At 71.0% G+C, this 111,892-nt stretch carries 110 protein-coding genes, 2 tRNA genes, 1 other RNA gene and 1 pseudogene (2 of these 114 running past the window's edge); 63 read left to right on the forward strand and 51 right to left on the reverse strand.

Going from position 1 to position 111,892, the window contains the following annotated elements:
* Positions 1–1,176: the 3' portion of an IPT/TIG domain-containing protein gene (locus ABZS58_RS09565; RefSeq protein ID WP_354779436.1), read on the forward strand. 750 nt of this gene lie to the left of the window's left edge; the window shows 1,176 of its 1,926 coding nt (coding positions 751–1,926); its start codon lies beyond the left edge, outside the window; the stop codon is at positions 1,174–1,176.
* A gap of 59 nt (positions 1,177–1,235) precedes the next feature.
* Here the strand turns inward: ABZS58_RS09565 and ABZS58_RS09570 are convergent, their stop codons facing one another.
* The gene (locus ABZS58_RS09570; RefSeq protein WP_354779438.1) at positions 1,236–2,303 is read right to left on the reverse strand and encodes a hypothetical protein; all 1,068 of its coding nucleotides are present in this window, start codon (positions 2,301–2,303) and stop codon (positions 1,236–1,238) included.
* Between the two features lie 177 nt (positions 2,304–2,480).
* Between ABZS58_RS09570 and ABZS58_RS09575 the strand changes: the two genes are divergently transcribed.
* From ABZS58_RS09575 to ABZS58_RS09585, 3 genes are read left to right on the forward strand one after another with little or no spacing between them, the layout of a single operon-like run.
* Positions 2,481–3,461: an efflux RND transporter periplasmic adaptor subunit gene (locus ABZS58_RS09575; RefSeq protein ID WP_354779440.1), complete on the forward strand. Its 981-nt coding sequence runs from the start codon at positions 2,481–2,483 to the stop codon at positions 3,459–3,461.
* Complete coding sequence (locus ABZS58_RS09580) at positions 3,458–4,132, forward strand: ABC transporter ATP-binding protein (RefSeq protein ID WP_354779443.1); 675 nt, start codon at positions 3,458–3,460, stop codon at positions 4,130–4,132. The genes ABZS58_RS09575 and ABZS58_RS09580 overlap by 4 nt, the downstream gene beginning before the upstream one ends.
* Positions 4,129–5,451 carry an ABC transporter permease gene (locus ABZS58_RS09585; RefSeq protein ID WP_354779445.1) on the forward strand — a complete coding sequence of 441 codons (1,323 nt, stop codon included), beginning with the start codon at positions 4,129–4,131 and terminating at the stop codon, positions 5,449–5,451. The genes ABZS58_RS09580 and ABZS58_RS09585 overlap by 4 nt, the downstream gene beginning before the upstream one ends.
* A 42-nt stretch (positions 5,452–5,493) precedes the next feature.
* Here the strand turns inward: ABZS58_RS09585 and ABZS58_RS09590 are convergent, their stop codons facing one another.
* Together ABZS58_RS09590 and ABZS58_RS09595 are read right to left on the reverse strand one after the other, a co-directional pair.
* Positions 5,494–7,809, reverse strand: coding sequence for an AbfB domain-containing protein (locus ABZS58_RS09590; protein WP_354779447.1), 2,316 nt, complete (start codon positions 7,807–7,809; stop codon positions 5,494–5,496).
* A 171-nt stretch (positions 7,810–7,980) separates the two neighbouring features.
* Entirely contained in the window at positions 7,981–10,824 is a 2,844-nt protein-coding gene (locus tag ABZS58_RS09595) for a PQQ-dependent sugar dehydrogenase (RefSeq protein WP_354779449.1), read from the reverse strand.
* Positions 10,825–11,454: 630 nt separating this feature from the next.
* Here ABZS58_RS09595 and ABZS58_RS09600 point away from each other — a divergent pair.
* Both ABZS58_RS09600 and ABZS58_RS09605 read left to right on the forward strand, forming a co-directional pair.
* A complete protein-coding gene (locus ABZS58_RS09600) occupies positions 11,455–12,102 on the forward strand; it encodes a DUF6230 family protein (RefSeq protein WP_354779451.1) in 648 nt (215 codons plus the stop codon).
* Positions 12,103–12,266: 164 nt separating this feature from the next.
* Positions 12,267–13,796, forward strand: coding sequence for a DUF6114 domain-containing protein (locus tag ABZS58_RS09605; RefSeq protein ID WP_354779453.1), 1,530 nt, complete (start codon positions 12,267–12,269; stop codon positions 13,794–13,796).
* On the opposite strand, the gene ABZS58_RS09610 is transcribed toward ABZS58_RS09605, so the two are convergent.
* The gene (locus tag ABZS58_RS09610; RefSeq protein ID WP_354779455.1) at positions 13,793–14,854 is read right to left on the reverse strand and encodes a CoA transferase; all 1,062 of its coding nucleotides are present in this window, start codon (positions 14,852–14,854) and stop codon (positions 13,793–13,795) included. The genes ABZS58_RS09605 and ABZS58_RS09610 overlap by 4 nt on opposite strands.
* A gap of 1 nt (position 14,855) precedes the next feature.
* On the reverse strand, positions 14,856–16,529 hold the full coding sequence (locus tag ABZS58_RS09615; protein WP_354779457.1) for a DUF885 domain-containing protein: 1,674 nt from the start codon (positions 16,527–16,529) through the stop codon (positions 14,856–14,858).
* Positions 16,530–16,662: 133 nt separating this feature from the next.
* Here ABZS58_RS09615 and ABZS58_RS09620 point away from each other — a divergent pair, with 133 nt between their 5' ends.
* Positions 16,663–17,655, forward strand: a complete 993-nt coding sequence (locus ABZS58_RS09620; protein ID WP_354779459.1) for a DMT family transporter — start codon at positions 16,663–16,665, stop codon at positions 17,653–17,655.
* On the opposite strand, the gene ABZS58_RS09625 is transcribed toward ABZS58_RS09620, so the two are convergent.
* Positions 17,551–18,585: a PHP domain-containing protein gene (locus tag ABZS58_RS09625; protein ID WP_354779461.1), complete on the reverse strand. Its 1,035-nt coding sequence runs from the start codon at positions 18,583–18,585 to the stop codon at positions 17,551–17,553. The two genes, ABZS58_RS09620 and ABZS58_RS09625, sit on opposite strands and share 105 nt — an antisense overlap.
* Positions 18,586–18,588: 3 nt before the next feature.
* Positions 18,589–19,041 carry a hypothetical protein gene (locus ABZS58_RS09630; RefSeq protein WP_354779463.1) on the reverse strand — a complete coding sequence of 151 codons (453 nt, stop codon included), beginning with the start codon at positions 19,039–19,041 and terminating at the stop codon, positions 18,589–18,591.
* Between the two features lie 70 nt (positions 19,042–19,111).
* Between ABZS58_RS09630 and mtnA the strand changes: the two genes are divergently transcribed.
* Complete coding sequence (gene mtnA, locus ABZS58_RS09635) at positions 19,112–20,065, forward strand: S-methyl-5-thioribose-1-phosphate isomerase (protein ID WP_354779465.1); 954 nt, start codon at positions 19,112–19,114, stop codon at positions 20,063–20,065.
* Between the two features lie 452 nt (positions 20,066–20,517).
* On the opposite strand, the gene ABZS58_RS09640 is transcribed toward mtnA, so the two are convergent.
* Positions 20,518–20,604: transfer RNA gene (locus ABZS58_RS09640), tRNA-Ser, on the reverse strand.
* 67 nt (positions 20,605–20,671) lie between these two features.
* Here ABZS58_RS09640 and deoD point away from each other — a divergent pair.
* Positions 20,672–21,379 (forward strand): purine-nucleoside phosphorylase, encoded by a 708-nt coding sequence (deoD, locus tag ABZS58_RS09645; RefSeq protein WP_354779467.1) that lies wholly within the window; start codon positions 20,672–20,674, stop codon positions 21,377–21,379.
* On the opposite strand, the gene ABZS58_RS09650 is transcribed toward deoD, so the two are convergent.
* From ABZS58_RS09650 to ABZS58_RS09665, 4 genes are read right to left on the reverse strand one after another with little or no spacing between them, the layout of a single operon-like run.
* On the reverse strand, positions 21,369–22,544 hold the full coding sequence (locus tag ABZS58_RS09650) for an ABC transporter permease (RefSeq protein ID WP_354779469.1): 1,176 nt from the start codon (positions 22,542–22,544) through the stop codon (positions 21,369–21,371). The two genes, deoD and ABZS58_RS09650, sit on opposite strands and share 11 nt — an antisense overlap.
* Positions 22,541–23,191, reverse strand: coding sequence for an ABC transporter ATP-binding protein (locus tag ABZS58_RS09655; RefSeq protein WP_354779471.1), 651 nt, complete (start codon positions 23,189–23,191; stop codon positions 22,541–22,543). Before ABZS58_RS09655 ends, ABZS58_RS09650 begins: the two co-directional genes overlap by 4 nt.
* Positions 23,188–24,216, reverse strand: a complete 1,029-nt coding sequence (locus ABZS58_RS09660) for a peptidoglycan-binding domain-containing protein (RefSeq protein ID WP_354779473.1) — start codon at positions 24,214–24,216, stop codon at positions 23,188–23,190. Before ABZS58_RS09660 ends, ABZS58_RS09655 begins: the two co-directional genes overlap by 4 nt.
* Positions 24,213–24,674 (reverse strand): hypothetical protein, encoded by a 462-nt coding sequence (locus ABZS58_RS09665; RefSeq protein ID WP_354779475.1) that lies wholly within the window; start codon positions 24,672–24,674, stop codon positions 24,213–24,215. Before ABZS58_RS09665 ends, ABZS58_RS09660 begins: the two co-directional genes overlap by 4 nt.
* Before the next feature lie 87 nt (positions 24,675–24,761).
* Here ABZS58_RS09665 and ABZS58_RS09670 point away from each other — a divergent pair, with 87 nt between their 5' ends.
* The 5 genes from ABZS58_RS09670 (at position 24,762) to ABZS58_RS09690 (ending at position 27,893) form a co-directional block, all read left to right on the forward strand.
* Entirely contained in the window at positions 24,762–25,418 is a 657-nt protein-coding gene (locus ABZS58_RS09670) for a response regulator transcription factor (protein WP_354779477.1), read from the forward strand.
* Positions 25,419–25,482: 64 nt separating this feature from the next.
* Positions 25,483–26,592, forward strand: coding sequence for an ATP-binding protein (locus ABZS58_RS09675; protein WP_354779479.1), 1,110 nt, complete (start codon positions 25,483–25,485; stop codon positions 26,590–26,592).
* 36 nt (positions 26,593–26,628) lie between these two features.
* Entirely contained in the window at positions 26,629–27,255 is a 627-nt protein-coding gene (locus ABZS58_RS09680) for a TetR family transcriptional regulator (RefSeq protein WP_354779481.1), read from the forward strand.
* Positions 27,252–27,686: a thioesterase family protein gene (locus ABZS58_RS09685; RefSeq protein ID WP_354779483.1), complete on the forward strand. Its 435-nt coding sequence runs from the start codon at positions 27,252–27,254 to the stop codon at positions 27,684–27,686. Before ABZS58_RS09680 ends, ABZS58_RS09685 begins: the two co-directional genes overlap by 4 nt.
* A gap of 75 nt (positions 27,687–27,761) precedes the next feature.
* The gene (locus ABZS58_RS09690) at positions 27,762–27,893 is read left to right on the forward strand and encodes a hypothetical protein (RefSeq protein ID WP_354779485.1); all 132 of its coding nucleotides are present in this window, start codon (positions 27,762–27,764) and stop codon (positions 27,891–27,893) included.
* 47 nt (positions 27,894–27,940) lie between these two features.
* Here ABZS58_RS09690 and ABZS58_RS09695 read toward each other — a convergent pair whose 3' ends face one another.
* The 5 genes from ABZS58_RS09695 to ABZS58_RS09715 form a co-directional block, all read right to left on the reverse strand.
* Positions 27,941–28,366, reverse strand: a complete 426-nt coding sequence (locus ABZS58_RS09695) for a nucleoside deaminase (RefSeq protein WP_354779487.1) — start codon at positions 28,364–28,366, stop codon at positions 27,941–27,943.
* Positions 28,367–28,394: 28 nt separating this feature from the next.
* Positions 28,395–28,910, reverse strand: a complete 516-nt coding sequence (locus ABZS58_RS09700; protein WP_354779489.1) for a tRNA adenosine deaminase-associated protein — start codon at positions 28,908–28,910, stop codon at positions 28,395–28,397.
* Between the two features lie 68 nt (positions 28,911–28,978).
* Positions 28,979–29,146 (reverse strand): hypothetical protein, encoded by a 168-nt coding sequence (locus ABZS58_RS09705; protein ID WP_354779491.1) that lies wholly within the window; start codon positions 29,144–29,146, stop codon positions 28,979–28,981.
* A gap of 96 nt (positions 29,147–29,242) precedes the next feature.
* The gene (locus tag ABZS58_RS09710) at positions 29,243–29,941 is read right to left on the reverse strand and encodes a hypothetical protein (RefSeq protein ID WP_354779493.1); all 699 of its coding nucleotides are present in this window, start codon (positions 29,939–29,941) and stop codon (positions 29,243–29,245) included.
* 87 nt (positions 29,942–30,028) lie between these two features.
* Positions 30,029–31,186, reverse strand: coding sequence for a hypothetical protein (locus ABZS58_RS09715; protein ID WP_354779495.1), 1,158 nt, complete (start codon positions 31,184–31,186; stop codon positions 30,029–30,031).
* Between the two features lie 114 nt (positions 31,187–31,300).
* On the opposite strand from ABZS58_RS09715, the gene ABZS58_RS09720 reads away from it, so the two are divergent.
* From ABZS58_RS09720 to ABZS58_RS09730, 3 genes are all read left to right on the forward strand, one after another.
* A complete protein-coding gene (locus ABZS58_RS09720) occupies positions 31,301–32,308 on the forward strand; it encodes a prephenate dehydrogenase/arogenate dehydrogenase family protein (protein ID WP_354779497.1) in 1,008 nt (335 codons plus the stop codon).
* Positions 32,309–32,624: 316 nt separating this feature from the next.
* Positions 32,625–33,104, forward strand: coding sequence for a DUF6232 family protein (locus ABZS58_RS09725; protein ID WP_354779499.1), 480 nt, complete (start codon positions 32,625–32,627; stop codon positions 33,102–33,104).
* A gap of 187 nt (positions 33,105–33,291) precedes the next feature.
* Positions 33,292–33,489: a DUF397 domain-containing protein gene (locus ABZS58_RS09730; RefSeq protein WP_354779501.1), complete on the forward strand. Its 198-nt coding sequence runs from the start codon at positions 33,292–33,294 to the stop codon at positions 33,487–33,489.
* A 45-nt stretch (positions 33,490–33,534) separates the two neighbouring features.
* Here the strand turns inward: ABZS58_RS09730 and ABZS58_RS09735 are convergent, their stop codons facing one another.
* The 6 genes from ABZS58_RS09735 to ABZS58_RS09760 all read right to left on the reverse strand — a co-directional run bounded on the left by ABZS58_RS09735 (position 33,535) and on the right by ABZS58_RS09760 (position 37,275).
* Entirely contained in the window at positions 33,535–33,735 is a 201-nt protein-coding gene (locus ABZS58_RS09735) for a DUF397 domain-containing protein (RefSeq protein WP_354779503.1), read from the reverse strand.
* Positions 33,736–33,772: 37 nt separating this feature from the next.
* Complete coding sequence (locus ABZS58_RS09740) at positions 33,773–34,705, reverse strand: helix-turn-helix transcriptional regulator (protein ID WP_354779504.1); 933 nt, start codon at positions 34,703–34,705, stop codon at positions 33,773–33,775.
* A 115-nt stretch (positions 34,706–34,820) separates the two neighbouring features.
* Positions 34,821–35,054 carry a DUF397 domain-containing protein gene (locus ABZS58_RS09745; protein WP_354779506.1) on the reverse strand — a complete coding sequence of 78 codons (234 nt, stop codon included), beginning with the start codon at positions 35,052–35,054 and terminating at the stop codon, positions 34,821–34,823.
* Positions 35,055–35,087: 33 nt separating this feature from the next.
* Complete coding sequence (locus tag ABZS58_RS09750) at positions 35,088–36,011, reverse strand: helix-turn-helix transcriptional regulator (protein WP_354779508.1); 924 nt, start codon at positions 36,009–36,011, stop codon at positions 35,088–35,090.
* Positions 36,012–36,305: 294 nt separating this feature from the next.
* On the reverse strand, positions 36,306–36,578 hold the full coding sequence (locus tag ABZS58_RS09755; RefSeq protein WP_354779510.1) for a DUF6232 family protein: 273 nt from the start codon (positions 36,576–36,578) through the stop codon (positions 36,306–36,308).
* A 609-nt stretch (positions 36,579–37,187) separates the two neighbouring features.
* A tRNA-Ser gene (locus tag ABZS58_RS09760) sits at positions 37,188–37,275 on the reverse strand.
* Between the two features lie 55 nt (positions 37,276–37,330).
* On the opposite strand from ABZS58_RS09760, the gene ffs reads away from it, so the two are divergent.
* From ffs to recR, 4 genes are all read left to right on the forward strand, one after another.
* Positions 37,331–37,424: signal recognition particle sRNA small type (ffs, locus tag ABZS58_RS09765), an RNA gene on the forward strand.
* A gap of 101 nt (positions 37,425–37,525) precedes the next feature.
* On the forward strand, positions 37,526–40,591 hold the full coding sequence (locus tag ABZS58_RS09770; protein ID WP_354779705.1) for a DNA polymerase III subunit gamma and tau: 3,066 nt from the start codon (positions 37,526–37,528) through the stop codon (positions 40,589–40,591).
* A gap of 349 nt (positions 40,592–40,940) precedes the next feature.
* Entirely contained in the window at positions 40,941–41,261 is a 321-nt protein-coding gene (locus ABZS58_RS09775) for a YbaB/EbfC family nucleoid-associated protein (RefSeq protein ID WP_354779707.1), read from the forward strand.
* Between the two features lie 9 nt (positions 41,262–41,270).
* Positions 41,271–41,864, forward strand: a complete 594-nt coding sequence (gene recR / locus ABZS58_RS09780) for a recombination mediator RecR (RefSeq protein ID WP_354779512.1) — start codon at positions 41,271–41,273, stop codon at positions 41,862–41,864.
* A gap of 32 nt (positions 41,865–41,896) precedes the next feature.
* Here recR and ABZS58_RS09785 read toward each other — a convergent pair whose 3' ends face one another.
* From ABZS58_RS09785 to ABZS58_RS09800, 4 genes are all read right to left on the reverse strand, one after another.
* On the reverse strand, positions 41,897–42,139 hold the full coding sequence (locus ABZS58_RS09785) for a hypothetical protein (RefSeq protein ID WP_354779514.1): 243 nt from the start codon (positions 42,137–42,139) through the stop codon (positions 41,897–41,899).
* A gap of 468 nt (positions 42,140–42,607) precedes the next feature.
* Positions 42,608–43,312, reverse strand: a complete 705-nt coding sequence (locus ABZS58_RS09790) for an HNH endonuclease family protein (RefSeq protein ID WP_354779516.1) — start codon at positions 43,310–43,312, stop codon at positions 42,608–42,610.
* Positions 43,313–43,543: 231 nt separating this feature from the next.
* Positions 43,544–45,250, reverse strand: coding sequence for a 2-isopropylmalate synthase (leuA, locus tag ABZS58_RS09795; protein WP_354779518.1), 1,707 nt, complete (start codon positions 45,248–45,250; stop codon positions 43,544–43,546).
* A gap of 159 nt (positions 45,251–45,409) precedes the next feature.
* The gene (locus ABZS58_RS09800; protein WP_354779520.1) at positions 45,410–46,213 is read right to left on the reverse strand and encodes a hypothetical protein; all 804 of its coding nucleotides are present in this window, start codon (positions 46,211–46,213) and stop codon (positions 45,410–45,412) included.
* A gap of 120 nt (positions 46,214–46,333) precedes the next feature.
* Between ABZS58_RS09800 and ABZS58_RS09805 the strand changes: the two genes are divergently transcribed.
* Entirely contained in the window at positions 46,334–47,599 is a 1,266-nt protein-coding gene (locus ABZS58_RS09805; RefSeq protein ID WP_354779709.1) for an aspartate kinase, read from the forward strand.
* 11 nt (positions 47,600–47,610) lie between these two features.
* Entirely contained in the window at positions 47,611–48,675 is a 1,065-nt protein-coding gene (locus ABZS58_RS09810) for an aspartate-semialdehyde dehydrogenase (protein ID WP_354779522.1), read from the forward strand.
* Positions 48,676–49,311: 636 nt separating this feature from the next.
* Here the strand turns inward: ABZS58_RS09810 and ABZS58_RS09815 are convergent.
* Positions 49,312–50,955 carry a DNA repair helicase XPB gene (locus tag ABZS58_RS09815; protein WP_354779711.1) on the reverse strand — a complete coding sequence of 548 codons (1,644 nt, stop codon included), beginning with the start codon at positions 50,953–50,955 and terminating at the stop codon, positions 49,312–49,314.
* A 295-nt stretch (positions 50,956–51,250) separates the two neighbouring features.
* On the opposite strand from ABZS58_RS09815, the gene ABZS58_RS09820 reads away from it, so the two are divergent.
* A complete protein-coding gene (locus ABZS58_RS09820) occupies positions 51,251–51,445 on the forward strand; it encodes a hypothetical protein (protein ID WP_354779524.1) in 195 nt (64 codons plus the stop codon).
* Between the two features lie 44 nt (positions 51,446–51,489).
* The gene (locus tag ABZS58_RS09825) at positions 51,490–51,741 is read left to right on the forward strand and encodes a hypothetical protein (RefSeq protein ID WP_354779526.1); all 252 of its coding nucleotides are present in this window, start codon (positions 51,490–51,492) and stop codon (positions 51,739–51,741) included.
* Between the two features lie 565 nt (positions 51,742–52,306).
* Here ABZS58_RS09825 and ABZS58_RS09830 read toward each other — a convergent pair.
* On the reverse strand, positions 52,307–54,667 hold the full coding sequence (locus ABZS58_RS09830; RefSeq protein ID WP_354779528.1) for a helicase-associated domain-containing protein: 2,361 nt from the start codon (positions 54,665–54,667) through the stop codon (positions 52,307–52,309).
* Positions 54,668–54,744: 77 nt separating this feature from the next.
* A complete protein-coding gene (locus ABZS58_RS09835; RefSeq protein ID WP_354779530.1) occupies positions 54,745–56,379 on the reverse strand; it encodes a glycosyl hydrolase family 18 protein in 1,635 nt (544 codons plus the stop codon).
* A gap of 135 nt (positions 56,380–56,514) precedes the next feature.
* On the opposite strand from ABZS58_RS09835, the gene ABZS58_RS09840 reads away from it, so the two are divergent.
* Positions 56,515–57,153: a haloacid dehalogenase-like hydrolase gene (locus ABZS58_RS09840; RefSeq protein WP_354779713.1), complete on the forward strand. Its 639-nt coding sequence runs from the start codon at positions 56,515–56,517 to the stop codon at positions 57,151–57,153.
* Between the two features lie 49 nt (positions 57,154–57,202).
* Entirely contained in the window at positions 57,203–57,601 is a 399-nt protein-coding gene (locus ABZS58_RS09845) for a cold-shock protein (protein ID WP_354779532.1), read from the forward strand.
* 25 nt (positions 57,602–57,626) lie between these two features.
* Here ABZS58_RS09845 and ABZS58_RS09850 read toward each other — a convergent pair whose 3' ends face one another.
* The 3 genes and pseudogenes from ABZS58_RS09850 to ABZS58_RS09860 all read right to left on the reverse strand — a co-directional run.
* On the reverse strand, positions 57,627–58,445 hold the full coding sequence (locus tag ABZS58_RS09850) for a 1,4-dihydroxy-6-naphthoate synthase (RefSeq protein WP_354779534.1): 819 nt from the start codon (positions 58,443–58,445) through the stop codon (positions 57,627–57,629).
* A 141-nt stretch (positions 58,446–58,586) separates the two neighbouring features.
* Positions 58,587–59,279 (reverse strand): futalosine hydrolase, encoded by a 693-nt coding sequence (locus ABZS58_RS09855; protein WP_354779536.1) that lies wholly within the window; start codon positions 59,277–59,279, stop codon positions 58,587–58,589.
* A gap of 821 nt (positions 59,280–60,100) precedes the next feature.
* Positions 60,101–61,351 (reverse strand): annotated as a pseudogene (locus tag ABZS58_RS09860) (MFS transporter); the annotation flags it as partial.
* A gap of 63 nt (positions 61,352–61,414) precedes the next feature.
* Between ABZS58_RS09860 and ABZS58_RS09865 the strand changes: the two are divergent.
* Entirely contained in the window at positions 61,415–62,266 is an 852-nt protein-coding gene (locus tag ABZS58_RS09865) for a DUF3027 domain-containing protein (protein ID WP_354779538.1), read from the forward strand.
* On the forward strand, positions 62,253–62,948 hold the full coding sequence (locus ABZS58_RS09870) for a helix-turn-helix domain-containing protein (RefSeq protein WP_354779540.1): 696 nt from the start codon (positions 62,253–62,255) through the stop codon (positions 62,946–62,948). Before ABZS58_RS09865 ends, ABZS58_RS09870 begins: the two co-directional genes overlap by 14 nt.
* Here ABZS58_RS09870 and ABZS58_RS09875 read toward each other — a convergent pair.
* Positions 62,938–63,333 carry a VOC family protein gene (locus ABZS58_RS09875; protein WP_354779542.1) on the reverse strand — a complete coding sequence of 132 codons (396 nt, stop codon included), beginning with the start codon at positions 63,331–63,333 and terminating at the stop codon, positions 62,938–62,940. The two genes, ABZS58_RS09870 and ABZS58_RS09875, sit on opposite strands and share 11 nt — an antisense overlap.
* A gap of 9 nt (positions 63,334–63,342) precedes the next feature.
* Entirely contained in the window at positions 63,343–63,576 is a 234-nt protein-coding gene (locus ABZS58_RS09880) for a DUF2530 domain-containing protein (RefSeq protein ID WP_354779715.1), read from the reverse strand.
* 105 nt (positions 63,577–63,681) lie between these two features.
* Between ABZS58_RS09880 and ABZS58_RS09885 the strand changes: the two genes are divergently transcribed.
* The 5 genes from ABZS58_RS09885 (at position 63,682) to thpR (ending at position 68,415) form a co-directional block, all read left to right on the forward strand.
* Positions 63,682–64,122 (forward strand): MarR family transcriptional regulator, encoded by a 441-nt coding sequence (locus ABZS58_RS09885; protein ID WP_354779717.1) that lies wholly within the window; start codon positions 63,682–63,684, stop codon positions 64,120–64,122.
* Positions 64,119–65,444: an MFS transporter gene (locus ABZS58_RS09890; protein ID WP_354779544.1), complete on the forward strand. Its 1,326-nt coding sequence runs from the start codon at positions 64,119–64,121 to the stop codon at positions 65,442–65,444. The genes ABZS58_RS09885 and ABZS58_RS09890 overlap by 4 nt, the downstream gene beginning before the upstream one ends.
* Before the next feature lie 46 nt (positions 65,445–65,490).
* Positions 65,491–66,267, forward strand: coding sequence for a maleylpyruvate isomerase family mycothiol-dependent enzyme (locus ABZS58_RS09895; protein WP_354779546.1), 777 nt, complete (start codon positions 65,491–65,493; stop codon positions 66,265–66,267).
* Between the two features lie 1,066 nt (positions 66,268–67,333).
* A complete protein-coding gene (locus tag ABZS58_RS09900) occupies positions 67,334–67,867 on the forward strand; it encodes a hypothetical protein (RefSeq protein ID WP_354779548.1) in 534 nt (177 codons plus the stop codon).
* Entirely contained in the window at positions 67,864–68,415 is a 552-nt protein-coding gene (thpR, locus tag ABZS58_RS09905) for an RNA 2',3'-cyclic phosphodiesterase (RefSeq protein WP_354779550.1), read from the forward strand. The genes ABZS58_RS09900 and thpR overlap by 4 nt, the downstream gene beginning before the upstream one ends.
* A 154-nt stretch (positions 68,416–68,569) precedes the next feature.
* Here thpR and sepH read toward each other — a convergent pair whose 3' ends face one another.
* The 3 genes from sepH to ABZS58_RS09920 form a co-directional block, all read right to left on the reverse strand.
* Entirely contained in the window at positions 68,570–69,679 is a 1,110-nt protein-coding gene (gene sepH / locus ABZS58_RS09910; RefSeq protein WP_354779552.1) for a septation protein SepH, read from the reverse strand.
* Between the two features lie 192 nt (positions 69,680–69,871).
* Positions 69,872–70,978, reverse strand: a complete 1,107-nt coding sequence (gene serC, locus ABZS58_RS09915; protein WP_354779554.1) for a phosphoserine transaminase — start codon at positions 70,976–70,978, stop codon at positions 69,872–69,874.
* 134 nt (positions 70,979–71,112) lie between these two features.
* Positions 71,113–72,210, reverse strand: a complete 1,098-nt coding sequence (locus tag ABZS58_RS09920) for a citrate synthase 2 (RefSeq protein ID WP_354779556.1) — start codon at positions 72,208–72,210, stop codon at positions 71,113–71,115.
* Between the two features lie 205 nt (positions 72,211–72,415).
* Here ABZS58_RS09920 and pdxH point away from each other — a divergent pair, with 205 nt between their 5' ends.
* From pdxH to ABZS58_RS09985, 13 genes are all read left to right on the forward strand, one after another.
* A complete protein-coding gene (gene pdxH, locus ABZS58_RS09925) occupies positions 72,416–73,012 on the forward strand; it encodes a pyridoxamine 5'-phosphate oxidase (RefSeq protein WP_354779558.1) in 597 nt (198 codons plus the stop codon).
* A complete protein-coding gene (locus ABZS58_RS09930; protein ID WP_354779560.1) occupies positions 73,009–74,244 on the forward strand; it encodes an MFS transporter in 1,236 nt (411 codons plus the stop codon). Before pdxH ends, ABZS58_RS09930 begins: the two co-directional genes overlap by 4 nt.
* 16 nt (positions 74,245–74,260) lie before the next feature.
* On the forward strand, positions 74,261–75,199 hold the full coding sequence (locus ABZS58_RS09935; protein ID WP_354779562.1) for an aldose 1-epimerase family protein: 939 nt from the start codon (positions 74,261–74,263) through the stop codon (positions 75,197–75,199).
* The gene (locus ABZS58_RS09940) at positions 75,186–75,800 is read left to right on the forward strand and encodes a nitroreductase family protein (RefSeq protein ID WP_354779564.1); all 615 of its coding nucleotides are present in this window, start codon (positions 75,186–75,188) and stop codon (positions 75,798–75,800) included. The genes ABZS58_RS09935 and ABZS58_RS09940 overlap by 14 nt, the downstream gene beginning before the upstream one ends.
* Before the next feature lie 67 nt (positions 75,801–75,867).
* Complete coding sequence (locus ABZS58_RS09945; protein WP_354779566.1) at positions 75,868–76,158, forward strand: type II toxin-antitoxin system VapB family antitoxin; 291 nt, start codon at positions 75,868–75,870, stop codon at positions 76,156–76,158.
* Positions 76,159–76,370: 212 nt separating this feature from the next.
* On the forward strand, positions 76,371–77,537 hold the full coding sequence (locus ABZS58_RS09950; RefSeq protein ID WP_354779568.1) for an acyl-CoA dehydrogenase family protein: 1,167 nt from the start codon (positions 76,371–76,373) through the stop codon (positions 77,535–77,537).
* Between the two features lie 68 nt (positions 77,538–77,605).
* Complete coding sequence (locus ABZS58_RS09955; protein ID WP_354779570.1) at positions 77,606–78,454, forward strand: DUF4230 domain-containing protein; 849 nt, start codon at positions 77,606–77,608, stop codon at positions 78,452–78,454.
* 164 nt (positions 78,455–78,618) lie between these two features.
* Positions 78,619–79,944: an ABC transporter ATP-binding protein gene (locus tag ABZS58_RS09960; RefSeq protein WP_354779572.1), complete on the forward strand. Its 1,326-nt coding sequence runs from the start codon at positions 78,619–78,621 to the stop codon at positions 79,942–79,944.
* 57 nt (positions 79,945–80,001) lie between these two features.
* Positions 80,002–81,039: a hypothetical protein gene (locus ABZS58_RS09965; protein WP_354779574.1), complete on the forward strand. Its 1,038-nt coding sequence runs from the start codon at positions 80,002–80,004 to the stop codon at positions 81,037–81,039.
* 29 nt (positions 81,040–81,068) lie between these two features.
* Positions 81,069–81,521 (forward strand): DUF4442 domain-containing protein, encoded by a 453-nt coding sequence (locus ABZS58_RS09970; RefSeq protein ID WP_354779576.1) that lies wholly within the window; start codon positions 81,069–81,071, stop codon positions 81,519–81,521.
* 87 nt (positions 81,522–81,608) lie between these two features.
* On the forward strand, positions 81,609–83,084 hold the full coding sequence (locus ABZS58_RS09975; protein WP_354779578.1) for a glycoside hydrolase family 3 N-terminal domain-containing protein: 1,476 nt from the start codon (positions 81,609–81,611) through the stop codon (positions 83,082–83,084).
* Positions 83,085–83,146: 62 nt separating this feature from the next.
* Positions 83,147–83,866, forward strand: coding sequence for an LppX_LprAFG lipoprotein (locus tag ABZS58_RS09980; RefSeq protein ID WP_354779580.1), 720 nt, complete (start codon positions 83,147–83,149; stop codon positions 83,864–83,866).
* A 4-nt stretch (positions 83,867–83,870) separates the two neighbouring features.
* On the forward strand, positions 83,871–85,442 hold the full coding sequence (locus ABZS58_RS09985) for an MFS transporter (RefSeq protein WP_354779582.1): 1,572 nt from the start codon (positions 83,871–83,873) through the stop codon (positions 85,440–85,442).
* 40 nt (positions 85,443–85,482) lie between these two features.
* On the opposite strand, the gene ABZS58_RS09990 is transcribed toward ABZS58_RS09985, so the two are convergent.
* Positions 85,483–85,830: a DUF6401 family natural product biosynthesis protein gene (locus tag ABZS58_RS09990; protein ID WP_354779584.1), complete on the reverse strand. Its 348-nt coding sequence runs from the start codon at positions 85,828–85,830 to the stop codon at positions 85,483–85,485.
* A gap of 65 nt (positions 85,831–85,895) precedes the next feature.
* Positions 85,896–86,096: a PspC domain-containing protein gene (locus tag ABZS58_RS09995; RefSeq protein ID WP_354779585.1), complete on the reverse strand. Its 201-nt coding sequence runs from the start codon at positions 86,094–86,096 to the stop codon at positions 85,896–85,898.
* 218 nt (positions 86,097–86,314) lie between these two features.
* Here ABZS58_RS09995 and ABZS58_RS10000 point away from each other — a divergent pair, with 218 nt between their 5' ends.
* Genes ABZS58_RS10000 through ABZS58_RS10010 form a run of 3 tightly spaced genes read left to right on the forward strand, consistent with a single transcriptional unit; the run spans position 86,315 to position 88,734 of the window.
* Entirely contained in the window at positions 86,315–86,971 is a 657-nt protein-coding gene (locus ABZS58_RS10000; protein WP_354779587.1) for a CAP domain-containing protein, read from the forward strand.
* A gap of 20 nt (positions 86,972–86,991) precedes the next feature.
* Positions 86,992–87,510 (forward strand): hypothetical protein, encoded by a 519-nt coding sequence (locus ABZS58_RS10005; protein WP_354779589.1) that lies wholly within the window; start codon positions 86,992–86,994, stop codon positions 87,508–87,510.
* Between the two features lie 33 nt (positions 87,511–87,543).
* Positions 87,544–88,734 carry an esterase-like activity of phytase family protein gene (locus tag ABZS58_RS10010; RefSeq protein WP_354779591.1) on the forward strand — a complete coding sequence of 397 codons (1,191 nt, stop codon included), beginning with the start codon at positions 87,544–87,546 and terminating at the stop codon, positions 88,732–88,734.
* Between the two features lie 3 nt (positions 88,735–88,737).
* Here the strand turns inward: ABZS58_RS10010 and ABZS58_RS10015 are convergent, their stop codons facing one another.
* Entirely contained in the window at positions 88,738–89,061 is a 324-nt protein-coding gene (locus ABZS58_RS10015) for a DUF6401 family natural product biosynthesis protein (protein WP_354779593.1), read from the reverse strand.
* A gap of 105 nt (positions 89,062–89,166) precedes the next feature.
* Here ABZS58_RS10015 and ABZS58_RS10020 point away from each other — a divergent pair, with 105 nt between their 5' ends.
* Together ABZS58_RS10020 and ABZS58_RS10025 are read left to right on the forward strand one after the other, a co-directional pair.
* Complete coding sequence (locus ABZS58_RS10020) at positions 89,167–89,616, forward strand: DUF6328 family protein (RefSeq protein ID WP_354779595.1); 450 nt, start codon at positions 89,167–89,169, stop codon at positions 89,614–89,616.
* A 128-nt stretch (positions 89,617–89,744) separates the two neighbouring features.
* Positions 89,745–92,240: a glycoside hydrolase family 9 protein gene (locus tag ABZS58_RS10025; protein ID WP_354779719.1), complete on the forward strand. Its 2,496-nt coding sequence runs from the start codon at positions 89,745–89,747 to the stop codon at positions 92,238–92,240.
* A gap of 82 nt (positions 92,241–92,322) precedes the next feature.
* Here ABZS58_RS10025 and ABZS58_RS10030 read toward each other — a convergent pair whose 3' ends face one another.
* The 7 genes from ABZS58_RS10030 to ABZS58_RS10060 are packed head-to-tail and all read right to left on the reverse strand — an operon-like array spanning position 92,323 to position 99,668.
* On the reverse strand, positions 92,323–93,036 hold the full coding sequence (locus ABZS58_RS10030) for an SRPBCC family protein (protein ID WP_354779597.1): 714 nt from the start codon (positions 93,034–93,036) through the stop codon (positions 92,323–92,325).
* Positions 93,020–94,177, reverse strand: a complete 1,158-nt coding sequence (locus ABZS58_RS10035; protein ID WP_354779599.1) for a VWA domain-containing protein — start codon at positions 94,175–94,177, stop codon at positions 93,020–93,022. Before ABZS58_RS10035 ends, ABZS58_RS10030 begins: the two co-directional genes overlap by 17 nt.
* The gene (locus tag ABZS58_RS10040) at positions 94,164–95,030 is read right to left on the reverse strand and encodes a MoxR family ATPase (RefSeq protein WP_354779601.1); all 867 of its coding nucleotides are present in this window, start codon (positions 95,028–95,030) and stop codon (positions 94,164–94,166) included. The genes ABZS58_RS10035 and ABZS58_RS10040 overlap by 14 nt, the downstream gene beginning before the upstream one ends.
* Positions 95,027–95,941 (reverse strand): XdhC family protein, encoded by a 915-nt coding sequence (locus ABZS58_RS10045; protein WP_354779603.1) that lies wholly within the window; start codon positions 95,939–95,941, stop codon positions 95,027–95,029. Before ABZS58_RS10045 ends, ABZS58_RS10040 begins: the two co-directional genes overlap by 4 nt.
* On the reverse strand, positions 95,938–98,313 hold the full coding sequence (locus ABZS58_RS10050) for an aerobic carbon-monoxide dehydrogenase large subunit (RefSeq protein ID WP_354779605.1): 2,376 nt from the start codon (positions 98,311–98,313) through the stop codon (positions 95,938–95,940). Before ABZS58_RS10050 ends, ABZS58_RS10045 begins: the two co-directional genes overlap by 4 nt.
* On the reverse strand, positions 98,310–98,786 hold the full coding sequence (locus tag ABZS58_RS10055; protein ID WP_354779607.1) for a (2Fe-2S)-binding protein: 477 nt from the start codon (positions 98,784–98,786) through the stop codon (positions 98,310–98,312). Before ABZS58_RS10055 ends, ABZS58_RS10050 begins: the two co-directional genes overlap by 4 nt.
* A 3-nt stretch (positions 98,787–98,789) precedes the next feature.
* A complete protein-coding gene (locus ABZS58_RS10060; RefSeq protein WP_354779609.1) occupies positions 98,790–99,668 on the reverse strand; it encodes a xanthine dehydrogenase family protein subunit M in 879 nt (292 codons plus the stop codon).
* A gap of 120 nt (positions 99,669–99,788) precedes the next feature.
* Between ABZS58_RS10060 and ABZS58_RS10065 the strand changes: the two genes are divergently transcribed.
* Both ABZS58_RS10065 and ABZS58_RS10070 read left to right on the forward strand, forming a co-directional pair.
* The gene (locus tag ABZS58_RS10065) at positions 99,789–100,634 is read left to right on the forward strand and encodes a fused MFS/spermidine synthase (protein ID WP_354779611.1); all 846 of its coding nucleotides are present in this window, start codon (positions 99,789–99,791) and stop codon (positions 100,632–100,634) included.
* 156 nt (positions 100,635–100,790) lie between these two features.
* The gene (locus ABZS58_RS10070; RefSeq protein WP_354779613.1) at positions 100,791–101,870 is read left to right on the forward strand and encodes a branched-chain amino acid aminotransferase; all 1,080 of its coding nucleotides are present in this window, start codon (positions 100,791–100,793) and stop codon (positions 101,868–101,870) included.
* Here ABZS58_RS10070 and ABZS58_RS10075 read toward each other — a convergent pair.
* Together ABZS58_RS10075 and ABZS58_RS10080 are read right to left on the reverse strand one after the other, a co-directional pair.
* A complete protein-coding gene (locus ABZS58_RS10075) occupies positions 101,867–102,874 on the reverse strand; it encodes a hypothetical protein (RefSeq protein WP_354779615.1) in 1,008 nt (335 codons plus the stop codon). The two genes, ABZS58_RS10070 and ABZS58_RS10075, sit on opposite strands and share 4 nt — an antisense overlap.
* A gap of 79 nt (positions 102,875–102,953) precedes the next feature.
* Positions 102,954–103,550: a VTT domain-containing protein gene (locus tag ABZS58_RS10080; RefSeq protein ID WP_354779617.1), complete on the reverse strand. Its 597-nt coding sequence runs from the start codon at positions 103,548–103,550 to the stop codon at positions 102,954–102,956.
* Between the two features lie 75 nt (positions 103,551–103,625).
* Here ABZS58_RS10080 and ABZS58_RS10085 point away from each other — a divergent pair, with 75 nt between their 5' ends.
* The 8 genes from ABZS58_RS10085 to ABZS58_RS10120 all read left to right on the forward strand — a co-directional run bounded on the left by ABZS58_RS10085 (position 103,626) and on the right by ABZS58_RS10120 (position 110,497).
* Positions 103,626–104,780: an MFS transporter gene (locus ABZS58_RS10085; protein WP_354779619.1), complete on the forward strand. Its 1,155-nt coding sequence runs from the start codon at positions 103,626–103,628 to the stop codon at positions 104,778–104,780.
* A gap of 59 nt (positions 104,781–104,839) precedes the next feature.
* On the forward strand, positions 104,840–105,061 hold the full coding sequence (locus tag ABZS58_RS10090) for a hypothetical protein (RefSeq protein WP_354779621.1): 222 nt from the start codon (positions 104,840–104,842) through the stop codon (positions 105,059–105,061).
* A gap of 77 nt (positions 105,062–105,138) precedes the next feature.
* Positions 105,139–106,380 carry a hypothetical protein gene (locus ABZS58_RS10095; RefSeq protein ID WP_354779623.1) on the forward strand — a complete coding sequence of 414 codons (1,242 nt, stop codon included), beginning with the start codon at positions 105,139–105,141 and terminating at the stop codon, positions 106,378–106,380.
* Positions 106,381–106,514: 134 nt separating this feature from the next.
* Positions 106,515–106,877, forward strand: coding sequence for a response regulator (locus ABZS58_RS10100; RefSeq protein ID WP_354779625.1), 363 nt, complete (start codon positions 106,515–106,517; stop codon positions 106,875–106,877).
* Positions 106,874–108,358, forward strand: coding sequence for an MASE1 domain-containing protein (locus ABZS58_RS10105; RefSeq protein WP_354779627.1), 1,485 nt, complete (start codon positions 106,874–106,876; stop codon positions 108,356–108,358). The genes ABZS58_RS10100 and ABZS58_RS10105 overlap by 4 nt, the downstream gene beginning before the upstream one ends.
* Complete coding sequence (locus ABZS58_RS10110; RefSeq protein WP_354779629.1) at positions 108,277–108,912, forward strand: HAMP domain-containing sensor histidine kinase; 636 nt, start codon at positions 108,277–108,279, stop codon at positions 108,910–108,912. Before ABZS58_RS10105 ends, ABZS58_RS10110 begins: the two co-directional genes overlap by 82 nt.
* A gap of 68 nt (positions 108,913–108,980) precedes the next feature.
* Positions 108,981–109,979, forward strand: coding sequence for a hypothetical protein (locus ABZS58_RS10115; RefSeq protein WP_354779631.1), 999 nt, complete (start codon positions 108,981–108,983; stop codon positions 109,977–109,979).
* Between the two features lie 161 nt (positions 109,980–110,140).
* Positions 110,141–110,497: a response regulator transcription factor gene (locus ABZS58_RS10120; RefSeq protein ID WP_354779633.1), complete on the forward strand. Its 357-nt coding sequence runs from the start codon at positions 110,141–110,143 to the stop codon at positions 110,495–110,497.
* Here the strand turns inward: ABZS58_RS10120 and ABZS58_RS10125 are convergent.
* Positions 110,463–111,122: a response regulator transcription factor gene (locus ABZS58_RS10125; RefSeq protein WP_354779635.1), complete on the reverse strand. Its 660-nt coding sequence runs from the start codon at positions 111,120–111,122 to the stop codon at positions 110,463–110,465. The two genes, ABZS58_RS10120 and ABZS58_RS10125, sit on opposite strands and share 35 nt — an antisense overlap.
* A gap of 41 nt (positions 111,123–111,163) precedes the next feature.
* On the opposite strand from ABZS58_RS10125, the gene ABZS58_RS10130 reads away from it, so the two are divergent.
* On the forward strand, positions 111,164–111,892 hold the 5' end (the start) of the coding sequence (locus ABZS58_RS10130) for a CHASE3 domain-containing protein (RefSeq protein WP_354779637.1). The gene runs 1,182 nt beyond the window's last position; 729 of the gene's 1,911 nt are visible here — the first part of the coding sequence; it begins with the start codon at positions 111,164–111,166; its stop codon lies off the right edge, out of view.

Raw genomic sequence — 111,892 nt, forward strand, 5'->3', positions numbered from 1 at the left:
AACCAGTGGGGCACCGCGTGGGGCGCCGCCGGCGACGCGCACCTCGCGTGGGCGTTCGTCAACACCAACGTGCAGGCCGCCTACACCGTCAGCGGCGTGACCACCCCGTCGAAGGTCACCGTGCCCCGGCCCTCGGTGTCGACGCTGTCGCAGGTCCGCGGCCCGATCACGGGCGGCACCGAGGTCACGATCACCGGCGGGAACCTGGCCGGCGCGACGGCGGTGAGGTTCGGCGAGACCGTGGCCCAGTTCCGCAAGGTGGAGGCGAACGGGGTCACCACCCTGGTCGCCACGTCGCCGCCGCGCGCCAAGGGCGCCGTCGACGTGACGGTGGTCAACGCCGCCGGGGTCAGCACGCTGAACTCGCAGGCGCGCTTCCTGTACCAGCCGCCGCTGCCGGTCGTGACCAGCCTCAGCGCCGAGAGCGCCACCACGGTCGGTGGCGACGTGCTCACCGTCACCGGCGCGAACCTCGACGGCGCGACCGCGGTCCGTATCGGCGCCAACGCCGCCACCAACGTCAAGGTCATGTCGCCGACCTCGATCGCGTTCACCGTGCCGCCGAAGCTCCCGCCCGGCATCTACGACGTCACGGTGGTGACGTCGTCCGGCACCAGCGCGACCGTCGCGGCCGACAAGCTGGCGATCGTCAACCCGCCCGCGCCGACCATCGCCTCGCTGAGCGTGAGCAGCGGGCCGACCTACACGACCACCCCGGTCGTCGTCACCGGCACCAACCTCGGCGGCGTCACGGCGGTCAGCGTCGGCGGCGTGAGCGCCCTGTACCAGCGGGTCTCCAACACCCAGTTGAAGGTGACGATGCCGGTGCACGCGGCCGGTCAGGCGACCGTGCGGATCACCACCGCAGGCGGCACCGTCGAGGGCACCGCCGCGCCGTTCACCTACGTCGCGCCGCCGGCGCCGGCCGTGGGCGCGGTGACCCCGTCGACCGGCGGCACGAAGGCGTGGACGACGGTCGAGGTCTCCGGCACCAACTTCGTGACCGTGGACAGGGTGCTCTCCAACGGCGCGAGCGTCTCCTTCGTCAAGCTCTCGGACACCAAGCTCAAGGTGTACCTGCCGCCGCGCCCCGCCGGCAGCGTGCAGCTCCAGGTCATCACGAAGGGTGGCACCAGCGCGGCTGCCACGGCGTCGACCTTCACCTACAAGGTCTGACGCGATCGGGGGGAGGGCGCGAGCCCTCCCCCCGACCACCGAACCGAACAGTTGAAAAATCAGATACGCGAGGTGAACGTCGACAGCCAGCGGTCGCTGATCGGCGCTCCGGCGTTGGTGAAGCAGGCGATGCTGACCAGCGCGGTCCCGGCGGAGTCGCTCCACAGCTTCTCCAGGCCGCAGTAGCTCGACGTGTCGCCGAACGCGGTCACCTGCGAATGCGTCTCCTTCTGGTGCAGGTCCGGATACTTGATGACCATGCCGCCGATGGAGTTGAACCCGAAGCCATGGACGCTGTTGAAGTTGGTCTGCCCGGCGAACGCGTTGGAGACGTAGCCGAAGTACATCGGCACGTTCGCGGTCACCGCCCGCTGCCGGTGGAACGAGGCGACGAACTCGGAGTCCATCAGGGCGCCGGTGGCGGGGTTGTAGCAGGCGACCAACGCGATGACGTCGGTGCCCGACCAGGTCCAGCGGGCCACCTTGCAGCGGCGGGGCTGCGCGTTGGGCTGGACCGCGGTCACCTGGATGTTCCCGGACTGCACCCCGGGCGAGCCGACGCCGGAGAAGCGCACCGTGTAGTAGCCGGGCGACGACGGCCCGATCGTGACCGGTCCGCCGGTCGAGTTGTACTGCTGCACGATCGCGCCCAGCGAAGAAGACTGCACGGACGCGTAGGTGTTCGCGGCGGGCACCACGCCTGAGCTCAGCGTCCAGAGCACCGTGAACGGCGAGTCGATGGCCACGCCGCCGGGCTTGAAGCACTGCACGTCGACGATCTCGTCGGCGCCCGAGATGTACCAGCGGACCGCCTCACAGAAGCGGCCGTCGGGGTTCACCGCGGTGACGTGCGGGATGCCACGGGCGCCGGCGACGCCGATCTGCGGGAAGCGCACCAGGTAGCGGCCGGTGGCAACCTTGATCCCGTCGGCCCAGGCGGCCGGGGCGAACGCCTTCCAGCTGCCCCACTGGTAGGTGGTGGGCAGCGTGTTCCACACCGTGATGGTGGGGTCCTTCACGTACGCGAAGCCCCAGCGGTCAGGAGTGGCGGCCTGCGCGGGGGCGGAGGGGAGGAGGAAGGCTGCCGTCACCATGGCGGTGGCGACGGCGAGCAGTCTTCTGAGCATCCGTGCTCCAATCGATGTTGGTCAATGCTGACGTAAGCACTGTGCCGGTGGTTGCACGGAAACGCTGTCGTGTTCAGTACATTTCCTCACCCGGGTGAATCGCTTGACGGGGCATCGCCTCACCCGAACGACCGCTACCCTTTGCCGGACTTCGATCCTTGCTGGGGGTGAACCCGGATGCGACGAATCCTTTTCGCGGTGACCGCCGCCGGTGTACTGAGTGCACTGGGTGCCTGCACGGCGTCGGGCGCGGGGGAGGTGAGCACTCCCGGCCTCGCCGACCGGGGCGTCACGATGACGACGGTGAAGCCGACCCGCCAGGACCTTGCCAACAAGGTGAGCCTGAGCGGCAAGGTGCAGCTGAGTCCCACGTTCGGCCTGGTCGCCCCGATCGACGGGGAGATCCGCTACCTCGACGTCAAGGCGTCGACGAGCACACCGACCAAGCCCACCAAGGTCGCCAACATCTGGGTCAGCGGCAAGGCCACGCCCATCGAGGTGCCCGCCGGCGCCACGTTCAGCGGCCGGCTCGTCGACGACCGGTCCAAGGTGACCGCCGGCATGCCGATCGTCTCGGCGAAGCAGGCGGGCTACGGCGTCGTCGCGGACATCGACGGATCTCAGGCGTACCAGATCTCGGACAAGCTCGAGTCGGTGCAGGCACAGATCAAGAGCGGCCCCGGACCGTTCCCGTGCACGGTCCTCGGCACGCTCGCCGCGCTGCCCGCCGGCACGATCCCGGAGCCGGTCACCCCGACACCCAACCCGTCGGCGCCGCCCACCGCACCGCAGCGGAACCCCGGCCAGCAGCAGCAGCCGTCGGAGCCGACCGGCATGCGGCTGGTCTGCATCCCACCGGGCGACGTCAAGGCGATCAACGGCGCCGCCGCGACCGTCGAGGTGATCACCGCCCGTGCCGCGAACGCGCTCGTCCTGCCCGTGGAGGCGGTCGCCGGCGCGCAGGGCAAGGGCAAGGTCGACGTCGTCAAGGCCGACCAGACGAAGGAGACCGTCGAGGTCACGCTCGGCCTCAGCGACGGCAAGGTCATCGAGATCAAGAGCGGCCTCTCCGGCGGCGAGACGATCGCGGTGCCAGGGCCCAATCTGCCCGCCGCGAAGAACAACGGCGGCGAGCCGATGCCCGGATTCAGCAAATGAGCCCGCTGATCGAGCTGGTGGGGATCACCAAGACGCTCAAGGGCCAGCAAGAGCCCCGGGTGATCCTCGACGGCGTCGACCTGACCGTCGACCGCGGTGAGAGCGTTGCGATCCTCGGCCGTTCCGGCTCCGGCAAGAGCACGCTGCTGAGCCTCCTCGGTCTGTTCGACCGGCCCGACGCGGGGCATTACTTCATGGACGGCCGGGACCTGGCCCGCATCCCCGAGCGCAAGGCCGCCGCCCTGCGCAGCGCCCAGTTCGGCTTCGTCTTCCAACGCTTCTTCCTGCTCAAGCACCTCACCGCCGCGCAGAACGTGGCGATGGCCCTGGTCAACGGTCAGGGCTGGCTGCCGCGCCGGCACCGCCGGGCCCGCGTGCTGGAGGCGCTCGACCTGGTCGGTATCGCGCACCTGGCCAAGCAGCGCCCGGCCAAGCTCTCCGGCGGCGAGCAGCAGCGCGTCGCCGTCGCCCGCGCCCTGGTGCGCAACCCGAGCCTGCTGCTCGCCGACGAGCCCACCGGCGCGCTGGACACCGAGACCGGCAACCTCGTCATCGAGGTCATGCGCGCCGCGACCGACCGCGGCTGCGGCCTGATCCTCGTCACCCACGACCACGCCCACGCGGCGAAGATGCAGCGCGTGCTGTCGTTGAGCGATGGGGTACTGACATGATCAGACTGTCGGGCCGGTTCCGCTCCGCGCTCATCATCGGCGGGCAGGGCATCCGCTCGCGCAAGCTGCGCACCTTCCTGTCGATGATCAGCTTGTTCCTGGGCGTCCTGGCCGTCGTCACCGTCCAGGCCGGCGCGGAGACGTTGAAGACGATGCAACTCGCCGACCTGGAGCTGCGCGCAGGCAAGGACGGCACCCGGCAGATGTACCTGCCGCCGATGCCCGACGCGATGGACGCCGCCCTCACCACCGTGGCCGGCAAGCCCGGCGCCGTCGGGGTCATGGGATATCAGGCGATCATCGGCGAGCCGAACGTCCTGCCGATCAACCAGGGCGCCGCGCCGTTCGACAACGACAGCGGCAACTACTACGGGCCGGGCATGCAGATGTACTGCGACCCGATGACTCACGAGTGCCGGCCGCTGGAGCCCGACCCGGCCGCGCAGCCCCGCGGCCAGGCGATCGAGCTCGTGCTGCAAGGCCTGACCGGCGACATCCGGCAGTTCCGCCCCTTCCGGCCCGTCACCGGCGACTGGCTCGACTTCGGCGGCGACCCGTCCTACTCGCCGCGCCTGGTGCTCAACAAGGAGGCCGCGAAGGGCTTCACCCGCTACCAGGTTCCCGCGGAGATGCGGGTGGAGGGCGCGACCGCCAACCCGACACCGCGCATCATCGGCGTCGTCGACGACGGCAACCCCCAGCCGACCGCCTATGTGCGGGTCGACGAGATGCGCAACTGGATGCCGAAGCCCGTGGCGAACCAGATGTACGGCCCCGGCCTGCAGCTGATGTTCTCGCCCGACGCCGGGGAGACCGAGGCCCTCGTCGTGCGCAAGCTGACCGCGCTCGGCATATCCGGGGGCATGATCCAGATCCAGACCGTCAACGAGCGCAAGAACATCGCGAACCAGCTGGCGATCGTGCGCTGGATCTTCCTGGGGATGGCCGCGCTGGTGCTGCTCATCGGCGTCGCCGGCATCCTCAACGTCGGGCTGGCCACCGTCGGCGAGCGGATCGAGGAGTTCGCGCTGCGCCGGGCCGTCGGCACGCCGCGCTCGCTGCTGGCCGGCATCGTCCTTGCCGAGACACTGCTGACCGGCCTGCTGACCGCGGCCGCCGCGATCGGCTTCGGGGTGGCCGCCTTCAACGTCGTCGCGGACCTGCTCTCCTCGCGGGCGCCGCAGCTGGCTGATGTGAGCTTCCCCTGGCAGGCCGGCCTCGCCGGCGTCATCGCCGGCCTGGTGGCGGGCCTGCTCGGCGGCCTGATCCCGGCCGTCCGCGCGGCCCGGATCCCCATCGCCACCGTGATGCGGGCATAGCAAAGGGGGCGCCCGTCCAGGCGCCCCCTTGCTGTCAGCGATCTACGGGGCCCAGGGGTTGTCCACGGACCACGTGGTGTCCTCGGTGAAGCTGGTGGGGTTGTCCCACGCGTTCGGGCCGCCCGGCGTCGCCAGCCACAGCTCCGACGCCCGGTGGCGCAGGAACTGGCCCGGGAAGTTCCAGGCGGTCAGCCGCACCCCGCCGCTGCCCTGCTGGGCGCACCAGGTGGCGTCGGCCTTGAACAGCGCGGAGTTGTCGTTCGCCGCGAGCTTCACCCGGAAGGCCTGGTGGCGCAGGTACTGGCCGGGGTAGTTGCGCGACTCGAGCGAGTAGCACGACGAGTCGGCCAGGCCCGGCACGATCCGCCAGGTCGCGTCCTGCTTGAGCAGGGTGCTGCTGTTGGCGTCGACGACCTCGGTGTAGCCGAGGCTGTTCTGGTGCCGGATGTAGCGGGTGGTGCAGCACGGCGTCACGACCCGGAACGACTTGTACACGTTGGTCGGCAGCGTGGCCGGCGGCGGCGGGTTCGTCGAGGCGTCGATGAGCGCCTGGTTCGCGGCCCTGAAGCGGGCCACGTCGACCTTCACCACCTGCCGGTCGTAGGTGAGGAAGCCGTTGCTCTCGTTCTCCACGTCGGTGATCTCGGTGTAGACCGACGCGGACAGGCCCGCCGGCATGCCGCCGGTGCGGATCTGGTCGTACAGGCCGACGACGCGGTTGTTGAGCGCCGTGGCGTTGGCCTGGTCCTCGTAGCTGAAGCCGTTGCCCGGCGACCATTCGTGGCCGGCCACGCGCAGGCCGAGCCCGCCGAACTCGCCCAGGACCGCGGCCCGGGTCGCGGTCGGCAGAGTGGAGCCGGGACCGACGTAGATGTGGTTGTCGATCACGTCGCCGTTGCCGCCGTCGACGGAGCCGCAGCAGTTGACGCCGCTCATGTTGTTGACGAGGCGGGACGGGTCGTAGGCCTTGACCTCGTTGGCGATGCGGGCCTGGTCGTACTGGCCCCAGCCCTCGTTCTGGTTGACCCACATGACCAGCGACGGCGAGCTGCGGTGCTGGTCGATGATGCGGTCGTACTCGGCCTCCCACTGGGTGCGGGCGGCGGTGGTCGGGTTCTTGCCGGTCGGCATGGCGGGCATGTCCTGCCACACCAGCAGGCCGAGCTGGTCCGCGTGGTAGAACCAGCGCTGCGGCTCGACCTTGATGTGCTTGCGGACCATGTTGAAGCCGAGGTCCTTGTGCGCCTGCAGGTCGGAGCGCAGGGCGGCGTCGGTCGGCGCGGTGTAGATGCCGTCGGGCCAGTAGCCCTGGTCCAGGGTGCCGGACTGGAAGACGAACTGGCCGTTGAGCAGGATGCGCAGCTTGCCGTTGACGTTGCCGATCGAGATCGAGCGCATGCCGGCGTAGCTGCCGACCGAGTCCACGACGGTCGAGCCGCTCTTGAGGTCGACCCGGACGTTGTACAGGAACGGGTCACTGGGCGACCAGCGGTGCGCGTTGGGCACCGGGACGCTGAACGCCGCGCCCGTGTTGCCGTTGGCCGTGCCGACCTGGGTCGAGCCGGACAGGACGGTCGCGGTCACGGTCTGCCCGGACAGTCCGGCGCCCTGCACGTTGACCGACAGGGTGTTGCCGGCCAGGTTCGGGACCAGGTCCACGCGGGTGATCCTGGCCGTCGGGGTCGGCTCCAGCCAGACCGTCTGCCAGATGCCGGAGGCGCCGGTGTAGAAGATGCCGCCGCCCGCGTGCGGGAGCACGTCGTTGCGGCGCTGCTTGCCGACCGCCTGGCTGCCCGCGTCCGTCGGGTCGTAGACGCCGACGATGATCGTGTTGGTGCCGCCGTTGAGCAGGCCCGTGATGTCGTAGGTGAAGGCGTCGTAGCCTCCACTGTGGACCGCGCCGGCCTGGGTGCCGTTGACCCACACGGTGGTCTGCCAGTCGACCGCGCCGAAGTTGAGCTGGACCCGGCGGCCCGACCAGTTCGACGGGATCGTGAAGGTCCGCTTGTACCAGAGCTTGTCGTTCTCCGTGACCTTGCGCTGGATGCCGGACAGCGCCGACTCCACCGGGTAGGGCACCCGGATCTGCTCACCGAACGTGGCCGGCGGGCTGGTCTGGCCGCTGCCGGTGACGGCGAAGTCCCAGATGCCGTTGAGGTTCTGCCAGTCGGTGCGGGTCAGCTGCGGGCGGGGGTACTCGGGCAGCGGGTTCGCCGTGGGCACCGAGTTGGTCCACGGGGTGGTCATCGGGGGAGTCTTGGGGGTCCATGCGCTCGCGGGGCTCGCCGTGGCGATCACGGTGCCCGCCGTGGCCAGCAACGGTGCCAGTGCCAGCGCGAACCATCTGGAGAGCTTCACAGAGGGGCTCCTCGAGGTATGCGTCAGCCCCGGTGGCGGCCGAGGCTGATCCGTGGGGACGACTAACGTCCCCACGGACCAACACATAACCTCACGATCCAACGAGAAGTGTCAAGAGTCACACATCAATATCCCGCACAAGGGCGGCATTGGACCGCACATTTTCCAACATCAGGCGCCGATGAGATCGAACCTCTCCCAGGGCCCGATCGCCGTCCGGTTCGCGATGAGCGAGCCGGCGCCGTTGTTCTCCGCGGTGACGTAGTTGCTGTTCACCGTCGCCTGCAGGCTCTCGCTGCCGTCGGCGTTGCGGATCAGGTTGAACGTCTCCCACGACCCGGCCGTCGGCCGGTTGGCGAGCAGCGGGTTGGCGCCGCCGTTCTCCGCGCAGACGAACTGGCCGTTCGCCTTCGACTTCAGCGCCACCTTGCCGCCGCCGAGGTCGACGAGCTCGAACTGCTGCGCGGTGCCGATCGTCGCCGAGTTGGCGATGAGCGCCGTGGTCGCGTTCGCCGCCGTCACGTACTGGTTGTTCGTCAGCGACCGGAGGCTGACCGTCGGCCCGGTCGTGGAGGTCCCAGTCGTGAACGTGAACGCGTCGACGTCGAACAGGTAGCCCGTGCCGCCCTTGAACACCAGGTAGAGCGTGGTGGCGGTGGCCGGCCCGGCGACGAGGTTCGCCGAGACGTTGGCGAAGGTCTCCCAGCCGCCCGTCGGGGCGACGGTGGCGGTGCCGAGCAGGGTGCCGGTCGGCGAGCCGGCCCGGACCTCGATCGTGCCGCCGGCACCCGCCGAGGAGACCCGCGCGGTGAACTGGGTGGCGTTGTTCAGCAGGTACGGCGTGTAGGCGATCCAGTCGCCGTTCTCGATGAAGCCTGCGGTGTTGCCACCCTCGGCCGCCGCGTGCGGGGCGATCTGCACGCCCGACTGGGTGCCGTAGTGCTCACCCTGGCGGTGCTTCGGCTGCAGCGTGCGGATCACGTGCGTGGTCAGCCCGCCGTTGTCGGTGTACGCCGCGTCGAAGACGCCGTAGATGTTCGCCGACGCGTCGTGCTCGCCGTCCACCGGCACCGTGATCGAGCCGGTGCAGCCGGTCTTCGAGGTGATCTGGTGAGCGTGGCTGTCGTGGCCCAGCGAGTAGGTCATCGACACCCGGCTGCAGTTGATCGTGCCGTCCTCCGGGTCGGTGACGTTGATCGTGAAGGGCACCGTGTCACCGAAGTTGAACAGCTGGCCCTGCGCCGGGATCGACACACTCACCTGCGGCGCGGTGTTGCCGACGGTGATCACCGTGCTCGCCGAACCGGTGAGGTTCGTCGGGTCCTTCACGGTCAGCGTCGGGGTCTTCGTGCCGTTGGTGGTGTAGGTGTACGTGGGGTTCGCGGCCGTCGAGTCGGTGGTGCCGTTGCCGTCGAAGTCCCAGGCGTAGGTGAGCGCGCCGCCCTCCGGGTCCGAGCTGCCGGACGAGGAGAAGTTCACGGTCAGCGGGGCGGGGCCGGAGGTCACCGAAGCGGTGATCTTCGCGATCGGGGCGCGGTTGCCGCCGCCGATGTACTCCACCCGGTACAACGCCTGGTTGTTGCTGCCGGTGCCGTAGTCGAGCACGTACAGCGCGCCGTCCGGGCCGAACGCCATGTCCATGACCTGGGTGCCGGCCCACGGGAAGGTGGAGATCTCACCGGGGGAGCCGTCGGCGTTGACCTTGACCGGCTTGATCCAGCGGCGGCCGTACTCGCCGGCGAAGAACTGCCCGTCGAGGGTCTGCGGGAACTTCACGGCCGAGTTGAGACCGGCGTTGTAGCGGTACACCGGGCCGCCCATCGGCGACTCCGAACCGCCGCCGAACTCCGGCGGGCTGCCGGCGTCGCCGCCGTAACGGATCCAGCTCGCCTTGGCGGCGGGCAGGGTGGTGAGACCGGTGTTGCGGAACGAGTTGTTCGTCGGACCGCCGGCGCAGTTGTACTTGGGCCCGGTGGTGTTGTTGGCGAAGTTCCACTCGTTGTAGGTCTCGGCCGTGGTGTTCGTGCCGGTGCAGTACGGCCAGCCGTAGTTGCCGGGGCCGGTGATCCGGTTGAACTCGACCTGACCGCCGGGGCCGCGGTTGGGATCGGACGCACCCGCGTCGGGGCCGTAGTCGCCCAGGTAGACGATGCCGGTCGGCTTGTCCACGGTCATCCGGAACGGGTTGCGCAGGCCCATCGCGTAGATCTCGGGACGGGTCTTCGCGGTGCCGGGGGCGAAGAGGTTGCCCGACGGGATGGCGTACGTGCCGTCGGTGTTGGGCTTGATCCGCAGGACCTTGCCCCGCAGGTCGTTGGTGTTGGCCGAGGACCGCTGCGCGTCGAACTGCGGGTTGCGGTTGGTCACCTCGTCGATCGGCGCGTAGGAGCCGGACTCGAACGGGTTGGTGTCGTCGCCCGTGGTCAGGTACAGGTTGCCGGCCGCGTCGAAGTCGATGTCGCCGCCGACGTGGCAGCACTGGCCACGGTCGTTGTTCACGGTCATGACGATCTTCTCGCTGGCCACGTCCAGCGTGTTGTCGGCCTTCATGGTGAAGCGGGACAGGTTGAGGTGCCCCTGCCACGGCGCGAAGTCCGCCGCGGTGCCCGTCTTCGGCGCGTCGCCGGCCGGGGTGGACAGCGTCGGCGAGTAGTACAGCCACACCCAGCGGTTGGTGGCGAAGCCGGGGTCGACGGCGACGCCCTGCAGGCCTTCCTCGTCGTGGGTGTAGACCGACAGCTTGGCGGCCTGCTTGGTGTTGCCGGCGGCGTCGGTGACGCGGACTGTGCCGTCACGGGCGGTGTGGATCACCGTGCGGTCGGGCATGACGGCCAGGGACATCGGCTCGCCGAGCTCGGCGCTGCCGAGGGCCAGCTGGACGTGCTGGTAGTCGGAGGCGGGAAGAGGGATGGCGGAGGCCGCGGGCGCGTGGACGATCGCGGCCACGACCGAGCTGCCGGCGGCAAGGGAGGCTGCGGCGAGCAGCCGTTTCCACCGGCGGGGGGATGGTGCCATTGCGGGGGTGTCCTTCCTGGGCTGATGGGGGTTCCAGCCAGGCAAGACGCGCGCCGATCGCGCTTCCTGTGACCTGCTCGCGGTGGGGCGCCGACCCTTCGCGCGCGCGGGCGGTGACAACTGTGGCGATGGATGGCGGCCACCGTGTTAGTTATCAGAGCTAACTAACCACCGCGCAGGCCAAACGGCAATGCTGAGTTTTTCGAGATGCGGCTTTTCTGCCGTTGTACGGAAAACTCATGGCAGTCGATGTGCACATTGAGAACCTCTGAGGTTTGTCGTTATAAAACCGTTACCCTTTGCAAGATTGCTCACATGTGGTAACCATCACAGTCGATGTTTGTCCGTCTTTGCGGGCTTTGAAGCGCGGACATCTCGTGGAAACGCTCCGGTAACCGGTCACGGAGCGTCAGAATTCTCGTCCCGTGCCGTTACCGGCGAGTAACTACGGGCCTTGTCCGCGCACGACGCAAGCGGCAACATCGTCCGCACGCCCCACCCCCCGGTTCCACCCCCTGCAGGCGCAGGGCCGGCGAAGGGGCGGCGAGACACCGACACACCGGTGCGAGCGCCCGTCGTGACAGGAAGCGCCGCACCGCATGCACCCCCGCGACCCAAGAGGAGCTTCACGTGTCCGTAGCTCAGGGCAGCGCGGTGAAGGGCCGCACGCGATGGAAGCGTTTCGCTACCGTCGTCGTGCCCGCCACCTTCATCGCCGGCGCCATCGTCTTCGGCCAGGCGACAGGCGCGATCGCCGCGTCGTTCAGCGTCTCCGGCCAGCAGTTCAAGGTCTCCGCCGACAAGCTCGAGGGCACCGGCTTCGTCCAGTACGGCGGCCTCGCCACGGAGAAGGGCGGCAACCCCGCCAACCCGGCCGACCCGAAGAACCACTTCGTCGCGGTCTCGGGCATCAAGTCGGCCAAGCTCTACAACCTGTGCCAGTCGGTCAAGGTCCCCGGGCTGCCCGTCAGCATGGTGATCCACGCCGGTCAGGCCGCGGGTGCCCCCGCCGAGGCGACCGACCTGCTGATCGACCTGACGTCGCTCAAGGGTGACGCCACGTTCCAGAACATCCAGATCGGCATCGACGCGTCCGACCTGACCAAGGGTGGCCCCAACGCCAGGAGCCTGCAGCAGGGCAGCTTCGCCCAGCAGGCGGACAGCGTGGTCATCACCAACCTCAAGCAGGTCGCCTGGTCGACCACGGCCGGCACGTTCAAGCTGACCGGTCTCGACCTCAGCCTCTCCACCGGTGGCACCCCCTTCGAGTGCTTCTAGCCCCACCGCCTGGGCCCGCGGAGTTCCAACCGCGGGCCCAGTTGCTTGTCGACAGTTACTAGCTCCACGGGCTGGCGCCCGCAGCCGGTGGGGGTTCCCACCCCACACCCCCCATGCGACGCAAGCGCCGAACTAGTGCCTAGTTCTTTCAGCTGGAGGATTCCGTGACCACTCCCCACCCTTCGCACGTCAAGCGCCGTGCCGGTGGCTTCAGCAAGTGGCGCGACTCGCGCCCCTTCTGGGGTGGGTTGTTCCTGATCCTGTCGGGACTGGAACTGTTCCTCAGCGCCAACCTGCAACTCGCCCTGGAGGTCCACTTCGGACCGACGGGCTTCCTGTCCTACGTGATCCCCGCGATGCTGCTGCTGTGCGGCGTGCTGACCTGGCTGTCGCCGGCGCAGCGGCTGTTCTACGGCATCCTGGGCACCCTCACCGCGCTGTACTCGATCATCGGGCTCAACCTGGGCGGCTTCTTCCTCGGCATGGTCCTCGGCGTCGTCGGCGGTGGCCTGGCCGCCTCCTGGTCGTCCGGAACGGCCCCCGCGCCTTCGGAAGAGGAGGCGGAGGAGACCGCTTCGTACGAGCGGGCGGAACTCGACGACCTGCTCGACGACGACTCGCCGTCGCAGTACGAGCGGCCGTCGCTGCGCAAGTCGTACGACTCGTACGACGAGCCCACCACGGAGCAGCCGCCGCCCCGGCACTCGTCGGGTGTGCTGACGGACTCGCTGCCGATCTCGCAGCGCAGCCCGTTGCACGACACGCCCTCGTACGGTGGCGCGGGCAGCGCCGACGACGAGCGGCCGCCGAACGGCGACGACGGCCTGCCCAGGCGGCGGGGGCTCGGCATCCCGCTGTTCGCGCTGCTGCTCACGGGCACGGTCGCGGGCGCCTCGGTGTTCGGCGCGACCCACGGGTCCGCTCCGGCGTTCGCGGCGCCGGCCACCTGCGCCGGCCCTTCGGCTTCGGGTTCGGCCTCGGCGAAGACCACGCAGCCGGCGCCGGGCGGTGGTGCGACGTCCGCGGCACCGAGCCCCAGCCCATCGCCGACGACGACCGAGGAGGACAAGCCGGGCCTGCTCGACTGGCTCGGTGGCCTCTTCGGCGGCGGCAAGAAGGCCGACCCGGTCCCCTCGGCGTCGACCAGTTCCGCGCCGGCGGCCCTCGCGCCCACGACCGGCCCCTCGGTGCCGTTGCCCGGCACGGCGAAGACCCCCTCGAAGGTGGCGTGCCCGAGCACCTCGGCCACGCCGAACGACAAGAAAGCCAAGATCGCCGAGGGGCAGCCGTTCGTGGCGGCCGCGCCGTCCATCCTCATCGCCGATGAGATGACCATGGACAGCCTCGTCTACGACGGGGTCGCGGAACTGACGAAGAAGGACGGCAGCAAGGTCAAGGTGCTGGCGTTCAGCATGAAGAACTCGGTGTCCACGCCGTTCGAGCTGCGGACCCCGGGCGCGCCGAGGCTGCTGCTCACCAAGAGCACGTCGCTGACGGTGGAGGGCAACGTGAAGTTCTACACGTCGAAGTTCTCCGCAAACGTGCTGGGCATCCTGCCGCTGACCTTCACCCCGTCGTTCCCGCCGCCGCCGATCCCGCTGCCGGGGTACTACACCGACTGCAACATCGAGCTCGTGTACGTGCAGTCCAACGTCCTGCGGGCGCCAGGGCTGAGCATCGCGTACGCCTCCTAAGGGGGTGGAAGTCGATAGGTGACCGGCGTCTCCGACAGCCTGATCGGGGACGCCACGGACCTGGCACCGTCGACTTCCACCACCGGCGCGAGCCCCAGCCGCTGCGCCAGCGCGATCCCCTCCGCCACGGTGTTGACCGGCCCGCACGGCACGCCCGCTCCGGTGAGCGCCTCGATCCAGTGCGCCTTCGGCTGTCGCAGCGTCACCGCCTCGATCGCTTCCAGGAGCGCCCCGCGGTGCGCGACCCGGCCGGCGTTCGTGGCGAAGCGGTCGTCCCCGGCCAGCCCCAGCACCGTGCTGAGCTCGGCGAACTGGCGGTCGTTGCCCACCGCCAGTGCGAAGTCGCCGTCGCTCGCCCGGAGCGTCTCGTACGGCGCGATGCTCGGATGCCGGTTGCCCATCCGCTGCGGGACCACGCCGGCGTTGAGGTGGGCCGAGGCCTGGTTGACCAGCCCGGCGAGCAGGCTGCTGAGCAGGTCGACCTCCACGCGCTGGCCGCGGCCGTTGCGCTCCCGGGCGTAGAGCGCCGCCAGGACGCCCGCGGTCAGCTGCTGGCCCGCCAGGACGTCGACGAGCGCGACGCCGACTTTCGTGGGTGCGCCGTCCGGGTCGCCGGTGATGGACATGAGGCCGCCGACCGCCTGCACGAGGAAGTCGTAGCCGGGGGAGTGGTGCTGCCGGCCGAAGCCGGTGACGCTGGCGTAGACGAGCCGGGGGTTGTCGATCTGCCCGTAGCCCAGGCCGAAGCGCTCCATCGTGCCGGGGGCGAAGTTCTCCACCAGTACATCCGCCGCCTGAGCCAACCGGAGCGCCTCCCGCTGCCCGTCGGCGGTGCCCAGATCGAGCCTCAGGCCGCGCTTGTTGCGGTTGACCGACAGGAAGTAGGTGGAGCGGCCGTCGGCGGCGAAGGGCGGGCCCCACGCTCGGGTGTCGTCGCCCGCGCCGGGCCGCTCCACCTTGACGACGTCGGCGCCGAGGTCGCCGAGCGTCATCGTGGCGATCGGCCCGGCGAGGACTCTGGAGAAGTCCGCGACGAGGATCCCGTCGAGCGCGCCCAATTCAGATTCGCTGGAGGGCGGCCCGCAGCGGGTCGAGACCCAGCGAGCCGAGGTTGAGCGCGTCGCGGTGGAAGGCCTTGAGGTCGAAGTCGGCGCCCTTGCGGGCCCGGGCGTCGTCGCGGGCGGCCAGCCAGGCGCGTTCGCCGAGCTTGTAGGCCGGGGCCTGGCCGGGCCAGCCGAGGTAGCGGTTGAGCTCGAAGCGGAGGCTCTTCTCCTCGACCCGGCAGTGCGCGCGCAGGAACTCCCAGCCCAGCTCCGGCGTCCACCGCTCGCCCGGCGCGAAGCCGAACGGGTTGTCGCGGGGGACTTCGAGCTCCAGGTGCATGCCGATGTCGATGATCACGCGGGTGGCGCGGAACGCCTGCCCGTCGAGCATGCCGAGCTTGTCGCCGGGGTCGGCGAGGTAGCCCAGCTCGTCCATCAGCCGCTCGGCGTAGAGCGCCCAGCCCTCGCCGTGGCCCGAGGACCACGCCAGGACGCGGCGCCACCGGTTGAGCAGCTCCGCCCGCACGTACGTCTGCCCGATCTGCAGGTGATGGCCGGGGACGCCCTCGTGGAAGACCGTGGTGACCTCGCGCCAGGTGGAGAAGTCCTCGATGCCCTGCGGCACCGCCCACCACATGCGGCCGGGGCGGGAGAAGTCCTCGCTCGGCCCGGTGTAGTAGATGCCGCCGTCGGACGTCGGCGCCAGCATGCACTCGATCTGCTGCACCTGCTCGGGGATGTCGAAGTGCCGCCCGTTGAGCTCCTGCACGGTCGCGTCCGCCAGGGACTGCATCCAGTCGCGGAATGCCTCCTTGCCGCGGATCGTGCGGGCCGGGTCGGCGTCGAGCGCGGCGACCGCGTCGTCGATCGTGCCACCGGGCACGATCTTGTCCGCGACGGCGCGCATCTCGCTCTCCAAGCGGGCGAGCTCCTCGAAGCCCCACGCATAGGCCTCGTCGAGGTCGACGGTGGCGCCGAGGAAGTAGCGGGAGGCGAGCTGGTAGCGCTCGCGTCCGGCGGCCTCCTTCTCCCGGCCCCGCGGCGTCAGCTCGCGGCGCAGGAACTCCGCGTGCGCGACGGTCGCGGCGCGGGCCGCCTCCGCGTTGCGCATCAGCTCGTCGGCCAGCGTGGCGCTGACCCCGGTGCCGACCTTCGTGGCCAGGTCCGGGTAGAAGTTGTCGCCCTCGGGGTCGGCCCAGACGTCGCACTGCTTGGCGACCTCGATGATCTGCCGGGCCGGCGCCACGTGCCCCTGCTGCGCGGCGTGCAGCAGGGAGCGCTGCCACTGCTCCAGCGCGACCGGCACGCCCGCGAGACGGTCATTGATGTTGGACACGGCCTCCTCGCCCTCGGTGGGCATGAGATCGAACGAGCTCCGCACTCCGTGCAGCGGGCTGGAGATCACGTTGACGTCGCTGGTGATGTCCCCGGCCTCGAAGCGCTCCAGGGCGAGCCCCAGGCGCTCCTGCATGGCCTCCTTGGCCACCCGGTCCGTCTCGCCGGCCGGCGTCTGCGCCGAGAGCGCGGCGAGGGTGCGCCGGTCGAGGTCGGCGAGGGCGGCGAAGCCGTCGGGCGAGAGGTCGGTCAACGTGTCGTCATACCCGGCCACTCCGACGAAGGTCGCCCCGATCGGGTCGAGGGGCGCCCACTGCTCGACATAGCTGTTGGCGATGTCATCGATAGATCCCACGGGCCGACCCTACGGGACTTTTTCATGCGCTGTCGCTCACGTGCAGGCCAATTCGAAAACCGTGGACTGACCTGGGCTCAGACGTCCGAAATCCGCGCGACTACCGGCGTCCGGAGGGCGCAGAGTAAGGCCCATGACGTCCCCCGCTCCTGACGCGTCCCGCTGGCTCCCGGCCTTTCTGGCCGTGGCGTTCATCTGGGGCACCAGCTTCATGTTCATCAAGGACGCGTTGGTCGAGCTCGAGCCGGTCTACGTCGCCGGCTACCGGATCCTCCTCGGCGCGCTCACCCTGCTGATCTTCCTGTTCGCCCGCGGGCTGCGGCCGCCGCGCGGCACGCGGCTGTGGATCCACCTCTTCGTCTACGCGTTCGTCGCCACGTCGGTGCCCTTCACGCTCTTCGGCTACGCCGAGCAACGGGTCCCCTCGGTGCTCGCCGGTATCTGGAACGGCACCGCCCCGCTCACCACACTCGTCGTGACCCTGGTCGCGATGCGGTCGGAGCGCCCGTCGCGCCGCCAGATCGCCGGTCTGCTCGCCGGTTTCGCCGGTGTACTGGTCGTCCTCGGCGTCTGGAACGGTGTGGGCGGCAGCAGTCTCGCCGGGCAGCTCATGCTCCTCGGCGCGGTCACCTGTTACGGCATCGCCTTCAACTACACCCGCTGGCTCATGAAGAACTTCGAGCTGTCGCCGCTGCAACTGTCCGTCGGCCAGCTGAGCATGTCGACGCTGCAGCTGCTGGTCGCGGCGCCGCTGATCGCGGGTGCGCCGCCGTCGCCGCTGTCGCACTCGCCGCGGGTCTACCTGGCGGTCGTCGCGCTCGGTGTCTTCGGCACCGGTATCGCGTTCGCCCTGAACAACCACGTGGTGCGCACCGCCGGCATCACGACCGGCTCGATGGTGACCTACCTGCCGCCGTTCGTCGGCGCGGTCGCGGGCGTCGTCGTGCTGCACGAGCACCTGACCTGGAACCAGCCGGTGGGCGGCATCATCGTCCTGTGCGGCGTCGGCATCTCCCAGGGGCTATTTGTGCGATTCGGCCCAGCGCTTCAGCTCGGCGGCCGGAAGCGTGTTGACGATCCGGTCGAGCGGGACACCGCAGGCGACGGCGCGCGCGCAACCGTTTGACAGCCAGTCGAGCTGCCCCGGAGCGTGCGCGTCGGTGTCGATCGAAAACCGGCAGCCTTGTTCGAGGGCGACCCGCAGCAGCCGCTTCGGCGGGTCGAGCCGCTCCGGCCGCGAGTTGATCTCGATCGCCTTGTCGTGCTCGACCGCCGTCGCGAACACCCGCTCCGGATCGAAGCGGCTTTCTGGCCGTGTGCCACGCCCACCCGTGATAAGCCGCCCCGTGCAGTGCCCGAGAATGTCCAGATGCGGGTTCGCCAGGGCGGTGACCATCCGCCGGGTCATCACCTCCGGCTCGTCCTTGAGGTTGCTGTGCACCGACCCGACCACCACGTCGAGGCGCTCCAGCAGCTCGTCGGTCTGGTCGAGGGAGCCGTCGGCGAGGATGTCGACCTCGATGCCCGTCAGGATCCGGAAGGACATGCCCAGGCCTTCGAAGCCCGCGTTGAGGTCGGCGACGACGTCGAGCTGCTCGGTGAGCCGCTCCGCGGACAGCCCTCTGGCCACGGTCAGTCGCGGCGAGTGGTCGGTGAGCACCATGTATTCGTGCCCGATGGCGGCCGCGGCGAGGGCCATCTCGTCGATCGGCGACCCGCCGTCGGACCATTCCGAGTGCGTGTGACAGTCGCCGCGCAGCGCCGCGAGCATCGCGGCGGTCGCCTCGTCGAGGTCCTGGCCGGCGGTCGACTCCAGCCGGCGCAGGTAGACCGGCTCCTCACCGGCGAGCGACTCCACCACACAGCGGGCGGTCACCTCGCCGACGCCCTTGAGCTCGCCCAGGGTGCCTTTGTGTGCCCGCTCGGCCAGCTCGCCCTCCGGCAGCTTCGCCAGCGTCGCCGCCGCGCCGCGGAACGCGCGCACCCGGTAGGTCTTCTCACCGGCGCGCTCCAGCAGGAACGCGATGCGCCGCAGATCGGCGAGCGGATCCCTCATGCCCTAGAAGGTAGTGCTCCGCGAGGCGCTGTGCGCGACCACCGTCCGGGTCCGGGTCAGCGTCGAGAACGGGTTGGCGAACTGCAGCACCAGTGCCCTGTATCGCATCTGCGGCTTGCAGGTGATCATCAGCAGCTGGTCGCCGCCACGCACGTCCCAGAACGTGCCTTCGTGCACTCCGGCGGTGATCACCCCGTCGACGTGCAGCGCGCCCGGCCGCAGGCTCTTCCTGACAGCGGGTGCCTCCGACCGTGGCACGATCCGGATCGAGGCGATCTCCGCGATCGGCACCTCGATCCTGCCCGTCCCCGCCCACCAGCGGTCCAATCCTTGCGGCTCGATGAGCAGGGCCGTGTCGGTGACCGTCAGCTGCAGGTGGGTCGGAATTCTCATCAACGCGACCGGCCCGGCCAGCATCAGCCCCAGAACCGTCGCGAGCGCCAATGCGGTGCTCATAATCGCGAATGTACGCCCGTCAACGTTTCCCGTAGGCGGTTTCCGAAAATCATGACCATTGGGAGTTGACATGCGAACCATCGACTGGGTCGACGGCGCCGTCGTGATCGTCGACCAGACCCGCCTCCCGTCCGACGTGGTCTGGCTCCGTCTGTCCACTGTCGACTCACTGGTCGACGCCATCCAGCGCCTGGCCGTGCGGGGCGCCCCGGCCCTCGGCGTGGCCGGCGCCATGGGCGTCGCCCTGGCCGCCGCGTCGTCGTCGGACCCCGCGGTCGTGCTCGAGCTGGTGCACAGGGTCGAGCACGCCCGCCCGACAGCCGTCAACCTCGCCCGCGGGGCCCGCCGCGCCGCCGCCCACCTGCCGTCGCCCTCCGCCGTCCTGGCCGAGGCGCTCCGGGTGCGCGACGAGGAGATCCACTCCTCCACCGAGATGGCCCGCCTCGGCGCCGACCTGGTCACGTCGCTGTGCGGCCCCTCGGCCCGCCTGCTGACCCACTGCAACACCGGCGCACTGGCCACCGTCGTCGGCGGCACCGCGCTCGCGGTCGCCTTCGAGCTCCACCGCCGCGGCACCCTCGCCGGCGTCATCGCCAGCGAGACCCGTCCCCTGCTGCAGGGCGCCCGCCTCACCACCTGGGAGCTCGCCCGCGCCGGCATCCCGCACCGCCTGGCCGTCGACTCCGCCGGCCCGTTCCTCATGGCCCGCGGCGAGGTCGACGCGGTCATCCTCGGCGCCGACCGCATCTGCGCCAACGGCGACGTGGTCAACAAGGTCGGCAGCTACGCCCACGCCCTCGGCGCCCGCGCCGCCGGCATCCCCTTCATCTGCGTGGCCCCCGAGTCCACCGTCGACCTCTCCACCCCCACCGGCGCCGAGGTGGAGATCGAGGACCGCGGCCCGGCCGAGGTCGTCGGCTCCTCGGCCCCGGCCGGCACTGCCGCGGTGAACCCGGCCTTCGACGTGACCCCGGCGTCCCTGGTCACCGCCATCGTCACCGACACCCGCGTCTGGAACCCCTGACCCGGTTCGGGTGCCGGCTGTGCATTTGATGGAGACATACGTTGCGACATGTGTGGTGAAGCCCGCACCTCGGGCAGTCCGTGCCTGCACACTTCCGCGGAAGCCCGCCACGGCCACGACCGAGTGAGCCTGCACGTGACACGGACGCTGCTCAGGAAGGCGCGGGACACCATCCCGCCTCGGGCCGGACCGCAAGATGCTCCACTTAACTGGGAGATATATTGCGGTTATGCGTAGTGAAGCGCCGAGCCTGTTGCCGCTGTTCCGTTCCCGGCATCAGGCTGAGCTGCTGACCTGGCTCTACCTTCACCCACGCGACGAGTAGCCGGCCGCGAGCAGGTGAGAGTTGCCGCGCACCTGCGGGGCGATCGCAGCTGAGACGAAATGAGACCAGGACGCCGAACGCCCGGTCCCTCCGAAGGAAGGGGCCGGGCGTTCGTGCTGGCCGAGTGCGGTGGCGCGGGGATTCGAACCCCGGGAAGGCTTGCACCTTCACACGCTTTCGAGGCGTGCTCCTTAGGCCACTCGGACACGCCACCGCCGAGAAGGATACCGGATGCCCAGGCGCGTCCGCGCGGGGGATCGCCGTTTGGCAGGATCGGGGGCATGAGCACGCACATCGGCGCTGAGCCGGGCGACATCGCTGAACTTGTCCTGATGCCTGGGGACCCGCTGCGGGCCAAGTGGATCGCTGAGACGTTTCTGGAGGGGGCGCGCTGTTACTCGACGGTGCGCAACATGTTCGGGTACACGGGGACGTTCGAGGGGACGAGGGTCAGCGTCCAGGGGTCCGGGATGGGGATGCCGTCGGCCAGCATCTACGCCCATGAGCTGATCAACGACTACGGGGTGAAGTCGCTCGTTCGGGTCGGGAGCTGCGGGGCGCTGGTCGAGTCGCTGAAGTTGCGGGATGTGGTGGCGGCGATCGGGTCGAGCACGGACTCGAACATGAACCGGGCCAGGTTCGACGGGCTGATCGACTACGCGCCGGTCGCGGACTTCGGGCTGCTGCGCAACGCGGTCGACGTGGCTGAAGAGCAGGGCATCAGCATGCGGGTCGGGCCGATCCTGGCCGCTGACGCGTTCTACACGGATCGGCCCGACCTGTACGACAAGCTCGCCGACTACGGGGTGCTCGCCGTGGAGATGGAGTCGGCGGCGCTGTACACGATCGCCGCGCGGTTCCAGGCGAAGGCGCTGACGCTGCTGACGGTCAGCGACCACATCAAGACGGGCGAGCGGACCACCGCGCAGGAGCGGGAGCAGACGTTCGGCCAGATGGTGGAGATCGCCCTGAAGGCGATCACGCGCTGAGAGCGACAGTGGGGGAGAGCCGGGCGGCCCGCGAAGCGGGAAACAGCCCGGCCAGCCCGCCGACCAGCAGCGTCGCGAGCAGACCGCCCAGGAGGGCCCACAACGGCACCACGAGCGGCCATCCCCGCCACGCGGCATAGCCGAAGCTCACGACGACACCGAGCAGCACGCCGGAAGCCCCGCCCAGCAGGGACATCAGCAGCGACTCGGTCAGGAACTGCAGCCGGATCTGGCCCCGCCGGGCGCCGAGGGCCCGGCGGAGGCCGATCTCGGCGCGGCGTTCCAGCACGGCGATGACCATCGTGTTGGCGACGCCGACGCCGCCGACGAGCAGGGCCACCGCGCCCAGGCCGAGCAGGAGGCCGGTGTACGTCTCGTCGAACGCCGAACGGGCGGCCAGCGCGTCGGAGGGGCGGGACACCCGCACCTCGTTGGGGGCCGAAGGGTTGGCGGTCGCGGCGAGCACCGCGGCGACCGGGACCACGGCGTCCGGGCGGGTGCGGGTGTAGACGGTCGTCGGGTAGCCGTCGAAGCCGAGCAGCGACGAGGCAGCCGGCCAGCTGACGAGCGCAGCCGTGTCGAGCTCGGGCGCCAGCGGTACCGGCGACAACACCCCGACAACGGTGAACCAGCGCCCACCCAGCCACACCCGAAGCCCCGAACCCGAAATCTCGGAAATGCCGAGCAGCGTCGAGGCCCGCGCGCCGAGGACAACGGCAGGCGCCGAGCCGGACCCGATCCACGAGCCGGCGGACAAGGAGCCGCCCACGGTGGACAGCAGTGAGGGCGAGGCGGCCAGCACCGCGAGACCGCCGGTCTGCGTGGCCGGGATGCGATCCGTCCGGTACACCCGCGCGGACGCGACCCGCCCGGTCGAGGACACCGAGGTCACCGGCCCGATCGCGGCCACCATCGCCGGAGCGGTCGGCGGCAGGTGCGACGCCTCGCCGAAGAACGACGTGCCGGGCCCGACGGCGAGCAGGTTGGTGCCGAGGGCGTCCAACCGGCGATCGAGCTCTGCCTGGCTCGACGTCGAGATGCCCACCACGGCGATCATCGCGGCGATCCCGATCGCGATCCCCAGTGCGGACAGCACGACCCGCAGTGGCCGCGTCCGCAGCCCCGAGCTGCCGACCCGGACGACGTCGAAGAAGGACAGCCTCACAGGATTCTCCCGTCGCGCATCGAGACCCGGCGGGGCAGCGCCGCGGCGATGTCCCGGTCGTGCATGATCACGACGACGGTGGTGCCGTCCGCGTTCAGATCCCGCAACAGCTCCAGCACCGACCGGCCGGCCGCCGTGTCGAGATTGCCGGTCGGCTCGTCCGCCAGCAGCAGGGCCGGCGCCCCGACGATCGCCCGCGCGACGGCGACCCGCTGCCGCTCGCCTCCGGACAGCTGATGCGGCCGGTGCGTGACCCGGTGCCCGAGCCCGACCCGGTCGAGCGCGACAGCGGCACGACTCCGCCTCGCAGGAGCCCCGACGCCCGCATAGAGCAGCCCGTCGGCGACGGCGTCCAGCGCGCTCATCCCCACCGCCAGGTGGAACTGCTGGAACACGAACCCGATCGTCGTGGCGCGCAGCCCGGACAGCCGGTCGTCGTCGAGCGTGGCCACGTCGTGCCCGGCGATCTCGACGACCCCGCTGGTCGCCCGGTCGAGGGTGCCGATGAGGTTGAGCATCGTGGACTTCCCGGAGCCGGAGGGGCCCACGATCGCCAGCATCTCGCCCGCCGCGACAGACAGTGAGACGCCGTCGAGTGCCTGGATGCCGCCGGTGTACGACTTCCGCACGTCCCTGAGTGCGATCATGCGGCGGCCCCGACGGTGAGCCCCTCGCGGACGTCCGGGCCGGAGATCTCCACCCTGCCCTCGGCGAAGAGACCGGTCGTCACGGCGACGGTCCGCACGCCGTCCCCGTCGAGGAGCTGCAGCCCGTACCCGCCCTCGGCGAGCGCGACGAGCGCCGACACCGGCACGCTGAGCACGTCGTCCTTGCGCTCCGCGACGAGGGCGACGTCGACCGGCGCCGACGAGTAGGCACCCACGAGCTCCTGGGAAGCGAGCGAGACGGTCACGTCGACGGTGACGATCTGCGGCTGCCCTGGCTGTACCGTTGCGACGGCGCCGATCGCGGAGATCGTCGCTGGCACGGTGGCGCCGTCGGGGAGCTTCACGGTCGCCGGGGCGCCGACGGTGGCCAGGCGCTGCTTGGTGACGTCGAGTTCGACGGTCACCTGCCGGGTCCGGCCGGTCCACTCCAGGACCGGGCCGGTGGCGTTGTCGCCGAGGTGCCCCTTGACGGCGCCGACCCGGATCGCGGCGGGCGCCATGACGACCCGGCCGAGCTCCACGACCCCGTTCTCGGGCAGGCCGAGCCGCGCCTGCCAGTCCCGCACCGCCGACGCCGTCGCCGAGGTGTAGGCGTCGTCGACGGTGAATCCCGTGAACCCGAGCGCCGCGAGGTTGCTCTCGAACGCGGCGACGTCGGCACCTTCGTCTCCGGCGCGCAGCGCTCTGTGCAGCGGCGCCGTGGCGTACATGAGCAGCACCGGCAGACCGTCGACGTGAAACAGCGGCCCGCCCCGCTCGACGACGCCGCCCTCGGCCGGCAGACCGGTGATCATGCCGGGCAGCCGGCCGGCGACGGTGGTCGCGGCGCCGAAGTCGAGGGTCCCGTCGACGTCCTCGGTCTCGGTGAGCGTCCCGCGGGTGATCTTCGTGGTGGTGGCGGGGGCACGGCTCGCGGCGGGCGCCGGGTCGCGGTCCAGCAGCAGCCACCCACCGGCGCCCGCGAGGAGCAGCGCGGGCAGCGTGATCAGCAGGGCCCGCCTCACCGGCCCACCACGCCCTTGCACGCGGCCGCCGCCTCCTGGAAGCCGGGCTTGCCGACGTATCGCATGAGGTCGCTGACCCCCGTCGCGGGGTCCGGGTCGGGCATGTCGATGCCGTGCTCGCGCATGCACTTGGCGAACTGCCGGGCCTGTTCGAGCTGCTCGGGCGACAGCTGGCTCAGCGTGCCGCCGCCCGGGAGCAGCTTCTCGCAGGCCGGCATCGCCTCGGTGACCTTGGCCCGGTCGACGTCGGGACCGAAGTCGAGCTCGCCGTCGGGTCCCGGGTCGGGCACCTCGGCGCCGTGCTCGCGCATGCATCCGGCGAACTGCCGGTTGGCCTCCGCCTTGCCGGTGGCGGGTTTGGAGGATGCCGGGGCACCGCCGGCCGTCGCCACGGAGGGGCCGGCGTTCGAGGAGCAGGCGGCCAGTAGCAGGACCGCCGTCAGCAGGATTCGTCGCATGCCAGCAGGAGACGCCCCGGGCGATAAGTGGGCCGTGAACCCACGGGCTTATCCCGGGCTTACGCGCCGTACGGGCACCATGGACCCGTGCGGGTTCTGGTGGTCGAGGACGAGCAACTGCTGGCCGACGCGGTCGCCGAAGGGCTGCGGCGGGAGTCGTTCGCGGTCGACGTGGCCTACGACGGCGACGGCGCGCTGCAACGGCTCGGCGTCAACGAGTACGACGTGCTGATCCTCGACCGGGACCTGCCGTCGGTCGGCGGCGACGAGGTGTGCCGGTGGGTGAGCGCCGAGCTGCCGGAGACCCGGATTCTGATGCTGACCGCCGCCTCCGCGGTGCTCGACCGGGTCGGCGGGCTTTCACTCGGCGCCGACGACTACCTGGGCAAGCCGTTCGCGTTCGCGGAGCTGGTCGCGCGGGTCAGGGCGCTCGGCCGGCGGGCCAGGGCCGCGACCCCGCCGGTCCTGCAGCGCGGCGACCTGCGGCTGGACCCCAACCGGCGGGAGGTGTTCCGCGGCGGGCACTACGTCGCGCTGACCCGCAAGGAGTTCGCGGTCCTGGAGGAGCTGCTGCGGGCCGGCGGCGCGGTGCTGAGCGCCGAGCAGCTGCTCGAACGGGCCTGGGACGAGCACATCGACCCGTTCACCAACGTGCTGCGGGTGACGGTGATGACGCTGCGGCGCAAGCTCGGCGACCCGCCGGTGATCGAGACGGTGGCCGGCGTCGGGTATCAGATCCCGTGAGCGGCCGCTCGCCTTGGGTGCAGAGTGGTTCGGGTCGGCGCCGGAGCGCAGCGGAGGTGACGGCATGAACCACCTGGGCATCCGGACGCGGCTGACCGTCCTGTACGGCGTGCTGTTCCTCCTCGGCGGCACGATCCTGCTCGGCGTCACGTACTTCCTGGTCAAGGAGAACATCCACCAGCGCGGGGCCGAGCCGGGCGTCGAGCTGCCGGCGAACATCAAGGTCGGCGACGTCGCGATCAATGAATTCGTCGAGCAGCTGCAGGCGCGCCAGATGGAAATCGAGAGCAACACCCTGCACGCGCTGCTCACCCAGGGCGCGATCGCGCTCGGCCTGGTGACGGTGATCGGCGTCGGGTTCGGCTGGCTGATGGCCGAGCGGGCGCTGCGCCCCGTCGGGCGGATCACCGAGACGGCCCGCCGGGTCGCCGGCGGCAGCATGCACGAGCGGATCGCGCTGCGGGGCCCGGCCGACGAGATCAAGGAGCTCGCGGACACGTTCGACTCGATGCTGGAGCGGCTCGACACGGCGTTCGACGGGCAGCGGCGGTTCGTGGCCAACGCGTCGCACGAGCTGCGCACGCCGCTGACCATCAACCGCACGCTGATCGAGGTGGCGCTGGGCCGTCCGTCGCCGCCTCCGGAGCTCGTACACCTCGGGGAGACGCTGCTCGCGGTCAATGCCCGGCACGAGCGGCTGATCGACGGGCTGCTGACCCTGGTCGCCTCCGAACAGGCGCTCACCGTGCACGAGACGGTCGACGTGGCTTCGATAGTCCGGCACGTGGCCTTGCAGCGGGCGGTCGACCTGTCGCTGGAGCCTGCCGTCACCGTCGGCGATCCCGTGCTGCTCGAGCGGGTGGTGCAGAACCTCGTCGACAACGCTGTCGCCTACAACGTGCCGGACGGGACGGTCTGGGTCCGGACACGCACGACCGGTGCGAGCGCCGAGCTCGTCGTCGAGAACACCGGACCGGCCGTGCCCGCCTACGAGGTGCCGCGGCTGTTCGAACCGTTCCGGCGGCTGCGGTCGCGGACCGGATCCCAGCACGGGACGGGGCTGGGCCTTTCGATCGTGCGCTCGGTCGCCGTCGCGCACGGGGGGCGGGTCGACGCGCGTCCCCGCGACGGCGGCGGGCTCATCGTCACGGTGACTCTGCCCACACAAAACTAACCGATCGGTCGGTCGTTTAGTTGGTACGGTCATCCCATGGATGGCCGTTTCCTGCGCGGTGAGCGCGCCCGCACCGCGACCCTCGACGTGGCCGTCGCGCTGGCGACCGAGTCGGGCCTGGACGGGCTCTCGTTCAGCCAGCTCGCGGAGCGGGCCGGGGTCAGCAAGTCCGGCCTGTTCGCGCACTGGTCGACGAAGGAGGAGCTGCAGCTCGCGGCAGTCGCCCACGCCGAGCGCCGCTTCACCGAGGTGGTCGTGCGCCCCGCGCTGCGGGCGCCGCGCGGCATCCGCCGGCTGTGGGCGCTGCAGGAGAGCCGTCTGGCGGACATGGCGAGCGGCGCGCTGCCCGGCGGCTGCTTCTTCTCCAACGCGCAGTTCGAGTTCACGGTCCGGCCCGGCAGCGTCCGTGACGCGCTCAGCGCCGCCCTCGCCGACTGGCACACCCTGCTGGAGCGGCTGATCGCCGAGGCCGTCGAGCTGGGCGAGCTGCCGGCCGACGTCCCCGCCGCGCAGCTCGCGTTCGAGCTCAACGCGTTGGGCACCGCCGCGGTGTACGAGTCGCGCCTGCTGAACGCCGACGCGGTCTACACGTACGCGCGGACGGCCGCCCTCCAGCGGCTCCGCGCCCTGGCCCTGGTCCCCCATCTGGAAGGTCTGACATGACCACTGCAGTCCTGCCCGGCTTCGTCGCCCCGTTCGTCGTGCACTTCGACGACCTCGACGCGATGGGCATCGTGCACAACGCCCGCTACGCGGTGTTCCTGGAGCGTGCCCTGTCGCAGTGGTGGAGCGAGCGCGGCCACTCCTACGCCGGCGGCCGCCCGACCACGTCCGACGTGATGCACGCCGTCGCGGAGTACTCGATCTCCTACAAGGCGCCGGTCCGCGGCACCGGCGAGATCGGCGTCCACTTCTGGATCGAGACCCTCGGCGAGACCAGCGCCGTCTACCGCTTCCGCATCCTGTCCGCCGATGGGCGGACCGTCCACGCGGAGGGCCGGCGGGTCAACGTGAAGCTCGACCCGCGCACCCTGCGGCCCGCGCCGTGGAGCGACGACGCCCGCGCCCACGCGAGCACTCTGCTCAGTTCCTGAGCCGCTTCGCCGATCCGTCCTGTGCTCGATCCGGACGGAAGGTGCGACAGGACGCGGCGGCGGGCCGACATCGAAGTGACCGTGCCGCGGGGGCGGCTCACCGGCCTGCCGGCGGACCTCGGCCTCAACGCGCGCAACGCCCTGGTCGTGGGCGTCGTCGCGCTGCTTGCGCCCGGATGGCCGCCGTGGTCGACGCCGCCCGGGTAGCGCCTCGCCGGGGGTTCTCCTCGACGGTCCGCGTCAGTCGGGCCGCCTCAGCGGTGACCGCCGAAGAAGGTGCGCAGGAGCCTGGCGGACTCGTCCGCCAGTACACCTGCCAACACCTCGGGACGGTGGGTCAGCCTGCGGTCCCGCAGGACGTCCCACAGCGATCCCACGGCGCCGGTCTTCGGCTCCCACGCGCCGAAGACCACGGTGCCGACCCTGGCGAGCACCAGCGCGCCCGCGCACATCGTGCACGGCTCGACGGTGACCACGAGGGCGCAGTCCTCCAGCCGCCACTCGCCACGGACGGCCGCAGCCCGGCGCAGCGCCAGGATCTCGGCGTGCGCGGTCGGGTCGCCGGTCACCTCGCGCTCGTTGTGGGCGGCGGCGAGCTCCGTGCCGTCGGGGCCGATGACGACCGCCCCGATCGGCACGTCGGGGCCGGCGGACGCGGCGACCGTCAGGGCCCGCCGCATCGCCGGCTCCCAGCGCTGGTGCACCGGGTCAGGCCTCGCGCAGCTCTTCGATCTCGTCGCCGGCGCCGATCGCCTGGCAGATCTCCGCGGTGAGGTCGGCCGGGAGCATGCCCTCCTGGGCGCACAGCTCCAGCAGCCGCCCGCCGGGCAGGCCCAGGTCGGCGAGGAGCTCGGGATCGCCGACGGGTTCGATGTCGGGCTCGGCCGACGGCCGGTCCTCGTCCTCGTCGTCGGTGTCGACCTCCTCGTCGACGATCTCCGACACCTGCTCCTCGATGTCGCCGAGGAGGATGGCGCCGAGGCGCGACTCGGCGGCGAAGACCGAGTCGGAGCCGAAGATCCTCAGATCCTCGCCGTCGTCGAGGCGCAGGATCACCAGATACGCGTCGTCGGACTCGACGAACAGCAGTGACACCACCGCGTCCGGGTCGATGTCGCGAAGGCGTTCGGTGATCTCCTCGACGTCGGCGACGCCACTGAGGTCGAGCTCGGCCGCGGCCCAGCTCTTGGAGCCGCGTGTGACAGCGGCAGCGAAGTGCGACACGGTCCCCCCGGTCGGTGTTCGTCGTTACCCGAGAACACTATTCGAGCAGAACGAAGGTTGGCGCAGGGCTAGTCGGCGAGTCGTCGGCGAGTCGCGATGAGCTCGCGGAGCCGGTCGGCGCGGAGGCGGCGCGGATGGAGCCGCTCGCGAAGCGCTTTCGCGTCCGCGAGCTCGACCAGCAGCGCGAGCCGCCGACGACGCCGCTCGGGATCGAGCCGCTGCAGCCTCAAAGCCATGTTGCTGAGAGTGATCCTCGCCGCAATCCACGTCAAGACCACACGGCAAAGTCCTCGTGCCAGCTACCGAACGTGACCGGCCGCAGCAAAAAAGTCCTACCACAGCAGCCAGTCGCCGCCGGCCAGGCGGTACGCCACGAGGATGCCGGCGATCGCGACGGCGATGCCACTGGAGAGCGCGACACCCACCGCGACACCACGGTCGCCGAACCTCGCAAGGACGAACGACGCGGCCCATGCGAGGACCCCGGCGATGATGGTGAGCCAGATATACCCGCGGGCGCCCGTGGCGAGCAGCCCGAACAGCAGCATCCAGGCGGCTCCCGCGGCGGCGCCGGCGGTGACCATCTGGCTGCGCACCGGCAGCGGCTCGCGATAGACGGGCCGCGGCGGGCCCTGCGTGACCACGAACGGCGGCGGCCGCATGACGCCCTGCCAGGCACCGTACGAAGCGGCGGGGGTGAGCGGACGGGTGGCGCTCAGCCGCGGCGGCGGGCCGACGACTGGCGGCCCGCTGGCACCGGGCCAGGCCGGCCGCCCAGCATTGACCAGAGCGCCGTTGACCAACACGCCGCTGGACGGAGCGCCGCTGGACGGAGCGCCGCTGGACGGAGCGCCGCTGGACGGAGCGCCGCTGGACGGAGCTCTGTTGACCGGAGCACCGCTGGACGGGGCCATTTCCGCCGCGCCGTTCGGCGGCGGCGGCACGGGATGCGCGGGGCTGGGCAACGCCGGTGCCGGTCCCGCGGGGCGCGAAGCGTCCGGCGAGCTCCACGGCGACTCGTTCACTGCCACGAAAAAGAGCTTAGCCCGGCCGCCCCACAGGGACGACCGGGCTGCGCCACGCGACCTACCGAAGGAAACGAAGGACGAGACGAAGGACTAGCTGAACAACGCGATCCGCTTCTGCGTCACCCCGCCGATGGTGGTGAACTCACCACCGGCGACCACCTGATCGCGCGACCGGTGGGCGGTCATGGCGCGCACCCCGGCGACGCCGTTGCCCTGGGGTGCCCAGTCCAGCAGCTTGCCGCGCTCGTCGATCGCCGCGAGCTTGATCCGCGACACCGACCCGTCGGTGCAGGCGCCCTGCGAGCCGTTGTTGCTCGTCGTGCACGCCTTGTCGTAGTGGCCGCCGACATACGCGACGCCGTCGAGCACCGCGACCGCCTGGACGTCCCCGTCGAAGACCCGGGTCCACCTGACCTTGCCGGAAGTGGAGTAGGCGACCGCACGTCCGCCCTGCCCACCCATGCCGATGTAGATCCCGTCGTCGTCCACGGCCACCGCCAGGACGATGGCCGACGGCCGCGGCAGGAAGTTCTTGTCGAGCTTGCCGTCGACCGGGTCGACCGCGGTGAGCCGCAACGCGTTGCTGACCCCGTTGGTCTTGTGGAAGGAGCCGCCGAGGTACACCCGGCTGCTCGTCACGGCGAGCGCCTCCACCTTGTCGTCGGTGGTCGGTGCCCACCCCGCGTCGAGTTCGCCCGTCGCGAGGGTGAATGCCGCGAGGTTGGCCCGTTTCGCGTTGTCGATCGTGCTGAATTTGCCGCCGATGTACAGCCTCCCGCTGCCGACCCCGAGGGTCACCGGGGTGCCGGACACCGTGTGACTGAATGGGCCGACGGCACCGGTGGTCGCGTCGATGGCCGCGAGCGAGTCCCGCTTGACCCCGGCGATCTTCGAAAAGTCACCAGCCGCATACACAGAGTTACCGTCGACCGTCAGGGCGCGCACCGTGTTGTCGGCGACGGGGGCCCAGTCGAGCAGTGCGCCGGTGCGCGTGTTGATCGCCGCGAGCCGGCTCCGCGTGACGCTCTTGCCATTCACGACGGCCTTGCTGAACGATCCACCGACGTAGACGGTCCCGCCGTCGGAGGAGTAGGCCACGGCCCAGACGGTGCCGTCGAACGACGGTGACATGAGCGGCGTCTTCTCGACGACCGCGGCACCCGCCTGGGCACCGCCGAAGAGCCCGCACACCGCCGTGGCGGCCGCCGCGACGAGCGCGGTTCTCACTATTTGCCGGAAAAGTCGCATGCAAACACGCTAACTGGTTGTAATCGCTCAAACAGGTGCGAATAGGCACGCTTAAGGCGTTCGGCGGCCGTCCCGAGCCGAACGGGTGATCGGGTGGTGTGCGAGAGTTCCGCAGTGCGTGATGCGACGTTGAACGTGGCGGTGATCGGACTCGGACTGATCGGCGGATCGGTCCTACGTGCGCTCGCGGCGCGCGGGCATCACGTCAGCGGCTACGACGCCGATCCCGCCACCAGGGCGACCGCCCGCACCGCCGCCGCCCAGGCGCCCGCCAACGCCCGCTGGCACGTCACCGCCACCGTTGCCGACGCGGTCCGCGACGCCGATCTCGCCGTCGTCGCCGTCCCGCTGCCGGCCGTCGGCGGGGTCTTCGACGAACTGGCCTCCCAGTCGTACGTCGGCGTCGTCACCGACGTGACCTCCGTCAAGGGGCCGGTCCGGGACCTCGCGCTCGACCGGCTCCGCACCGGCGGCCAGTCCCTCGCCACGTTCATCGGCGGCCACCCGATGGCGGGCCGCGAGACGTCCGGCTTCACGGCCGCCGACCCGCGCCTCTTCGACGGCTGCGCCTGGGTGCTGTGCCTCGAGGAGGACGGGGCCGGGCTGCGCGACTGGATCGAGCTCGCGGCGCTCATCACCGGCCTCGGCGCGCGCGTCGTCCCGGCCACGGCCGAGGAGCACGACCAGGCGGTCGCCACCATTTCGCACGTACCGCACCTGGTCGCCGCCGCGGTCGCCGCGCGCATCACGACCGACCCCCTGGCGGGGACGCTCGGTGCCGGCTCGTTCCGCGACGGCACCAGGGTCGCCGCCGCCCGCCCCGAGCTGACCGCGGCCATGTGCGGCGGCAACGCCGAGGCGGTCCTCGACGCGCTGGACGCGGTCCTCGCCGACCTCGCGGCCGCGCGCGCCGCACTGGACGGCGCCGACCCGATCACGACGCTGGTGCCATGGCTGACGCCCGGCCACACGGTCCGTCAGGCGTGGCCCCCCACCCCGGGCGAGACCGCCGACCTGCCCGCCCGGGCCGACGTCCTGTTGCGTCTCGGGCGGGTCGGCGGCTGGGTCGAATCGGTCGCGAATGACGGCAAGACCGTCCGGGCCGTCCGCCCCGCGTTCTAGCATTGCTCTATCGGGGTCGCCCGCGTGGCCACCCCTTTGTCACCGTCCGTGCCCAGCTGGTTGCTTGACGGCCATCCGTTGTACGTCAATCTGCGATACGGCAGGTTGAAGTCTGGCGATCTGTGAGGCACCTCATCCATACTGGTGAGGCGGATGGACGGCCAGAGTCTCAACCGCTCAAGCATCCGGTGGGGGCCGGATGTGGATCGACGACCGACTCTGACTGCGACGGTGGTTCGCTCGCGGATGGGGACCCGCTAGAAGCACTTCGCAGCACGGACGACCGCGATGACTTGCCCGAGATGGAGGGGGAGCAATGTCAACGACGGTGTATTACCGAAGTACCGACCTGATGATCACTGAGGAGATCTTCGCCCTGTGGTCGCCGGAGCCCCAGGTCTACGTGCTGGACGAGGTGCAGGGGGTGCACGTCGTCCGCGGTTCGATTCACCCGGCCCGGATCGTTCTCATGGTGCTCGGAGTTCTGGCCGTGCTCGGCGTGCTCGTCGCGTGGCCGGTGATCGACTCGGTGGGGGAGTTCTTCTTCGCTTTCGCCGCGGTCGCCGCGCCGCCGATGGTCGGCTCGACGGCACGCGCGTTCACACCCCGCACACTGCATCTGGTGGGCCACCACCTGGGCGTGCGGGTCACATTGTTCACCTCCTCGGACATGCTGGTGTTCGGCCAGGTCAGACGGGCGCTCATGCGCGCGTTCGAGGCCCGCTCACGCAGCATGGACCGGCGCGACCTGGCCGGCTATGACGAGGCGTTCCGGAGGCTCAACCAGGTCCTCTAGCGACCTGAAGACAGTTGTGCCGCCTGCGATTTGCATTCCGCAGGCGGCACAACTGTTGCCTTTCACCCCGGTATGCACATGAATGAGGCATTCACATATGCCAAAGTGTCCAGATCGAGAAAATCCGGGTGGCGCCATCGAGGCCGGTCCGTATCCTGGATGCCAGGTCCAAGGTGAGGAGGGCCACATGATGGACGGCCGGCACGAGTTGATCTGGCGAAAGAGCCGGGCCTGCGCTACGAATGCCTGCGTCGAGGTTGCGTGGAGCGAGACCGGCATTCTGGTGCGCGACTCGAAGAACCCTGATGGACAGCGACTGGCCTTCGGGCCGGAAGAGTGGTCCGCGTTCATCGCGGCGCTCCGTCGCGCGGAGCTCGATTCGTAGCTGGTTGAGCGCGACCAGGGGCGCCGCGCTCAACCGGACTTTATGTCAGAGCTGCTGCATTCTGCCGTCCACGACTTCGCCGATGAAAGTGGCCCAGTCTGCCCGGTGGAATTCGAGGAATGGCCCCGCGGCAACCTTCGAATCGCGCACGAAGATTGCATCGGGGCCATCGGCCACCTCGACACAAGCACCGTTGAGGCACGCAGTGCTCCTGCGCCACATTAGTGGCGCCTGTACTTCCTGCATTTGTTTGGCCCCTCCTTACAGAGGATTTGCGCCTGGGCTAAGGCGCGTTCTTCCCGCGAGTTCTCTTCCTCGTGGGAGCTCTTGATCCGGCGATCTGCCCGGCGCGGGCCGAGAGCATCGCCGTGGACCGGGACTCGTCGAGCGCGTGGTCCCACATCCTGCGCCAGACCGTGAGATACCGGTCGAGGGTCGCCGGATCGTCGACGACCTCGTCGGTCGTGCCGCGCTCGCGGTAGAGCACCGCATGGGCGGCGTCGTCGCCGGTCCCGTCGCCACCCAGCAGGGCGATGTCGAAGTTGCCGGTGCCGGCGGACGGCTGGGTGAACGGCGCGATCCGCACCGTGGCCCAGCCCTGCAGGACGGCGTCGAGGACCGCCCGGGCCTGCTGTTGCAGGGCGCCGGGCCGTCCGAGCGTGCGGTGCAGCAGTGACTCGTCGAGCAGGACCCGCATCGTGAGGGGCGCCCGGCGGTCCACGAGAGCCTGCCGTCGCAGCGATCTCGCTTCGAGGCGGGCCGTGCGTTGCTCGACCGGCAGGTCGTCGGCGAAGGAGTCCAGGACGGGGCCGGCCGTCTGCGCCGTCTGGAGGAAGCCGGGGAAATGGTCGGCGTTGAACGCGAGGATCGAGGTCGCCTCGGCCTCGTACGTGAACCATTGCTTCATCGCCGGGGTGAGCAGGTCACCGAATCGCTGCTCGTCCCACCATTGCGGGCCCTGGCGCCGGGCCGCCTTGGCCGCCCGGACGAGGCCCTCGACCCGGGACTCGTCGTCGATGCCGAGGTGGGCGAGCAGCGGGACAAGGTCGCGCCGCGATGCGACGTGCTCGCCGCTCTCGATGCGCATGACTTTGGAGCGCGACCACTCCATCGCTTCGGCGACCTGGTCCTGCGTGAAACCCCGGGCCGTTCGCGCATCTCGGATCGCGAGGCGAACGGTGCGGCGGGCTACGGCCGGGGTCTCACGCAGGGACATGTCGTTCAGTCCTTCCGGAGGATCGGAAAACCTTGAACGGGAGGAACCACGGGCTGAGTGTAAGGGCGAATGGCTGCTGACCATCTTTACACTCAGCCCTGACGTCGTCTTTACTTCAGCTCGGCTCCAGTGAACCGGTCCTCAGACCGGAGATGAACCCGGCCCAGGCAGCACGATCGAAACTCAGCACGGCCGAGTCCATCGGGCTCTTCGAGTCGCGAACGAAGAACTCGTTCGCCTGCTCGGCAACTTCAACGCATGCGTTGCTGGCGCACGCCTTGCTCTTGCGCCAGACGAGCGGCGCTGCGGAATGTGGCACTTCGTTCCTTCCAGATACTTGCCAGGACACAGAAAAGGCCCACCCCGACCCGCGGGGTGCGCCCTATTCCTCCGGGTGGACACCCGTCGGCTCATTGGAATTCAGCAGCTCGCCGATGCGAGTTGCGATCATCTCATTCGAGGTGCTCTCGTCGAATGAGGCGTGCCACATCTTGTTCCATTGCCTGAGGTGCCGGGTGAGCGCCGCCTCGTCGTCGATGATCTCGTCCTTGGTCGAGTTCTCGCGGTAGAGCACGGCATGCTCGAGGTCCTCCGCACCCAGGTAGAAGATCTCCCAGTTGCTGCTGCCCGCGGGGGGCAGGGTGAACGGCGCGATCCGCGCGATGACCCATCCTTCTTTGATGGCGCCGAGCAGCTCGGTGAGCTGCCGGCCCAGCAGGCCGGGGTGGCCGAGCGTGCGCAGGAGCACGGACTCGTCCAGCAGGACCTCGGCCTCGGGGCGGACCCGGCGCTGTGCGATCGCCTGCCGTCGCAGTGCGCGGGTCTCGACCCTGACCGCGATCTCGACGGGACTGAGCTCGTCCTCGTAGGCGGTGAGCACGCCACGGGCGTATTCCTCGGTCTGCAGGAAGCCGGGGAAGAAACCATTGCAGAAGATTCGCATCGAGGTGGCCTCGACCTCGAAACTGAACCATTGTTTCATCGCGGGCGTCACAAGACCGGCGAAGCGCGCCTGGTCCCACCATTGACGACGCTGCTTGGATGCCTTCGCGGCCTGGACGAGGCCCTCGACCTTTGTCTTGTCCCGGACGCCCAAATAGGCGAGCAAGGGCCTCAGGTCATTCTGTGAGATCGTGACCTCGCCGCTTTCGATGCGCATCACCTTCGAAAGCGACCATTCCATTTCCTCGGCCACCTGGCCTTGGGTGAGCCCACGGGCCATCCGCGCGTCACGGATCGCCAGGCGAACCGTGCGCCGGGCCACGGCGGGAGTGTCACCCGATGCCATGACGTCCAGCCCCTCCATGGGACGTATCGCCACCAGCGACGTTGCAGGTGGCGAGCCACTTTCCGAGCCTACGCGCGAACCCTCGGTGGAGGGTTGGTATCGCCAAAAGCTGTTGCCCGCAATGTCCCGGACCATGCCCCGGTGTGTAGGGAGGACAGGGGTCCATTGCCGGGCGAGTGGATTGTCGCCCACGGGATGGTAACGACCTGCTACTCGGCTGGGTGCGATATTGCAAGTTGCATTTCCGCATCATATTGATGAACTGCAAGGCAACCGCGCGCGAGGAAACTCTCGCGCGCGGTCGTTTGGGGCCTAACTACGTGCGGCTTTGCACTGCTCAAGGGCGCGGATGAGTGCCCGGCGGACCTGTCCGAAGGTCCTCGAGTCGGTCGTGATGAAAAGTCGGACGTCGCTCGACCGATACCGCGCTCTGATCTCCAACTGCGGGCGGATCGGGGCCGAACCGTGCCGGACGATGTAGGCGTCCTTGAGTTCGGTGATCCGGAAGTTGACCGGTCTCGGCCGGAGAACCACAACATGGTCACTGGTGACCATAATGTCCGGACTCCGATAGTAGGTGCGCATCTCCTTTCCCCTCTCGGTCTTGCGGAGGGGTGCAGGATGCGCAAGGATTGCTGTGGGTATCACCGCTGACCCTCCGCGTAGTCGTAGAGGTGGAAGCGATCACAAACAGCACTCGGTGGCCGCCGGGTGCTGTTGTGTTTCAGCGCTTCCAGAGCCGGTTGGCCAACCACATCGTCGCATGCGGTGTCACCACGCGCCAGGCCGCAATCAGCTATATAGCAGATTGAGGCAATATCGGGAACCGTCAGGGGCCTCCGTGGTCCACGCCGTGTTCACAGCCGCTGTCGCGCGGACGCGCAAGGGGCAGCCCCCGGTGCGGCTGGAGATCGAGCGGGGCGGTGGCCGTGACCGCGGCACGGGGCGCATCGAGGCCGGGGCGGCATCAGTCTGCAGCCGAACGGTCACTATCTGGTGTTCGTCGAGGTGTGCGACGACGCCAGTACATCCTGGACGACGGCGGCACGGTGACCCCGGTCGCCGCGTCGGGCCTGCGCTTCACCCTCGCGGACCTGGGCGGGCTGGACTCCTGGCGCTCCCGGCGAGACTCTCCCAGGAAACCGAAACGCCGGGCGGCCCTGGCGGGCTTCCCGGCGTTCTGCCTGGTCAGGCTGGCGGAGGATACGAGATTCGAACTCGTGAGGGTTTTATCCCAACACGCTTTCCAAGCGTGCGCCCTAGGCCTCTAGGCGAATCCTCCGTGCGCCAGGATACCCATGCCTCATGGGCTCCGCGCCACGGGGTATTGTGTTCCTCAAGCCACTCGTGCGGCGTCATCTTACGAACCTCCCCAGGGCCGGAAGGCAGCAAGGATAAGTGAGCTCTGACGGGTGCACGGGTGGCGCCTTCATGTCCGGACCCCGGTCGGGTCGCTGGGCGGGTTTTGTCGGTGCCTGGAGGTACCGTGGTCCCGCTGCACCGAGCCGATGACGCGAACGGAGGGACCGCTGGTGGCGCTCGCGCTGTACCGCAAGTACCGTCCTCGCACGTTCGCCGAGGTGATCGGGCAGGAGCACGTCACAGAGCCGCTGTCACAGGCGCTGCGCTCGGGACGGCTCAACCATGCCTATCTCTTCTCGGGCCCCCGCGGCTGCGGCAAGACGAGCAGCGCCCGCATCCTCGCCCGCTCGCTCAACTGTGAGAAGGGCCCGACGCCCGACCCCTGCGGCGAGTGCGACTCGTGCCGCGCCCTCGCGCCCGACGGCTCCGGCTCCATCGACGTGATCGAGATCGACGCCGCCAGCCACGGTGGCGTCGACGACGCGCGCGACCTACGGGAGCGGGCGTTCTTCGCGCCCGTCTCCAGCCGCTTCAAGGTCTATGTCATCGACGAGGCCCACATGGTCTCCTCGGCGGGCTTCAACGCGCTGCTCAAGCTTGTCGAGGAGCCGCCGGAATACGTGAAGTTCGTCTTCGCGACCACGGAGCCCGAGAAGGTCCTCGGGACGATCAAGTCCCGCACCCACCACTATCCGTTCCGGCTGATCCCGCCCGGCGTGCTGCGACCCTATCTGGAGCAGCTGACCACGTCCGAGGGCGTCAAGGTCGAGCCGGCGGTGTTCCCGCTGGTCGTCCGCGCCGGCGCGGGCAGCGCCCGTGACTCGCTGTCGGTCCTCGACCAGCTGATCTCCGGCGCGGGCCCCGACGGTGTCACCTATCAGCGGGCCGTCGCCCTGCTCGGCGTCACCGACGTCGCGCTCATCGACGAGATGTGCGACTCCCTGGCCGCCGACGACGGCCGTGGCGCCTATGGCGTCATCGACCGGGTCGTCGAGGCCGGCCACGACCCGCGGCGCTTCGCCTCCGACCTGCTGGAGCGGCTCCGCGACCTGATCATCCTGCAGCAGGTGCCCGACGCCGTCGCCAAGGGGCTGCTCGATGCGCCGCACGACCAGCTGGAGCGGATGGGCGCTCAGGCGGTCCACCTCGGGCAGGCGACGCTGTCCCGCTTCGCCGACATCGTCCACGACGGCCTGACCGAGATGCGCGGCACCACCGCGCCGCGGCTGCTGCTGGAGCTGATCACCGCCCGCATGCTGCTCCCCGGTGCCGACGACGCCGGCAACGCGTTGCTGCAGCGTCTTGAGCGCATGGAGCGGCGCCTGCTCGCGGGTGGTCCCATTCCCGCCCCGGCGGTCGGCCTCGGTGCCGCCCCTGCCGCTCAGCCCCCTGCCGCTCAGCCCCTTGCCGCTCAGCCCGCTGCCGTTCAGCCCGCTGCTGTTCAGGCTTCCGGCGTTCCGGCCTCTGCCGGCGACCAGGTCGACGGTGGCCAGGCCGGGCAGCCCTCCGCGCACGTTGCTCAGCCTCCCGTGCAGGAGCAGCAGGGGTATGCGGCCGAGCCGCCCCCCGAGCCGGTGGAGCAGGACCGGCCCGTTTCGCCTCCTCCTGCTGCCGCTCCCGCGCCTCCGGTCACGGCGCCGCCGGCGCAGGGCGTCGGGGCGCTCGACGCCGTCGCGGTCCGCCGGGTGTGGACCGATGTGCTGTCCCTGGTGAGCGGCAAGTCGAAGAAGGCTGCGGCGATCGTCCGCGAGGCGACCGTGCAGGACGTCGAGGGCACCACGCTCGTCCTCGGCTTCAAGCACACCGCGCACGCCAACATGCTCAATGCCTCACCCGACGTGCTGATCGCCGCCCTGAGCGAGCTGCTCGGCGGCAAGTGGCAGGTCAGATGCGAGGTCGGCGGCCAGCCCGGCGGTGGAGGTGGGGGCGGCAGCCGCCCGAGCCCACCCCGCCCGGCACCGTCCGGCCCCGGCGGTGGGTCCGCCCCGGCTCCCGGCCCCGGTGACGGCGGTCTTCGCGTCGGCCCCGCGGTGCCCCAGCAGTCTGCCGAGAGCTGGCCCACTCCGGCCCGCCCCGCAGGCGACCCCGTGCCCGTGGACGCCCGCGCGGCGGCCATGAGCGCCGCGTCGTCCCAGCCCCCCGGCCCGGCGGGCGCCATCGGATCGGCGGCCGCAGGCGGTCCGGCGGGCACAGGCGGTCCAGCGGGTGCGGGTCGTCCGGCGGGCGCAGGCGTAGGTGGGTCGGCGGGCGCAGGTGACGGCTGGCCCACTCCGGCGGCCGTGCCCGGAGGTTTCCAGCCGGCTCAGGCCTCGACCGGGACTCCGCAAGCCCATGCCGCGCAGGCCGCCCACCCGCCTTCCCAGCCGGGCGGTGACCGGTCCCGCGACGGACTTCCGCGCGACGGGCACTCGGATGCCGGACAGCCCAACAGCGGGTCGCCAAGCGGTGGCTTGCCGGGCGGTGGTGCGCGGGGTGGTGGGCATTCAGGCGGACATTCGGGCGGTGGGCAGGACGGCGGCGGGTGGCCGACGCCGGCGGTCCCGGGCGGTGGGGCGGGGCAGTCCGACGGCTGGCCGACGCCCGCGGTGCCCGGCGGGGTGATCCGGACGCCGTCCGGTGGGACCTTGGCGGACCCGCGCGGCCTGGCCGGCGATCAGACGCAAGCGGGTGGCACCCAGGTGAGCGAGTGGCCCGTCACGGCCACGCCCGGGGGTTCGGCGGCGGGCGGGCAGACGCAGGTCGCGACCAGGCCGGGGGACAGGCAGGCATTCAGCGGTGCCGGCGGGCAAGGCCACGGTGGCGACGCGCAAGGCGCCGGCACCCAGGGGGCGCCGGGCGGTGGCCCGTCCAACGCGGCCGCGGCGCACGGCTCCAACGGTGCGCGCACGCAGGGCGGTCGGCAGGCCGGCGGAGCCAAACCGCAGAACGGGGCCCGGCCGCGCAGTGCGATCGAGCAGGCCCGGGAAGCGGCGAGCAGAGCGGCGAACGCTCCTCGCCGGGGGACGGCCGCCGCCGCGCCGGTGGTCGAGTCGGCGTGGGAGGGTGCGGGGGCGGACGAGCCGCCGTATGACCCGGAGTATGACCGGCCCGTCGCCGATCTGCGGTTTCCGGGGTTGGACCCGGGGGATGAGCTTCTCGACGATGCCAACTCGGTCCGGGAGTCCAGCGAAGAGGCCGCGTTGCGGCTGCTCAGCGAGGCACTCGGAGCGGAGAAGATCGGCGAGACCACGAGCTGAGACCAACAGACCGCGAGCTGAGGGCAACGGGGCACGAGCTGATTTCAGCGGGCTTGACCTGCGACCAGAGGCCGCCCGCGATCCGGCCGCGACCGGCAGGACCCAGGTCAGGACCGGACGGGTCGCGGCGCGACGGCCTTGCGGCACGGGGGCATGTTCGCGGCGCGACAGGTTCGCGATGTGGGGCAGGTTCGCGGTGTGGGGGCAGGTTCGCGGTTGCCGGGGTGTGGCGGTGGCGAGACCGGCCGCCGGCTGAGGTATACCAGCTACACGAGCCAGGGTAAGACCAGCTGAGCATTGACCGAATATCGAAGAGGAGCAGATCGTGCGCCCCGGTGGACAGCCCAACCTGCAGCAGATGATGAAGCAGGCGCAGAAGATGCAGCAGCAGATGGTCGCCGCGCAGGCCGAGCTGGCCGAGACCGAGCTGACCGGCACGGCCGGCGGTGGTCTCGTCACGGCCGTCGTGCGTGGGTCGGGTGAGGTCGTCAGCATCAAGATCGACCCGAAGGTGGTCGACCCGGATGACGTGGAGACCCTCGAGGACCTGGTGGTGGCGGCGCTGCACAACGCCGCGCAGGCCGCGAAGGACCTGACGGAGGAGAAGATGGGACCGCTGACCGCGGGCCTCGGTGGGTTGGGCGGCGGCCTCGGGCTGCCCGGATTCTAACCGCCGCAGATGTACGAAGGTGCCATCCAGGACCTGATCGACGAGCTGGGCAGGCTGCCCGGGGTCGGTCCGAAGAGCGCGCAGCGGATCGCGTTTCACGTGCTGTCGTCCGACCCGGCGGACGTGAAGCGGCTCGCCCAGGCGCTGACGCGGGTGAAGGAGCTCGTGCGGTTCTGCACGCGCTGCTTCAACGTGGCGGAGTCGGATCTGTGCCGGATCTGCCGCGACCCGCGCCGCAGCGACGAGGTGTTCTGCGTCGTCGAGGAGCCAAAGGACGTCGTGGCGATCGAGCGGACGGGTGAGTTCCGGGGCAGGTATCACGTGCTCGGCGGGGCGATCAACCCGCTCGAGGGCGTGGGGCCGGACAACCTGAAGGTCCGGGAGCTGATGATGCGGCTGGCCGACGGCACCTGTAAGGAGCTGATCCTCGCGACCGACCCCAACACCGAGGGCGAGGCGACCGCGACGTATCTGGCGCTGCTGGTCAAACCGATGGGGCTCAACGTGACCCGGCTCGCCAGCGGGCTGCCGGTCGGCGGCGACCTCGAATACGCGGACGAGATCACGCTCGGCCGCGCGTTCGAGGGCCGCAGGGCGGTCTGAGAGCGCCCGGCGGTCAGGAGACGCCGGGCGGTTCAGCCCTCGGGGCGGTTCAGGATGCCGACCGCCACGGCGTGGACGGCGGCGATGTCGGCGGGGTTGCCGAGGTGGGTCTTGGTGCCGGTCACCACGTACCACTCCTCGGCGTCCTTGTACTGCACCCGCACGAGGGCGGCGCCGGTGGCGTCGACCTCGGACCGCAGGGTCAGCTCGCCGGTGACGACGCCGACCTCGTCGGTCATCACCCCGCCGGGTCCCGCCATGATGTCCGTCGTCAACGGCGCCGCCGATCCGCCGGGCGCCGGGGCCGGAGCGTCGCCGGCCGGAGCACCGCCATCGGAAGCCTTGCCGGCCGGAGCGGCGTCGGCCGGAGCGGCGTCGGCCGGAGCTCCGGAAGCCCCGGCAGCATCAGCAGCACCGGAAGCACCAGCGGCCCCGGCAGCGCCGGTAGCGCCGGCAGCCGCAGGCCCGGCAGCAGGATCAGCGGGCGCCGCAGAAGCAGCCGCAGCCGCCGGAGGAGCCGCAGCCGCAGACGGAGCCGCGGCTGCTGGAGTGGGAGGCGCCGAGGCAGCCGGTACATCAGCGGCGGCCGCAACCGGAGGTGATGCCGGCGCCGGGGCGGCCGGAGGAGCTGATGCGGGGGCGGCCGATGCCTCCGTTGTAGCCGGTGCCGCTCCTGGCCCCGGTGCCGCGTCTGCCATTTCGGCCGCCCTTCAGTCGCACGAGAAGACGAGTATGCGCGCTGCCTACTTGCAGGTCGCCAGCATGTCCGTCAGCGCCGACTTCTCGGCGGCGGTCACGGTCAGCTTGTAGAAGCTCTTCACCGTTACCCAGTCTTGCGCATACGTGCACCAGTAGGCCTTGTTCGGCGGCTTCCACGTCGACGGGTCCTGGTCACCCTTGGACCGGTTCGACTGGAGGCTGACCGCGAAGAGCTGCGGCCTGGTCAGGTCGTTGGCGAACTGCTTGCGCTGCTCGTCGGTCCACTTGCTGGCACCGGACCGCCAGCCGGCGGCGAGCGGCACCATGTGGTCGATGTCGAGCGCCTTCGGGTCGGTGAGGTTCTTGTCGTCGTACGGGCTGTACCAGGCACCGGAAAGGATCTTGCATTCGGCGTCGGCCTTGACGTCCTTGCCGTCACGCTTGAGCACGACGTCGCGGGTGTCGCAGCCGCCGCCCTGCCCGATCCAGTGGGTGAACTTCTCGCGGCTGTAGCCGGCCATCGACCCGTTCGCCGCGACGGTGAGCTGTTCGAGCGCGGCCGTGGCGCCGGCGGGATTGCCGGCGGGCGGCTTGGACGCGCCGGTGGTGGCACCACCGTTGCCCGCCGGTGTCGACGAGCTGGGCGCGGACGCGCCCGGCGTGGAGGAGACCTCGCAGCTGCCGGCGCCGGTGAGCACCGTGGCGAGCGCGAGGGCGAGGATGACGGCTTTGCCGTTGGAGGGGCGCACGCCACCACTGTGCGGCATCGGCGCACGCGGCGCGCGCAGCGCCACGGTGCGATTCCCGACACGAACCGGGCGGCGGACCTCGAAGAGCCGGGACCGCGGTCCCTGTCGCACGGGACACCACGCCCGGCAGGATCGGCCGCATGCGAACGAAAACCTGGGCAGGACCCACATAAAAACGCCATATGAACCGCGAAGGCCGGCCCCCGGAAGGGCCGGCCTTCGACGGACGGCTCAGCCGCGGTTCGCGGCGCTCAGCACGGCATGCAACGATGCGGTCACAATGTTCGCGTCGATGCCGACACCCCAGAAGGTCCGGCCGTCGACGGAGCACTCGACATACGCCGCGGCCTGCGCGCTCTCGCCCGCGGTGAGGGCGTGCTCGGCATAGTCCAGGACCCGCACGTCGACGCCGAAGTCGCCCAGCGCGTGCACGAACGCGTCGATCGGGCCGTTTCCGGTGGCGGAGACCGACCGGACCTCGCCGTCGACCGCCACCTCGGCCGTCAGCGTGACCTTGCCGTCCACCGTCGAGGCCTCGTACCCCTGCAGCGCGAAACGACGGTCGGAGAAATACTCCGCGGAGAAGAAGTTCCACATCGCCTGCGGGCTGACCTCGCCGCCCTCGTCGTCGGTGTGCCGCTGCACGACGCCGGAGAACTCGATCTGCAGCCGGCGCGGCAGGTCGAGGTGGTGCTCGGACTTCATGACGTAGGCGACGCCGCCCTTGCCGGACTGCGAGTTGACCCGGATGACCGCCTCGTAGGAGCGGCCCACGTCCTTGGGGTCGATCGGCAGGTACGGCACGCCCCAGGTGAATCGGTCGACCTCGACGCCCGCGGCCGCCGCGTCCCGCTGCAACGCGTCGAAGCCCTTCTTGATCGCGTCCTGGTGGGAGCCGGAGAAGGCCGTGTAGACCAGGTCGCCGGCGTACGGGTGGCGCTCGTGCACGGGCAGCTGGTTGCAGTACTCGACGGTGCGCTTGACCTCGTCGACGTTGGAGAAGTCGATCTGCGGGTCGACGCCCTGGGAGAACAGGTTCAGCCCCAGCGTGACCAGGTCGACGTTGCCGGTGCGCTCACCGTTGCCGAACAGGCAGCCCTCGACCCGGTCGGCGCCGGCCAGCAGGCCCAGCTCGGCGGCGGCGACGGCGGTGCCGCGGTCGTTGTGCGGGTGCAGCGACAGCACGACCGAGTCGCGCCGCGGCAGGTTGCGCGACATCCACTCGATGGAGTCGGCGTAGACGTTGGGGGTCGCCATCTCCACCGTCGCCGGCAGGTTGACGATCAGCGGACGGTCGGGGGTCGGCTGCAGCACGTCGATGACGGCGCTGCAGACCTCCAGCGCGTAGTCCAGCTCGGTGCCGGTGTAGGACTCCGGCGAGTACTCGTAGTAGATCTCCGTGTCGGGCGTGATCGCCTCGGCGTACTTCTGGCACAGCCGCGCGGCGCTGGTGGCGATGTCGGTGATCCCGGCCTTGTCCAGGCCGAACACCACCCGCCGCTGCAGCGTCGACGTCGAGTTGTAGAAGTGCACGATGGCCCGCTTCGCGCCGCGCAGCGACTCGAACGTGCGCTCGATCAGGGTGTCCCGGCACTGGGTCAGGACCTGGATGGTGACGTCCTCGGGGATCAGGTCCTGCTCGATCAGCGTCCGCACGAAGTCGAAGTCGGTCTGCGACGCGGACGGGAAACCTACCTCGATCTCCTTGTAGCCCATGCGGACCAGCAGCCCGAACATGCGGCGCTTGCGCTCCACGGACATCGGGTCGATCAGCGCCTGGTTGCCGTCGCGCAGGTCGACCGCGCACCAGCGGGGGGCGACCGTGACCTCGCGGGAGGGCCACCGGCGGTCGGTCAGCGGGACCGGGAACTGTTCACTGAAAGGCCGGTAGCGCTCGACGGGCATCCGGCTGGCAGTCTGATTGGCGATCTCGGACATGGATCAACGCTCCTGGGAAAGGTGGTCGGGACCAAGAAGGGTCGACCGGCAGGAGCGCAGACGCGACTCAACCCCGCGACGAGGTGCCGGCCTGTCGGGCCTCGTCGCGGCGACGAAGAAGGAGAACCGTCCGCCACATGTCGAGCGAGAGCCTACCACTCACCGGGAGCGCGAGATCGACGGTGCGACCGACGGTGACGAAGCCGACGGTTTCGGTGGCGGCGGCGACGTCGTCCCGAGCGGAGCGGTGGTGACGACCGGCCCGGGCAGGGTGATCGTCTCGGGCGCCGGCGCGGGGTCCCCGGTGAGCGTCAGCTGGCCGAGCGGGATCTTGGCGGCCACCAGCATGCCCCGGTCGTTGTAGCAGAACACGCCGGCGTCGATCGGCGGCTGTACCGCGGTGACCCCGGGCTCGACCGCGAAGCACGGCGCGGACGTGCCCGCCAGGGGCTCCGCGGGCGCCACGGCCAGGGGCACCTGCCGGTCGAGCAGCACGTCGAGCCAGGCGATGAAGACGTACTGCAGCTTCGGGTCGATCGCGACCGGCAGCTTCTTGTTCGTGGCGGCGACCCTCACGCAACCGCTCGCCGGGTTGATCGCGCACTGGTAGACACCCTCGGGCCGGTTCGCGATCGCGACATCGGCGGTGCCGCCGAGCGCGCCGCCCTGGATGTCGACCCGCCAGGTGCGGTCGGTGGCGACCGTGACCAGCACCGAACGCGGCGCCCTGCCCTGCGCGACGAGGGTGTACGCGGCGATGTACCGCTGGTCCTTGGCGACCGCGACCCGGGCGGCGAGCTGGCCGCGAGGGTCCGGCTGTGCGGGCGCCCCGGTCGCCGGCGCCGACGGCATGTCCACCGGCTCGCCGGAGCCGCAGGCCGCCAGCAGCACTCCGGTGATCACGGCGAGCGCCGTGCCGGTGGTCACAGTGATCGCGGTTACCCGGCCCTGACGTGAGCGCACGTGCGTATTCTCGCCTGCCGGGCGGCCGGATCGTGGGAACGCCACTCCCGAGGGATGGCCGTCGCCGGTACGCTCGGCTGCGTCTACATCGCCCGTACGGGTGGAAAGGAGCTCGACGGCGTGGCGCTGATCGTGCAGAAGTACGGCGGGTCGTCCGTCGCCAACGCCGAGCGCATCAAGCGCGTCGCCGAGCGGATCGTCGACACGCGGAAAGCCGGCAACGAGGTCGTCGTGGTCGTCTCGGCCATGGGCGACACCACCGACGAGCTCCTCGACCTCGCGTCGCAGGTCAGCCCGGTCCCGGCGGGGCGCGAGCTGGACATGTTGCTCACCGCCGGCGAGCGCATCTCCATGGCGCTGCTCGCGATGGCGATCAACAATCTGGGATACGAGGCAAGGTCGTACACCGGCAGCCAAGCGGGCGTGATCACCACCTCGACGCACGGCCGGGCCCGGATCATCGACGTCACCCCGGGACGCCTCCGCGGCGCGCTCGACGAGGGTGCGATCGCGATCGTCGCCGGCTTCCAGGGTGTGTCGCAGGACACCAAGGACATCACCACCCTCGGCCGGGGCGGCTCGGACACCACGGCGGTCGCGCTCGCCGCGGCACTGCACTCCGACGTGTGCGAGATCTACACCGACGTCGACGGGATCTTCACCGCCGACCCGCGGGTGGCGAAGAACGCGCGACACATCAAGCAGATCACGTACGAGGAGATGCTCGAGCTGGCCGCCTGCGGCGCGAAGGTGCTGCACCTGCGCAGCGTCGAATACGCGCGGCGGTTCAACCTGCCGATCCACGTCCGATCGTCATACTCGACCGCCAACGGCACCATGGTCACCGGATCGATAGAGGACCTTTCTGTGGAGCAAGCACTCATCACCGGCGTCGCGCACGACCGCAGCGAAGCGAAGATCACCATCGTCGGCGTGCCCGACCAGCCCGGCGTCGCCGCGCGGATCTTCCAGACGGTCGCCGCCGCGGAGACCAACATCGACATGATCGTGCAGAACGTGTCGACCGAGGGCACCGGCCGCACCGACATCTCCTTCACGCTGCCGAAGACCGACGGCGCCACCGCCAAGGCCGCGCTCGAGCGCGTCAAGGCCACCGTCGACTTCCGCGAGATCCTGTTCGACGACCACGTCGGCAAGGTCTCGCTCATCGGCGCCGGCATGCGCTCCAACCCGGGCGTCGCGGCCAAGCTCTTCGCCGCCCTCGCCGAGGCCGGCGTCAACATCGAGATGATCTCCACCTCGGAGATCCGGGTGTCCGTCGTCTGCCGCGACACCGACCTCGACGTCGCCGTCCGCGCCATCCACGACGCGTTCGAGCTCGGCGGCTCCGAGGAAGCCGTGGTATATGCGGGGACCGGACGGTAGGTTCGCTCGTTATGAGCGCGTTACCAACGCTGGCCGTCGTCGGTGCCACCGGCGCCGTCGGCACCGTCATGTGTGAGCTGCTCTCCTCCCGCAAGAACATGTGGGGGGAGATCCGCCTCGTCGCCTCCAAACGCTCCGCCGGCCGCACCCTGGTCGTGCGGGGCGAGGAGGTCGTCGTCCAGGAGCTCGCCGCCGACGTCTTCGACGGCGTCGACGTGGCGATGTTCGACGTCCCCGACGAGGTCTCCGCCGAGTGGGCCCCGATCGCGGTCTCCCGCGGCGCCATCGCGGTCGACAACTCCAGCGCCTTCCGCATGGATCCCGATGTACCGCTGGTCGTGCCGGAGATCAATCCCGAGCAGTCCAGAAACCGCCCCAAGGGCATCATCGCCAACGCGAACTGCACCACCCTCGCGATGATCGTGGCCCTCGCCCCACTGCATCGCGAGTACGGCCTCAAGGAGCTGGTCCTGGCGTCGTACCAGGCAGTCTCCGGCGCCGGCAAGGACGGCGTCGACACGCTGCTCGGCCAGCTGGAACGCGTCGCCGGCGACCGCACCCTCGGCTCCCGCTCGGGCAACGTCCGCCAGGCGGTCGGCGACGACCTCGGCCCCTTCCCCGCGCCGCTCGCCCTCAACGTGGTCCCCTGGGCAGGCTCGCTCCGCGACGCCGGCTGGTCCTCCGAAGAGCTCAAGATGCGCAACGAGTCCCGCAAGATCCTCGGCCTGCCCGACCTGAAGGTCTCCGCGACCTGCGTCCGCGTCCCGGTCGTCACCGGCCACTCCGTCGCCATCCACGCCGTCTTCGGCGTCGAGGTCGACGCCGAGGGCGCCCGCGAGGTCCTGCGCCACGCCCCCGGCGTGATCCTGGTCGACGACCCCGCCGCCGGCGAGTTCCCGATGCCGATCGACGCCGTGGGCACCGACCCGTCGTGGGTCGGCCGCATCCGCCGCTCGATCGACGACCCTCGCGCCCTGGACCTCTTCGTCACCGGCGACAACCTCCGCAAGGGCGCCGCCCTCAACACCGCCCAGATCGCCGAGCTCCTCTCCAAGGAACTCCAGGCCGCATCCTGACCCCCACCCTCCGACCCGCCACCCTGGCGGCCCGGGCAGGCTGCCCCGGGCCGGCGCCGGCCACGGATGCGTGTTGCACGGCAGCCCATACGCGCGAGGTCGGCACCGGGGTCGGGGCGCGGGCAGGCGGGTTGTTGACCTGTCTGCGGACCCCACTCATGCCGGGCGCCGACCGGTCCATCGCCCTGCCGATGCTGGCGGCCTCCATCCGGTGCCCGGCTACTCGGCACGGACCGGCACGGACCGGCACGGCGCCTACCAGCAGGCTCTTGGGCACGAACAGGCGGGCGTCGACCTGTCTGCGAACCGGCCCGTGCCGACGCCGGCCGGCACCGCTCTGCTGGGAAGGTGCTCTTGAACCCGGGCAGGTCGGCGACCGATCGACCCGTGCGCCCTGCCGTGCCGCGGTCTTCTTCGAGGCAGCAGCCCTGCTCGGCGCTGGGTGCGGGCAGGCGAGTCCCGCTCCGCTGCGCACCTTTCGCGCATACGGTGGCCGTCCGCGGCAGATGACGGTGCTCTGAATCCGCACGGGTCGGCGACCGGCCGACCCGTGCGCCCTGCTGCGCCCTGCTGCGCCCTGCTGCGCCGCGCCGGGTCAGGTGTTGGCTCGGACGGTCGGTTGGTCGGCGAGCGGTCCTACGGGGCGAGCACGTCGTCGGCGTCCGTGATGGTGTAGGCGTAGCCCTGCTCGGCCAGGAAGCGCTGCCTGTGCGCGGCATACTCGGTGTCGATCGTGTCGCGGGCCACGACCGTGTAGAAGTGGGCCTGGCGTTTGTCGGCCTTCGGCCGCAGGACGCGGCCGAGGCGCTGGGCCTCCTCCTGGCGGGAGCCGAAGCTGCCCGACACCTGGATCGCCACGGCGGCCTCGGGCAGGTCGATGGAGAAGTTGCCGACGCGGGAGATGACGAGGGTCTTGAGCTCGCCGGCGCGGAACGCGTCGAACAGCCGCTCGCGCTCCTTGTTGGTGGTCGAGCCCTGCACGATCGGGGCGTCCAGGAACTCGCCCAGTTGGTGCAGCTGGTCGATGTAGCCACCGATGACCAGGATCTGGTCGCCCTTGTGCCGCTCGACCAGGGCGCGGACCACGGGCAGCTTCGTGCGGGCGGTGGCGGCGACCCGGTAGCGCTCCTCGGGCTCGGCGACCGCATAGGTCATCCGCTCAGCGTCGGTGAGCGTGACGCGCACCTCGACGCACTCGGCCGGGGCGATCCAGCCCTGCGCCTCGATGTCCTTCCACGGCGCGTCGTAGCGCTTCGGGCCGATCAGGGAGAACACGTCGCCCTCGCGGCCGTCCTCGCGGACCAGGGTCGCGGTCAGCCCGAGCCGGCGCCTGGCCTGCAGGTCGGCGGTGAACCGGAAGATCGGCGCGGGCAGCAGGTGGACCTCGTCATAGACGATGAGGCCCCAGTCGCGGGCGCCGAACAGGTCCAGGTGCGGGAACGCGCCGCCGCGGCGGGTGGTCAGCACCTGATACGTGGCGATCGTGACCGGGCGGATCTCCTTGCGCTCGCCGGAATACTCGCCGATCTCCTCTTCGGTCAGGCTGGTGCGGGCGATCAGCTCGCGCTTCCACTGCCGGCCGGCGACCGTGTTCGTGACGAGGATCAGGGTGGTCGCCTTGGCCTCCGCCATCGCGGCCGCGCCGACGAGGGTCTTGCCGGCGCCGCAGGGCAGGACGACGACGCCGGAGCCGCCGGCCCAGAACGAGTCGACCGCCTCGCGCTGATAGGAGCGCAGGACCCAGCCGTCCTCGGCCAGGTCGATCTGGTGCGCCTCGCCGTCGACATAGCCCGCGAGGTCCTCCGCCGGCCAGCCCAGCTTCAGCAGCGACTGTTTGAGCCGGCCGCGCTCGGACGCGTGCACGATGAGCGTGTCGGGGTCGATGTTGGCGCCGAGCATGCCGGCCAGTTTCTTGCTCTTGGCGACCTCGACCAGCACCGCACGGTCCAGACCGCGCAGGACGAGACCGTGGACCGGGTCGTTGAGCAGCTGGAGGCGACCATAGCGGTCCATCGTGTCGGCGATGTCGACGAGCAGCGCGTGCGGCACCGGATACCGCGAGAACCGCAGCAGCGCGTCGACGACCCCCTCGGCGTCGTGCCCGGCGGCACGCGCATTCCACAGGCCGAGCGGCGTCAGGCGATAGGTGTGCACGTGCTCCGGCGAGCGCTCCAGCTCGGCGAACGGTGCGATCGCCATCCTGCACGCCAGCGCGTCGGGATGGTCGACCTCAAGCAGCAGGGTCTTGTCGGACTGGACGATCAATGGACCTTCGGGCACGGGAACCAGTGTCGCACGCACCTATGACACTTCCCGAAATGTGGGAGATTTGGAATTTGCGCAACCTTTCGGGGGTCGGATCGCGTCTGAACTTATGACGGCCATGCGGTGGATGCGATCGATTCGCCTCCATCGCTTGTCATGTCGCTGTTGTGCCGCAAGTCGGTGGTGGAGCCGGACGTCCGCGTTCGGATCGGGATATGGCGGTGTGGTCGCGGGGGCCGGCTACCGCCTTCTTTCCGATCGGTATCGGGGGTGGACGCGTCGTCCGCTCCGCCTCCGTAGACTGGTCGCCGTGGGTCGGCGGTTGGGTGACGGAGCGGCCTTGGCGTTCGGCGGGCTCGCCGCGGCGGCGGTGGCCGTCGGGTGGTTTCTGCTGTCCTCGCAGGTGGCGCACACCGACGTCCAGACCGCGGTCAGCGAGTCCCTCGGCGCGATCCTCGTCCTCATGCTGATCGTCTCCGTGATCGGATCCATCCGCCGGGGTTGATGAGGGGCCGTGACAGCGGCCGATGAGTCGGTACGCTGTGGAAGGTGACCGATCTGGAGGGCACGCAGGCATCGACCGTCGGCGATGATTCCCGGGCAGGTTTCTCACCGCTGGCGATGCTCGGCGTCGCCACCGTCGGCGCGCTGGGCCTGACCTGGTTCCTGGTGTCGTGGCTCGTGCTCGGCAGCCCGCTCACCGACGCGATCGGCGAGACGGTCGGCAGCCTCGCCGTGATCCTGCTGATCGTCTCGATCATCGGTGCCGCCCGCGCGGACGACTCCCCGGGTCGCGGCTGAGCTCACAAAAGTCGGCCGCGGCGTGTGTACGGGCACCGCGCCGCCGCGATTCGTGACCGGTTCCGGTTTCGTGACCGACGGCCGGGCCGCAGGCTGAGTGTCTAGGACTGCCAGAGATGACGCTTCTGGCGGTCGGAGCCGGCGCCGTCCCGCGTGCCGTTGGGTCAGGGGGTGTGCCGGATCAGCACGCGTGCGACCCGCTTGCCGGGGGAGTTCGTGACGGGTGGGGGGCCGGGCAAGGACGGGCGGAGGCCGCATGGTCGAGGCGCCTCGGGTGTCCGCGGCCGGGACGGTCGCGGCGTGACCCCGGCCGGACAGGACGTGGCTGAGCCCGGCCGGGCGGCTGCGGGCTTGTCACGGCCTACGGCAACTACCAGCGGCGGGACAGGGAAGCCCGTCCAGGCCTGGCGACTCGCCCGATCTGGCCCGATGAGCCGCGCCGCTTCCCCCCGGACCTGGCGCTGACGGGGAGCGACGGACCTGAAGCGGCAATGGACCTGGTGGCCACCGACCCCGGCACCGGCCAGACCGAGCGGAGCGACGGACCTGAAGCGGCAATGGACCCCTACACGGAGCCGTCCTCCGGCGCGGCGGCGGTGATGCGGTGCAGGGCGAACGTGTGCAGCATCTCGGTCCGCTCGTCCTCGGCGCGCAGGTAACCGCCGCCCATCGACACGGGCCTGACCAGGCGGGACGCGGTGGCGCCGTGGGAGTCGACATAGCCGACCCAGACTCGGGTCTTGTCGCGCAGCGCCTGCTGGAGGACCTCGAGGGCCTCGGTGTGCGACGACGTGGACGCGCCGTTGGCGCGGACGGTCACGGGGGCGCGGCGGGCCACGCGGGCGGCGGCGTCGCCCCGGCGGATCTGCTCGATGACGCCCGCGAGGCGTGGGGTGGACAGGCGGGCCGCGGCGGCCGGGTCCTCGATGCCGCGGTGCGCCCAGCTGGGGCGGGGTGGGCCGCGGCGGGCCTTCGGGCGGGTCAGGACGGCGGCGCCGGTCGAGTCCTCCTGGATCGGCGGATAGCCGGCCTCGCGGAGGGCCTCCAGGAGGCGTGCGGGCGTGTGGCGGCTGGCCAGGACGGTCGGGGCGAGGCGGCGCAGGGTCAGCGGCTGGAGGCGGCGGTCGGCGAGGACCTCGGCGATCAGGGTCTCGTCGTCGCTGCGGACATAGGAGTTGGCGGAGCCGATGCGCATGCCGCCGTGGCGGCGGGCCATGTCGTCGATGAGGTAGGTGAGGGTCTGCGGGACCGGGGTGCGGGAGCGGCGGGCGAGGAGTGCGTGCAGGTCGGCGGCACTGTAGCCGGCGTCGAGGCTGCGGCGGACCGACTCGGCGGTGATGCGGAAGACGCTGGCGGACTCCTGCACGCCGAGGAGCTCGAGCTCGCCGGCGAGGGTCGGCTCGGGCGGGCCGGGGACGATGACCGACAGGTCGGCCTGGAGCAGGACATGGTCGACCGGGGGCGGCAGGAGCGTGTCGAGCAGGGCCGCGGAGCCGGTGAGCGCGGTGCCGTCGGGCGCGTTGAGGCCGAGCGGGTCGTCGGTGTCGACGCTGCCGGAGATCACCTCGTCGACGACCAGCCGGCCATAGCCGGTGAGGCCGCCATAGCCGGTCAGGCCGATGAGGGCGGCCTCGGCGAGATTGGCCTCGACCGCCACGGCGGCGCTGCGGGACACCCGGCGCGGGGTGCGCCAGGAGAGCAGGTCGACGACGTCGGACGGGGCGATGGTGGCGCCCGGCGGGAGCTCGGCCAGGACCTGCAGCGCGGCGCGGCGCTGGGCGGGGGCGCCGGGGCGGGACAGCTCGGGGGCGAGTGCGTTGAACGGGCGGTCGCGGTCGTCGCGCTGGCCGATGAGCGACGGCGCCCTGGTCATCGTCAGCCAGGTCACGGCGATGCGGTGCCAGCGGGCGGCGATGCCGAAGGCGCGCCACACGTCATAGGCGACCGTGGGCAGGAAGACGCTCTCGACCCGCTTGTTGTCGATGATCTCCTCGCCGAGCAGGCCCGCGGCGGCGGCGATCTCGACCAGGAGGGCGGCGGCCTGCTCGTCGACGCCGACGAGCTTGGCGAAGCGGCGCAGCTCGCGCACGCCCATGCCGCCGGAGCGCAGCACGGTCGGGGGGTCGGCGTTGATCGCCTCGATCAGCGCCTCAAGGTTGCGCACCAGCTCGAGCACCTGGCCGGCGCCGGCGCGGTCGAGCTGGGCGACGTCGCGGGTCGGGGTCTGCACCTGCGGCGGGTCGGGGTGCAGCTGGCCGAGGGGGCCGCCGTCGCGGCGCAGGACGAGCGACACCTCCACCGGCAGCTCGACGGCGTCGCGGCTGACCGCGACCAGCAGGCGCTGCTCAACCAGCCAGCCCACCGGCGAGTCGGGGCCGGCCTTCAGGTTGACAGTGCCGACAGGTGGGCCCGCGGCGAGCCGGTCGAGCACCGCGCGGGCGGCGGGCGGCGCGGCGAGCAGCGTGCGGCGCAGCTTCGCGGCGTCGGCGACCAGGGCGCCGGCGAGCGGGTCGAGCTCGGCGGCGGGCCGGCCGAGCCCCGCCGGATAAGGGGAGCAGACCTCGTCGACGGCGCCGACGATGCGCAGGGCGCTGTCGTGCCCATAGGCGATGCCGTGCTGCAGCAGCAGGTCGATCGCGCCCCGAACCCTCGCGGCCTCGACGCCGGACGCGGCGGTGAGCGCCAGGACCGCCTCGGTGGACGTGGTGTGGCCGATGCGTGTGTACCGCAGCGCGTCGAGGATCTCCAGCGTGAACGTGTCGAGCCCGTCGAGCGCGCGGGCCACCGCCACCCGCGACTGGGCGCGGTGTGCCAGCGCGGAGAAGTCGGAAGGAGGCGGGATGACCAGATCCGGGCGCAACCGGATGAGCGCCATCAGCCCGTCGTCGGGCAGGGCGCGGAAATGGTCTGCGAGCGAGGTAGTCATCTCACCTCATACGCTAACCGCCCGGTATGACAAAAGAGGGCGGGGCCACCGGCCCCGCCCTCTCCCGAAGAGGTTTGTTACTTCAGACCGTTGCTCACCGCGGTGATCAGCTCACCGTTGGTGGTGTCGCCGGAGAGCTCCCAGAAGAACGCACCGCCGAGGCTCTGCGTCTTCGCGTAGCCCATCTTGCCGGTGATGGTCGACGGGGTGTCGTAGCTCCACCAGTTGCTGCCGCACTTGGCGTACGCGGTGCCGCCGATGGTGCCGGTGGTCGGGCAGGTGTTCTTCAGGACCTTGTAGTCCTCGTTGCCGGCCTCGTACGTGCCGGGAGCAGCACCGGTGGCCGAGCCGCCGGGGGTGGCCTGGGTGACGCCGGTCCAGCCGCGGCCGTAGAAGCCGATGCCGAGCAGCAGCTTGTTGGCCGGGATGCCCTTCGACTTGAGCTTGGCGATCGCGACGTCGGAGCAGAAGCCCGCGGTCGGGATGCCGGCGTAGCAGCTCAGCGGCGAGTGCGGGGCGGTCGGGCCCTGCGCGGCGAACGCGCCGAAGTAGTCGTACGTCATCGGCATGAGCCAGTCGAGGTTGTTCACGGCGCCGGCGTAGTCGGTCGCGTCGATCTTGCCGCCGTTGGTGCCGTCGGCCGTGATGGCCGCGGTGACCAGCTTGCTGGAGCCGAACTTGGCGCGCAGCGCGCCGATCACGTTCTTGAACGCGTTCGGGCCACTGGCGTCGCACTGCAGGCCACAGGCGTTCGGGTACTCCCAGTCGATGTCGATGCCGTCGAAGACACCGGCCCAGCGCGGGTCGTTGACCAGGTTGTAGCAGGAGTTCGCGAACGCGGTCGGGTTGGCGGCGGCCTGGGTGAAGCCGGCCGACCAGGTCCAGCCACCGAAGGACCAGATCACCTTCAGGTGCGGGTACTTCGCCTTGAGCTTCTTGAGCTGGTTGAAGCTGCCGCGCAGCGGCTGGTCCCAGGTGTCCGCGACGCCGTCGACCGAGTCGGCCGCCGTGTACGCCTTGTCGTAATCGGCGTAGCTGTCACCGATGGAGCACTGGCCGCCGGTCGTGTTGCCGAACGCGTAGAGGATGTGCGTCAGCTTCGCCGCGGAGCCGCTCGTGTCGATGTTCTTCACGTGATAGTTGCGGCCGTAGACGCCCCACTCCGCGAAGTATCCGACGACCTTCTTGGCGCCGGTCGGCGGGTTCGAGGTGGGCGGGTTGGAGGTCGGGGGGTTCGAGGTGGGCGGGTTCGACGTCGGAGGGTTGGACGTCGGGGGGTTCGAGGTCGGCGGGTTGGTGGTGGGGGTGCCACCGCTACACGTCACGCCGTTGATCTTGCAGTTGACCGGCGGCTTCGCGCCGCTGCCGTTCATGCCCCAGCTGAAGCTGGCACCGGCGGCGAGCGTCGGCGACCATGACTTGTTCTTGGCGACGTAGTGCTGACCGGTGCGCACGACGTCGGCGTCCCAGAAGCTCGTGATCTGACCGCCCGCGGGCAGGTCGAACTCAAGAGTCCACCCGTTGATGGTGCTGGCGGTGCCGTTGGTGATCTTGTAGTTGGCGCCCCAGCCGCTGCCCCAGTCCTGGTCGACCGTGAACGTTGCGCTGAGGTTGCCGGCGGCGTTGGCGGTAGTGGTGACGATCGGGACGACGGCCCCGGCCACTGCCAGCGCGGCGGCGACGATGAGGCCGTTGCGGACGGATCGTTTCATCGCGTCTCCTGGATGATCCTTTAGGAAACTTTCCTAAAAGTGTTGGAGACGTTAGTGGTCGAAGTCTCACCACGTCAACTGCCGATCGGTGCGTATTTCGATGGCTTGCCTATCGTGACCTGGGCATCCTTAAAGGTGTCTCAACAACCGGTTGTCATTGGCTTTGACCTTGACATGACGCTCCTCGACACCAGGCCCGGGATCGCAGCGACGTATCGGGCGCTCACAGCGCGTACGGGCGTGCATGTCGACGCCGATCTCGCCGTCTCCCGCCTCGGTCCACCGCTCAGGACGGAGATGTCCGAATGGTTCCCACCTTCCGCGGTTGAGGAAGCGGTCAGCATTTATCGAGATTTGTACATTCACCATGCGATCGTGCCGGCCGTGGCGCTGCCCGGGGCGTTCGAGGCGTTGGCGGCGGTCCGCTCCATCGGCGGACGGATCGTCGTGATCACATCGAAGCTGGGCCGGCTCGCCTCGCTCCATCTCGCGCATCTGGACATTCCGGTCGACGAGGTGCACGGCGATGTCTTCGCCGCGGAGAAGGCGTCGGTACTGACGGCGATCGGTGCCACGGCCTACGTCGGCGATCACGTGGCCGACATGCAGGCCGGCGCCCTGGCCGGCGTGCCCGTCCTGGGCGTGACCACCGGGCCCTGCTCCGCCGCTGACCTGCACGCCGCCGGTGCCACGGCGGTCGGCGCCGATCTGCACGCGTTCCCGGCGTTTCTCCGGCGCGTGATCTCGGTTGGCCGTCCGGGAAGCGGTGACTAGCCTTGTGGTGTTGTGGGTGGGACGGGTCAACACTGGGGAGCAGGACAGCGTGCCGACGGGTCGAGTGAAGTGGTACGACACGGAGAAGGGTTTCGGGTTCCTCACCAGCGACGACGGCGGCGACGTCTTCGTGCACAAGGCGGCGCTGCCGGCGAGTGCGGGTGAGTTGAAGACCGGCCAGCGGGTCGAGTTCGGGGTGGTTGAGAGCCGCAAGGGCAACCAGGCGATGCACGTCAAGCTCCTCGACGCGCCGCCCTCCGTGACCGAGGCGCGTGCCGTCGCCAACCGTCGCCAGCCCGATGAGCTGCACGGCCTGATCGAAGACATGATCAAGGTCCTCGAGGCGAAGATCCAGCCCGATCTGCAACGGGGGCGGTATCCCGACCGGAAGATCGCCAAGACCGTCGCCGAGGCCGTGCACCTGGTGGCGCGGGAGCTGGAAGTTTAGCCCTTGGCCGTTGGGCGCCGGCCGCTCAGACGCCGACGAGGGGTGTGGCTGGGACCAGCCCCTCGGCGGCGGCCCTGGTCAGCAGGGCGTCGACCGCAGCGTGACCGTCCGGCCCGAGCGACGAGGTGAACTCGTTGACGTAGAGCCCGATGTGCTGGTCGACGACGGCCTGCTCCATTTCCTGGGCGTGCTCCAGGACGTACGGACGGCTGCGGGCGGGATCGGCCCAGGCCTGCCGGACCGACTCCTTGATCCACGCGGTGGCCTGCTCAGGGTCGACCCGGTCGCGGTGCGCGATGATCGCCCCGAGCGGGATCGGCAGCCCGGTGTCGCCCTCCCACCATTCCCCGAGGTCGGCGAGTGCGTGCAACCCGTGCCGCTGGAAGGTGAACCGCGCCTCGTGAATCACCAGCCCGGCGTCGAACTGCCCCTTGGCCACCGCCGGCATGATCTCCGCGAACGGCACGATCTCCACACGCTTCGGCGGCGCTCCCGCCGACCACAGGCGCATCAGCAGATACGCGGTGGTGCGGTCACCCGGCACGGCAACGGTCCTGCCCTCCAGGCTGGTGACCGCTTGATCCTTGACCAGCACCAGCGGGCCGCAACCCCGCCCGAGCGCCCCGCCGCACGGCAGCAGCGTGTACTTGTCCAGCAGCCACGGCAGCGCCGCGTAACTGACCTTGACCAGGTCGAACTCGCCCCGCTCGGCAGCGGTGTTGGTCACGTCGACGTCGGCATACGTCACGTCGAACGCCGGCGCCCCTGGCACCAGCCCGTGCGCGAGCGCGTGAAAGACGAACGTGTCGTTGGGGCACGGCGAGAAGGCGAGCGAGAGCGTCACAACCTCGAATCTAACCCCGAACCCCGGAACCACACGCTGAGTGGCGAAACGCCCGCTGTGACCCTCGCAACGCAACACTCGTGATCTGTGAAGACTTCTTGCTGCCCTGGCGACGACACCTCTTCCGGATCATGGGCGTCGTCAGCGGCCGGCGAGGGTGGCGAAGGCCTCGCGGAGGGTTTCGAGGGCCTGGGGGATGCGCCAGGCGGCCCGGTCGCGAGGGCCGACGGCGTTGGAGACGGTGCGGATCTCGCCGAACGCGGTGCCGGGCCAGAGGCGGGCGGCGGTGGCGACGCCGAAGCCCTCCATGGCCTCGGCGACGGCGTCCGGGTGGCGCTTCTCGACGGCTTCCTTGGTCTCGGCGGTGCTGGTGACCGTGGAGACGGTGAGGACGGGCCCGCCGACGGCCTCGGGGAGTGCCTGGCGCAGGATGCGGAGCAGGGCGGGGTCCGCGTCGTGGCGAGCGACGCCGAAGCCCAGGTCGTCGACGCTCTCGAAGCCGTCAGGGCCCGCGGCGCCGAGGTCGGCGGCGACGGTTTCGGTGGCGACGACGAGGCCGCCGATCTCGACCCGTCCGGCGAAGCCGCCCGCGATCCCGGCGGAGAGGACCACGCCGAAGGGGCGGCCGTCGTTGACCGCGGTCGTCGTGAACTGGGCGGTCACGGCCGCCGCGGCGGCGGGGCCGACGCCCGCGGCGACGACGACGATCGGGGCGCCGGACTCCAGGTCGTCGGGGCGTGGGTCGGTGATGCCGAGGCCGGCGAGCACGGTGGTCCGCTCGACGTCGACGGCGGTGACGATCAGCGCACGGTCATGTCCGAGGAACGGTCTCATCGGTCGTCATCCTCCAGGCGTCTGGTCGGGTCGATGCCTGAGGGGCGATACAGCGTGTATCCAGGCGGTGCGAGCGGCGCCGTCCCGTCCTCCACGTCGACGGCAGGCATCCGCCGCGTCGCATCGGCCGGCTGGCGAGGACCGGCCGAGCCGCCCGTCGCACCAGAACCAGCGCCGCCACCAGCGCCACCACCGGGCCCACCGCTGGGGCGACCGCCGGTCGGCTCGGCTGAGGGGCCGGTTGCCGGACCGGCGGCGGGGCGACGGCGACGCCACCCGAACCGGCGCCGCGACTGGTCACCTCCAGCGCGCTGATCGACGGTTGGTGCCTCATCGCCGGGACCGGACTGGAACGGCATCCGCCGGGTCCCACCGGCATCCGCGGTCGCAGGCCGGGGCACGGTCGTGGCGTCAGATCCACCCCGCCGGCCGAAGCCGCCGGCTCCGCCGGAACCGGAACCGTAACCGCCGGCTCCGCCGGAACCGTAACCGCCGGCTCCGCCGGAACCGGAACCGCCGACTCCGCCCGAGGCGCCACCCGCCGGCCTGCCGGCCCGCGTGCCCGAACCACCGCCGCTCGAACCACCGCTCGAACCACCGGCCGAACTGCCGGCCGATTCGCCACCTGGGCCGCCGCCGTAGTCGCCGGTCGAGGCGCCGGTCGCAGAGGCGGCAGCCGGGACAGGGTCCGTGGGTTGCTCGTCGTGGTCGAGCGGGGCGCCGCGCAGGCGCTCCTTGCGCAGGGTGATCGCCGACCAGATCGCCCGCACCGCGCCGAGCCCGATGAACACGGCGGCCACGATCATGCCCCAGCCGCTGCCGAACGGGATGAGCCCGACCGCGCCGCCGAGCACCCACGCCACCATGAGCAGCGTCTCGGAGTGGGCGAACGCGCTGGCCCTGACCTGCTCGTCGGCGCGCTCCTGGATCGAGGCGTCGACGGCGAGCTTGGCCAGGCCGCTCGCGATCGCCGTGACCAGGCACAGCAGCGCGACTGCGCCCAGGGAGTTGCGGTCGGCGGCGATGAGCGCCACGAACGCGGTGATCGCGATCCCGACCGCCTGCAGCAGCGCCGGCCGGTGGATGCGCAGCCGGGTGCCCACCGCCGTCGCCAGGAACGAGCCGACGCCGAGCGCCGCGGCCACGACCACGATCGCCACCTGCTCGGACAGCTTCCACGGGCCGAGGCCGACCGGCAGCGAACGGTCCTTGATCGCGAACACCAGGAACAGGGTCAGGAAGCCATAGAGCGCACGCAGGGTCGCGCTGCCGACCAGAGCGCCGACGACGACCCGGCCGGAGAGCACCTTCGCGCCGCGGTGGCTCGGGCGCTGCAGGACGCGCGGGACCTGCTCGGGCGGGTCCGAGTCGGCGCGCGGCGGCAGCCGGAGGGACGTGACCATGCCGTAGAAGAACACGATGATCGACAGCCGCAGCGGCCACTGCGGGCCGAACTGCGCCGCGACCAGGCCGACCGGCAGGACGAGCGCCCCGGCGAGCGTGCCATAGACGGAGGCGCGGGCCCCGGCCTCGGACAGACCGAGCCCCTTGGGCAGCACACGGGGCACGGCGGCGCTTCTGGCGACGCCATAGGCGCGGGAGAGCACGAGCATGCCGAACGCGGCCGGATAGAGCGCCCAGCCGGTCAGGTGCTCGGAGATCAGGACGGCCAGGAACGCCCGGCCGAGCATCGTCGTGGCGAGCGCATAGCGGCGGCCGTGCCGGAACCGGTCGAGCACCGGCCCCACGATCGGCGCCAGCAGCGCGAACGGCAGCATCGTCACGATCAGATAGAGCGCGACCCGGTCGCGGGCCTCGCCCGCCGGCACCGAGAAGAAGATCGTGCCGGCGAGGCCGAGCGCGACGAGCGTGTCGCCGGCGCAGGACGCCGCGTGCAGGTCGAGCAGGCGGAGCATGCCGGTCTCGCCGCCGGCGCCCCGCTCGCGGGCGCGCAGCATGCCGCGCCCCACGAACCGGCCGGCCCGGGCGCCGCCCACGGTGGCGACCCGTGCTGCTCGCACGGTCGTCACCACGGTCTGCGCCACGCCTCGAATCACCGACATACCCCCCATCCTGAACCATGGGTGCGACAGTTTCCGGCCACGCCGGGGCCGCCGTGCTCATCGGGCGTGGCGATGAGGAAGAATGGAGGGGTGACAGCCTCGACTGCCCCGACCCGTTCCAGCGGCCGTGCGGGGAAGCCCGACCAGGTCTGCGCGGATGCCGTGGAGATCGCCCGCCGCGGGCTGGACGTCGTCGACCCCGACCACATCGGCGAGCATCTCGGCGTCGTTGCCGAAGGTGAGCGGCTCGTCACCCACTTCTTCGCCTGTGACCTGCCCGGATATCGGGGCTGGCGCTGGGCGGTGAGCGTGACCCGCATCCCGCGCAGCAAGCAGGTGACGATCTGCGAGTCGACGCTGCTGCCGGGCCCTGAGGCGCTGCGCGCGCCTGAATGGGTGCCGTGGCAGGAGCGGTTGCAGCCGGGCGACCTGGGCGTCGGAGATCTTCTGCCGACGCCTGCGGATGATGTGCGGCTCGCGCCCGGCTATCTCCAGTCCGACGACCCCGCGGTCGAGGAGACCAACTGGGAGCTCGGCCTCGGCCGGGTCCGGGTGCTGTCCCGCGAGGGCCGGCTCGACGCCGCCCAGCGCTGGTATGACGGCGACCGGGGCCCCAACGCGCCGATCTCGGTGGCCGCGCCGTCGGCCGCCCGGTGCGGCTCATGCGGGTTCTATCTGCAGCTCGCCGGGTCGATGCGCCAGGCGTTCGGGGTGTGCGGCAACGAGTATGCGCCCGACGACGCCCAGGTCGTCTCGGTCGACCACGGCTGCGGCGCACACTCCGAGGTGCTGGTCGAGCAGGTCCAGGCGGTCGACGAGCTGCCCACGGTCTTCGACGACAGCGAGGTCGAGTCGGTGTCGGTGAGCCGCGCCCACGGATCGGTCGACGAGGCCGAGCCCGCCGAGCCCTATGGCCACGGCTGAGCGGGGTTACCGGGAGCGACCGTCGCGGACAAGGGCCGCGACGGTCTGGCAACTGGGCCCGGGCAGGAGCGCGGAGTTCCGCATCCTGCCCGACGGCTGCATGGACGTGATCCACCATCAGGGCGGCGAGCTGCTCGTCGCCGGCCCTGACACGGTCGCGAAGCTGGGGACGAGTCCGGCGGGCCGCACGTACACGGCGATCCGCTTCGATCCGGGGCAGGCCCCCGGCATCCTCGGGGTCCACGCGGACGAGCTGCGCGACCAGCGGGTTCCCCTGTCGGCGTTGTGGCCGTCAGCGCAGGTCAGGCGGCTGCAGGAGCGGCTGGACGAGTCCGCAGACCCGGCCGCGGACCTCGACGCGGCATTTGCGAGGAACGACACATCGGACGAGCTCTGGGTGCGCGCTCTGGTCGAGCGGATCAGGGCACAGCGGCCCGTCGCGGAGGTCGCCGCCGAACTGAACCTCAGCGAGCGTCAACTGCACCGCCGTGGCCTGCACCTTTTCGGGTACGGGCTGAAAACCCTCTCCCGCATCCTGCGCGTCAACGCGGCACTCGACCTGGCCCGCGGCGGCATGCCGTTCGGCCTGGTGGCCGCCAGCAGCGGCTACGCCGACCAGGCACACCTCTCGCGAGAGGTGAAGGCGCTGGCCGGCGCGCCGCTGAGCGCCGTCATCCGATAGTGCAGTAGAGATCGACCCCGTGCCCGTCCGGGTCGTGCAGGACGGCGTAGCGCATGCCCCAGAAGGCGTCCCAGGGTGCGAGGTGACCCTCGTACCCTGCGGAAATCATCCTCTCGTAGACCTTGTCGACCTCGGCGGGCGTGTCGCACTCGAACCCGATGGCCGAGCGGCCGTCGCCGCGCGCGCCCGGCTTCCATTCCGGATCGAACGAACGGATCGTCGCCTCGGTGTCCCAGCAGATCCGCATGCCGCCGGGCAGTGCGTGCTCGGCGTGCGGCGCGGAGTCCTGGTCGGCTGGGACGTCGAGGCCGAGCAGGCGGTAGAAGGCCAGCGTCTTGGGCATGTCGGCCACGACGAGGCCGACGTAGTTGAGTGTGGGTGCCATGCCCCGAGGCTATTCGCCGCGGGTCTGTCCGGTCTTGAACGAATCGGACGCCGCGCGCCGCCGCCTGCGGTTGCGGTCGTGCACCACCATGGTCAGCCCGCCCGGAACGCCCCACAGCACCCCGGCGACCGCGATGCCGAACCAGTTGCCGTGCCCGGCGTCGGCCAGCTCGTCGCGAAACGGCAGCATCACGAGCACCGCGAGGATCCACAGACCGATCCCGGCGAGGGCGAACGGCACCATCGGCGGGTCGAGTGGCTTCGGCTGGCTGGTCACGCCGCACACGGTACTCCCGTGATCACCGACACAGGTCGTTAGCCAAGCTCATTAGATAAGCTAACGATTGTGATGGTGCGAACTCCGAAGATCACTGGCGCGCAGCTCGCGGCGGCGCTGCGGGACAGCATCACCAGACTCAACCGCAGGCTGCGTCAGGCGCGGCCGATCGGCGACCTGACGATCACCCAGCTCTCGGCGCTGACCAGCCTCGAGCTCAACGGCGCGCTGACCCCTCGGGAGCTGGCCGACGCCGAGCGGGTGCAGCCGCCGACGCTCACCAAGATCGTGGCGAAGCTGGAGGAGCGCGGCCTCGTCCAGCGCACCCCGCACCCGACCGACGGCCGGCAGGTCATCCTCGCCGCCACCGAGACGGGCCGGGCCGTCATCGCCGAACACCGCCGCGCCCGCGACGAGTGGCTGGCCAAGCAGCTCGCCGCGCTCACCCCAGACGAGCGCGAGACGCTCGGGAAGGCGGCCGAGATCCTCGGCCGAATAGGTCGCAGCGCATGACCGTCTTCGGTTCGCTGAAGGTCCGCAACTACCGGTTGTTCACGACCGGCCAGCTCGTCAAGCTTCTCGGCACGTGGATGATGTTCGTGGCGCAGGACTGGCTCGTCCTGCAGCTCACGGACAACTCGCCGACTGCGCTGGGCATCGTCACGGCGCTGCAGTTCACGCCCGTTCTGCTGCTCACGTTGTACGGGGGCCAGCTCGCCGACCGGTTCGACAAGCGGCGTCTGCTCCTCATCGCCAACGCCGCTTCGGCCCTGGTCGCGGCCCTGCTGGGGGTGCTGGTCGTGACCGGCGTCGTGACCCTCTGGTGGGTGTTCGTGACGGCCGCCCTCTTCGGCATGATCAGCGCGATCGAGACGCCGGTGCGGCAGTCGTTCGTCTCCGAACTGGTCGGCAAGGAACTGCTGCCCAACGCGCTCTCGCTGTCCTCCGCCACGTTCAACACCGCCCGGGTCGTCGGCCCCGCGGTCGCCGGCCTGGTCATCGCGCTGCTGCACGACCGCACCGGCCCGATCTTCCTGCTGACCGCCGGGCTGTGTCTCGCGCCGCTGGTCGGGCTGACCCGCATGCGCACCGCCGAGCTGTTCCGTGTCGAACGACCACCGGTCGCGGCGAGCGATGCCAGTACCATCGACGGACTCCGCTATGTGAAGCACCGGCCGGACCTCAGCCTCGCCATCTTCCTGGTCCTCGTCGTCGGGCTTTTCGGCTTCAACTTCCAGCTCACGCTCGCCGTCCTCGCGAAGGTCGAGTTCAAGGTCGACGCGCAGTACTTCGGCCTCCTCTCGACCGCGCTCGCCGTCGGCGCGCTCGGCGGCGCACTGGCCAGCTCCCGCCGCGCGGCCAGGCCGTCGGTCTACGTGGTGCTCGTGGCCGCGATGCTGTTCGGGGGGTTCGAGACGCTCGTCGGGTTCGCGCCCACGTTCGTCACGGCCGTGCTGCTGCTCCTGCCGACCGGCTTCTTCATGATCTACTTCGCGCAGGCGGCGAACCAGCGCGTCCAGCTCGGCACGGACCCGGAGTTCCGCGGCCGCGTGATGGCGCTGTATGTCCTGGTCTTCCTCGGCAGCACGCCGATCGGAGCGCTGCTCATCGGGTGGTGCGCCGAGCAGTACGGGCCGCGCTCCGGCATCTGGATCGGCGGACTCGCGTCGCTGCTGGCCACGCTCGTGATGGCCGCCCTGCAGCTGCGCAAGGTCGGCGGGAAGGTGAGCGTCCACCTGCGCCCGCGCCCGCACCTGCACGTGTTCGAACCGGCCCGCAAGGACACCCCGGCGTTCGAGCTCCGGGTGCCGCGCGTGCGGCCCGCTGTGCGCTGATCTTGTTCGCCGGTTTTTGTCGTACCCATGTGGTTAGGTCGCGGGCATGGAGCCATCGCGATTGCTGGATTGTCTTGCCGCCGACCAGGGGCGGCTCCGGGATGTGGCCGCCTCGGACCTGGCCGCGGCGGTGCCGAGCTGTCCCGGCTGGACCGTCGCCGACCTGGTCAGGCACGTCGCCGAGGTCTATCTGCACAAGACCGAGTGCATGCGGCTCAACGCCTTCCCCGACCCCTGGCCACCGGCCGGCCTCGACGGTGAGGAGCCGATCGCGCTGCTCGACCGCACCTATGCCGCTCTCGCCGCCGAGTTCGCCGCCCGGGACGTCGCCTCGCCGTCGCCCACCTGGCACGAGCCCGACCAGACGGTCGGCTTCTGGATCCGGCGGATGGCGCAGGAGACCGTGATCCACCGCCTCGACGCCGAGCTGGCGCTCGGGGTGCCGATCGCCCCGATCCCCGACGACCTGGCGATCGACGGGATCGACGAGGTGCTGAAGCTGTTCGTGGGCTATGGCTCGCACGCCTGGCACGAGGATTTCGGCACAGTCCTCGCCGACGCCAAGGGCCGCACGGTCATCGTCGGCGTCGACGGCGGCCCGGGCTGGCTGCTCCGCACCGACGTCGGGGGAGCCGACGTCACCGACGCCGACCCGGCGGCTGCCGCCTCGACCCCCGTGGACGCCACGGTGAGCGGCAGCGCGACAGGACTGCTGCGTTGGCTGTGGGCCCGCGAGTCGCCTGGCGTGTCGCAGGCCCACGCCGAGGGCGACGAGGCCACCCTGACCGAGCTTCGCAACCTGCTGGTGGCCTCGACGCAGTAGCCGATGCGGAAGGGCCGCGCCGGAGCGGCTGCTGCCTCGGCGGCCGGTGCTGCTCCGTGGGGGTTCCGGCGTTCCGGCGGTCGTTGCTGGTCTGGCAGATGGCGGCGGCTCGGGGTGGGTGCTGGCGGGACGAGGGTCGGCTGACCGACGGGGGCGGCCGACCAGGCATTGATGGCGTTTCGTGCCCCACCTGGTGACGACGGAAAGACCATGACGGCGACGTCGCCGTGCTGCGCGAGTGCATCGGCGCCGCGTCGGCGGCGGCTCCGCGGAGCCGGAGCTCGTCGGAGCCGGCAACGGCCGCGGCGGCCGTCGCGCGCCCCAGGGCGGCAGCGCGGCACGGCGTGGTGGCCGAGCGACTTCGACTGTTTGCGCAGGGGGTGAGAGCTTGACGGGAGCGGCGATGATCGAAGAGGTGGACTAGCGACGATCCGCGGACGATCCGGTGGCGACGAGGGGTGCTACCGGATCGTCCTACGACCCGCTGACCCCACCCGCGTCTCTCAGCGCCGCGGCCGGCCGCCAGGCTCCAAGTGCCTCGCCGCGTCGTGCAACTCCGCCGGGACAATTGGGCTGGGCACGTCGGTCTGGGCACGTCGGCTTCGGTCAGGTCCGACTCCTCGCTGTGGTGTCGCTACGGTGACGTGTCGAACGTCTGCACGTGGCCGCGTTCCGCTCGGTTGCCGCGTCGGGTTCGCCTGGGGTCGATCCCTTGCCGTGGAGTTGCCGCTGCGTCGTGTCGAACATCCGCAAGGCGCTGTGGCTCGCTCCGGCGCCGCGTCCTCCGTGGCGGCGTCCCGCTCCATGGCGGCGTCCCCGGTGTCAGACGCCGTCTCGCTCCAGGACAAGCGTCCCGCTTCCGGACGGGCGTCCCGCTCCAGGGGCGGCGTCCGGAAGCGGAAGCGGCGTCCGCTCCGGCGCTGCGTTCTCCGGGGGTGGCGTCATGCTGCGGGGTGCTTCGTGGTCGGTCGGGTTTCGCTCGGCCGGGCGGGGGATGATTGCGAGTCGGTGCCGAAGTTGGGGCTATCGGTGGCGGTCGTTGTTTCGGTGGGCTTAGCCTCATGGGGTGGGCGTGCTGCGCGGCCTGCTGGTCGTCGGCGCCATAGGGCTGATCGCCGTGGCGCCGTGTCTGGTCTGCCTGCTGCTCGTCTCCGCGGACGAGATGTTCGAGCGGGTCGGGCGGGCCTTCATGCGAGGCGCGCGGGGCCTCAGGAAGGCAGTCCGGCGCAGAGCGGGCGGCGACCCCGAATGGCGGGACGGGCCCGTGCGGCGGTGGTGGCACTTGAGCTGGGCGGGACGGTTCGTGCACAAGGCGGCGCCCGCGCCGGAGCCCGAAGCGCCGCCGATCGAGCAGCTGGCGGCCGACCTGCGGCGGCTCAACAGGCTGCGGGTCGGGGTGGCGACCAGGTCGCCGGTGTGGTTCAACGCGGTGCAGCGGGCGTATGACGGGGCGCTGCGGGTCGCGTGCGCGCAGCTCGGGATCGACCAGTACCTTGACCAGGTGAGCGGGGTCGACCTGGAGGTTGAGCGGTTGAGGGTCGAGGGGGAGCTGCAGCGGGCCGGGTTGGCGTTGCGCGACACAAAAACCGGTCAGCGGTGAGGTTGTTCATCGCGGCGTACCTCCCGGCGGACGTCGAGCGGCACCTCGCCGAGATGACCGGGTCGCTCAACGTGAGGCAGCCGATGCCGGAGGGCAGGTCGCTGCGGGTCGTGCCGGTCGAGCAGTGGCACATGACGCTGGCGTTCATCGGTGAGGTCGAGGACGCGAAGCAGGAGGCCGCGGTCGGGGCGTTGCACGCGTTGCCCGAGCTCGTGCCCGAGGTGCGGATCGCCGGTGGGGGCAGGTTCGGGCGGGGGAAGTTCACGACGCTGTTCGCGAAGGTCGACGGGGACGTCGCGCCGTTGGGGGACGCGGTCAGGGCGGCGCTGAGGAAACGCAGGGTGCCGTTCGACCACAGGCCGTTGCAGCCGCACGTGACGATCGCGCGGCCGTCGGACCGGCTGCCGGAGGACGAGCTCATGGCCGACCTGGAGGCGCTGAACGCCTACCGGGGACCGCTGTGGCGCGTCGGCGACGTACGGCTGATGAAAAGCGAACTCGGGCCGAAGCCGCACTACACGGCGCTGGCGACGACCCGAGACACGTGAACGACGGCACCACGATCACACACGGAGCAGCGGGAACGGCAGCTACCTCGGTGGTCTGGCCCGAAGTTCATGGTGCCGAGGCGCAGGCGGCTGACCGAGAGGCCGGTCCGCCGAGGTTGGTGTACTCCATGAACACCAACCTGTCCCGCCGAATTTAACTGGTTTCCCGAGCGGCCGAAGGAGCGCCACCGAACAGGACGTCGTCCCAGCTGGGCAGGCGCTTGCGCGGCTTCTCCGAAGCGGTCGGCTGCTCGGGGGAGGCGGCCGACGGCGTGTTGCGACGCGGGCGGAGCACGGCGAGCGACGGCACCGCCGGGATCTCCTTGCTCTGGTCGCTGTCGTCGTCGAACGGCGAACGGCCGATCAGCGCGGCCGCGCCACGGGCCCGGTTCTCGCCCTGGACGACCGGCGCGGGCGCCGGGGCGGGCTCAGCGGACGGGGACGAGCCGAGCGGACGGTCGAGCGAAGCGAGCAGCGCGTCGCGGCCGGCCCGGATCGGGTCAGCGTTCAGCGCGCCCAGCCCGCGGCCCCGCGAAGGCTGGCCGGTCGACGGCTGGACGTTGGACGGGCGGATCAGGTCGTGGCCGCCGCTGCCGTGCCGCAGCGGGTCGGGGCGCGCGCCGAGGTCGCCACGGCTGGTCTCGCCACGGCTGGGCATGGCGCGGTCCGGCGCCGGCGGCTCCTGACCCAGCACGTGCGGGGCGCGCTCGGTGCACAGGTACTGCGCCATGTCGTCGTGCGGCGCGACCTGCTGGCGGGCCTTGTCGAGCTCCCACACGGCCTGGGCGGTCGCCTTGCCGCTCGGCCACGTCGCGGTGATCCGCCAGGTGCCGTCCTCGCGCCGGTACGCATCCCAGGAGATCTTCTCCGTGTCGATGCCGTGCTGGCCGAGGCGCGCGTCGACGACCTCGGCGAGGGACGAGCCCTTGTCGGAGGTCTTCAGCTTGGTGCGGCGGGCGTGCTGGGCGAGCATGGCCCGCTCCTGCAGGACCGGGCCGGCGTAGCGCAGGACGCGGTCGACGGGGACGCCGGCGGCGCGGGCGACATCCTCGGCGGACTCGCCGGAGCGGATGCGGGCCTGGATGTCGCGCGGCGCGAGCTGCGACGCGGCGGTCTCCATCGTCACGGTCGGATGACTCTGGTCGGGCCGCAGCGCGCTGTGCACCCGATCGTCGATCGGGAGCGCGAGCAGCCGGCCGACCTCATCGGCGAGGACGAACGCTTGACCGTCCTCGGAGAGGGCGACAAATCGCACAGGCCGCATAGCGTGCCTCCGTCCCACCCGCATCGGCGCCGACTTTCCCGGCACCACTCGGTCACAGTACGCGTAACCCTAGCTGGAACGAAGGATGCCGCGCCGACAGAAAGCAAGACGGAATGCGAACACGAACGCCCGCCACCAGAGCAAACTGCCGAATTGGCGGCGGGCATTCGAACATACAATCGAAAATAGCGACTACAGCCGCTCGATGACGTAATCGACGGACGCCGTCAGCGCCTCGACGTCGGCGGGGTCGACGGTCGGGAACATCGCGATCCGCAGCTGGTTGCGGCCGAGCTTGCGATACGGGTCGGTGTCCACGATTCCGTTGGCGCGCAGCACCTTCGCCAGTTTCGTGGCGTCCACGGAGTCGGCGAAGTCGATGGTGCCGACCACGTTGGAGCGCACCGAGGCGTCGGTGACGAACGGCGTCGCGACCGGCGAGCGCTCGGCCCACCCGTACAGGATGGAAGCCGACTCGGCGCTGCGCTTGGTGGCGAAGGAGAGGCCCCCGCCGGTGTTCATCCAGTCGACCTGCTCGGCGGTGAGGAAGATCGTCGACAGTGCCGGCGTGTTGTAGGTCTGCTCGAGGCGCGAGTTGTCGATCGCGGTCTGCAGGTCGAAGAAGTCCGGGATGTACCGGCCGGACTCCTTGATCTCCGCGACGCGGGCGATCGCGGCCGGCGACATGATCGCGATCCACAGGCCGCCGTCGGAGCCGAAGCACTTCTGCGGGGCGAAGTAGTAGACGTCGGTCTGCGAGATGTCGACGTCGAGGCCGCCGGCGGCGGAGGTGGCGTCGGTCAGAACCAAACCTGAGCCGACCCGCTGGACCGGCACGGAGACGCCGGTCGAGGTCTCGTTCTGCGGGGAGCAGTACGTGTCGACGCCGTCCTCAGCCCGCAGGAACGCGGCGGTGCCCGGGTCGGCCTTGATGATCGTCGGGTCGCCGATGAACGGGGCCTTCTTCGCGGCGCTGCCGAACTTCGCGCCGAACTCGCCGAAGCTGGCGAACTGCGCACGGTCGCGGATCAGGCCGAAGACCGCGATCTCCCAGAACGCGGTGCTGCCGCCGTTGCCCAGGACGACCTCGTAGCCGTCGGGGATGCTGAAGAGCTCGGCGAAGCCGCGGCGGAGGCGGGCGACCTCGTCACGGACCGTCTTCTGGCGGTGGCTGGTGCCGAGATACGAGGTCGCGACACCGGCGAGGGCCTGCACGGCCTCGGGCCGGACCTTGCTCGGGCCGGAGCCGAAGCGGCCGTCGGCGGGCTTCAGCTCATCGGGAATGCGGATGTCGACCATGATGTGGGTACTCCGGGATGCGGCGGCGGGCGGGCAGGTACGGGTACCCCGCGAATCCTGCCACTTCCGCCGCCGCGATCCGGTTCGATTCAGCGCCCAGGGCGACGCGCGTCACACCGGACGAACCGGGGCGGTCACGCCACGTGGGACCAGCCCTCGACGTCCTGCGGCTTGCGCGGGCCCGGGCCGACGTACGTGGCGGACGGCCGGACCAGGCGGCCCAGCTCCTTCTGCTCGAGGATGTGCGCGCTCCACCCGGCGACCCGGGCGCAGGTGAACATCGACGTGAACATGTGCGCCGGCACCTCGGCGAAGTCGAGGACGACCGCGGACCAGAACTCGACGTTGGTGGCGAGCACCCGGTCGGGGCGGCGGGCGTGCAGCTCGGCGAGGGCCGCCTTCTCCAGGGCCTCGGCGATCGCGAAGCGCGGCGCGCCGAGCTCCTTGGCGGTGCGGCGCAGCACGCGGGCGCGCGGGTCCTCGGCGCGGTAGACGCGGTGCCCGAAGCCCATCAGCCGCTCGCCGCGGTCCAGGACGCCCTTGACGTATCCCTCGGCGTCGCCACTGCGCTCCACGGCCTCGATCATGCCCAGCACGCGGGAGGGCGCGCCACCGTGCAGCGGGCCGGACAGCGCGCCGATGCCGGAGGAGATGCAGGCCGCGGCGTCGGCGCCGGTGGAGGCGACGACCCGGGTGGTGAACGTGGAGGCGTTCATGCCGTGCTCGGCTGCGGAGATGAAGTACGCATCGACGGCCTTGACATGCCGCGGGTCGGGGTCACCCCGCCAGCGCCGCATGAAGCGCTCGACGACCGTGTCCGCCTTGTCGATCTCCTTCTGCGGCACGGCCGGCAGGCCCAGGCCGCGGGCGGCCTGCGCGACGAACGACAGCGCGGTGACGCTGACCCGGGCGAGGTCCTCGCGGGCCTGCGTGGTCTCGATGTCCAGCAGCTGGCCGAGGCCCCAGTACGGCGCGAGCATGGCCACCGCGGACTGCACGTCCACCCGGATGTCGCCGGAGTGCACGGGCACCGGGAACGGCTCGGCCGGCGGCAGGCCGGGGCCGAACTTGCCGTCGACCAGGAGCGCCCAAACGTTGCCGAACGACACCTGGCCGATGAGATCCTCGATGTCGACGCCGCGATAGCGCAGCGCGCCGCCTTCCTTGTCGGGCTCCGCGATCTCGGATTCGAAGGCGATGACGCCCTCGAGTCCCGGCTTGAAATCGGACATCTCGCACTCCTGCTGTTTCGGGGGTGTCTGACTAGGTTTGTTACCCGCCGGTGGTCCCTTTTGACATCTTCGCCCCGGCGGGGTGCCGGCGCCGACTGAACGGGGGCTCAAATGTGTCCTACGTGACACATCTTCACGCATCTGTGATCGCCGGAGGAAGGATGTGAGCGTGAGACCCAGCACATCGCCGCAAGATTTATCGCGGATGAGGAACGAGTACACCGGCGAACTGACCGAGAAGGGGCTCGCCGGGACCTGGCTCGAACAGTTCGCGACATGGTTCGCCGACGCGGTCGAGGCGGGCCTGCCGGAGCCCAACGCGATGCTGCTGGCGACCGCCGGCGGCGACGGCCGGCCGAGCGCGCGGACCGTGTTGCTCAAGGGCTATGACCAGCGCGGATTCACGTTCTTCACCAACTATGAGTCCCGCAAGGGCACCGACCTGGCGCAGAACCCGCGGGCCTGCCTGGTGTTCCCGTGGTACCCCCTGCACCGCCAGGTGATCGTCAACGGTCCGGTCGAGAAGGTGTCCCGTGAGGAGACCGAGGAGTACTTCGCGATCCGCCCGCCCGGCGCCCAGATCGGGGCGTGGGCAAGTCCACAATCGCGGGTGATCGGCTCCCGCGACGAACTGCGGGTGCTCGTGGAGGAAGCCGAGGCTCTGCACAGGACGGGGGCGCCCCCGCACTGGGGCGGGTACCGGGTCGGACCGCAGGAAGTGGAGTTCTGGCAGGGCCGTGCCAGCAGGCTGCACGATCGCCTCCGGTACACCGGCGGCCGCGTCGAACGACTCGCGCCGTGACGCTGCAGGAGACCCTGCGCAAGCACGTGATCGACGTCCGGCCGCTGCGGCACGTCGCCTACCGGCGGATCTTCGTGGGCAACGCGGTGTCGTTCTTCGGGGTCCAGTTCACCGCGGTCGCCGTGCCGGTCCAGGTGTACGAGATCACGAAGTCGGCGCTGTGGGTGGGCATCGCGAGCTTCGTCGGCCTGGTGCCGCTGATCGTGTTCTCGATCTGGGGCGGTGCGATCGCGGACGCGTTCGACCGGCGCAAGGTGCTGCTCACCAGCTCCGCGCTGATGTGGCTCACGACGCTCGGCCTGCTCGCGCAGGCGGTGCTGCACGTGGACAGCCCGTATCTCATGCTCGCACTGATCGCGGCCCAGTCGGCGGCGTTCGGCGTGAACAGTCCCGTCCGGCAGGCGATCATCCCGGCGCTGATCGGCGAGGGCGAGGTCGCCGCGGCCAGCACGCTGAGCTTCACCGCCGCCAGCGTCTCCTCGATCTTCGGCCCGGTCGGCGCGGGTCTGGTGATCGCGAACGCCGACTTCGCCGTCGCGTACGCCGTCGACGCCGTGCTCTTCACGATCGTCCTCTGGGCGGCGCTGCGGCTGCCGTCGTTGCCGCCCGCCGGAGTGACCAAGCCCACCGGCGGGCTCCGGGACATCCGCGAGGGCCTGCGGTTCCTCGCCGGCTCGAAGGTCATCCTGCTGACGTTCGCGATCGACATCGCGGCGATGGTCCTCGCGATGCCCAAGGCCCTCTTCCCGGTCGTCGCCGACCAGCGCTACGGCCCGGCGTCGCTGGGCTGGCTCTACGCGTCGATCGCGATCGGCTCGACCCTCGCGGGCCTCACGTCCGGCTGGATCGGCCGCGTCCACCGGCAGGGCATCGCGCTCGTGCTCGCCGTCGTCGGCTGGGGCCTCGCGGTCGCGGCCGCCGGAGCGGTTCCGTGGCTGTGGGCGTGTGTAGCTTTCATGGCCCTGGCCGGAGCCGCCGACATGATCAGCGGCGTGTACCGGCAGACGGTGCTCCTCAGCGCGCCCGACGCGATGCGGGGCCGGCTGCAGGGTGTGTTCTTCGCCGTGGTCGCCGGAGGTCCACGTCTCGGTGACCTTCGGGCCGGCTCGATGGCCGACGCGACCGGCGTCACGTTCTCCTGGGTCAGCGGCGGGATCGCGGCCGCCGCGGTCGCGGTCCTGATCGGCCTGACATTTCCCGTACTGCTTCGGTACACCGACCGGTCGGACTGAGGATATTGTCGCGGCCATGGACACCGCCGCCGCCGCGCAGCTCTCGCACGCCCCTTCGGGTACACAGTGGACGATCGCCTCGGGCGGCCATGAGGCCGTCATCGTCGAGGTCGGCGGTGGCGTGCGCAGTTACACCGTCAACGGTGCCGACGTCATCGCCGGTTTCGACGAGGAGGAGCACGCGGTCGGCAGCGCCGGCCAGGTCCTCGCCCCGTGGCCCAACCGCATCCGCGACGGGCAGTATGCGTTCGGCGGCGAGCACCTCCAGCTGCCCCTGACCGAGCCCGAGCGGCACAACGCCATCCACGGTCTGGTCAACTGGACCCGCTGGCGGCTCGTCGACGCCGCGCCCGACAGTGTGACGCTGGAGCACGACCTCGTGCCGCAGCCGGGGTACCAGTGGCCGCTGCGCCTGCGCACGACGTGGTCCGTCGGTGAGGCCGGCCTGCGCGCCGAGCACGAGGTGACCAACACCGGCTCGCAGGCGGCGCCGTTCGGCCTCGCCACCCACCCGTACGTGCTGGTGCCGGACGTGGCGGTGGACGACCTCACGCTGAAGGTCCCGGCCCGCAGCCGGCTGCTCGTCGACTCCCGCCTCCTGCCGATCGGCGCGGCCCGCGTGGCCGGCACCGAGTACGACTTCCTGGAGGGCCGCCGCCTCGGCGGCACCGTCCTCGACACGGCCTTCGGCGAGGTGGAGCCCGACGCCGACGGCGGCTCGGAGGTGACCATCACCGCGCCCGACGGTCGCGGCGTCACGGTCTGGGCCGACTCGTCGTTCGGCTGGTGGCAGGTGTACTCCTCCGACACGCTGCCCGCCGATCGGCTGCGCAAGGCGCTCGCCATCGAGCCGATGACCTGCCCGCCCGACGCGTTCCGCTCCGGGCGTGATGTGGTGACCCTGGAGCCGGGAACGTCCTGGCAGGGGGTTTGGGGGATCCGTGGAACTGTCTGAGGCGATCCGCCGGCGGCGGATGGTGCGCAACTACGACGCGTCGCGCCCGGTGGACCCGGCGCTGGTCGACAAGCTGCTGGGGTATGCGACGCACGCCCCCTCGGCGGGCTTCTCGCAGGGCTGGGAGTTCCTCGTCCTGACGTCGGCCGAGGACCGGGCGAGGTTCTGGGCGGCGACCACGCCGCCCGACGGCGCGACCTCGTGGCTGGACGGGATGAGCCAGGCACCGGTGATCGTCGTGCCGCACAGCCACCGCGACGCGTATCTCGACCGCTACGCCGAGCCCGACAAGGGCTGGACCGACCGCGACGAGGCCCGCTGGCCGGTGCCCTACTGGCACATCGACACTGGCATGGCGAGCCTGCTGGTGCTGCTCGGCGCGGTCGACGAGGGCCTGGGCGCGTGCTTCTTCGGCATCCCGCCGGCCTCCGACGCGGCCTACCGGTCGGCGTTCGGGGTGCCGGACGAATACACGCCGATCGGCGCCATGACCATCGGCTACCGGGCGCCGGACACGAAGTCGCCGTCCCTCAAACGTGGCCGCCGTGAGTCGCAGACCATCACCCACCACGGCCACTGGAGCGCCAGCATCGACTTGTGACCACGCTGGGCGTCGGTTCTGTCGCACCGGGTCGGTACCCTGGCACGGTCAGGGGGGTGAGACGTTCATGATCTTCAAGGCGGTCCGCGACGGTCGGCCTTATCCGGAACATGGGCTGACGCTGAAACAGTGGTCCGAGATCCCGCCGCGCCAGGTGTGGCTCGACCAGCTCATCACCACGAAGCGGGAGCTGGCGCTCGACAAGCTGCTCGCCGAGGACTCCACGTTCTACGGCGACCTGTTCCCGCACGTGGTCCAGTGGGAGAACGGGTTGTATCTGGAGGACGGGCTGCACCGCGCGCTGCGCGCGGCGCTGCAACAACGCACCTCGATCCACGCGAGAGTCCTGCAGGCGTGACGCGCGCGGCGGGGGCGGCCACCGGCCGTCTCCGCCGGGCCGCCGTCCACCGCCGTCCGTGTCCGCCGGGTTCAAGGCCGCTGCGGGCTGTCTTCGCCGGGCTGACGCCACCCGCGGTCGTCCCGCACGATCCCGTGCCATCCCGTGCCATCTGAGGGCCGTCCCATCCGGGCGGCGGCATCGCCGGTCCGCCTAGGCTTACAGTGTTAGTTATGACGACTCGGCCCCTGGACCTGCTGGACGTCGACGCGCTGCACTCCGAGGAGGAGCTGGCGATCCGTGCCGTCGTCCGGCGCGTCGTCGACGACCATGTCCGCCCGAACGTGGCCGACTGGTATGAGCGGGGTCAGGTGCCGGTCCGCGAGCTGGCCAAGGAGTTCGCCTCCGTCGGGCTGCTCGGCATGCACCTGACCGGCTACGGGTGCGCCGGGTCGTCCGCCGTCGCCTACGGCCTGGCGTGCCTGGAGCTGGAGGCCGGCGACTCCGGCGTCCGCAGCCTGGTCAGCGTCCAGGGCTCCCTGGCGATGTTCGCGATCTGGAAGTTCGGCTCCGACGAGCACAAGGACCGCTGGCTGCCCGGCATGGCGACCGGCGACCTCATCGGGTGCTTCGGCCTGACCGAGCCCGACCACGGCTCCGACCCGGGCTCCATGGCGACCCGGGCCCGCCGCGACGGCGACGACTGGATCCTCGACGGCACCAAGATGTGGATCACCAACGCTCCGGTCGCCGACGTGGCCGTCGTGTGGGCGCGCACCGAGGCGGGCGTCAACGGGTTCGTCGTGCCGATGGACACGCCGGGCGTGACGGCCCGCGAGGTGCGGCACAAGCTGTCGCTGCGGGCCTCGTGCACCGGCGAGATCGTCCTCGACGGGGTGCGGCTGCCGGCCGGCGCGCTCCTGCCGGACGCGAAGGGACTGAAGGCACCGCTGTCGTGTCTCACCGAGGCGCGGTACGGCATCGTGTGGGGCGCGCTCGGCGCCGCCCGCGACAGCCTGCACACCGCGCTGGACTACGCCGGGGCGCGGGAGCAGTTCGGCAAGCCGATCGCCGGCTTCCAGCTGACCCAGGCGAAGTTCGCCGACGCCGCCGTCGAGCTGCAGAAGGGCTATCTCCTGGCGGTGCACCTCGGCCGCCGCGCCGACGCCGGGGTGCTCAGGCCCGAGCAGGTCAGCGTCGGCAAGCTCAACAACGTCCGGGAGGCCCTCGCCATCGCCCGGCAGTGCCGCACCGTCCTCGGCGCCAACGGCATCAGCGCGGAGTATCCGGTGATGCGGCACGCCGCCAACCTGGAGACGGTGCTCACGTACGAGGGGACCTCGGAGATCCATCAGCTGGTCATCGGCCAGAAGCTGACGGGACTCGCCGCGTTCGGCTGAGATCGATTCGCGGCGCTTTACGGACCCCTCTACCGTGATAGGGAGAAGATCCTCCCGGAGGAGTCAGCATGGCCCGCAACGACGAAACCGTGACCCCCGACGACTCGGACGACGTGCCGACGCAACGGCGCGACCCGAGCCCGAGGACCGCCGAATACCCCGAGATCGAGTCGGGGCCCGCTGACGACAAGGGCAAGGGCTGGTCGCCCAGGATCGGCGACCGGGTCGATCCGCGGGAGCGCCCAGAGCCGATCGTCGTGCCCGTCAAGGCCGGCGGCGGCGCGATGCGCGGCCTGTTCTGGCTGGTCGCCACGATCGGCCTGATCGTCGCGCTGGTGCTCGGTGCCAAGACGATCGGCCTGTTCCCCGACCTGAAGAACCCGTTCGCGAAGGAGCAGACCGACCGCAGCGGCCCCGCGCTGCTCAAGTCCGTGCAGGACCTGAGCCAGTATGTCGCCGCCGAGGGCAACTTCGAGGTCATCGTCGACGTGCAGAAGGACCGCAAGTACATCCCGGACTTCCTGGTCAACGAGCGGATCCTGTTCGTCGCCGCCGGGTCGGTGGAGGTCTATGTCGACTTCGCCGGGATCGGGCAGGGCGCGGTGAAGGAGTCCGACGACCGGCGGACGGTCGAGATCACGCTGCCGGCGCCGCAGCTGCGCCCGGTGCGGATCAACAACGACCGCAGCTACGTCTACCAGGAGGACCGCGGTCTGTTCAACCGGCTCGCGGACGCCTTCAAGTCGGACCCGAACCGGCTCCAGGAGGTCTACAAGCTCGCCGAGGAGAAGATCGGCGCGGCGGCCAAGGAGGCCGGTCTCGGCAAGCGCGCGGAGGAGAACACCCGCAAGATGCTCCAGCAGTTCCTGGGGGCTCTCGGATACACGTCGGTGACCGTAAACTTCCCCGCGTCATAGCGGGCGGCGTCACTGTCAACTTCCCTTGCAGTAGTTGCGCGGTAACACGCTGAACACTGGTCATTTACCCGATGGACCAACTTGCGTGCCCCTCGTCACAGTACTTGACTCGGGGTAACTGAGTTATCCGCGAACTGCACTGCTGACCTGGGGCGGAGGTGACGGTGGCTACCGTCGCACTCAAAGATGTGATGAAGGTTTTCGCCGACGGCACGGTGGCCGTCGACCGAGTGAACCTTGACGTGGGACAGGGCGAGTTCATGGTGCTCCTCGGTCCCAGCGGCTGCGGCAAGTCGACCTTGCTGCGGATGGTCGCCGGCCTTGAGGACCCGACCTCGGGTGCCATCATGCTCGACGGCGACCTCGCCAATGATCTCCCACCGCGGGAGCGCGGTGTCGCCATGGTCTTCCAGGACTTCGCGCTGTATCCGCACATGACCGTCGGGGAGAACATCGGCTTCCCCTTGCGGCTGTCCGGGGTCGAGCCGGAGCCGCGGGCGGAGCAGGTCGCCGAGGTCGCCAGCGCGCTGGGCATCGGCGACGTGCTCGCCCGCAAGCCCGGGCAGCTCTCCGGTGGCCAGCGCCAGCGGGTGGCGATGGGTCGCGCCATCGTCCGCCGGCCGAAGCTCTTCCTCATGGACGAGCCGCTGTCCAACCTGGACAGCGGGCTGCGGGCCGAGCTGCGCGCGGAGATCTCCGGCCTGGTCCGCGAGCTCGGGGTCACGACCATCTACGTCACGCACGACCAGGCCGAGGCGCTCACCATGGCCGACCGGGTCGCGATCCTGCGCAAGGGCGTGCTCCAGGACGTCGGTACACCCACCCAGGTGTACGGGCGGCCGGCCACGCTCTACGTCGCCGCGTTCCTCGGCAGCCCCCGGATGAACCTGCTCGAGGCCGAGGTCTACGTGCACCTCGACCGGCACATCGCGCTGCACATGGGCGACCAGGTGCTGCACCTGCCGTGGAATGATCTGCGCTCCCGCCAGGTCGCGCACTTCCACGGCGAGCGGATCGTCATCGGCGTGCGCGCCGAGGCGCTCACCCCGGTGCCGGACACGACCGGCGGCGACGTGCTGCGCGGGCGGATCCGCTACCTGGAGCACCACGGCCACGAGTCGCTCGCGTTCCTCGACATCGGCGCGACCGCCGTCATCGTCGACGAGATCGGCGCGCCGCCGACCGACATCCCGATCAACGGGGGCGGGCTGAAGCGCTTCGTCAGCAAGCTCACCGGCCGCACCGGCGGCGGCTCCGATGAGCTGGAGCTCGTCGGCGCCGGCAACGGCCGCGGCGGCCGTCGCGCGCCCCAGCGCGACAGCGTCCTGAGCGACCCGGGCCGCCACCACCGCCGCCCGGCGGAGCTTGCGGTGCGACTCGCGCCGTATCCGGCGGTCACGCACGGTCACCCATTGACTGTCGCCGTTCGGATGGAAGCACTGCACTTTTTCGACGAAAGGGGACAACGCATCGACGTGGGGTGGCGCTGAGTGACGCGGCTGCTTTAGCCTGCGGCGAACTGGCCCTCTGACGTAGGGATTGTTCCGATGGCGGCTTACGGCACGACAGGCACCGGCCAGCAGCCCGGTAGCGGACTGCTCATCATCGAGCGGATCCTCCGCGACCGGGACTCGATCTGGCGCCAGATCGGCGAGGAGCGCGACCTCGGCAAGCTCACGTTGCAGATGCTCACCAGCTCGGTGCTGGCGCTCGCCTGCTACGGGGCGGTGCTGGGCGCCTCGCACAGCTTCGGTCAGGCGGGCCTGTCCGCGCTCAAGCTGCCGCTGCTGTTCCTGATGACGCTCGCGATCTGCCTGCCGACGCTCTACCTGTTCAACCTGGTGTTCGGCGCCAGGCTCCAGGTCCGGCAGGCACTCGCGCTGGTCATGGTCACGATCACGGTGACCGCCGTGCTGTCGCTGGCGTTCGCACCGATCAGCCTGTTCTTCCTGCTCACCGCGTTCAGCTACTCGTTCTACAAGATTCTCAACGTGGCGATCCTGGCGATGACCGCGTTCGTCGGGCTCAAGTTCCTCACCAGCGGCATGCACGCGCTGAACGCCCACACCGCAACGGCCGCGGCGGCGAAGCGCGAGGCGCAGGCGGCGCAGGAGCGGGCCGAGGCCGAAGCGGTCGCCGAGCTCGCCATCCCCTCGGACGACGCGCCGGTGTCGCCGGCGCCCGCCGGGACGAGCGACACGGGCGAGAGCAAGGCGGCTGTCCCGGCCGCGTCGGTGTCGGTCGGGGCCGCGCCGCCCCAGCAGTCCAACGGGGCGGTCCAGACCGCCGTGGTGTATCCGCCGAAGCAGTCGCTGCTGATGCCCGACGGCCGCTACGCGTATCCGGTGGCGCCGCCCCTGCCCGGCCAGCGGCCCGTCGCGACCGCGGACCTGGCGCCGGGTGAGCGGCCGGCCAGCATGACGCTGCTGCACGTGTGGATCCTGCTGTTCGGTTTCGTCGGCACCCAGCTGGCGTGGACGCTGCGCCCGTTCGTCGGTGAGCCGCACGAGCCGTTCCAGGTGTTCCGCCCGATCGAGGGCAACTTCTACGTCAACATCATCCACACGATCGGCGAGCTCTTCTGAGCGTGGCTACTGGCCGGTAACATTGCCGTATGACCTTTGTTGCCAAGGCCCTGATCGACGCGGTCCCGTTCGCGCGCACCGTCGGTATCGAGATCACCGACGTGCGCGTGGACGGCGACGACATCAGCGCCACCGCCACGCTCCCCGACGAGGAGCGGCTGCACAACCACGTCGCCGGGCCGCACGCGGGCGCGATCTTCACGCTCGCCGAGACAGCGTCGGGCGCGGTGGTGATGGCGGCGTTCGGCGAGCACCTCGCGCTCGGCACCCCGCTCGCGGTGCGGGCCGACATCGCGTACCGCAAACTCGCCGCCGGACCGGTCCGGGCCGTTGCCCGGCTCGGCCGCCCCGTCAGGGATGTTCTGGCCGAGCTCCAGACGGGCGAGCGCCCCGAGTTTCCCGTCGCCATCGAGGTCACGCGGGCCGACGGGGCCGTGACCACCGAGATGACGGTCGTCTGGACCATTCGCCCACATCGATGACGGCATCGTTAACTACTGGAAGGTTTCTTGACTATTACTGAGATGTGATGTGACCATTCTCGCCAGGCGCGAAGGGTGGTTTGACGCATGGACGCAAGCACGGGGGACGACCTGGTGAGCATGGCGAACGCCGTGCTCCAGCCGGGGTTCGTGGGCAAGGAGCCCCCGCCGTGGGTCCGCCGCCGCCTCGCCGAAGGGCTCGGCGGCGTCGTGCTCTTCGCCCGCAACGTCGTCGACCGTGACCAGGTCGCCGAGCTGACCGCGGCGCTGCGCGCGGAGCGTCCCGACGTCATCGTCGCCATCGACGAGGAGGCCGGGGACGTCACCCGCATCGACGCGCACAACGGCAGCCCGTGGCCCGGCAACCTCGCTCTCGGCGCGATCGACGACCCGGCGCTGACCCGCGAGGTTGCCTGTCACATCGGCCGCGATCTGGCATCGGTCGGCATCACCTTCGACTACGCGCCGGACGCCGACGTCAACTCCGACCCCAACAACCCGGTCATCGGCTCCCGCGCGTTCGGCGCCGAGCCCGCGCGGGTCGCCCGGCACACCGCCGCGTGGATCACCGGGCTGCAGGAGGCCGGGGTCGCGGCCTGTGCGAAGCACTTCCCCGGCCACGGCAACACCAGCGTCGACTCCCACCTGGACGTGCCGATCATCAAGGCCGGGCGGGCCGACCTCGACGCGACCGAGCTGGTGCCGTTCCGCGCGGCGATCGCCGCCGGCGTCCAGGCCGTCATGAGCGCCCACCTGCGCGTCCCCGCGCTCGACCCGGAGCTGCCGGCCACGCTCAGCCGCCGGATCATGACCGAGCTGCTCCGCGAAGAGCTCGGCTTCCAGGGCCTGATCGTCACCGACGGCATCGAGATGCGGGCCATCTCCGACCGCTTCGGCATCGCCCACGCCACCGTCCTCGCGCTGGCCGCCGGCGCCGACGCGATCTGTGTCGGCGGTGACCACGCCGACGAGGAGACCGCCACCCAGCTGCGCGACGCCATCGTCGCCGCCGTGCGCGCCGGGGAGCTGCCCGAGTCGCGGCTCGCCGACGCCGCCGCCCGGGTCGCCCGGCTGGCCGCCTGGTCCGCCGCCGCGCCCCGCGTACCGGTGGATCCCAGGGCCTCCGCGCTCGGGCTGTCCGCGGCCCGGCGGGCGCTGCGCATCACCGCCCCGGACGCGACGTTCCCGCTCACCGCTCCCGCGTACGTGATCGAGTTCCAGCCGGAGCTCAACTTCGCGATCGCCCCGGAGACGCCGTGGGGGCTCATCGCGCCCCTCGCCGAGCTGGTGCCGGACACCTTGGGCGTGCGCCTGTCGTCGGAGGCAGGCCTGCCCGACGCGCTGCAGGCGTCCCTCGGTCGTCCGTTGCTGCTGGTCGTGCGAGACCCGCACCGCTACCCGTGGATCACCGACGCGCTGCGGGCCTCGCTCGCCGTGCGCCCCGACGCGGTGGTGGTCGAGATGGGCGTGCCCGCCGCACCGCGCGGCGACCTGCACATCGCCACGTTCGGCGCGACGGCGGCCGCCGGCCGGGCGGTCGCCGAGCTCCTCGCCGGCCGGTGACGCGGGTGTCGCGCACGGTCACGGCGCGCCCGTTGTTTCGCTGCTCGGTCTAGCATGCCGGTATGTCCCGCACCCGTGCTCTGCTGGGCGGCGCCACAGCCGCCGCGCTGCTCCTCGTCGCCCTGACCGGCTGCACCAGCACGTCCGAGGAGGACGCGCCGGGGAAGGCGGATCCCAACCTGCCGGCCGCCGACGGACTGCTCAAGGAGTCCGCCACCGCGATGGGCGGGATCACGACGGCGAAGTTCCTCATCAGCGCCGACGGCACCATCGCCGGCGTGGCGCTCAAGCGCGCCGACGGCGTGCTGACCAAGGAGGGCAACGCCCAGGGCACCGCACAGGTCGAGCAGATGGGCGCGACGGTCGACCTGGCGTTCACCATCGTGGGCCAGACCATGTATCTCAAGGGCCCCACCGGTGACTATCAGCAGCTGCCGCTGGCCCTCGCCGCCTCCGTCTACGACCCCTCGGCGATCCTCGATCCCGGGCGCGGCATCGCCAAGGTCGTCGGCACCGCCACCGGCGGCAAGACCGAGGCCGCCGAGACCGTCGACGGCCAGGAGACCTATCGGGTCGCCGCCGACAACTCCTCGCAGACCCTGGTCAACGTGGTGCCCGGCGTGACCGGCACGGTGCCCGGCAGGTTCTGGATCGCCAAGGACGGCAAGAAGCTGCTGAAGGCCGCGTTCACCCTGCCCGCCGTCGGCGAGGCCAAGGGCGGCACGGTCACGATCACGTTCAAGGAGTTCGACGCCCCGGTCACCATCGCCCCGCCGAAGTAGCCGGATGGACACCCTGGTGCAGGCCGCGCCCGGCGGCACCCGGCGGCGGCTCGCCATCGGCGTGGGCGGGGTGGCGGTGCTGCTCGCCGCGCTCGACGCCTACGTGGTCGTCGGGGTCCTCACCGACATCATGGACTCGCTGCACATCGCCGACAACCGGCTGGAGCGGGTCACCCCGGTCGTGACCGGCTTCCTGCTCGGCTATGTCGCCGGGATGCCGCTGCTCGGGTCGCTGTCGGACCGCTTCGGGCGCCGAGCGCTGCTGGTGGCGAGCCTGCTCGGCTTCGGCGCCGGCTCCGCGCTGACCGCCGCCTCCGGCGAGTCCCTCTGGCTGCTCACCAGCGGCCGCACCCTGCAGGGCATCGCCGGCGGCGCGCTGCTGCCGGTCACCGTCGCCCTCGTCAGCGACCTGTGGCCCGATCGCGGCCGGCACCTCGTGCTCGGCACCGTCGGCGCGGCGCAGGAGCTCGGCAGCGTCCTCGGCCCGCTCTATGGGGTGGCCGTCGCCGCCCTCCTCGGCAGCTGGCGCGGCATCTTCTGGCTCAACCTGCCGCTCGTCGCCGTCGCGATCGTCCTCGTCTGGCGCGCAGTGCCCGGCGGCCCGGCCGCCTCGGCGGCGCCGCGCAGGACCGACCTCGTCGGGGGGCTGCTGCTCGCGCTCGTCCTCGGCGCGGTCGTCGTCGCCCTGTACAACCCCGACCCCGAGCGATCCGTCCTGCCCTCATGGGGCTGGCCGGTCCTCGCCGGCGCCGCCGTCGTGACCGTCCTCTTCGTGCTGTGGGAGCGCAGGGCCCGCACCCGGCTGCTCGACCTGACCGGCGCCGCGAAGGGCCCGTTCTTCGCCGCCCTCACCGCCAGCTTCTGCGCCGGCGTGGCCCTGATGGTGACCCTGGTCGACGTCGAGCTGGTCGCACAGACGCTCCTCGGCAAATCAGGTGTCGAGGCCACCCTGGTCCTGACCCGCTTCCTGATCGCCCTCCCCGTCGGCGCTGTCCTCGGCGGCCTCCTCCTGCGCGGTGGCCGGCTCGGCGAGCGGGTCGTCACGGTCGGCGGGCTGCTGCTCGCGGCCGTCGCGTATCTGCTCGTCGCGAGCTGGCCCGCCGACGTGCTCGGCGCGCGGTATGCGGGGATCCTGCCCAGGCTGGACACGGACCTCGCGCTCGCGGGGCTGGGGCTCGGGCTGGTCATCGCGCCGCTGTCGGCCGCGGCGCTGCGGGCGACGCCGGCGGCGCAGCACGGGGTGGCGTCGTCGGCGGTGGTCGTGGCGCGGACGATGGGCATGCTGATCGGGGTGGCCGCACTGACGGCGTGGGGGCTGCACCGCTTCCACGAGCTGACCGCGGAGCTGGACTTCCCGCTGGTGTTCGGCAAGCCCGCCGAGGAGCAGAAGCGCCTGATGGCGGCCTACGCCGACGCCCTGCGGGACGCGCTGCGCACCGAGTATCGGGAGATCTTCCTGATCACGGCCGTGGTCTGTGTGGCGGGTGCGGTAGCGGCCGCCTTCCTCGGCTCCACCCGCAGGAGCGCCGGCGCGTCGCGGTTTTCTCGTGATCCGGAAGAGGAATTGTCGCCCTGACGACCAGAAGTCTTCCGGATCACGGGCCGGGCGGCGACCGTCAGATGTGACCGCCGGCCCGGGCCAGGGCGCAGATGGAGATCAGGCGGACCGTCGGCCACTCGGCCGTCGACCAGTCCACCTCCGACGTGGGCGGCAGCTGCCACCGCGCCTCGATGAGCGCGTCGCGGACGCCGGTGGCGTAGCTGGCCAGGGCGATGGCGTTCGGGCCGTGCTCCGGGTCGCCGAGCGCGTCGCGGACCGAGGCGGCGTGCTGGTCGACCGCTGCCCGCAGGCCGGCGGACGAGGCGGCGGCCGCCAGACCGGACTCGCCGAGCCAGGTCATCAACCCGTTGAGGGTCGAGCGGGCGGCGGTGTGACGGGTGGCTTCGGCGAGGTCTTTGAACATGCCTCCGAGTTCGACCGCCCGGCTGCCCGGTTGACCGGCGAACCCGGAGCGCACCCGTGCGGACCTCAGTTGTAACTGGGCGAGCTCGACTCGTCGGGCATCAGCACCCACAGCACGATGTAGACCACGAACTGCGGGCCCGGCAGCAGGCACGAGATCACGAAGATGAACCGCATGACATTGGGCGACATGCCGAACCGGCGGGCGAGGCCGGAGCAGACGCCGGCGATCCAACGGTTGTCCCGGGGCCTGACCAGTTTGGACATTGCAGCTCCTTCATTCGGTGTGTGACTCAACCGTATGGATGCCCGGGGCTGCCGCCCTCCAACCTTTGACGGAACTTCGCGGGGCCGTCCACTAGGGACCCACCCGCACGGGTAGCCGAGTGGTTGCCGACCGTTGCGTGCCGGTTGACCTCCTCAGCCGGGCTGTGAGCGACCCGATACCCATTGCGTCAAGCTCACCGACGGAAGGTTTTCTCATCGTGACCCGGTTCCCTCGCCGTGCCACCGTCCTCGCCGCCGTGCTGCTCGCGGCGCCGCTCGGCTTCACCCTCACCGCCACCGCAGCGTCGGCCGCCCCCGCCGCCGCCCAGGTCGTCACCGCCGCCGGTGACGCGGTCGCGAGTGTGGACGTCGCCGCCGCGGTGTCCAAGACCAAGAAGAAGAAAAAGAAGAAGACCACGGCCAAGAAGCCGGTCACCAAGCCGGTCACCAAGCCGGTCACCACGCCGGTCACCACCAAGCCGGTGGAGAGCAGCTCGCTGGAGACCGAGGTCGTCACGCTCACCAACAACTACCGCGTCGCCAACGGCTGCGGCGCCATGCGCATCGACACCAAGCTGGTCGCCGCCGCCCGCGCGCACAGCACCGACATGGTGACGAACAACTTCTTCAGCCACACCGGATCCAACGGCAGCACGTTCGTGCAGCGTGAGGTCGCGGCCGGGTACACCACCGGGGCGTCGGCGGAGAACATCGCCTGGGGCTACCGCTCGCCCAAGGAGGTCGTCGACGGCTGGATCGCCAGCCCCGGCCACAAGGCCAACATCCTCAACTGCGGCTCCGTCGCGGTCGGCGTCGGCGTCGCGTACAAGGCCGACGGGACCCCGTACTGGACCCAGGACTTCGGCCGCGTCTGAAACCCGTGTAGAAAGCTTGCGTGACCCTACGGAAAGCCGTGCTGTCGGCGGGCGTCGTCCTGGCGCTCGCCGGCTGCGGCGATGACACGTCCGGCAAGGCGCAACAGCCCGGCACACAGCGCAACGGCGGGATCTACGACACCGTCGACGTGTGCGGCCTCGCCACCGACGACCAGCTCAAGGCGGCGCTCGGCGAGGCGCCGGGCGAGAAGGAGCGCCGCGACACCGACTCGCTCAAGGCGTGCGCGATCGACGGCGCCTCCGGCGGCTTCTACCTGTTCCTCTCGGTCGTCCGCCCTTCGATGGGCGCGCCGCAGCAGGTCGCCTACGACAGGGACGCGGCGGCGGACGCGAAGCAGATCGACGCGACCACGTTCTCGTTCGCCGACGCCGGCCAGGCATACGTGGAGACCGCCGACGGCGAGCTGGTCGTGCGGGCGTCGTTCGTCTACTACCAGGACGGCGGCACCATCACCGACGCACCGGCCGTCGTCGATCGGCTGCGCACGCTTCTCGGCGCCATCATCAAGAAAACGTAGGCGGTTCACTCTGGCCTCCTAGCGTCGCGGACCATGAGGAATCTCAGACGAGCCGGAATCGGCGCAAGTCTCGGCGTACTGACACTGGCGCTCGCCGCGCCCAGCGCCGTTGCCGCGCCCAAGGCTGAAGGCCGCGTCACCCTGACCGGATTCGCCGCGTTGCCGGCGGCCACGTTCGTCTCCGCCAGCGACCCGTCGGGCTCGCTGCTGGGCGGCACGCCGTCCAACGGGATCACCCCGCCGTTCGCCGACCAGCCGATCCAGGGCTTCAGCGGCATCGTCCGCAACGGCGACGGCACGTTCGACGTGCTGTCGGACAACGGCTACGGCAACAAGGCCAACAGCGCCGACTTCGTGCTGCGCATCCAACGGGTCGCGCCGGACTACCGCACCAAAACGGTCGACGTGGTCGGCGGCATCAACCTCACCGACCCGAACAGCTTCGTGCCGTTCGCGCTGACCCGGCCCGACCGGGTGCTCACCGGGTCCGACTTCGACGTCGAGTCGATCCAGCGGGCCAAGGACGGCACCTACTGGATCGGCGACGAGTTCGGCCCGTACCTGCTGCACTTCGACCGCGCGGGCCGGCTGCTGCAGGCGCCGATCCCGCTCGACGGGGTCCGCGCGCCGGAGAACCCGGCCGGGAACCCGAACCTCAACAGCAGCAAGGGCTTCGAGGGCCTCGCCCAGTCGCCCGACGGCCGGAAGCTGTACGCCCTGCTGGAGGGCACCGTCGCGGGCGACACCGCCGGATCGCTGCGGCTCAACGAGTTCGACGTGGCCTCGGCGAAGTACACGGGGAAGCGCTGGATCTACCAGCTGGAGGACCCGGCCAACGCGATCGGCGACGCCATCGCCGTCGACGACGACCGCTTCCTCGTCATCGAGCGCGACAACGGCCAGGGCGCGACCGCGAAGTTCAAGCGGATCTACCTCGCCGACAGGCGCGACCGCAACCGCGACGGCAAACTCGACAAGACCCTGGTCGCGGACCTCATGAACATCGCCGACCCGCGCCACCTGGGTGGCAGCGCCGACACGTTCACGTTCCCGTTCCAGACCATCGAGGACGTCGTCATCCTCGACGACCGCACGCTCGGCGTGGTCAACGACAACAACTTCCCGTTCTCCAACGGCCGTACGCCGGGACAGCCCGACAACAACGAGTTCATCACCATCCGGCTGGCGGACCCGCTGCACGCGGACAAGCGCTTCCTCAGGTAGTTCCTAGGCCGGGATCAGCGAGCAGACCGCCAGTAGGCGGAGCATCGCCCACGTCGGGCGGGACCAGTCGTCCAGGGTCTCGCCCGCGTCCCGGGCGGCGTCGCGGATCGCCGCCGCGTAACCGGCGAGGGCCACCGGGTCGAGCAGCGTGCCGCCGAGGGACTCCCGGATCGCGGCGGCGTGCTGGTCGACCCGCGCCAGCAGGTCGGGGCGGGCGGCGACCGCCAGGCGGCCGGGTCGTCCCACGGCGGACGCGAGCTCGGCCAGTCCGGCCCGGGCGATCCACGCGCGTCGACCGGACGTCAACTCATCGAAGGGTGCGCTCACGTTCGCGACCATAAGCCCAGCATGCGGTCGGTCGCAGCCCCGACGCGCCGGGTTTGGCCCGATCGCCAAGTTCGTCCCGCCGACCCGTTGGGTAATTGAACCCGCATGGCCGATCGCGACGAGACCCCAGATGAGCGGTTCGACCGGAACTGGAATGAATTGCTCCAGGAGCTGCGGGTCGCCCAGACCGGGGTGCAGATCCTGTTCGCGTTCCTGCTGGTGATCCCCTTCAACCAGCGGTTCGCCGAGATCACGGACATCCAGCGCGGCACGTACATCGTGACGCTGCTGCTCACCGCCCTGGCCACGCTGTGCCTGATCGCGCCCGTCAGCCACCACCGGATCCTGTTCCGCCGGGGACGCAAGAAGGAACTCGTGGAGTCCAGCAGCACCCTGGCCGGGATCGGGCTGGTGTTCCTGTGGCTGTCGGTGGTCGGCGCGGTCTTCCTGGTCTTCGAGGTCGTCGTCGCCACGTCATGGGCGATCGCGGTCGGCGCCGCGCTGGGGATCTCGTTCATCGTCGTCTGGTACGTGTTCCCGACGCTCAAACGTTGAGCACCTATTGACACTCCGTGTGCCGTGGGCCACAGTGGGAGCGCTCCCATTTCCCTTCCGCCACAAGGGGTGTCTGTGTGAAGCGCAAACTCTCGCTTGCCTTAGTAGCGGCGGTGCTGGTCGTGCCGATGACCGCATCCGCCGCATTCGCCGATCCGGCCGAACAGATCGTCAACGGCACCTTCGACAGCGGCACCGACCCGTGGTGGTGGACCGGCAACGCTCCGGCCGCCGTCGTGGCCGGCAGGCTGTGCGCGACCATCCCCGCCGGGACCACCAACCCGTGGGACGCCATCATCGGGCAGAACGCGGTCAAGCTGGAGGCGGGCGAGTCCTACAAGCTCTCCTTCTCGGCCAGCGCCACCACGCCGGTGACCGTCCGGGCGAATGTGCAGCTCGCTGCGCCGCCATACACGCAGGAACTGTCCGCGGCGCCGGCGCTGACCGAGACGCCGCAGACGTACAGTTACACCTTCACCGCGGCGGCCGACACCGACGCGGGTCAGGTCGCGTTCCAGGTCGGCGGCAGCGCCGTCGCGTGGACGCTGTGCCTCGACGACATCTCACTGCAGGGAGGTGCGCCGCCGCCCGTGTACGTGCCGGACACCGGCCCGCGGGTGCGGGTCAACCAGGTCGGTTACCTCACCAACGGCCCGAAGGCCGCCACGGTCGTCACCGAGGCGACCGCGGGCCTGCCGTGGCAGCTGCGCAACGCTGCCGGCGCGGTCGTCGCCACCGGCACGACCACCCCCGCCGGCGTCGACGCCACGTCCGGCCAGAACGTCCAGACGGCCGACTTCAGCTCGTACGCCGTCAAGGGCGCGGGCTACACGCTCACCGCCGACGGCGAGACCAGCGTGCCCTTCGACATCGGCGTCAACGACGCCTACGAGAAGCTGCGCGCCGACTCGCTGTCGTGGTATTACACCCAGCGCAGCGGCATCGAGATCCTCGACAGCATCGCCCCCGGCTACGCCCGCGCCGCCGGTCACCTCGGCGTCGCGCCCAACCAGGGCGACACCGACGTGCCGTGCCAGCCCGGCGTCTGCGACTACCGGCTCGACGTGCGCGGCGGCTGGTACGACGCCGGCGACCACGGCAAGTACGTCGTCAACGGCGGCATCTCGGTGTACCAGCTGCTGAGCACCTTCGAGCGGACCAAGGTCGCGGCCGGCGCCCGCGCGGACAAGCTCGGCGACGGCTCGCTGCGCATCCCGGAGCACGGCAACCAGGTGCCCGACGTCCTCGACGAGGCGCGCTGGGAGCTGGAGTTCATGCTGCGCATGCAGGTGCCCGCCGGTAAGCCCCTGGCCGGCATGGTCCACCACAAGGTGCACGACGCGGCCTGGACCGGCCTGCCGCTCGACCCCGCAGCCGACCCGCAGCCGCGCGAGCTGCACGCGCCGTCGACGGCCGCGACGCTCAACCTCGCCGCCACCGCCGCTCAGGGCGCCCGGCTCTTCCAGCCGTACGACAAGGCGTTCGCGGCGAAGCTCCTGGCCGCGGCGCGGACGGCGTACACGGCGGCGCTGGCCAACCCGGCCCGCTACGCCCTCGTCACCGACGGCACCGGCGGCGGCGCGTACGACGACGACAACGTGACCGACGAGTTCTACTGGGCCGCGGCGGAGCTGTTCATCAGCACCGGCGAGAAGGCCTACCAGGACGCGGTCGTGGCGTCGCCGTGGCACACCGCCGACGTGTTCCGCCCGGAGGGCTTCGACTGGAAGTTCACCGCGACGGCCGGCCGGCTCGACCTGGCGACCGTGCCCAACGCGCTGCCCGACCGGGCGCGGGTGCGGCAGTCCGTTGTGGACGGTGGCCGCGGCTACCTGCGGACGGTGCGGGGCAACGCGTACAACATCGCCTACAACCCGACGAACGGGAAGTTCGACTGGGGCTCCAACGGCCTCATCATGAACAACCTGGTCGTCATCGCCACCGCGTACGACATCAGCGGCGACACCGCGCTGCGCGACGGTGTGCTGACGGGCATGGACTACATCCTCGGCCGCAACGCGCTCAACCAGTCCTACGTGACCGGCTACGGCGAGCGGAACTCGCACAACCAGCACTCGCGGATGTACGCCCACCAGCTCAACCCGGCGCTGCCCAACCCGCCGGCCGGGTCGCTGTCCGGCGGCCCGAACTCCTCGATCCAGGACCCGGTCGCGTCGAAGATCCTGCCGGGCTGCAAGCCGCAGTTCTGCTACCTCGACGACATCGAGTCGTGGTCGACGAACGAGATCACCGTCAACTGGAACTCGACGCTGTCCTGGGTGTCGTCGTTCCTGGCGGACCAGGGCGAGGGCGGCGCGGTGGCGAAGTCGCCGTGCACCGTGACCTACACCCGGGTCCTGGACCTCGGCGGCGTGTACATCGCGTCGGCGACGGTCCGCAACACCTCGAAGCAGGCGCTGAACAACTGGTCGCTGCGCTTCGCCTACACCGGCACGCAGAAGGTCGAGCTGGCGGTCAACGGCACCGCCACGCAGACCGGCGCATCGGTGCAGGTCAAGCCGTGGCAGAGCAAACTGAAGCCGGGAGAGTCGACGACGATCCTGCTCGTCGGCAAGGTGGCGTGGGGCCCGAACGCGGCCCCGGCGGTCTTCACCTGCGGTTGATCGGGCGGCCGCATCGGATGGGGTGAGGAAAGGTAGGGGCACCGGCCGCGACCCGGCCGGTGCCCCTCGCCCTGTCCAGGTCTCAGACCAGCCAGACGACCAGCGCGACGATGACCGCCACCAGGACGACGACCGGAACCGCGATCTTGATGATGTTGGTGGTCCCGGCCGTTTCCAGCAGGTTGACCGGCTCCGCTTCGGGTCCGTCGATGGTACGGACCGGGGCGGCGCTCTGCTCGGTGACCTGAGCGGCCGCCTGGTTGGCCGGTGCCGTCGTCACCCCGTTGGCGTCGGGGACGGGAGCGGTCGGCAGGATCGCCTCGACCTCCTCCACCTGCCCGGCCGAGGGTGGCGTCTCGGCCAGTTGCGCCTCCAGGTTGGTGACGAACTGGCCCAGCAGCCGGGTGCTGATGTCGCCGATCGTGCTGCGGCCCATCTGCGCCAGGGGGCCGGCGATCGTCAGGTCGGTCTCCACGGTCACCTTCGTCGCGTCGCCCTCCGGCGTCAGGGTCGCTGTGACCAGGGCGGACGCGCGGCCCTTGCCGGACGCGTCGCGGCCGCGGGCGTCGATCACCGCCCGGTGCGCCGCCGCGTCGCGCTCCTTGAAGGTGGCGACGCCGGTGAACTGGGCGGTCATCGGGCCGACCTTCACCTTGACCTTGCCGTGGTACTCGTCGCCCTGCACGGAGGTGAGCTGGGCGCCGGGCATGCACGGCGCGATCCGCTCCAGGTCGGTCAGGACGGTCCAGGTTTCTTCGAGGGGGCGGTGGACGACGAATTCATTGGTGAGCAGCATGACGGGCACCTTCTCTGAGGGCAGCGAGGAGGGGATCCAGATCGGTGAGGGTGTGGGCGCTGACCACCGCGTCGCAGTAGGGCCACGCGGCGGCCATTCCGCCGACGAGCGGCCGGTAACGGGGACTGGCGGTGCGGGGGTTGACCCAGACGATGCGGTGGGCGAGCCGGGACAGCCGGGCCATCTCGGCGCCGACCTGCGCCGGGTCGCCGGTCTCCCAGCCGTCGGAGACGATGAGCACGACCGCGCCGCGGGCCATGCCGCGCCGGCCGTAGGTGTCGTTGAAGGCCTTCAGCGCGGCGCCGATGCGGGTGCCGCCGGACCAGTCGGGGGCGGCCTGCCCGGCGCGGTGCAGGGCGACCGCCGGGCGGGTCCGGGCGAGGATCTTCGTCAGGCGGGTCAGTCTGGTGGCGAAGGTGAACACCTCGGCGCGGGAGGTGCCGGCCGCGCAGTACAGCAGCTGCAGCATCGCCCTGGCGTAGGGCTCCATCGACCCGGAGATGTCGCACAGCGCGACCAGCCGCCGGGGCCGCACGCGCGGCTCACGCCGCATCAGCCGGACCGGATGCCCGCCGGTGCGCCGGGCCCGCCGCAGCGTGGCCCGCAGGTCGACGGCGTCGCCGAAGGCCCGCGAGCGCATCCTCCGCGTCCGGCGCGGCGGGGTGGCCACGGCGAGCCGCCGCATCAGATCCGCCAGTTCGGTCAACTCTGCGGGGGTCAGCGTGGCGAAGTCCCGCGACGCGAGCCGTTCGGTCGCGCTGCCGACGGTGGCGACCGGGATCTCGATCTCCTTGGCGGTCGACGCGCTGCCCGGCGGCGGCGGACCCGCGGACGGGGTGCTGCCGGAAGAAGCACTGGTCGTGGAGGTGCCGGTGGCGTTGGGGTCGCCGCGGAAGTCGGCCGGGTCGTCGGCGTAGCCGCGGAAGACCGCGTCGAAGACCCGGTCGAGGATCTCGAACTGCTCGGGATGGCAGGTCAGCGTCGCCCGGGCGCAGCGGTGCAGCTCCGCGGTCGTGGTCGGGGCGAGGAGGGTCACGGCCCTGGCGAAGCGCTCGCCACGGTCCGGCCCGACGGGCAGCCCGGCGTCGTGCAGCGCCGCACCGAACGCGGCGACGAGCCCGGCCAGGTCACCCCGTGACAAGGTCCGCCAGTCCCGTTCGGCGGGCCAGCTCCTCGTCCTCGCGATACTTGAGGACCGCGCCGAGGGTCGCGTCCGCGGACCTGTCGTCCAGCGGCAGGCCCAGCAGGCGCAGGGCGTTGGCCCAGCTGATCGCCTCGGCGACGCCCGGCGGCTTGGTCAGGTCCAGCCCACGCAGCCGCGACACCGCGCCCGCGACCCGCGACGCGAGCAGCTCGCCAGCGCCCGGCACCCGCTGCCGGATGATCGCGGCGACCCGGTGCGCGTCGGGGTAGCCGATCCAGTGGTACAGGCAGCGGCGCAGCAGCGCGTCGTGCAGGTCCCGGGTCCGGTTGCTGGTGAGCACGACGACGGGTGGCACCACCGCGGTCCGGGTGCCGAGCTCGGGGATCGTCACCGACCCCTCGGCGAGCAGCTCGAACAGGAACGCCTCGAACTCGTCGTCGGCCCGGTCGACCTCGTCGATGAGCAGCACCGCGGGGCGCGGGCCGGGGTGTTCGACCGCGGCGAGCAGCGGCCGGCGCAGCAGGTATTCGGGGGCGAAGAGGTCCGCCTCGCGGGGTACCTCGCCGCGGGCCTCGGCCAGGCGGATCCCGAGCAGCTGGCGGGGATAGTTCCACTCGTAGAGGGCCTCGGCGGCGCTGAGCCCCTCGTAGCACTGCAGCCGGATCAGCGGGGTGTCCAGCGCGGCGGCCAGGGCGCCCGCGGCGGCGGTCTTGCCGACCCCGGGCTCGCCTTCGAGCAGGATCGGCTGGCCGAGCCTCACCGACAGGAACAGCGCCGTGGCGAGCCCCTGCTCGGCGAGGTAGCCCTGCCCGGCGAGCCCGTCGACCAGCTCATCGATGGACGCCGTCACAGGTACCGGGCCGGGTTGTCGATGAACGCCCGCCGGCAGCCGGAGCCGCAGAAGTAGTACATGGTGCCCTCGTGCTCGTACTGCAGCGCGTCCGGCGAGATCGCCACGTCCATCGCGCAGACGACGTCCTTGGCCACGGCCACCTGCGACACGACCGGCTGGAGGAGCGGCAGGTCGATCCTCGTGAAGGGTGGCGGCGCGGTCTGCCGGGGGCGGCTGGCGATGACCTCGGCGAGGATGGACAGGGCGATCTCCGGCGCGGTCCGGGCGCCGATGTCCAGGCCGGCCGGGGCGTGGATCCGGTCCTTCTCCGCGGCCGTCAATGTCAGCTCGTCCAGGACGGCCGCGGCCCGCTTGCGGCTGGCGACGAGGGCGATGTACGGCACGCCGGCCTTGACCGCCGCCGTGAGGACCTCGACCTCGTCGCGGCCGTGCGAGGCGACGACGACCGCCGACGCGTCCAGCGGCAGCGCCTCCGCGGGTCCGCGGACACCGTCCCAGCCGATCGAGCGGGCCACGTCGACCATCGCGCGGGCCACGGGTGCCTCGCCGTGCACGTACACGAGCGGCGCCGGGATCATCGTCTCCAGGAAGATCTCCAGGGTGCCGCCCGACAGGCACGGATTCGCGACGGTGAGCAGACCCTCGCGCTCGTCGTCGGCGTCGCCTGAGGAAGGGGTGATCCGCAGCAGGGTGGACTCGCCCGTCTCCAGGAGCCGGAGCCCTTGGAGGCGGACGGTCGACTCGGCGCAGGTGCCGCCGACGAACCCCTCCATCGTGCCGTCCGGCAGCACGAGGGCGCGGTCTCCCGCCTTGGCGCTGGTCGGCCGCTCGGCGCGCACCACCGTCGCGAGGACGAAGGGGGTGCGGTCCGCCCGCAGCCGGTCGGCACGATGAAGGAGATTCGTCATGAGATGGCGAGGTCCGTTCGGATCGGGCGGCCCTGGACGGCGCGCCACACGTTGGACGGGGTGAGCGGCATGTCGGCGTGCCGGACCCCGAAGGGCTTCAGCGCGTCGAGGACCGCGTTGACCACGGCGGCCGGCGAGCCGACGGTCGCGGACTCGCCGACGCCCTTGGCGCCGATCGGGTGGTGCGGCGACGGCGTGACCGTCTCGCCGAGTTCCCACGACGGGCACTCCAGCGAGGTCGGCAGCAGGTAGTCCATGAGCGACGCGCCGAGGTGGTTGCCGTCCTCGTCGAACGCCATGAGCTGCATGAGCGCCATGCCGATGCCGTCGGCGAGGCCGCCGTGCACCTGGCCCTCGACGATCATCGGGTTGATCCGCACGCCGCAGTCGTCCACGGCGATGAACCGGCGGACCTTGACCTGGCCGGTGGCCGGGTCGACGTCGACGACGCAGATGTACGCGCCGAACGGGTAGGTCAGGTTCGGCGGGTTGTAGACCGTCGTCGCGTCCAGGTGGCCCTCGACGCCCTCGGGCAGCTCCAGGCTGGAGTGCGCGGCCATGGCGATCTCCTGGATCGTCTTGGCCTGGTCGGGGTCGCCCTTGACGAAGAACTTCCCCTTCTCCCATTCCAGGTCGTCCGGGGACACCTCGAGCATCGCCGACGCGACGATCCTCGCCCGGTCGCGGACCTTGCGGGCCACGATCGCGGTCGCCGCGCCCGACACCGGGGTGGAGCGGGAGCCGTAGGTGCCGAGGCCGAACGGGGTGTTGTCGGTGTCGCCGTGCACCACGTCGATGTCGTCCGGGGAGATGCCGAGCTCCTCCGCGACGATCTGCGCGAAGGTCGTCTCGTGCCCCTGCCCCTGGGACTGCACCGACAGGCGCAGCACCGCCTTGCCGGTCGGGTGGACCCGCAGCTCGGCGCCGTCGGCCATGCCGAGGCCGAGGATGTCCATGTGCTTGCGGGGGCCGGCCCCGACGCCCTCGGTGAAGAAGCTGATGCCGATGCCCATGTACTCGCCGCGCTGGAGCTTCTCGGCCTGTTCGACGCGCAGCTTCTCGTACCCGACCATGTCCATGGCCAGGCGCAGCGCCTTCGGGTAGTCGCCGGAGTCGTACTCCCAGCCGGTGGGCGTGGTGTACGGGAACTGCGCCGGCTGGAGCAGGTTCTTCATCCGCAGCTCGGCCGGGTCCATCTTCAGCTCGAACGCGAGCAGGTCGATCATGCGCTCGACCAGGTACGCGGCCTCGGTGATCCGGAACGAGCAGGCGTACGCGACGCCGCCGGGTGCCTTGTTGGTGTAGACGCCCTTGACGTTGCAGGACGCCGCCTCCAGGTCGTAGGACCCGGTGAAGATGTGGAAGAAGCCGGCCGGGAACTTCGTCGGCTGGGCCGTGCCGTTGAACGCGCCGTGGTCGGCGAGCACGTCGACCCGCAGCGCGCGGATCTTGCCGTCCTTCGTCGCCGCGATCTCGCCGCGCATGTGGTAGTCGCGGGCGAACGCGGTGGCGGTCAGGTGCTCGTTGCGGTCCTCCATCCACTTCACCGGCTTGCCGGTGACGATGGAGCCGACGATCGCCAGGACGTAGCCGGGGTAGATGCCGACCTTGCCGCCGAAGCCGCCGCCGATGTCCGGGGAGATGACCCGGATCTTGTGCTCCGGCAGGCCCGCGACGAGCGCGTAGACCGTCCGGTGCGCGTGCGGTGCCTGGGTGGTCGAGTAGATCGTCAGCTTGCCGCTGACCTTGTCGAAGTCGGCGACCGCGCCGCACGTCTCCAGCGGGGACGGGTGCACCCGGGGGTACAGGATGTCCTCCGCGACCACGACCTCCGCGGAGGCGAAGACCGCGTCGGTCTTCTCCTTGTCGCCGGCGGACCAGTCGAAGATGTGGTTGTCGGTCTTGCCCTCCTTGTCGTCCCGGATGACCGGGGCGCCTTCGGCGAGGGCCTGCTTCGCGTCGGCGACGACGGGCAGCGGCTCGTATTCGACCTCGATGAGCTCCAGGGCGTCGCGCGCGATGTAGTGGTTGTCGGCGACGACGAACGCGACCTCCTGGTTCTGGAAGCGGACCTTGTCGGTCGCGAGCACGGCCTGGGTGTCGTAGGACAGGGTCGGCATCCAGGCGAGGCTGAGCGTCTCCAGGACCGCTCCGGTGATGACGGCCTTGACACCCGGCAGCGCCTCCGCCGCGCTCGTGTCGATCGAGACGATCTTCGCGTGGGCGTACGGGCTGCGCAGGAACGACCCGTGCAGCATGCCGGGCAGGTTCACGTCGTCGACGTAGGTGCCCTTGCCCCGCACGAACCGCGCGTCCTCCTTGCGGTGCATGCGGCCGAAGCCCATAGGCGTGGCGTTCTCGGTGACGGTCATGCCTTTGCCTCCGCCGCTTCGTGTTCGGCCGCCCAGCGGACCGAGCGGACGATGTTCTCGTAGCCCGTGCACCGGCAGATCTGGCCGGAGATCGCCTCGCGGATCTCCTGCTCCGACGGGTCGGGGTTCTTGTCGAGCAGGCAGCGGGCGGTGAGCATCATGCCGGGGGTGCAGAAGCCGCACTGCAGGCCGTGGCACTGCACGAAGCCCTGCTGGACCGGGTCCAGACCGTCCGCGCGCTCGAGCCCTTCGACGGTGCCGACCCGCTTGCCGTCGGCCATCACCGCCAGGACGGTGCAGGATTTGACGGGCACGCCGTCCAGGGTCACGGTGCACACGCCGCAGTTGGACGTGTCGCAGCCCCAGTGCGTCCCGGTGAGGCCGAGGTCGTTGCGCAGGAAGTGCACCAGCAGCAGCCGGGGCTCCACGTCGCGGGTGTGGCTCTCGCCGTTCACCGTCACGGTGATCTGCATGGTTCAGGCCTCCTGACCCCGCGCGCGGGCGGCCGCGGCGCGCAGCGCGCGCACGGTCAGCTCGCCGGCGAGGTGACGCTTGTAGTCGACCGGTCCGCGCTGGTCGGCGACCGGGTTGCTGGCTTCCGCGGCGATGCGTCCCGCCTCGGCGAAGCTCTCCTGCGTGGCCGGCTTCCCGACGAGGAACGCCTCCGCCTCCGCGGCGCGGAAGTGCTCGGCGCCGACCGCGGCGAGCCCGATGCCCACGCGGCTGACACTGCCGTCGGCGTCGGTCCAGATCGCGGCGCCGGCCGCGGCGACCGCCCAGTCACCGACGCGGCGCTCGACCTTGACGTACGCGGAGCCGCCACCCGGGCGGATCGGCACGCGCACCTCGGTGAGCAGCTCGCCGGCCTCGACGACCGTCTCGTAGGGCCCGACGTGGAACTCGGTCAGTGGCACGGTGCGCGACCCCCGCGGACCGTGGATCACGACCGAGGCGTCGACGGCGGCGAACGCGGCGGAGAGGTCCTCGGCCGGGTCGGCCTGGCACAGGGAGCCGCCGACGGTGCCGCGGTTGCGCACGATCGGGTCGGCGATCACCCGCTCCGCGTCGCGGAAGATGCGGTAGTGCTCCTCGACGAGCGCGGAGTCGAGCAGCTCGGCGTGCCGGGTCAGTGCGCCGATGCGCAGCTCGCCACCCTCGACCCGGATGTAGGACAGCTCGCTGACGTCGTTGATGTCGATCAGCGCCGTCGGCCGGGCCAGGCGGAGCTTCATCATCGGGATCAGGCTGTGACCGCCGGCGATGACCCGGGCGTCCTCGCCCCACTGGGACAGCAGGTCGAGAGTCTGGCTCACCGTCGTCGCTTTCGCGTATTCGAATGCGGCGGGTACTTGCATCGCGCCTCCGCGTGAGGGAATCGTTCGGGGACCAACGGGAGAATGTTCGTCCTAAAGGCGACATTGAACAACACCCGGTGACAAAAATTCTTCACGTGAACGATAGCTACGGTGGTGCCCATGGGTCGTCAGAAGCGCGTTGCCGGGATCGTCGAGGAGATCGGCGGCGGCGTCGCCGAGCTGCGCCCCGACGACGGGCGGCCGGGCCGGTGGACGTTGCTCATCGACGGGTATCCGCAGTCCGCCGTCGACCTGGACGATCCGAGCCGGCTCGACTTCGAGTACATGCGCCGCCTCGCGTCGATCGTCGACGGGGTCGCACCCGCCGGCGCCCCCTTGTCGGTGCTGCACCTGGGCGGCGGCGCGCTCACGATGGCCCGCTACGTCGCCGCGACCAGGCCCGGCTCCTCGCAGCGGGTCGTCGAGCTCGACGCGGCGCTGATCGACCTCGTCCGCCGGGTGCTGCCGCTGCCGCGCGGCGCCGACATCCGGGTCCGCGCGATGGACGCCCGTGCCGCCGTCGAATCGATGTCCGGCGGTCGCTTCGATCTCATCATCGCCGACGTGTACCGGGGTGCCCGGGTGCCGGCGCACCTCGCTTCGCTGGAGTTCCTGACCGCCGGGGCGAACCTGCTGCGGCCCGGCGGCGTCTACGCGGCGAACCTCGCCGACGGCGCCGGGCTGGCGTTCGCCCGGGGGCAGGTCGCGACGTTGCGGTCGCTGTACGGCGACGTGTGCCTGCTCGCCGAGCCGTCCGTGCTGCGCGGCCGGCGCTTCGGCAATGTCATCCTGGCCGCGTCGTCGGCGCCGCTGCCGGTCGCCGGGTTCGCCCGGGCCGGCGCCGCGGACGCGTTTCCGGCCAGGCTCGTGCACGGCGACGACCTGGACCGCCTGGTCGCGGGCGCCCGGGTGGTCACGGACGCGATCGCGACCGAGTCCCCCGCGCCGCCGCGCGACCTGTTCTGACGCCGCTGCCGCCCAGTTCCCGGCACCTCGCTGACACGCCGTTGCCGAGAACCCTTGCTGCTGCCCAGTTCCCGGCGCCTCGATGACGTACCTTGCTACTGCCCAGTTCCCGGGAAGGTCCTTAGGCATCGTTCAGTAAGCGCTTACAGTCGCGGAATGCTCGAATTCGCAACCGTTTCCGCTTCCGCCTCCCGCCGTTCTACCGCGGAGCGTGCCGCCCTGATGAGCGACCCCGGTTTCGGTCGCGTCTTCACCGATCACATGGTCACCGTGCGGTACGCCGACGCGAAGGGCTGGTACGACGCCCGGCTCGAGCCGTTCGGCCCGCTCTCGCTCTCGCCGGCGACCGCCGCTCTGCACTACGGGCAGGAGATCTTCGAGGGCCTGAAGGCCTACGCGCAGCCCGACGGCGGCGTCGCCCTCTTTCGCCCCGACGCCAACGCCCGCCGCCTCAACGTCACCGCCGGGCGTCTGGCCATGCCGCGGCTGCCCGAGGAGCTGTTCCTGCGCTCCATCGAGGTGCTGGTCGAGGCGGACAGGGAGTGGGTGCCCACGCGCGACGGACAGAGCCTGTACCTGCGTCCGTTCATGATCGCGACCGACCCGTTCCTCGGCGTGCGACCGTCCCTGGAGTACCTGTTCGCCGTCATCGCCTCGCCGGCCGGCTCCTACTTCGCGGGCGGCGCCAAGCCCGTCACGATGTGGGTCACCCAGGAGTATTCGCGGGCCGCGCCCGGCGGCACCGGCGCGGTGAAGACCGCGGCCAACTACGCCGCCAGCCTCCTCGCGCAGGCGCAGGCCCAGGAGGCCGGCTGCGACCAGGTGGTCTTCCTCGACTCGGTCGAGCGCCGGTACATCGAGGAGGCCGGCAGCAACAACCTCTTCTTCGTCTACGACGGCGAGCTGGTGACCCCGCCGCTCAACGGCTCGATCCTGCCGGGCGTCACCCGCGACTCGGTGCTGCGGCTCGCCGCCCACCTGGGCCTCACGGTCACCGAGCGGCCCTACAGCCTCGACGAGTGGCGCGAGGACGCCCGCTCGGGCCGGTTGCGGGAGACCTTCGCCAGCGGCACCGGCGTCGTCATCAGCTCGATCGGCACTGCCCGCACCGCCGACGGCGAGTTCACCATCGCCGGCGCCGTCGAGGGACCCTTCACCACGAAGATCCGCGACACGCTCGTCGGCATCCAGCGCGGCACGGTCGAGGACCCCTTCGGCTGGCGGCGGACCCTTTAATACATCGAAAGATGCACGTGGTTGGTGTGGTCGCTGGACGGGTCGCCGTTGCCGCCGCTGTATGAGTGCCAGCCGGCGGCCGGCGTCCACACCTGGCGGAACCAGATGACGTAGAGCACGCCGAGCGCGCTCGCGTTGCGGACGAAGAACGCGGCGAGGTTGCCGCCGTAGGTCTTGTCCCCGCCGGTCGCGACCCCGCCGAAGCCGCCGGCCTGGGCGGCGAAGTCGCACGCGCGGCCCTTCGGATGCTCATACGGTCCGGAGGGCCGGAAGCACGAGTAGTAGCGCGTGAAGCCGGCCTTCTGGGCCTCCTTCGCCGCGTGGATGGTGCGCGGCGTGACGCAGCCGCTCGTGGTCGGGTCGTCGATGATGCAGTTCTCTTTCGGCCACGAGCCGTTGGCGTTGCGCGGCGCCGGCGTCGCGAGGGGCGAGTTGGCGTTGACGTAGCCGTTGGCCCGGCCGCCCATCTTCACCAGGGCGGCCTCGGCGTCCTTCTTCTTCTTCGCCATGACGTCGGTCTGCGCCTGCTGCTGGGCGACCTCCGCGTCGACGGCCTTCTTCGCCTCGCCGAGCTCCTGCTGCAGCTTGGTGAGCTCGGCGATCTGCCGGTCGTTGTAGCGGGCGATGGTGTTGACCATCATCGTGCGCTCCATGAACGACTCGGCGTCGTCGCTCTGGATCAGCGCCGCGGCGGTGCGGACCCCGCCGGTGCGGTAGGCGGCGCCGGCGATGACGTTGACCTCGGCGAGGATCACGTCCAGCTGCCCCTGCATCGCCGCGACCTTCGTGTTGAGCTCGGCCTGGCGCTGCTTGGAGACCTCCAGGATGCCCTGGGCGTCGAGGAAGTCGCCGTTGGCCTTGTCCAGGAGCTCACCGAGGGTCATGTTGGCGGTGCCCTCGTCCGGTGCCGCGGTCGGATCGCCGGGCGCCGCGCCGGCCGGCACCGCCCAGGCGCCGATCATGACGAGCGCAACGAGCAGCGAGGCGATGATGCGGTTGCGCAACGGGATCCCTTCCGCGGGGCAGGTCAGCCGTCAGATTACCGACTGCCTCCGCGAAGCACAGGACCCAGAACGCGTACGTTCAGCTACCGACCGTAGCCATGCGGCGGGTCGTGAACAGCGCCACCCAGCCGAACGTCAGGCCGAGACCCACCGTCACCAGCGTGGTCATGCCGCCGGTCGGGAGCAGCCCCGACACCCGCGTGGCGGCGAAGCCGAGACTCACGTAGAGCCCGCCCCACAGGGCGGAGCCGAGCGCCGCCGAGCGCAGGAACCGCAGGTACGGCATCCGCAGCCCACCGGCCGCGAGCGGCACGAGCGTGTTCAGAAACGGCAGGAACGGCGCCGTGACCAGGATCCGGGCGCCGCCGGTGCGGACCACGTGATCGGCCTTCGCCCAGCGCGCCTCGCCGATCCAGCGGCCGAACCGGCCCTCGCGCAGCCGCTGCCCGAACGTCCAGCCGACGACGAAACTCAGTGACCAACCGGCGAGGCAGCCTGCGATGATCCAGCCGAGGCTGCTCAGCGGATCGGCCGCACCGGCCGTGGTGAGGATGGCGACATCGGCCGGGATGAGGATGCCGAGCAGCGGGATGGAGTCGAGCAGCATGACGAGCCCGAGCGCCAGCCCCAGCAGTGCGGCGGGCAGGCTGTACATCGGTTCGAGCCACTCGGTCATGCGGATGACGCTATGGCCGAACGGATAAGAGACGCATCAGGGAGCGACCCCGAGTCGACCCCGAGTGGGCTCCGGGTGCTGCTCGGGGCGCGCGGCATCTCGTCCGCCGGCGACGCGCTGAGCATGGTCGCGCTGATGCTGCACGTGGCCGGCACGACCGGGCAGGCCCTCGCGGTCGCCGCCCTGCTGCTCGCCGGCGACTTCGTGCCCTCACTCATCGCGCCGTTCGCCGGTGCGCTCGCCGACCGGCTCGACCGGCGCCGCCTGATGATCGGCTGCGAACTCGTCCAGGCGCTGGCCGTGCTCGCGATCGCGCTGTTCCTGCCGTCGCTGTGGCTGCTGCTGGCGCTGGTCGCCGCGCGGGCCGTCGCCGGGCAGGTCTTCCAGCCGGCGTCGCGAGCCGCCGTGCCGTCGCTGGTGCCGTCGCTGCGGCTCGCCGCCGCGAACGCCCGGCTCGGCCTGGTCACCAACGTCGCCGAGCTGGGCGGCCCGCTGCTCGCCGCGGCCCTGCTGCCGTGGCTGGGCACCCGCGGTGTCCTGGCGGTCGACGCGGCGTCGTTCCTGATCTCCGCGGCGCTGCTGACCCGGCTGCCGCGGCTCGCGCGGGTCGCGGTGGACGGCTCGCTCTGGCAGGGCGCCGGGACCGGCCTGCGGTATCTGGTGCGGCACCGGACCGTGCGGGTCGTCGCGCTCGGCTTCTGCGCCGTCGTCCTGTGCACGGGCGTCGACGACGTCGCCCTGGTCGTCCTGGCGAAGGAGCACCTGCGCGCGAGCGACTCCGTGGCGGCCCTCCTGCTGGGTGCCGTCGGTCTCGGCCTCACCGCCGGCTACGCCCTGCTGTCCCGGATGGGTGACCGGGCGCGGATGGGGGCGCTCTTCGTCGCGGGGCTCGCCGTCAGCGCCGCCGGCAACCTGCTCACCGGTGCTTTCGCCGGCGTCGCGTGGGCCGCCGCGGTGGTGTTCGCGATGCAGGCGGGGCGCGGGCTGGGCATCGCCGCGATCGACGTGGGCAGCAACACACTGCTGCAGCGGCTCGTCCCCGACGAGATGCTCGGGCGGGTCTTCGCGAACCTGTACGGCGCGATCGGCGCCGCCGCCGCGCTGTCCTACCTGGGCGGCGGCCTGCTGCTGGACGCCACGGACGCGCCCACCACCCTGATCGTGGCCGGCGCCGGCGGGGTGCTCGCCGCGCTGCTGTGTGGAGCCGCACTCGCCCGGCGCGTCGATTGAGGACATCGACGGAGTTTTTGCTAGCCTCCCCGCTAGCAAACGGCTAGCAGGAGTGTGGGTTGGAAGCGACAGACAACGCGGTGACGATGCCACCGCAGCGCGCCAGGTTCGAGCGGGTGCAGCTCAACACCCGGGTCCGGGTGGAGATCGGGCAGGCCCTGCAGCGCTTCGTCGAAGACCACAACACCACCGTGCAGAGCTCGGTGGATCTCGCGCTGGCCGAGTTCCTCGCGGCGCGGGGCTACCCGCTGCCCGCAACGGATGACAGGAGAAGCCGGTGACCTCGCCGGGCAAATCACGACCGGGAATCGTAGAACTCGATGCCGACCTGCAACGCACGGTCCGGCGCACCTCATACATGCGCCAGCTGTTCTACTTCGTGGTGCTGCTGGTCGCCCTCGCCGGGCAGGTGTCCGGCGCGGTCGAGGCACTCGGCATCCCGCTGCTGTGGGCCGTCCCCGCAGTCGGCGCGCTGGAGCTGGGCGGCATCGTGGTCCTCGCCAACGCCGACGTCCGGCGGCGGCTCGGCGAGCGTGCGACAGCCTCCCGGGTGCTGTCCGCGGCCATCGCCGGCTTCGCCGTCGCCTTCAACTGGCTGGCCCACGACAACAAGCTCCTCGCCGGGTTCTTCGCCGGCATGTCGCTGCTGGGGTATCTGGTGTGGCTGATGCACACCGAGAACCAGCGCCGCGACCGGCTGCGGGCCACCGGCGACCTGCCGCCGACGACTCCCGCGTATGAGGTCGTCGGGCACTGGATCCGGCACCCCTGGCTGACCCTGCGGGCCAAGAACCTGGCGAAGGCCGACGACGGGCTCGGCCTCTACACGTCGCTGGCGGCCGCCCGCGCCGAGAAGCGCAAGGAGGTGCGCACCAAGGCGATCGCCAAGGTGCTGCACCGCAAGATCCGCGCCGCGGTCGACCCGACGACGGCCGACATCGCGGTCGCCGTCTACGACCTGGACGAGATCGCCGTGCGGCTCGCCGACGGCGCCGACTACGACGGCCTCACCGCGCTCATCGCCGCCGACCTGTCCCCGGCCCGCCTGGCGTCCGACGCCCGGGTCATCTCCGTCGTCGACGAGCCCGCGCCGCGCCCGGCGATCGCGGAGGCCGTGCAGGGGCCGGCGGAGGAGCAGTTGACGCTTCCCGAGGTGCCGCTGGTGGCGGAGGTGCAGGAGGTGGAGGTGCTGCCCGAGCCGCCGGCCCGGGCCGTCTCCCCGCTGGGCGAGCTGCGCGGCGAGATCGAGGGGATCCTGCCCACGCCGGTGCCGCGCCGGGCCCGTGGCCAGTCGAAGGTGGTCACCGTGGAGCCGATGCCGGACCTCGGTGACGAGCCGACGCTCACGCCGAGCCGGGCGATCCGCGAGGGCTCGCTTCGCAGCCAGGTGCACGCGGCCCTGCACGAGCACGTCCCGGACAACGACCCCCGCGACACGATGACCCTGACGTCGTTCGTCGGGGAACTGCTGGACCTCAACGACGTCGAACGCCTGACCGCTTCCAATTACGTACGGACGTGGAAGCGCGAGGTCGACGCGGGTCGCCGCGCGTCGGTGAACGGCCGCCACTTGCAGGACGTGATTCCAACCAAGCGGTGACGCGCCCCGGCCTGGCGGTCGCGGTTTCGAGGCGGGTTCCCACCCCACATCCCCCATGCGCCACCCCGTGACGCGCTCAAGCTCAACACAACCCCTCGCCTGTCGATCACAAAGGTGACAGGCGGGGGGCCGGTATGGCGCGGATTCTGGTCGTGGACGACGAGCAGGACGTCCTTGAGCTGATCGTCAGGCGGCTGCGCGGCGACGGGCACGAGGTCCTCTCCGCCGGCAGCGGCACCGAGGCGCTCGACGCGGTCGCCCTGCACGGGCAGCCCGATGCCGCGATCCTCGACGTGGACCTGCCGGGCATGGACGGCATCGAGCTGCTGCACCGGTTGCGCGAGCTGCGGGCCGGCCTGCCCGCCATGTTCCTCACCGTGCTGTGGGACGGCGAGGTCGTCGCCCGCGTCCGCGACACCGGTGCCCTGTACATCCGCAAACCCTTCACCATCGAGAGCCTCAGGACCGCGCTCGACATGGTGCTGGTGCCCGGATGACGGCCTCGCTCGCGCGGACCGCCGCCTGGTCCGCGCTCTGCCTCCTGGCCACGTTCGCGGGGCGGATGACCATCATCGACGGCACCAGCCTCAGCCTGGTGTGGCCGGCCGCGGGGGTCACCGTCATGTGGTTCTCGATGCAGCGGCGGGCCAGGCTGCGCTGGGCGGACCCGCTGATGCTGGGGGTCATCACCGTGACGGCGAACCTGGCGACCGGCGCGCCGCTCGCCCTCGCCCTCTGGTTCTTCGCGGCCAACCTGACCCAGGTGACCGTGTTCCTGCGGGTGCACGCCCGGCTCAGCCCGGGGCTGTGGGGCGCCGGCGGCGACGCGCCGCTCGCGCGCTCCGCCGACCTGTGGCGGCTGCTGGTCGCCACCGCCGCGGGCACCGGCGCCGGCGCCGTGCTGGGGCCGACCGGGATCTGGCTGGTCACCGGCCACGTCTCCTGGATGGACGCCGCCGTCTGGTTCACCCGCAACGGCGTCAGCATCCTGCTGATCCTGGCCGTCGGGCTGCGGATCGGCCACCACTGGCGCACCGGCCCGCACCTGCGGCGGGTCGCCCCGCTGCGGCTCGCCGAGTACGGCGCGCTGATCGCGTGCTCGATCAGCGCGTACATGGTCGGCTTCGCCCTGAACCACGGGCTGCCGCTGGCGTTTCCGCTGCTCGCCGTCACCGTGTGGGCCGCGCTGCGGCTGCACACCACCTTCGTGGTCCTGCACGACCTGTGCCTGGGCGCCATGGCCGTGCTCTTCACCCTGCACGGCGACGGGCCGTTCGCCACGATCGCGTCGCACCAGACGCGGGCGCTGGTCGCGCAGGCGTTCGTCGGCATGGTCGCCATCGTCGGGCTGTCGATCGCCCTCGGCCGGGACGAGCGCAACGAGCTGCTGGGCCGGCTCACCGACACCGGGCGGGCCGCGGCCGCGCAGGCCCAGCTGCTGACCACCATCGTCGACTCGATGAGGGAAGGCCTCGCCGTGATCCGGGCCGACGGCAGCTGGGCGATGCGCAACCCCGCCGCCCTGGCCCTGCTCGGCGGGGTGACCAGCGGCACCGGCACGGTCGCGGATCCGGACCACTACGGCCTGTTCCGCCCCGACGGCACCCGGCTGCCGCAGGAGGAGATGGCGCACACCCGGGCCCTCGCCGGCGAGGACGTGCCCAGCATGGAGCTGCTGGTGCGCAACAGCGGCGTCCCCGACGGCCGGATCCTGAGCGTCAGCGCGCGCCGGCTGCAGGGCGACGACGGCGTGGTGGTCGTCTTCCACGACGTCACGGCTGAGCGCCGGCAGCGCGACGAGCTCACGTCCTTCGCCGGCGTGGTCGCGCACGACCTGCTCAACCCGCTGACCACGATCGACGGCGGGCGGAGAACCTCGACGAGGGGCTGCGTGCCATGCCCGACACGGCTGCGCAGCGCGACGCCGTCGACAGCCTCAGCCGGATCGTCCGGGCCTCCGGCCGCATGCGGCACCTGATCAACGACCTTCTCGCGTACACCACCAGCCGCAACGCCATGATCGCGCCGGTCGACGTGCGGCTGCGGGACCTCGTCAGGGACGTGACCACGGCCCGCGCCGACCTGGCGGCGACGGGCGCCGCCCCGGCGCCGGTGTTCACCCTCGGCCGGTTGCACGACGTGCACGCCGACCCCGTGCTGCTGCGCCAGCTCGTCGACAACCTGATCAACAACGCGGTGAAGTACACCGCTGCGGGCGTCGTGCCGAGCATCGGGATCAGCTCGGAGCGGATCGTGGGCGACCTGGTCCGGGTCGACATCACCGACAACGGCATCGGGATCCCGGCCGGGCAGCACGAGGCGATCTTCAACAACTTCCACCGGGCGCACCGCTCCGCCGGGTACGCCGGCACGGGCCTCGGCCTGGCGATCTGCAAGCGCATCGTGGAGCGGCACGGCGGCGCGATCGTGGCGGTGGACAACCCCGGCGGGGGCACCAGATTCGCCTTCACGCTGCCGAAGGCGCCGCAGAGTGTCGTACACCACCCTGTTAAAGCGAACGTTCGTTCTTGACGCATCCACGCCCGAGCCGCATGCTCGTGGTTGTAAGCGAATGAACGTTCCTTTTAGGGAGACCCCCGATGGCACCCACCGCACCCCGGTCGGCCTGGCCCCGCGTCGGCGCGATCGTGCTCCTGCTCACCGCCCTGCTCAGCCTGATCATGATCGCGTTCGCCTGGCCCGCGACCCGGTCCAGCGTCCACGACATCCCGATCGCGGTCGCCGGCCCGCCCGCCGCCACCGCGCAGGTCGCCCAGCAGCTGCAGGCCAAGCGCCCCGGCGCCTTCGACGTGACCGTCGTGGACGGCACCGCCGCCGCCGAGAAGCTCATCCTCGACCGCGACGTCTACGGCGCCATCGACGTCTCCAGCGGCCGCCCGCAGCTGATCATCGCCACCGCTGCCAGCCCGGCCGTCGCCCAGGCCCTCCAGCAGGTGGCCCAGGCGCTGGGCGGTGCCGAGCCGGCCGTGCCGGTCCGCGACCTGGTGCCGCTGCCCGCCGACGACCAGCGCGGCGCCGGCCTGGCCGCGGGTGCGCTGCCGCTCGTGCTCGGCGGGATCGCCGCCGCGGGCATCCTCACCACGCTCGTGATCGGCGTCGCCCGCCGCATCGCCGGGGCGCTGGCCTTCTCGGTCACCGGCGCGCTCTCCCTCACCGCGATCCTGCAGTTCTGGCTCGGCTCGATCGAGGGCTCCTACTGGCTCAACGCCGGCGCGGTCGCCCTCGGCATCGCCGCCACCGCCCTGACCATCCTCGGCCTGGAGTCCCTGCTCGGCGCCGCCGGCCTGGGCCTCGGCGCGGCGAGCATGATGCTGCTGGGAAACCCGTTGTCGGGCCTGAGCAGCGCCCCGGAGATGCTGCCGTCCGGCTGGGGCACGCTCGGCCAGTACCTCCCGCCGGGAGCGGCCGGCTCGCTGCTGCGCAGCACGGCCTTCTTCGACGGACACGCCGCCGCGCCGCACGTCTGGGTGCTGGCCGGCTGGGTGGCCCTCGGCCTGGTCCTCGCCGCCCTGGCGGCGGTGCGCACCGCTCGCCGCCCCGCCGTGGTGGAGCCGGCGGCTGAGCTGGTCACCGTCTGACAGCCGGCCTTCCCGCCGGCCTTCCGGCCGGCGGGAAGGCCGCGCCGCGCCCTCTCCGGCCGGCCGGCCGCTGTGAATTCTGCGGTGGCAGTGTCGTTCTGCGGGTGCTCTTCCTGTTAGCCGCAAGGTCGGTGGGCGGTTCGCCTGGCACCGTTCAAGGTATGACGATCCGCTGCGTCATAGTCGACGACTCGGAGCGCTTCCGGGCCGGTGCCAGGCGCTTGCTGACCGCGCAGGGCATCTCGGTCGTCGCCGACGCGGCCGACAGCCAGGAGGCGCTGCGGGTCATCCATGCGTCCCGCCCGGATGTCGTCCTGGTGGACGTCGGTCTCGGTGAGGAGAGCGGCTTCGACCTCGCGGCGCGGATCGAGGTCACCCCCGTCATCATGGTGTCGGCGTTCGCCGCCGAGGAGATCGCGGACCTGATCGCCGACAGCCGGGCGATCGGCTTCCTGCCGAAGGAGCAGGTGTCGGCCGCCGCGATCACGTGCCTGATGACGCGGATTCGAGGAACGTGAGGACGGCCAGGACCCGCCGGTGCGTCTCGTCGGTCTCGGGCAGGTCGAGCTTCGTCAGGATCGACCGGACGTGCTTCTCGACGGTGCCCTCGGTGACCCACAGCTGCTTGGCCACACCCGCGTTGGACCGGCCCTCCGCCATCAGGGCGAGGACCTCCCGCTCGCGCGGGCTGAGCACGTCGAGCGGATCCCGCCGCCGGTGCGCCGCGACGAGCTCCTGCACCACCGCCGGGTCGACCACCGTCCCGCCGTCCTGCACCCGCTGCAGCGTCTCCAGGAACTCCTCGACGTCGGTGATCCGGGTCTTGAGCAGGTAGCCGATCCGCTCGCCGCTGGCCAGCAGCTCGATCGCGTGCTCCACCTCGACGAACGCCGACAGCACGAGGATCGCCACCGACGGGAACCTGGCCCTGATCTCCCGCGCCGCGGCCAGGCCCTCGTTGGTGTGTGTCGGTGGCATGCGGATGTCGACGACCGCCAGGTCGGGCTTGACCTCCTCGACCAGCCGCAACAGGTGTGTCCCGTCGTCGGCGACGCCGACCACGGAATACCCATGACGGTCGAGCAGGCTGGCGAGGCCCTCCCGAAGCAGTACGTCATCGTCAGCGACCACCACAGATGTCATCAAACCCAACATATCCCCGCTTCAGGGGGTAGGACACCCTCATGCATGGGGGGTTGACGCTCCGCCTCGGGGTGACCTGCGCGCTCTTCACGCTTCTGATCAGCACGGCGTTCGCCGCGATCCTGCTGTCGGTCTACCAGCTGCGGTCGGCCGTGCTCACGGTCAGCAAGGCCGAGCGCGCGGTGTCGGCGGCGACCACCCTCGAGCGGCTCCTGCTGGACGTGGAGGCGGGCCGGCGCGGCTTCGCGCTCACCCGCGACCCGGCGCTGCTGGTGCCCTGGAAGGAGGCGCAGGACCAGATCCCCGCCCAGCAGGAGGAGCTGACCTCGGCGGTGGCCGGCAACCCGGCGCAGGCGGACCGCATCGCCGCGCTCAACGTCGAGGTCGCCGCCTACCTCGACGACTACGCCGACCCCTCCATCGCCACGCAGGAGGGCGCCGTGCCGAAGAACATCAACGACGCCTCGATCCGCGACGGGCAGCGGAAGATCTCCGCGCTGCGCGCGCAGTTCGACAACTTCGCCGGCGAGCAGCGGCTCGCCGTCGAGCAAGGCCGGCGCGAGGCGATGCTCGCCGGGCAACGCGCCCTCGTCGCCGGGATCGCCGGCTTCGCCACGTCGCTGTTAGCCGTCGCCATCCTGACCCGCTCCCTCGCCGTGATGGTGGTCCGGCCGCTGCACCGGCTGGTGTCCGCCGCCGCCGAGGTCGCCCGCGGCGATCTGAGTGTCCGCGTCGTCGCCGACGCGCCAGTGGAGATCGGCAGCATGCAG

Origin of the sequence: Dactylosporangium sp. NPDC005555 (assembly GCF_040605635.1) — a bacterium.
In the GTDB taxonomy this organism is placed as follows: Bacteria; Actinomycetota; Actinomycetes; order Mycobacteriales; family Micromonosporaceae; genus Dactylosporangium.

Coding starts and splice junctions, on each gene's coding strand:
- ABZS58_RS09570 (WP_354779438.1), bottom strand. CDS start 2,303: ATGCTCAGAAGACTGCTCGCCGTCGCCACCGCCATGGTGACGGCAGCC.
- ABZS58_RS09575 (WP_354779440.1), top strand. CDS start 2,481: ATGCGACGAATCCTTTTCGCGGTGACCGCCGCCGGTGTACTGAGTGCA.
- ABZS58_RS09580 (WP_354779443.1), top strand. CDS start 3,458: ATGAGCCCGCTGATCGAGCTGGTGGGGATCACCAAGACGCTCAAGGGC.
- ABZS58_RS09585 (WP_354779445.1), top strand. CDS start 4,129: ATGATCAGACTGTCGGGCCGGTTCCGCTCCGCGCTCATCATCGGCGGG.
- ABZS58_RS09595 (WP_354779449.1), bottom strand. CDS start 10,824: ATGGCACCATCCCCCCGCCGGTGGAAACGGCTGCTCGCCGCAGCCTCC.
- ABZS58_RS09620 (WP_354779459.1), top strand. CDS start 16,663: ATGACGTCCCCCGCTCCTGACGCGTCCCGCTGGCTCCCGGCCTTTCTG.
- ABZS58_RS09625 (WP_354779461.1), bottom strand. CDS start 18,585: ATGAGGGATCCGCTCGCCGATCTGCGGCGCATCGCGTTCCTGCTGGAG.
- ABZS58_RS09630 (WP_354779463.1), bottom strand. CDS start 19,041: ATGAGCACCGCATTGGCGCTCGCGACGGTTCTGGGGCTGATGCTGGCC.
- mtnA (WP_354779465.1), top strand. CDS start 19,112: ATGCGAACCATCGACTGGGTCGACGGCGCCGTCGTGATCGTCGACCAG.
- deoD (WP_354779467.1), top strand. CDS start 20,672: ATGAGCACGCACATCGGCGCTGAGCCGGGCGACATCGCTGAACTTGTC.
- ABZS58_RS09655 (WP_354779471.1), bottom strand. CDS start 23,191: ATGATCGCACTCAGGGACGTGCGGAAGTCGTACACCGGCGGCATCCAG.
- ABZS58_RS09665 (WP_354779475.1), bottom strand. CDS start 24,674: ATGCGACGAATCCTGCTGACGGCGGTCCTGCTACTGGCCGCCTGCTCC.
- ABZS58_RS09675 (WP_354779479.1), top strand. CDS start 25,483: ATGAACCACCTGGGCATCCGGACGCGGCTGACCGTCCTGTACGGCGTG.
- ABZS58_RS09680 (WP_354779481.1), top strand. CDS start 26,629: ATGGATGGCCGTTTCCTGCGCGGTGAGCGCGCCCGCACCGCGACCCTC.
- ABZS58_RS09685 (WP_354779483.1), top strand. CDS start 27,252: ATGACCACTGCAGTCCTGCCCGGCTTCGTCGCCCCGTTCGTCGTGCAC.
- ABZS58_RS09695 (WP_354779487.1), bottom strand. CDS start 28,366: ATGCGGCGGGCCCTGACGGTCGCCGCGTCCGCCGGCCCCGACGTGCCG.
- ABZS58_RS09705 (WP_354779491.1), bottom strand. CDS start 29,146: ATGGCTTTGAGGCTGCAGCGGCTCGATCCCGAGCGGCGTCGTCGGCGG.
- ABZS58_RS09715 (WP_354779495.1), bottom strand. CDS start 31,186: ATGCGACTTTTCCGGCAAATAGTGAGAACCGCGCTCGTCGCGGCGGCC.
- ABZS58_RS09725 (WP_354779499.1), top strand. CDS start 32,625: ATGTCAACGACGGTGTATTACCGAAGTACCGACCTGATGATCACTGAG.
- ABZS58_RS09730 (WP_354779501.1), top strand. CDS start 33,292: ATGATGGACGGCCGGCACGAGTTGATCTGGCGAAAGAGCCGGGCCTGC.
- ABZS58_RS09735 (WP_354779503.1), bottom strand. CDS start 33,735: ATGCAGGAAGTACAGGCGCCACTAATGTGGCGCAGGAGCACTGCGTGC.
- ABZS58_RS09740 (WP_354779504.1), bottom strand. CDS start 34,705: ATGTCCCTGCGTGAGACCCCGGCCGTAGCCCGCCGCACCGTTCGCCTC.
- ABZS58_RS09750 (WP_354779508.1), bottom strand. CDS start 36,011: ATGGAGGGGCTGGACGTCATGGCATCGGGTGACACTCCCGCCGTGGCC.
- ABZS58_RS09755 (WP_354779510.1), bottom strand. CDS start 36,578: ATGCGCACCTACTATCGGAGTCCGGACATTATGGTCACCAGTGACCAT.
- recR (WP_354779512.1), top strand. CDS start 41,271: ATGTACGAAGGTGCCATCCAGGACCTGATCGACGAGCTGGGCAGGCTG.
- leuA (WP_354779518.1), bottom strand. CDS start 45,250: ATGTCCGAGATCGCCAATCAGACTGCCAGCCGGATGCCCGTCGAGCGC.
- ABZS58_RS09810 (WP_354779522.1), top strand. CDS start 47,611: ATGAGCGCGTTACCAACGCTGGCCGTCGTCGGTGCCACCGGCGCCGTC.
- ABZS58_RS09830 (WP_354779528.1), bottom strand. CDS start 54,667: ATGACTACCTCGCTCGCAGACCATTTCCGCGCCCTGCCCGACGACGGG.
- ABZS58_RS09835 (WP_354779530.1), bottom strand. CDS start 56,379: ATGAAACGATCCGTCCGCAACGGCCTCATCGTCGCCGCCGCGCTGGCA.
- ABZS58_RS09855 (WP_354779536.1), bottom strand. CDS start 59,279: ATGAGACCGTTCCTCGGACATGACCGTGCGCTGATCGTCACCGCCGTC.
- ABZS58_RS09865 (WP_354779538.1), top strand. CDS start 61,415: ATGAGGAAGAATGGAGGGGTGACAGCCTCGACTGCCCCGACCCGTTCC.
- ABZS58_RS09870 (WP_354779540.1), top strand. CDS start 62,253: ATGGCCACGGCTGAGCGGGGTTACCGGGAGCGACCGTCGCGGACAAGG.
- ABZS58_RS09875 (WP_354779542.1), bottom strand. CDS start 63,333: ATGGCACCCACACTCAACTACGTCGGCCTCGTCGTGGCCGACATGCCC.
- ABZS58_RS09880 (WP_354779715.1), bottom strand. CDS start 63,576: ATGGTGCCGTTCGCCCTCGCCGGGATCGGTCTGTGGATCCTCGCGGTG.
- ABZS58_RS09885 (WP_354779717.1), top strand. CDS start 63,682: ATGGTGCGAACTCCGAAGATCACTGGCGCGCAGCTCGCGGCGGCGCTG.
- ABZS58_RS09890 (WP_354779544.1), top strand. CDS start 64,119: ATGACCGTCTTCGGTTCGCTGAAGGTCCGCAACTACCGGTTGTTCACG.
- ABZS58_RS09895 (WP_354779546.1), top strand. CDS start 65,491: ATGGAGCCATCGCGATTGCTGGATTGTCTTGCCGCCGACCAGGGGCGG.
- sepH (WP_354779552.1), bottom strand. CDS start 69,679: ATGCGGCCTGTGCGATTTGTCGCCCTCTCCGAGGACGGTCAAGCGTTC.
- serC (WP_354779554.1), bottom strand. CDS start 70,978: ATGGTCGACATCCGCATTCCCGATGAGCTGAAGCCCGCCGACGGCCGC.
- ABZS58_RS09920 (WP_354779556.1), bottom strand. CDS start 72,210: ATGTCCGATTTCAAGCCGGGACTCGAGGGCGTCATCGCCTTCGAATCC.
- pdxH (WP_354779558.1), top strand. CDS start 72,416: ATGAGGAACGAGTACACCGGCGAACTGACCGAGAAGGGGCTCGCCGGG.
- ABZS58_RS09935 (WP_354779562.1), top strand. CDS start 74,261: ATGGACACCGCCGCCGCCGCGCAGCTCTCGCACGCCCCTTCGGGTACA.
- ABZS58_RS09945 (WP_354779566.1), top strand. CDS start 75,868: ATGATCTTCAAGGCGGTCCGCGACGGTCGGCCTTATCCGGAACATGGG.
- ABZS58_RS09950 (WP_354779568.1), top strand. CDS start 76,371: ATGACGACTCGGCCCCTGGACCTGCTGGACGTCGACGCGCTGCACTCC.
- ABZS58_RS09955 (WP_354779570.1), top strand. CDS start 77,606: ATGGCCCGCAACGACGAAACCGTGACCCCCGACGACTCGGACGACGTG.
- ABZS58_RS09965 (WP_354779574.1), top strand. CDS start 80,002: ATGGCGGCTTACGGCACGACAGGCACCGGCCAGCAGCCCGGTAGCGGA.
- ABZS58_RS09970 (WP_354779576.1), top strand. CDS start 81,069: ATGACCTTTGTTGCCAAGGCCCTGATCGACGCGGTCCCGTTCGCGCGC.
- ABZS58_RS09975 (WP_354779578.1), top strand. CDS start 81,609: ATGGACGCAAGCACGGGGGACGACCTGGTGAGCATGGCGAACGCCGTG.
- ABZS58_RS09980 (WP_354779580.1), top strand. CDS start 83,147: ATGTCCCGCACCCGTGCTCTGCTGGGCGGCGCCACAGCCGCCGCGCTG.
- ABZS58_RS09985 (WP_354779582.1), top strand. CDS start 83,871: ATGGACACCCTGGTGCAGGCCGCGCCCGGCGGCACCCGGCGGCGGCTC.
- ABZS58_RS09990 (WP_354779584.1), bottom strand. CDS start 85,830: ATGTTCAAAGACCTCGCCGAAGCCACCCGTCACACCGCCGCCCGCTCG.
- ABZS58_RS09995 (WP_354779585.1), bottom strand. CDS start 86,096: ATGTCCAAACTGGTCAGGCCCCGGGACAACCGTTGGATCGCCGGCGTC.
- ABZS58_RS10010 (WP_354779591.1), top strand. CDS start 87,544: ATGAGGAATCTCAGACGAGCCGGAATCGGCGCAAGTCTCGGCGTACTG.
- ABZS58_RS10020 (WP_354779595.1), top strand. CDS start 89,167: ATGGCCGATCGCGACGAGACCCCAGATGAGCGGTTCGACCGGAACTGG.
- ABZS58_RS10025 (WP_354779719.1), top strand. CDS start 89,745: ATGACCGCATCCGCCGCATTCGCCGATCCGGCCGAACAGATCGTCAAC.
- ABZS58_RS10030 (WP_354779597.1), bottom strand. CDS start 93,036: ATGCTGCTCACCAATGAATTCGTCGTCCACCGCCCCCTCGAAGAAACC.
- ABZS58_RS10045 (WP_354779603.1), bottom strand. CDS start 95,941: ATGACGAATCTCCTTCATCGTGCCGACCGGCTGCGGGCGGACCGCACC.
- ABZS58_RS10050 (WP_354779605.1), bottom strand. CDS start 98,313: ATGACCGTCACCGAGAACGCCACGCCTATGGGCTTCGGCCGCATGCAC.
- ABZS58_RS10055 (WP_354779607.1), bottom strand. CDS start 98,786: ATGCAGATCACCGTGACGGTGAACGGCGAGAGCCACACCCGCGACGTG.
- ABZS58_RS10060 (WP_354779609.1), bottom strand. CDS start 99,668: ATGCAAGTACCCGCCGCATTCGAATACGCGAAAGCGACGACGGTGAGC.
- ABZS58_RS10065 (WP_354779611.1), top strand. CDS start 99,789: ATGGGTCGTCAGAAGCGCGTTGCCGGGATCGTCGAGGAGATCGGCGGC.
- ABZS58_RS10070 (WP_354779613.1), top strand. CDS start 100,791: ATGCTCGAATTCGCAACCGTTTCCGCTTCCGCCTCCCGCCGTTCTACC.
- ABZS58_RS10080 (WP_354779617.1), bottom strand. CDS start 103,550: ATGACCGAGTGGCTCGAACCGATGTACAGCCTGCCCGCCGCACTGCTG.
- ABZS58_RS10095 (WP_354779623.1), top strand. CDS start 105,139: ATGCGCCAGCTGTTCTACTTCGTGGTGCTGCTGGTCGCCCTCGCCGGG.
- ABZS58_RS10100 (WP_354779625.1), top strand. CDS start 106,515: ATGGCGCGGATTCTGGTCGTGGACGACGAGCAGGACGTCCTTGAGCTG.
- ABZS58_RS10105 (WP_354779627.1), top strand. CDS start 106,874: ATGACGGCCTCGCTCGCGCGGACCGCCGCCTGGTCCGCGCTCTGCCTC.
- ABZS58_RS10110 (WP_354779629.1), top strand. CDS start 108,277: ATGCCCGACACGGCTGCGCAGCGCGACGCCGTCGACAGCCTCAGCCGG.
- ABZS58_RS10115 (WP_354779631.1), top strand. CDS start 108,981: ATGGCACCCACCGCACCCCGGTCGGCCTGGCCCCGCGTCGGCGCGATC.
- ABZS58_RS10120 (WP_354779633.1), top strand. CDS start 110,141: ATGACGATCCGCTGCGTCATAGTCGACGACTCGGAGCGCTTCCGGGCC.
- ABZS58_RS10125 (WP_354779635.1), bottom strand. CDS start 111,122: ATGACATCTGTGGTGGTCGCTGACGATGACGTACTGCTTCGGGAGGGC.